Source organism: Stenotrophomonas rhizophila (assembly GCF_007667275.1).
In the GTDB taxonomy this organism is placed as follows: Bacteria; Pseudomonadota; Gammaproteobacteria; order Xanthomonadales; family Xanthomonadaceae; genus Stenotrophomonas; species Stenotrophomonas maltophilia_AE.
Map to the genome: position 1 here is coordinate 228,062 of NZ_VDQT01000001.1, position 115,343 is coordinate 343,404.

The 115,343-nt window shown below is 65.4% G+C and carries 78 protein-coding genes (2 of these 78 running past the window's edge); 37 read left to right on the plus strand and 41 right to left on the minus strand.

Going from position 1 to position 115,343, the window contains the following annotated elements:
- On the plus strand, positions 1-695 hold the end of the coding sequence (gene norR, locus FSZ13_RS00965) for a nitric oxide reductase transcriptional regulator NorR (RefSeq protein ID WP_313955396.1). 922 nt of this gene lie to the left of the window's left edge; only the last 695 of its 1,617 coding nucleotides appear in the window; the start codon falls outside the window, past its left edge; the stop codon is at positions 693-695.
- A gap of 33 nt (positions 696-728) precedes the next feature.
- On the opposite strand, the gene FSZ13_RS00970 is transcribed toward norR, so the two are convergent.
- The 22 genes from FSZ13_RS00970 to FSZ13_RS01075 form a co-directional block, all read right to left on the minus strand.
- A complete protein-coding gene (locus tag FSZ13_RS00970; RefSeq protein ID WP_145477573.1) occupies positions 729-2,264 on the minus strand; it encodes a DUF6519 domain-containing protein in 1,536 nt (511 codons plus the stop codon).
- Positions 2,265-2,283: 19 nt separating this feature from the next.
- Complete coding sequence (locus FSZ13_RS00975) at positions 2,284-4,470, minus strand: hypothetical protein (RefSeq protein WP_145477574.1); 2,187 nt, start codon at positions 4,468-4,470, stop codon at positions 2,284-2,286.
- A gap of 8 nt (positions 4,471-4,478) precedes the next feature.
- The gene (locus tag FSZ13_RS00980) at positions 4,479-7,643 is read right to left on the minus strand and encodes a putative baseplate assembly protein (protein WP_145477575.1); all 3,165 of its coding nucleotides are present in this window, start codon (positions 7,641-7,643) and stop codon (positions 4,479-4,481) included.
- The gene (locus FSZ13_RS00985) at positions 7,640-10,141 is read right to left on the minus strand and encodes a putative baseplate assembly protein (RefSeq protein WP_145477576.1); all 2,502 of its coding nucleotides are present in this window, start codon (positions 10,139-10,141) and stop codon (positions 7,640-7,642) included. The genes FSZ13_RS00980 and FSZ13_RS00985 overlap by 4 nt, the downstream gene beginning before the upstream one ends.
- A gap of 22 nt (positions 10,142-10,163) precedes the next feature.
- Positions 10,164-10,526, minus strand: coding sequence for a GPW/gp25 family protein (locus FSZ13_RS00990; RefSeq protein ID WP_145477577.1), 363 nt, complete (start codon positions 10,524-10,526; stop codon positions 10,164-10,166).
- Positions 10,527-10,543: 17 nt separating this feature from the next.
- Positions 10,544-10,906, minus strand: a complete 363-nt coding sequence (locus FSZ13_RS00995; protein WP_145477578.1) for a hypothetical protein — start codon at positions 10,904-10,906, stop codon at positions 10,544-10,546.
- An 11-nt stretch (positions 10,907-10,917) separates the two neighbouring features.
- On the minus strand, positions 10,918-11,457 hold the full coding sequence (locus FSZ13_RS01000) for a phage baseplate assembly protein V (RefSeq protein WP_145477579.1): 540 nt from the start codon (positions 11,455-11,457) through the stop codon (positions 10,918-10,920).
- Positions 11,454-12,581 carry a hypothetical protein gene (locus FSZ13_RS01005; protein WP_145477580.1) on the minus strand — a complete coding sequence of 376 codons (1,128 nt, stop codon included), beginning with the start codon at positions 12,579-12,581 and terminating at the stop codon, positions 11,454-11,456. Before FSZ13_RS01005 ends, FSZ13_RS01000 begins: the two co-directional genes overlap by 4 nt.
- Before the next feature lie 3 nt (positions 12,582-12,584).
- A complete protein-coding gene (locus FSZ13_RS01010) occupies positions 12,585-12,908 on the minus strand; it encodes a LysM domain-containing protein (protein WP_145477581.1) in 324 nt (107 codons plus the stop codon).
- A 10-nt stretch (positions 12,909-12,918) separates the two neighbouring features.
- A complete protein-coding gene (locus FSZ13_RS01015) occupies positions 12,919-13,572 on the minus strand; it encodes a hypothetical protein (RefSeq protein ID WP_145477582.1) in 654 nt (217 codons plus the stop codon).
- A gap of 7 nt (positions 13,573-13,579) precedes the next feature.
- Positions 13,580-14,008 carry a hypothetical protein gene (locus FSZ13_RS01020; protein WP_145477583.1) on the minus strand — a complete coding sequence of 143 codons (429 nt, stop codon included), beginning with the start codon at positions 14,006-14,008 and terminating at the stop codon, positions 13,580-13,582.
- A gap of 29 nt (positions 14,009-14,037) precedes the next feature.
- Positions 14,038-18,417, minus strand: a complete 4,380-nt coding sequence (locus FSZ13_RS01025; protein WP_145477584.1) for a DUF4157 domain-containing protein — start codon at positions 18,415-18,417, stop codon at positions 14,038-14,040.
- The gene (locus tag FSZ13_RS01030) at positions 18,414-18,662 is read right to left on the minus strand and encodes a hypothetical protein (protein WP_145477585.1); all 249 of its coding nucleotides are present in this window, start codon (positions 18,660-18,662) and stop codon (positions 18,414-18,416) included. Before FSZ13_RS01030 ends, FSZ13_RS01025 begins: the two co-directional genes overlap by 4 nt.
- Complete coding sequence (locus FSZ13_RS01035) at positions 18,659-20,728, minus strand: ATP-binding protein (RefSeq protein ID WP_145477586.1); 2,070 nt, start codon at positions 20,726-20,728, stop codon at positions 18,659-18,661. Before FSZ13_RS01035 ends, FSZ13_RS01030 begins: the two co-directional genes overlap by 4 nt.
- Positions 20,725-22,008 (minus strand): DUF4255 domain-containing protein, encoded by a 1,284-nt coding sequence (locus FSZ13_RS01040; RefSeq protein WP_145477587.1) that lies wholly within the window; start codon positions 22,006-22,008, stop codon positions 20,725-20,727. Before FSZ13_RS01040 ends, FSZ13_RS01035 begins: the two co-directional genes overlap by 4 nt.
- Positions 22,005-22,808, minus strand: a complete 804-nt coding sequence (locus FSZ13_RS01045; RefSeq protein ID WP_145477588.1) for a hypothetical protein — start codon at positions 22,806-22,808, stop codon at positions 22,005-22,007. The genes FSZ13_RS01040 and FSZ13_RS01045 overlap by 4 nt, the downstream gene beginning before the upstream one ends.
- Positions 22,805-23,560 (minus strand): hypothetical protein, encoded by a 756-nt coding sequence (locus tag FSZ13_RS01050; protein WP_145477589.1) that lies wholly within the window; start codon positions 23,558-23,560, stop codon positions 22,805-22,807. The genes FSZ13_RS01045 and FSZ13_RS01050 overlap by 4 nt, the downstream gene beginning before the upstream one ends.
- An 11-nt stretch (positions 23,561-23,571) precedes the next feature.
- On the minus strand, positions 23,572-24,096 hold the full coding sequence (locus FSZ13_RS01055) for a phage tail protein (protein ID WP_145477590.1): 525 nt from the start codon (positions 24,094-24,096) through the stop codon (positions 23,572-23,574).
- A gap of 25 nt (positions 24,097-24,121) precedes the next feature.
- On the minus strand, positions 24,122-26,026 hold the full coding sequence (locus tag FSZ13_RS18665) for a phage tail sheath family protein (RefSeq protein ID WP_145477591.1): 1,905 nt from the start codon (positions 26,024-26,026) through the stop codon (positions 24,122-24,124).
- Positions 26,027-26,047: 21 nt separating this feature from the next.
- Entirely contained in the window at positions 26,048-26,329 is a 282-nt protein-coding gene (locus FSZ13_RS01065) for a hypothetical protein (protein ID WP_145477592.1), read from the minus strand.
- Between the two features lie 175 nt (positions 26,330-26,504).
- Entirely contained in the window at positions 26,505-27,527 is a 1,023-nt protein-coding gene (locus FSZ13_RS01070; RefSeq protein ID WP_145477593.1) for a sigma 54-interacting transcriptional regulator, read from the minus strand.
- Positions 27,528-27,898: 371 nt separating this feature from the next.
- Positions 27,899-28,459, minus strand: a complete 561-nt coding sequence (locus FSZ13_RS01075) for a fasciclin domain-containing protein (RefSeq protein ID WP_145477594.1) — start codon at positions 28,457-28,459, stop codon at positions 27,899-27,901.
- A gap of 200 nt (positions 28,460-28,659) precedes the next feature.
- Here FSZ13_RS01075 and ltaE point away from each other — a divergent pair, with 200 nt between their 5' ends.
- The 12 genes from ltaE to FSZ13_RS01135 all read left to right on the plus strand — a co-directional run bounded on the left by ltaE (position 28,660) and on the right by FSZ13_RS01135 (position 49,403).
- Positions 28,660-29,688 carry a low-specificity L-threonine aldolase gene (gene ltaE, locus FSZ13_RS01080; protein ID WP_145477595.1) on the plus strand — a complete coding sequence of 343 codons (1,029 nt, stop codon included), beginning with the start codon at positions 28,660-28,662 and terminating at the stop codon, positions 29,686-29,688.
- Between the two features lie 455 nt (positions 29,689-30,143).
- Positions 30,144-31,136: an efflux RND transporter periplasmic adaptor subunit gene (locus FSZ13_RS01085; RefSeq protein WP_222116581.1), complete on the plus strand. Its 993-nt coding sequence runs from the start codon at positions 30,144-30,146 to the stop codon at positions 31,134-31,136.
- Positions 31,133-34,231: an efflux RND transporter permease subunit gene (locus tag FSZ13_RS01090; protein WP_145477597.1), complete on the plus strand. Its 3,099-nt coding sequence runs from the start codon at positions 31,133-31,135 to the stop codon at positions 34,229-34,231. The genes FSZ13_RS01085 and FSZ13_RS01090 overlap by 4 nt, the downstream gene beginning before the upstream one ends.
- Positions 34,228-35,217: an aspartyl/asparaginyl beta-hydroxylase domain-containing protein gene (locus tag FSZ13_RS01095; protein WP_186308813.1), complete on the plus strand. Its 990-nt coding sequence runs from the start codon at positions 34,228-34,230 to the stop codon at positions 35,215-35,217. Before FSZ13_RS01090 ends, FSZ13_RS01095 begins: the two co-directional genes overlap by 4 nt.
- Positions 35,214-35,909 (plus strand): response regulator transcription factor, encoded by a 696-nt coding sequence (locus FSZ13_RS01100; protein ID WP_145477598.1) that lies wholly within the window; start codon positions 35,214-35,216, stop codon positions 35,907-35,909. Before FSZ13_RS01095 ends, FSZ13_RS01100 begins: the two co-directional genes overlap by 4 nt.
- A gap of 37 nt (positions 35,910-35,946) precedes the next feature.
- On the plus strand, positions 35,947-37,224 hold the full coding sequence (locus FSZ13_RS01105; protein WP_145477599.1) for a sensor histidine kinase: 1,278 nt from the start codon (positions 35,947-35,949) through the stop codon (positions 37,222-37,224).
- A gap of 98 nt (positions 37,225-37,322) precedes the next feature.
- Positions 37,323-38,120 carry a MipA/OmpV family protein gene (locus tag FSZ13_RS01110; RefSeq protein ID WP_145477600.1) on the plus strand — a complete coding sequence of 266 codons (798 nt, stop codon included), beginning with the start codon at positions 37,323-37,325 and terminating at the stop codon, positions 38,118-38,120.
- A gap of 228 nt (positions 38,121-38,348) precedes the next feature.
- Positions 38,349-39,950, plus strand: a complete 1,602-nt coding sequence (locus tag FSZ13_RS01115) for a hypothetical protein (protein ID WP_145477601.1) — start codon at positions 38,349-38,351, stop codon at positions 39,948-39,950.
- Positions 39,947-42,991 carry an AAA family ATPase gene (locus tag FSZ13_RS01120; protein WP_145477602.1) on the plus strand — a complete coding sequence of 1,015 codons (3,045 nt, stop codon included), beginning with the start codon at positions 39,947-39,949 and terminating at the stop codon, positions 42,989-42,991. Before FSZ13_RS01115 ends, FSZ13_RS01120 begins: the two co-directional genes overlap by 4 nt.
- 150 nt (positions 42,992-43,141) lie before the next feature.
- On the plus strand, positions 43,142-44,332 hold the full coding sequence (locus tag FSZ13_RS01125) for a DUF6361 family protein (RefSeq protein ID WP_145477603.1): 1,191 nt from the start codon (positions 43,142-43,144) through the stop codon (positions 44,330-44,332).
- Positions 44,329-46,173, plus strand: a complete 1,845-nt coding sequence (locus FSZ13_RS01130) for a phospholipase D family protein (protein WP_145477604.1) — start codon at positions 44,329-44,331, stop codon at positions 46,171-46,173. The genes FSZ13_RS01125 and FSZ13_RS01130 overlap by 4 nt, the downstream gene beginning before the upstream one ends.
- A complete protein-coding gene (locus tag FSZ13_RS01135; RefSeq protein WP_145477605.1) occupies positions 46,170-49,403 on the plus strand; it encodes a helicase-related protein in 3,234 nt (1,077 codons plus the stop codon). Before FSZ13_RS01130 ends, FSZ13_RS01135 begins: the two co-directional genes overlap by 4 nt.
- Positions 49,404-49,493: 90 nt before the next feature.
- Here the strand turns inward: FSZ13_RS01135 and FSZ13_RS01140 are convergent, their stop codons facing one another.
- From FSZ13_RS01140 to FSZ13_RS01150, 3 genes are all read right to left on the minus strand, one after another.
- On the minus strand, positions 49,494-50,168 hold the full coding sequence (locus tag FSZ13_RS01140; protein WP_145477606.1) for a class I SAM-dependent methyltransferase: 675 nt from the start codon (positions 50,166-50,168) through the stop codon (positions 49,494-49,496).
- A gap of 192 nt (positions 50,169-50,360) precedes the next feature.
- Complete coding sequence (locus FSZ13_RS01145) at positions 50,361-51,443, minus strand: alpha/beta hydrolase family protein (protein ID WP_428999955.1); 1,083 nt, start codon at positions 51,441-51,443, stop codon at positions 50,361-50,363.
- A 17-nt stretch (positions 51,444-51,460) separates the two neighbouring features.
- Positions 51,461-52,285, minus strand: a complete 825-nt coding sequence (locus FSZ13_RS01150) for an AraC family transcriptional regulator (protein ID WP_145477607.1) — start codon at positions 52,283-52,285, stop codon at positions 51,461-51,463.
- A 479-nt stretch (positions 52,286-52,764) separates the two neighbouring features.
- Here FSZ13_RS01150 and FSZ13_RS01155 point away from each other — a divergent pair, with 479 nt between their 5' ends.
- The 4 genes from FSZ13_RS01155 (at position 52,765) to FSZ13_RS01170 (ending at position 58,946) form a co-directional block, all read left to right on the plus strand.
- Entirely contained in the window at positions 52,765-53,085 is a 321-nt protein-coding gene (locus tag FSZ13_RS01155) for a hypothetical protein (RefSeq protein ID WP_145477608.1), read from the plus strand.
- Between the two features lie 134 nt (positions 53,086-53,219).
- Entirely contained in the window at positions 53,220-53,939 is a 720-nt protein-coding gene (locus tag FSZ13_RS18330) for a hypothetical protein (RefSeq protein ID WP_186308814.1), read from the plus strand.
- Positions 53,940-54,222: 283 nt separating this feature from the next.
- A complete protein-coding gene (locus FSZ13_RS01165; protein ID WP_186308815.1) occupies positions 54,223-55,254 on the plus strand; it encodes a hypothetical protein in 1,032 nt (343 codons plus the stop codon).
- Between the two features lie 35 nt (positions 55,255-55,289).
- Positions 55,290-58,946, plus strand: coding sequence for an SIR2 family protein (locus FSZ13_RS01170; RefSeq protein ID WP_145477610.1), 3,657 nt, complete (start codon positions 55,290-55,292; stop codon positions 58,944-58,946).
- A gap of 504 nt (positions 58,947-59,450) precedes the next feature.
- Here FSZ13_RS01170 and FSZ13_RS01175 read toward each other — a convergent pair.
- Positions 59,451-64,697, minus strand: a complete 5,247-nt coding sequence (locus FSZ13_RS01175; RefSeq protein ID WP_260844061.1) for a putative Ig domain-containing protein — start codon at positions 64,695-64,697, stop codon at positions 59,451-59,453.
- A gap of 319 nt (positions 64,698-65,016) precedes the next feature.
- On the opposite strand from FSZ13_RS01175, the gene FSZ13_RS01180 reads away from it, so the two are divergent.
- From FSZ13_RS01180 to FSZ13_RS01195, 4 genes are read left to right on the plus strand one after another with little or no spacing between them, the layout of a single operon-like run.
- A complete protein-coding gene (locus FSZ13_RS01180) occupies positions 65,017-65,553 on the plus strand; it encodes a phage tail protein (RefSeq protein WP_145478503.1) in 537 nt (178 codons plus the stop codon).
- A gap of 31 nt (positions 65,554-65,584) precedes the next feature.
- On the plus strand, positions 65,585-66,115 hold the full coding sequence (locus FSZ13_RS01185) for a phage tail protein (protein ID WP_145477612.1): 531 nt from the start codon (positions 65,585-65,587) through the stop codon (positions 66,113-66,115).
- A gap of 27 nt (positions 66,116-66,142) precedes the next feature.
- Entirely contained in the window at positions 66,143-66,682 is a 540-nt protein-coding gene (locus FSZ13_RS01190; RefSeq protein ID WP_145477613.1) for a phage tail protein, read from the plus strand.
- Entirely contained in the window at positions 66,682-67,224 is a 543-nt protein-coding gene (locus tag FSZ13_RS01195) for a GNAT family N-acetyltransferase (protein ID WP_145478504.1), read from the plus strand. Before FSZ13_RS01190 ends, FSZ13_RS01195 begins: the two co-directional genes overlap by 1 nt.
- Here FSZ13_RS01195 and FSZ13_RS01200 read toward each other — a convergent pair.
- The gene (locus tag FSZ13_RS01200; RefSeq protein ID WP_145477614.1) at positions 67,217-67,507 is read right to left on the minus strand and encodes a DUF6916 family protein; all 291 of its coding nucleotides are present in this window, start codon (positions 67,505-67,507) and stop codon (positions 67,217-67,219) included. The genes FSZ13_RS01195 and FSZ13_RS01200 overlap by 8 nt on opposite strands.
- A gap of 163 nt (positions 67,508-67,670) precedes the next feature.
- Between FSZ13_RS01200 and FSZ13_RS01205 the strand changes: the two genes are divergently transcribed.
- The 9 genes from FSZ13_RS01205 (at position 67,671) to FSZ13_RS18335 (ending at position 84,962) form a co-directional block, all read left to right on the plus strand.
- The gene (locus FSZ13_RS01205; RefSeq protein WP_186308816.1) at positions 67,671-69,077 is read left to right on the plus strand and encodes a serine hydrolase domain-containing protein; all 1,407 of its coding nucleotides are present in this window, start codon (positions 67,671-67,673) and stop codon (positions 69,075-69,077) included.
- Positions 69,078-69,137: 60 nt separating this feature from the next.
- Complete coding sequence (locus FSZ13_RS01210) at positions 69,138-69,731, plus strand: hypothetical protein (protein ID WP_145477616.1); 594 nt, start codon at positions 69,138-69,140, stop codon at positions 69,729-69,731.
- A gap of 472 nt (positions 69,732-70,203) precedes the next feature.
- Positions 70,204-70,680, plus strand: coding sequence for a hypothetical protein (locus tag FSZ13_RS01215; protein WP_145477617.1), 477 nt, complete (start codon positions 70,204-70,206; stop codon positions 70,678-70,680).
- Positions 70,681-70,820: 140 nt separating this feature from the next.
- Positions 70,821-73,001, plus strand: coding sequence for a type I secretion system permease/ATPase (locus FSZ13_RS01220; RefSeq protein ID WP_145477618.1), 2,181 nt, complete (start codon positions 70,821-70,823; stop codon positions 72,999-73,001).
- The gene (locus FSZ13_RS01225) at positions 72,998-74,416 is read left to right on the plus strand and encodes an HlyD family type I secretion periplasmic adaptor subunit (protein WP_145477619.1); all 1,419 of its coding nucleotides are present in this window, start codon (positions 72,998-73,000) and stop codon (positions 74,414-74,416) included. The genes FSZ13_RS01220 and FSZ13_RS01225 overlap by 4 nt, the downstream gene beginning before the upstream one ends.
- Positions 74,417-74,479: 63 nt before the next feature.
- On the plus strand, positions 74,480-75,073 hold the full coding sequence (locus FSZ13_RS01230; RefSeq protein ID WP_145477620.1) for a hypothetical protein: 594 nt from the start codon (positions 74,480-74,482) through the stop codon (positions 75,071-75,073).
- A 45-nt stretch (positions 75,074-75,118) separates the two neighbouring features.
- Positions 75,119-84,052, plus strand: coding sequence for a putative Ig domain-containing protein (locus FSZ13_RS18670; RefSeq protein WP_145477621.1), 8,934 nt, complete (start codon positions 75,119-75,121; stop codon positions 84,050-84,052).
- A gap of 258 nt (positions 84,053-84,310) precedes the next feature.
- Positions 84,311-84,808 (plus strand): DUF4175 domain-containing protein, encoded by a 498-nt coding sequence (locus tag FSZ13_RS01240; protein WP_145477622.1) that lies wholly within the window; start codon positions 84,311-84,313, stop codon positions 84,806-84,808.
- A 13-nt stretch (positions 84,809-84,821) separates the two neighbouring features.
- On the plus strand, positions 84,822-84,962 hold the full coding sequence (locus FSZ13_RS18335) for a hypothetical protein (protein WP_186308817.1): 141 nt from the start codon (positions 84,822-84,824) through the stop codon (positions 84,960-84,962).
- A 445-nt stretch (positions 84,963-85,407) separates the two neighbouring features.
- Here FSZ13_RS18335 and FSZ13_RS01245 read toward each other — a convergent pair whose 3' ends face one another.
- On the minus strand, positions 85,408-85,779 hold the full coding sequence (locus tag FSZ13_RS01245) for a MerR family transcriptional regulator (RefSeq protein ID WP_145477623.1): 372 nt from the start codon (positions 85,777-85,779) through the stop codon (positions 85,408-85,410).
- An 85-nt stretch (positions 85,780-85,864) separates the two neighbouring features.
- Here FSZ13_RS01245 and FSZ13_RS01250 point away from each other — a divergent pair, with 85 nt between their 5' ends.
- Entirely contained in the window at positions 85,865-86,773 is a 909-nt protein-coding gene (locus FSZ13_RS01250; RefSeq protein WP_145477624.1) for an alpha/beta fold hydrolase, read from the plus strand.
- A 69-nt stretch (positions 86,774-86,842) separates the two neighbouring features.
- Here the strand turns inward: FSZ13_RS01250 and FSZ13_RS01255 are convergent, their stop codons facing one another.
- The gene (locus tag FSZ13_RS01255) at positions 86,843-87,160 is read right to left on the minus strand and encodes a winged helix-turn-helix transcriptional regulator (RefSeq protein WP_249834295.1); all 318 of its coding nucleotides are present in this window, start codon (positions 87,158-87,160) and stop codon (positions 86,843-86,845) included.
- Between the two features lie 154 nt (positions 87,161-87,314).
- On the opposite strand from FSZ13_RS01255, the gene FSZ13_RS01260 reads away from it, so the two are divergent.
- The gene (locus tag FSZ13_RS01260) at positions 87,315-88,046 is read left to right on the plus strand and encodes an SDR family NAD(P)-dependent oxidoreductase (RefSeq protein ID WP_145477626.1); all 732 of its coding nucleotides are present in this window, start codon (positions 87,315-87,317) and stop codon (positions 88,044-88,046) included.
- 541 nt (positions 88,047-88,587) lie between these two features.
- Complete coding sequence (locus FSZ13_RS18675; protein WP_260844062.1) at positions 88,588-88,950, plus strand: hypothetical protein; 363 nt, start codon at positions 88,588-88,590, stop codon at positions 88,948-88,950.
- A gap of 120 nt (positions 88,951-89,070) precedes the next feature.
- Here FSZ13_RS18675 and FSZ13_RS01270 read toward each other — a convergent pair whose 3' ends face one another.
- The 3 genes from FSZ13_RS01270 to FSZ13_RS01280 form a co-directional block, all read right to left on the minus strand.
- Positions 89,071-92,841 (minus strand): DNA-binding protein, encoded by a 3,771-nt coding sequence (locus FSZ13_RS01270; protein ID WP_145477627.1) that lies wholly within the window; start codon positions 92,839-92,841, stop codon positions 89,071-89,073.
- A 443-nt stretch (positions 92,842-93,284) separates the two neighbouring features.
- Complete coding sequence (locus FSZ13_RS18850; protein ID WP_428999956.1) at positions 93,285-97,475, minus strand: hypothetical protein; 4,191 nt, start codon at positions 97,473-97,475, stop codon at positions 93,285-93,287.
- Between the two features lie 186 nt (positions 97,476-97,661).
- Complete coding sequence (locus tag FSZ13_RS01280; RefSeq protein ID WP_145477628.1) at positions 97,662-98,459, minus strand: CHAD domain-containing protein; 798 nt, start codon at positions 98,457-98,459, stop codon at positions 97,662-97,664.
- Between the two features lie 202 nt (positions 98,460-98,661).
- Here FSZ13_RS01280 and FSZ13_RS18610 point away from each other — a divergent pair, with 202 nt between their 5' ends.
- Both FSZ13_RS18610 and FSZ13_RS01285 read left to right on the plus strand, forming a co-directional pair.
- Positions 98,662-98,853, plus strand: a complete 192-nt coding sequence (locus FSZ13_RS18610; RefSeq protein ID WP_222116582.1) for a hypothetical protein — start codon at positions 98,662-98,664, stop codon at positions 98,851-98,853.
- Positions 98,854-98,877: 24 nt separating this feature from the next.
- Positions 98,878-99,483: a transporter gene (locus tag FSZ13_RS01285; RefSeq protein WP_222116583.1), complete on the plus strand. Its 606-nt coding sequence runs from the start codon at positions 98,878-98,880 to the stop codon at positions 99,481-99,483.
- A 62-nt stretch (positions 99,484-99,545) separates the two neighbouring features.
- On the opposite strand, the gene FSZ13_RS01290 is transcribed toward FSZ13_RS01285, so the two are convergent.
- Together FSZ13_RS01290 and FSZ13_RS01295 are read right to left on the minus strand one after the other, a co-directional pair.
- Positions 99,546-99,743, minus strand: coding sequence for a hypothetical protein (locus tag FSZ13_RS01290; RefSeq protein ID WP_145477629.1), 198 nt, complete (start codon positions 99,741-99,743; stop codon positions 99,546-99,548).
- 314 nt (positions 99,744-100,057) lie between these two features.
- Positions 100,058-103,360 (minus strand): autotransporter outer membrane beta-barrel domain-containing protein, encoded by a 3,303-nt coding sequence (locus FSZ13_RS01295; protein ID WP_186308818.1) that lies wholly within the window; start codon positions 103,358-103,360, stop codon positions 100,058-100,060.
- 191 nt (positions 103,361-103,551) lie between these two features.
- On the opposite strand from FSZ13_RS01295, the gene FSZ13_RS01300 reads away from it, so the two are divergent.
- Positions 103,552-103,926, plus strand: a complete 375-nt coding sequence (locus FSZ13_RS01300) for a hypothetical protein (RefSeq protein ID WP_145477631.1) — start codon at positions 103,552-103,554, stop codon at positions 103,924-103,926.
- 5 nt (positions 103,927-103,931) lie between these two features.
- Here FSZ13_RS01300 and FSZ13_RS01305 read toward each other — a convergent pair whose 3' ends face one another.
- Positions 103,932-105,323 carry a metal-dependent hydrolase family protein gene (locus tag FSZ13_RS01305; protein ID WP_145477632.1) on the minus strand — a complete coding sequence of 464 codons (1,392 nt, stop codon included), beginning with the start codon at positions 105,321-105,323 and terminating at the stop codon, positions 103,932-103,934.
- Between the two features lie 158 nt (positions 105,324-105,481).
- Between FSZ13_RS01305 and FSZ13_RS01310 the strand changes: the two genes are divergently transcribed.
- Positions 105,482-106,075 (plus strand): DUF308 domain-containing protein, encoded by a 594-nt coding sequence (locus FSZ13_RS01310; RefSeq protein ID WP_145477633.1) that lies wholly within the window; start codon positions 105,482-105,484, stop codon positions 106,073-106,075.
- Here the strand turns inward: FSZ13_RS01310 and FSZ13_RS01315 are convergent.
- The 6 genes from FSZ13_RS01315 to arcA form a co-directional block, all read right to left on the minus strand.
- Positions 106,072-107,457, minus strand: a complete 1,386-nt coding sequence (locus FSZ13_RS01315) for a MipA/OmpV family protein (protein WP_145477634.1) — start codon at positions 107,455-107,457, stop codon at positions 106,072-106,074. The two genes, FSZ13_RS01310 and FSZ13_RS01315, sit on opposite strands and share 4 nt — an antisense overlap.
- 8 nt (positions 107,458-107,465) lie before the next feature.
- Positions 107,466-108,926, minus strand: coding sequence for a DcaP family trimeric outer membrane transporter (locus FSZ13_RS01320; RefSeq protein ID WP_145477635.1), 1,461 nt, complete (start codon positions 108,924-108,926; stop codon positions 107,466-107,468).
- Between the two features lie 33 nt (positions 108,927-108,959).
- Positions 108,960-110,378 (minus strand): efflux transporter outer membrane subunit, encoded by a 1,419-nt coding sequence (locus tag FSZ13_RS01325; protein ID WP_145477636.1) that lies wholly within the window; start codon positions 110,376-110,378, stop codon positions 108,960-108,962.
- Positions 110,371-113,526, minus strand: coding sequence for a multidrug efflux RND transporter permease subunit (locus tag FSZ13_RS01330; protein ID WP_145477637.1), 3,156 nt, complete (start codon positions 113,524-113,526; stop codon positions 110,371-110,373). The genes FSZ13_RS01325 and FSZ13_RS01330 overlap by 8 nt, the downstream gene beginning before the upstream one ends.
- Entirely contained in the window at positions 113,523-114,683 is a 1,161-nt protein-coding gene (locus FSZ13_RS01335; protein WP_145477638.1) for an efflux RND transporter periplasmic adaptor subunit, read from the minus strand. The genes FSZ13_RS01330 and FSZ13_RS01335 overlap by 4 nt, the downstream gene beginning before the upstream one ends.
- A 78-nt stretch (positions 114,684-114,761) precedes the next feature.
- Positions 114,762-115,343 carry the 3' portion of an arginine deiminase gene (arcA, locus tag FSZ13_RS01340; RefSeq protein WP_313955397.1) on the minus strand. It continues 996 nt past the right edge of the window, so 582 of the gene's 1,578 nt are visible here — the last part of the coding sequence; the start codon falls outside the window, past its right edge; it ends in the stop codon at positions 114,762-114,764.

Sequence of the window (115,343 nt, forward strand, 5' to 3'; positions counted from 1 at the left end):
TGGGCGAGCTGCCGCTGGCAACCCAGGCCAAGCTGCTGCGGGCTCTGCAGGAGGGGCAGGTGCAGCGGCTTGGATCCGACCGGGAGCACCACGTGGACGTACGCGTGATTGCAGCAACCAACCGTGACCTCGCCGACGATGTGCGGCGAGGGACGATGCGCGCCGACTTCTACCATCGGCTGAGCGTGTTTCCCCTGCATGTGCCGCCTTTGCGGGAGCGCGGGCGCGACGTGCTGGCCATCGCCGGCTTCTTCCTGGAAGAGGCGCGCGCCCGCCACCGGATGGGTGGGCTCCGGCTGGACGCGAGCGCTCAAGCCGCCTTGCTGGCGTACCAATGGCCGGGGAACGTGCGCGAGCTGGAACATACCCTCGGCCGTGCCGTCATACGGGCGCTGAGCGATCACGAAAGCCGCCCCCGCATCCTTTCATTGCGTGCCATTGACCTGGGGCTGACAGTTCCTGGGCCAGCAACCACGCCTACTGCTGCACCGAATTCGATGCCGGCAACGTTGTCCATGCCTGACGACCGCGGCCTGCGTGAGGCTGTTTCCGCGTTTGAGGCGCATCTGATCCGCACCGCGCTCGAACAGCATGATTACCAGTGGGCAGGCGCCGCCCGGGCGTTGAAGATGGACCGCGCGAACCTGGTGCGGCTGGCCAAGCGCCTGGGTATCGAGCGGCTTTCGTCGCGTTGACTATTGCCCGGAGCCGGTGGGCGACAGACTCGGTCACCCACCTTTCCGCTTGCGCGGCGTCTTGCCCGCACCCGCCGCGACAGTCCCGCCCGTCTTCCTGGTGATGGCCCCGATCCGCGGATCGGCGGTCACCGCGCAGCTGCTGGCCGGGGTGACCAGGCAGGTGCACGGGGCCAGCACCCCGGGCGCACCGGTTGCCGTCATGCCGACGAAACCGAGCGGGGCATGGGCGTGGCGGATGCCGCGCGGTGGCTCTGCCGCAGGCTCGCCCTCGGCATCAAGCGGCCAACCGGTCTCCCCGGTCGTGCGTACCGCCACCTGCCAGTAGTCGCCGCAGTGGTACTCGCCGTCCGGGTCGAAGCGCACCTGCAGGCCATCCTCCAGGTCGATCCAGTCTTCCCCAACGCCGGACGCAGGCTGCAACGGAACCGCGCCATCGTCCAGGCTCACATCGCCGCGCGCCTGCTGGTCCCAGCGTCGTACCTTGCTGGTCGCGCTCGCCTGCCGCGGCGCGTCCGTCGCCAACACCAGTTCATCGCCTTCCACGCTGGCCAGTCGGCACAGCGGGCCCGGGCGGCCCTCCAGATCATCGTTCTCGTCGCTGAGTTCCACCCACTGCGCGTCCGTGAAGCCACGCGTACTGCCCACGCGCAGGCGCTTGCCGCCCCCGGAGACCCAACGCGTCAGCACGCTGCCGTTGTCGCGTGACCACTTGAAGGTCGGTGCGCCGCTGTCGCTGCCGCGATGGATTTCCACGCGGTAGAGATGGTTCTCGGTGCCGCGGTAGGCGACGTCAGGATCGGTTACGCAGGGATCGTCCAGGCGCTCGGGCGGTTGCAGGCGCAGCGTCATGGCCGGCTCTGCATCGCGCTCAAAGAGATGCAACGGCACCGCGCATGCCTGCTCCGGGCTTTCGCGCAGCAGATCAAGCTGTGCCTGCAGCGCCTCCAGCCGTTCCTGCAGCCGCGCCCGCTCATCGTCGTCCCCGGCCTGCTCGATGCGCGTCTTCAAGGCCTCGATCCGGCCCTGCAGGCGCTTATCCACGTCGGCCAGATCGAGCGCGCGCACCTGCCACACCACCTGCGCACGGCTGGACGTGTCCGGGCCGCCCAGCGCGACTTCACGAAGCTGCGGCATTTCGGTGCTGGTTACGTGACGCTCCCAGACCTTGAGGTACACCCAGAACCGCGCGTCGTCGCGGCTGGCGTTGCCCAGCCAGCGGCGCAGCGGGTCGATCGGCCCGTCCTTTCCTTCAGACGGGGTGTAGTGCGGCTGACTCAGGTAGTCGCACCCGTCGCTTTCGCAAAGGATGCCCTGCACGTAGTAGCGCCCCGCACTGATCTGCAGGCCCAGGCCGCCGTTGTCGACCAGGGCCAGGCCAAAGCCAGGGCTGCCAGCGGGCGCGGCGTAGGGTCCGAACAGATCCAGTGCCATCGTGCGCAGGTAGTGCAGGAGGATGGCACCCTGTTCGTTCGGATCCGCGTCCAGGGTGACGCGTCCCTGCTGCAGCAGGACCTGGCTGAAGTGGTGGCGGGGGTCGAAGCTGTCCCGCGAGAAGTCGCCTTTCATGGGGTGTTCCTTTTTGGATTCAGTCCGCGAACAGGAGCCCGACGGTCATGCCGGCCGGTGTATGTTGGTCCAGGCGCGCGCGCAGGTTGGCTTCGCGCTGGGGTTCATGGAGATCGTGGTAAACGCCCATTTCCGAGCCGTCATCGGCCCCGCGACGGATCTCCTGCGCGGTGTCGGGGGTGAGCCGCGCGTACCCCGGAAGGCCGTAGCGGCGGGACTGGAAGCGCGGCTGCACGCGCTGGCGTTCGGCCGTGACCAACGTCTTCCCGATCGCTTCCGGCAGATGCCGCGCGCGTACCGCCGCGGTCACCTCGTCGGGCTGGCAGCGGTAGCGTCGCGGCGAGCGGCAGTGGCAGGGAATGTGGCTGTAGCGCACGCACCCGATCTGCCGCCGCGCCACGTTCAGGCAGTCATCGAACAGGGTGTTCTCCACCAGCGCCATCGCATGCACCTGTACCTGCCCGAACACCGTGCTGTCGCGCAGGGTAAGGCGCACATGGGCCACCGCCGCATCCAATGCCCCGATGGCGTCGCCGCTGCCAGCCGCATCGACGATGCTGTCGTTGATGACCAGCGTGATCGGATCGGAACCCGCTTCGTCCTGACGCACGTGGATGGAACCCACAATACTGTGCTCGATCTGCACGTGTGCCTGCACGCCGAGCAGTTCCAGGCTGGGCTCCGAAGCGCGCTCCGGGCCGCAGTCGCAGCCGATCCCCCAACCCGGCACCAGCGTGCAATGGCGGATCACCACGGCGGTTCCGCAGTGGGTGGTCTGCGGGTCCTGCGCTGCGCTCACCTGCATCGGTCGCCCGGCAAGCAGGATGCCCTCCAGCGTGAAGCGGCTCCCGGCGTCCAGCTCCACGCTCAGCGCATCCGGCAGGTCGGTCTGCCAATCGATCAGGCGGATGACCGGCCGCGCGCCGGCGGCGGCGCGCAGCGTCAGCGACTGCCCGGGACGAAGGCGCACGTGCACCGGTTCGACCCACACGCCGCTGTGCATCAGCTCGATCACTGCGTGGTCGGGCATTTCCTCTTCCCACCTGCGTAGCGCGTCGCCAAGGCGGGGCAATGACGAGGCGCCACCCTGGCCGACGCGATACAGCGTGAAGGATTCCGCCGGCCGACGTGCAGGACGCGGATACTCGCCGCCGCCGATATCCGCTGCGAAGCCATAGTGATAGCTGACCCGCACGCCCTTCTTCGGCACCTGGTCGGGCGGAAACATCAGCCGTCCGCGCTGCGGGTCCACCGCAACCGTGCCGCGCCGCGGCCGGTAGCGCCAGCCGCCCAGGTCGGCCACCACGATCGCATCCATCGGCACCGGTGCGCTGCCGTCCTGGTTGGCCCACTGCTCGGCCCAGACCGCCAGGCTGGCATCGACCCCATAGTCCTCGCGCAGGTGGTCGCGCAGGTCGCGGCGGCGCAGCGGCAGCGGCAGGTTCTGTTCGTCGGCCTGGTGGAAGGCGTCCGGCTCCGGCCGCGGCCTGCGGTACAGCGGCGCATCCTGGCCCAGCACGCTGAAGGTGAAACAGTGCGCGCCGGCTTCCTCCACGCAGTAGGCCGGGGTACGCGTGACCGGGTAGCTGCGCATGCGCCAGACATGCACGCCAACACTGGGGATGTTGTACCAGCCCCCGCGATGGCGCGACGCGATGCGACGCAGGTCGGCGCTGTGGGCCAACGTGTCGAACGGCCCACCGCAGCGGTCCAGCGCGGACAGGTTGCGCAGGTCTGCCGTGCCGAGGCGGTCGGCATGCAGGTGATTGAGGTGCTGGGCGCGGTCAAGCAGGCGGAAGTGCTCCTGCGCGCGCGCCGGCCAGCCGCTGACGTCGAACGCCAGGTCTTCCAGCAGTGAAACCGTGCCCTTGCGACGCCGCTGCGCGATCAGATGCGCGATCTCGCGTCGGGGCACGCGGACCCGCTCCAGCGCCGGGTCGCCGCCTTCGCCCAGCGGCGCCTCTACCGGCTGGTAGCCGAGCAGGTCGGCGAGGTAGGGCACGGCCCAATCCGCCGCGGTTTCAATGAACCAGTTGTCGTACAGGCGCGAAATGTCGTCCTCGACCAGGTTCACCTGCTCGGCGATCACCCGCAGCAGCGCCTGCAGCGGGTAGCCCTGTTCGGCGTCACGGATACGGTGCACTGCGGGCAGCAGCCGGTACAGGCGGTCTTCGCGGGGAAGCGTGTGCAGCGATGGCAGGTCCATGTCGGCACTCACGAGTCGGGGTTGAGGATCAGGGTGTCGGCGACGGACGGCATGAAACAGGCGATCTGCGCGGGCCGCGCCACGCCGTTTTCCATGCGGCCCGGTCGCGCGTCCACGCGGGGCGGTGGCCGCTGCAGCGTGCCGCCGCCCTGCAGCGATTTGCCGGGGTCGTCGCCATGCAGGATCTTCTGCACCTGTGCGGTGATCTGCGCCTGGCTCACCAGGCGCGGCTGGCCGCTCTGCGGGTCGAGCTCGGTATCGGTGATGCCGCCGAAGCTGTCCACATCGACCCAGTCGACCCCGGGAACCGACTGCATCGCCGCGATCGCCTCGCACAGCAGCGCCGGCTGGCCCAGCGCCCGCGCATCGAAACCAAACCGCACCAGCAGCCGCTCGCGCACCGCGGTAGCCACCGGCTCCCAGCGGTAACCCGGCAACAGCCGCAGGTTCGCCTGCAGGACCAGTGCGATGCGCTCGCGCCAGACCAGGCGTACCGGCAGCCCTGCGTCGCCCAGCGAACGCAGCGCCTTGGCCAGGTTGCGATGCAGGTCCGAATCGATGTCGATCGGCATGTCGTCGACACCTGCGTAGGTCACCTGCACGAACGCGCCTGCCACGTCGGCCAAGCGGCGTGCATCGGCCTTGGCGATGCCGGCGAACATACGGGTGAAGTCGGCGTAGTCCGACACCGAGACCAGGCGGTCGAGCGCGATGACCGAGCGTGGCGCGTTCTCGCGGATCAGTGCGTCGGTCTCCCGGTCGGCGCCGCCCGAGGCGCGCAGTGGGTTGACCACGTCCTTGAGGCCCAGCGGGCGGGTGACCATCAGCGCGACCTGGCCCGGGCGCACGTTGCCGCCCTTGCCGATGCCGTTGCGGTATTCGGCGCGCAGGTTCTCAAAGCCACTGGGCGGGCGCAGGCCGTGTTCGCCGTCGCCGAACACCACCCCCGTGCCCCCGGCGCCGTCGGTGGTGGTAACGAACGCACGGTCGTCCGGGCCAAGCATTGCCAGGCTCGGCGCTTCGGTCCACGCCACATCATTCACGTACACCTTCAGCGTGCTGGTGGCGCCCAACGCGGTGGGCGCCGGGCGCCAGGTCAGCGGCGGCTGGCGCAGGTCGAACCGCTGCAACGGGCGGCGCGCGTCGCTGCTGCCCAGTACTTCGCGCCGCGTTTCACCATGGCTGGCGGCAACCACGTTGCCGCGCAGGCGCACGCTGGCCCGGTAGTAGCGACAGGCCAGCGGCGTGGCCAGCTGCAGGGTGGTGTGCGGACGGTCGCCGGGCAGGGTCGGGTCCTGGCCGTGGCGCAGGCCGGCGACCATCATCAGCTCGGCCGAATGCACCCCGCGCACGCCGGCGATGTCGCTGCGTTCCCCTTCCACCACCACCCAGCGCCCGGACCCCAGCTGCTCGTGCAGGGGCGCCAGTTCCAGGGTGTCGCCGTAGACCTCGTCCAGGATCGGCGCTTCGGCCAGCACCAGCACGCGCCGCTGCGGGTACAGCCAGGTACTGCGCAGTTCCGTGATGAGCGCGCGCGACTCCTTGCCGCCCTCGACCTCGCGCCACTCGGTTGGCCCGTCTTCATCGCCGACATCGATCCGCGTGGTATCCCCGGACAGGCCGTAGGCGCTGCGCGGCCCGTTGCGCGTGCGCGCCACGCGCAGCACCTCCAGGCGCGGCGGGTCGTCGAAGTCTTCGCCCGCGCGCGACACCAGGAGCAGTGCGCCGGCCGCCAGCAGCGGGTCGGCGCTGGCAAGGAAGGCATTGCTGCTGGTCTCGTCCGCGGCATAGCGCCAGTCCGGCCAGCTCTGCAGCGACGGCAGGCCCTCGCCATCCGATGCCGGCACCGGGTGCGCCGCAGTGGCGCCGAACAGTGCCTGGCCGGCACCGAGCAGGTACACCGCCTGCAGCGCAGCCGGTTCGGCGCCGGCGTCGGAACCGCGCCAGGCGGCGTAGTAGGCGTCCTTCAGGCGCGGCGCGAAGGCCGTGATCAACTGCGGTTGCAGGTCGGCACCGCGCGCGAAGGCGGCGCCAAGGTCGCGACGCAGGCGAAGGCGGTTGGCCGCCTGCACCTGGGGCGGCACCAGCAGGGCCTCGGCCGCGTCATCAGGCGTGGAGGTGACGGTGCCGCTGCGCGGGAGTTCCAGGGTGCCCAGCGCATCGCCGAATGTTGCGATGACGTCGCGCGACTCGCCTTCAACCCCGTGCTGGAGTTGTTCGCTCCATTCGGCCAGCGGCCAGGCCTCGGCGCCCAGGTAGAGGCCATCGCGCAGCCGCGTCACGTTACGCAGGGCGCGTGCATCGCCCTGGCCGTTGTCCAGCAGGCGCTGCAGGTCGAACGCCAGTTGCTGCAGCAACGGCAGCGCCTGCGGCACCAGCGTACCCAGAGGCTGCAGCCGCAGCAGGGTGCGTTGGGCGTCGAAATCGATCACCACCGCCAGCACACGGCGGGCCTGGTAGCGGATGGCGCTCTTCGCGAACTCGAACAGCAGCAGGTCACCCACCTGGACTTGGCTGTCCACGCCCTCCACGTACAGCTCGTTCAGCGCAGGCAGGCTGTCGGCGTCGATACGCTGCGGTCGCTGGCGGCGGATGCCCAGGTCATTCCACTCCCGGCGCGCCTGCAACGGCTCGTCGGTTTCGAACATCTGCGGCAGTTCGTCCGGGCCGGGAATCGACTGCGCGCGGGTGCCGACCGGGATGTCCACGGGCTCGGCCTGCTGCGTATCGACGGTGTAGGCCAGGTGCACGCTGGCCGATACGCCGGCACGTGGCTGGTAGCCCACCAGGTTCGCAAGTTCCACCAGCGAGCGGCGCTGCACCGCCGTGCTCAGGTAGCCTTCGTTGGCAATACGCTCCTGGTAGAAGGTGAGCACGTCGCCGACACACGCCCACGCATCCAGCAGCGCCAGCGCGGGATCGGCCGGGTCGCGCGTGCTCAGCGCCTGCAGCGGCCGATGGCTCACCAGCGTCTGGCCGTCGGCGCCGGACGCCAGCACTTCCATGCCGGGCAGGCGTGCCTTCATGCTGGCCAGGAATCGCCCATGGGTACCGACCCGGCAGGGCAGGGCGGGCAGGGCCGGGCGTGGCGACATCTGCACCGGCGTCATCGTGGTAACGCCGCTGCAGCAGCCGCAGTCCGCGCCACCGCAGTGGCAGTCGTGTGCGCTCATCGTCCACCTCCCACGCTGATCGACAGCCGTCCGTTTCCGGGTTGTGCGGCGTCGCCGTCCAGGCGTGCTATCTCATTCCGCTTCAGGACCAGCACGCCATCGTCGAGTTCGCGGTTGGGCGGCTCGTACATGCGCTGCAGGCGGGTGACCCGCGCACACTCCACCCCGGGCACCGACATGGCTTCGGCCACCAACGCGCTGACGCGCATGCTCTGGCCGAACTGCAGGCGGTCGGGATGGAACCAGCCGGGCTGGCCGTCGCGGCGGCAGCCGGCGCTGAACCGATCCAGCAACGCTGCCTTGACCGCGCCACGCTCGTGTCCGGGCAGCGCGCACACCTCCAGCGCCAGGTCCAGCGGCACGTAGATCGCGGTCTCCACGTGCAGGTCGTGGCCCATGCGGCGTGCGTGTTCAAGCGCAGCCTGGACCTGGCCAACCAGCGCTGCCGACGCTGGCACCTGGCCAATCGGATCGAGTGCGACGTCGGCCTCGTACCAGCTGCCGGTCCACACAAGCTCGGCCGCAGCGCCCTGCAGGCGCGGCTCGCGCCCGGCGATGCGCGCATAGTCGTCGGCCACGATGGCGCGCTGCAGGTCGGTGCGGAGCGCCGAGGGCGCAAGCAACCGTGCCTGCGCCAACGGTTCCGGGTCGACGCCTCCCTGCGCTGGCATCGGGTTGCCGACGCGCAGATCAAGGCTACTCAGGTGCTGGCCGCGCACATGCAGGCGGTTGATGCTGCCGGCGCCGACATTGCCTGCAGCACCGTTACCGACCCGGTACCACGCCCGCATCGCCAGGCCGGCGCGCGGGGCCTGGCCCAGGCTGCCGTCGCCGAAGCGCAGCCGGGCACGGCCGTCGTTGTCGATCTCGGCGACGACATGCCGGTCATTGCCCTGGCTGCCGAGCAGGTCGTAAACCGGTGACCAGTGTTCGTTGTCGCTGTCGCTGACGTCCAGCGCCGGCCGCGCATCGCGCGGATCGCCACCGGCACCGGCACTGGCGGGGTCGCCCGGTGCGGGTGCGCGGTGGCAGTGGGTCAGTGGCGACTGCGCCAGGCGCCAGCTGACGCGCGCAGCGCTCACCTCGCGGTCGGCGGGCACGCCTTCGCAGGCGCAGCCGGCGGCACCCTCGACCTCCGGCACCGTGCCCAGGTCTTCCGGGCCGGTGCTGCGGCCATGATCGACCAGCACCACGTTGGCGAACACCATCGACACGTCGCGCAGGCGGGCGCAGTTTGGCGCCGGGCCGAGCGCGGACAGGCACAGCGGGAACGGCAGCGCGTCGCCGGCATGCCAATCGATCCGCAGCAGCGGCGTCGGTCGTGGATCATCCGGCCCTACGGGAAACAGGCTGTCTTCGTCCGGCGTGACCGTGACCACGCGCACTGCCCACACCCGCAGCGGATCGGCGTCGGCGGCCAAGCCGCTGCGTGCACCGACCACCTCGCGCAGGATCAGCACGTCGCCCACGCGCAGGTCGAGCACGCGCGCCTGGCCTTCGGCATCGGCCCACGCGTCGCGCAGCACAGCCGTGGTGGCACCGCGGTGCAGGCAGCAGTCCTCGCGGCCCCAGTCGTAGAGGCCGATACGGTTGTGCGCGGCGCGCAGGCGTACGCGGGCGCCGGCATCGCCCACCGGCTCGAACACCGCCAGCGCCGGTTCGGCCAGGCCCGCCATGCGTTCGTCGTCCAGCACCGTTGGCAGCGGCGCATCGCTGGCAATGCCGCTGAGGAAGGCGAGGTCGGCGGCGGCCAGCTCGACGTCGCTGCCGGTTTCCAGCGCGACCCAGGCGCGTGCGTTGCAGCCTTCGTGCAGGCGGTAGTCCACCAGGCGGGCATGCCGGCGCACTGAAATGCGCTGGCGCGCGGTACCGAGGTAGGCCTCGGTCGCCACCGCGTCCTGGTAGTAGCTGAGGTAGTCGCCTACGTAGGCCAGCAGCTCGGTCAGGGTGATGCCGAGGTCGGGCACGCAGCGCGGCTGCCAGTCCGGTGAGATCAGCGCCAGGCGGTCTTCGATCAGGCGCTTGAAGCTGGCGTAGTCCTTGGCCAGGTAGGGCAGCGACGGCTCGGCCGGGGCTGCTTCAACGCAGGGCGCGGCGCTGGCGCAGTCTAGATCGGCGGGGCAGCCGACCTTGAACGAGAACGGGATGCTGGCGTACATCGGATCGAGCCCGGCCACGTCCTGCAGGTGCAGGCGGTAGCTGCCGTGGTCGCCACGCCGGTCCAGCCGGACGATCAGCCAGTCATCGCGGTCGGGGCCGTCGCCCACGTGCGGATCCACATCGAGGATGGCCAGCGGGCGGTCGCTGCGCCCGCCTTCCACGCGCAGGTGGCGTGGCAGGTCCGGGCCGTCCTCGCGCAGTTCAGGCGGCAGCTTGCCGAGGAAGGTCACATGGAGCGTGAGCTGGTCATCGGAGACTTCCACGAAATCCAGCCCGACCCGTCCCTGGAAATTACGGACGGCCTGGCGGCGTGGATCGGTAAGGCAGGAAAGGTGCATGGCATGGCTCCTGGTCGCGGCCCTACAGGTCGTGTTCGAAATCGGCAACAGCGTCTTCGCCGGTCCGCAGCACGCGGTAAGCCACCCGCACGCGCAGCGCGGCGTCGTCGGCGGTGACCTCCAGGGCGCGCAGCTCGACGACCTCCTGCAACCAACGCTGCAACGCGGCCTGCAGGGTGAACTGCACGGTCGCCGCCAGCTCAGGACTGTTGCCGGCGAATACCAGCTGCAGCAGGCCGCTGCCGAACTCCGGCCGGTTGACGCGCTCGCCCGCCTGGGTGAACACCAGTTGTTCGATCAGGTCGCGCACGTAGCCGTCGAGGCCGACAGCGGCGCTGCGGCCGCGGCCATCAACGTGGAAGGGGAAGTCGAGATGAACGCTCATCGGCATGCTCCTGGCGGTCACATCGCGCTGACGCGCGACTGCATCGCGCCGACGATCGGCGCACCCTGCGGAATCTGTTCGGCGCTCTGGCAGATGCCCGGCCCCGGGCCCGGGGCCGGTGCCAGCATCACCGGCAACCCCATCACCTTCACCCGCGTGCTCGGCATCGACCAGCGCACGGTTACGCACGGCTGCGGCTTGCTGGGCGGCACAGTGAACGGACACCCGGGCAGCACCGCAATGGTCGGCGCGCCCGGCGGAATCACCGCCACCGGCTGCCCGCTGACCAGCACGCGGGCCTGGCCGGGCACGACCTTGGCCTGGCCGGCGGCGTGCTGGCAGGTCATCGCGGCATTGGCGTGGAGCAGGAAACCCGGCATGGCGGCCGTCCTCAGGTAATGGTCATCGCGACCTTGTTGAAGGTGATGGCGGGGCCGACGAGATAGATCGACGCGCCCTTGCCGTTGTCGATGTAGATGCCGCTGTCGTTCACCACCAGCATCGCCCCGGTGGTGCTCTTGAGCACGATGCCGCCGGTGAGCGGTGTGGGCGGCATGTCGCTGACCATCACCATGTTCTGCAGCAGGGTCTGGATGACGATGTTCGGATCGGCCGGGTTGCCCAGCTTGGCCATCGCCGGGGCATCGCTCGGCAGGTCGAAGCGGCCGCCCAGCCACACCGGTTTGTTCGCGTTGCCCTGTTCGAACATCACCCACACCCCGGCGCCCGGCGGTGGCACCGCATAGATGCCCATGCCCGGTCCCGGTGGCCCGGACAGCGGCGTGCACGGTTCGGCCCAGGTGGTGGGTACGAACGAGGCGACGTCGGCAATGGACAGCAGCAGGCGGCCGCGGAAGTAGGGGTCGGCGTTGCTGGTGACCGTGCCGCGGTAGATGCCGGGAAACTGTCCGTTGCGATTCGATTGGCTCATACCGGCACCTTCGGGGTCAGCGAAATCAGGCCATCGCGGCTGAGCTGGAAGCTCTGCTTGTATTCGCCGCGCTTGAGTTTGTGGGTCACGCTATCAACGTAGTACAGGCCGTCGTAGGCCAGGCTGGCGCCGCGCACGCCCACCAGCATCCGCGAGCGCAGCACATGGCCGTAGCGCAGCACGTCCAGCGAGCCGGAGGCGGTAATGGCATTCGTCGAGCCCTTGAGCAGCCGGCCCAGCACCTTCTTGGCGGTGGAAAGGGTGTCGTCGCCACCGGATTCGCGGAACATGGCCAGGCGCAGCGGCGCGATCGGTCGCGCGCCCAGCGGCGGCTGGAAGATGCTCACCGCCGGCACCGGCAACGGAATGGGCACCCGGCCGGTGGCCGGATCGTAGACGGTGACCAGCATGTTCTCCTTGGCCAGGCCGTCCAGCGAGAAGCTCAGCGACTCCACATTGGTGTTCGCATCCATGTTCACGTTCAGCGCTGGCTGCGGCACCGGAATGCGGATGTCCGGGCCCAGGTAGGCGATGCTCTGCCCGGGCAACGGGCCGGGTTCCACGTAGAAGACAAACCCGTTGTCCTGGGCAATGCGCCGCAGGTGGGTCAGGTCGGTGCCGTTCTGCGACTCGATGCGTTCGGTCATGATCGGCTGGGTCGGGATGAAGCCGGGGATCACGATCGGCGCCACGCCCAGGAACGCGTACTTCGCCAGCACCGCGTAGGCCTGCACCGTGTCGGACATGTTGGGGTAGGGCAGGGCCAGCTCGATCAGGTCCATCGCCGCGCTGAGGTCATCGCCGGTCACGGTGAGCGTGGACTGGCCCGGATCATTGCTTGGCGACAGGTCCTGGCGGGTCACCATGCCGTCCATCAGCACGTGCGGCATGCCGCCCAGCGTGACCATCACGATGACCCGGGTGACCAGCGGGTCGAAATAACCGGCCGGAAGCAGGGTGGTGAGCAGGCTGGATTCCTTGCCCACGGCGAAGGTCAGCTGGAAGCCGGCGCGGTCGCGGCCGCTGGTCACTTCCACGCTCTGCAACGCCTCGACCACGGCGCGCGTCGCCGGGACCGGCACGGCCGGCCCGATCATCAGCGTAAGGTGCACGCCCTGCAGCATGGCTCACTCCCGCGCCGGCGGCGGCACGCCGTCGGGCAGGGTGATGCGCACGCGTTCGCCCACCTCGTCGGTGAGTTCATCCGGATGCATCACGCCGTTGGCATCGCACAACCGCCAGAACGCTTCCGGATCGCCCAGTTCGCGTGCCGCGATGTGGTCCGGCCGCTCGCCTTCGACCACCACGTGCTCGCGCAGCAGGGTGAAGCGTTCCAGCGCCGGCAGCAGGCGCCGCTGCAGGTACGGCACCACGGTGCCGTCGGGCAGGGTCAACGTGGTGATCGGGACGTCGTGGTAACGGCTGGTCGGGGGGAAGTCATAGTTGGTCATGGCGAAGTCCTCAATGGATTCCGGAAATGCCGAGCGCGCGGAAGTCGCCCTGGACCGCCTGCGCGGCCAGCCGTTCGCGTGCCTGCAGGTAGCCCATGAACAGCCCGCCGCCGCGGCTGTCGAAGCCCAGGTCGTCGACGCTGAGCACGCGCAGGCCGAGCGTGACCTTGGCCCGGATCGGGTTGAGCTGGGTGTCGAAGGCCTCTTCGGTGATGCTCAGTTCGGTCACCCGTACCGGCACGATCCGCTGCGGCCCGAACACGAACACCGCCAGCGGCGCCATGGCCGGCGCGATCTCCAGCGAGCCGGTCGACGCCACCGCGTCGGCGCTGCGCAGGGCGGCGCTGGTCGGCTGCACCAGCGCTTCGAGCGCCGCCAGCTGCGGGTGCAGGCCCAGCACCACGCTGGGGCCACGCCCGGACTCCAGCGCGTCGGTGGCGTCGATTTCGGCTTCCAGCTTGATCGTTTCCACGGCCGGCCCCTTCAGGCGCAGCGCTTCGCTGCGGTCGCCCTGTTCGGCGCCGGCTCCGCGCACCTGCAAGGTGCGGGTGAGGGTGTCCGGGTTGTACTGCAGCGACACGATGCGCAGCACGTTGCCGGCCAGCGGATCCAGCAGGGCCAGGCCACCTTTCACCAGCTTCGGGGTGCGCGTATAGCCGCTCATGTCACTCTCACTCGTAGCTCTCGGCCACGCCGCGCAGGTAGCCGGGCTGGCGGCGGTCCAGGGCAGCGGTGGCCATGCTCAGCGGGCATTCCTCCGAACCGTCCTCCATCCGAACGATAGGCAGGCGGTAGTACACGTTGTCCGGATCATCCAGGTCGATATCCCAGGACGCTTCGCCCAGTGCGAGCACCATCACCAGGCCGATATGGCGGGCCACGGCGTCCAGCACGGCGCGGTGCTCCAGCGACAGGGCCGCGTCCGGGTTGGCGAAGCGCCCCAGCAGGAACGCTTCGACCGCGTCCAGCGATGCCATGTCGCGGCCCGGGTCATCGGGCATCATCGCGTAGAGTTCGTCGCGCACCTCGACATCGCTGGCAAGCCAGATCTGGAAATCTTCGCGCGAATGAAATTTGAAGGCGTGGAAGGCGTCGGTCATGTCCGTGGCTTCGAAAGAGGGTGAAGGGGTCATCGTCTGGGCAGGTTGCGGCTGACGAACGTGGTGTTGCCCTTGCCGTCGAAGGTGCGCCGCTCGACGAGGATGCCATTGTCCAGCAGCAGCTTGAGCAGTGGTCCGCTCGGCTCGGTGTCGATCAGCATCCACTTGATCTTCCAGCCGCGCTTGACCAGCTTGGCGTCGCGCAGCACTTCCGAGACGATTTCCGCGGTGGCATAGATCACTTCGGTCTCGTAGGCCTTCACCTCGATGCCGACTTTGTTCTTGACGTCGGCGATGTCGAGCCGACGCACTTCGTCCTTGCCGGTATTGACGGTCTGCTCGGTTTCCCCAATGCCCAGGCGCGCGTGCTCGGCGTTGACAATCGCGTTGGCCTTGTTGGCCTTGTTGACGTTGGCGTTGTAAACGTTCGACCAGCTCTCGTAGACCAGATCACCACCGACAAGCTCGTACATCGCACGGCGGGTCTTCTTATGCGCGGGCGTACCCGGGTCCTGGCCCCGCAGCTTCGCCTCGAGCTCGGCGTACTGGGCCTGCTTGGCCTTGGACAGGCCCTTGGCGGCGACGAAGCCTTCGCCGTCGCCGGCGAATTCGGTGCCCAGGTCCAGCGTGCGCAGGTGCTGGTCGAGCTGTACCTGCAGGCTTTCCAGTTCGGCCATGGCCTTGCTGGCCGCTTCCGGGCCGAGCGTGCGCATGAACTCCATCTGCTGCTTGATGGCGTTCGGCAGCTTCTGGACTTCCAGCACCGCCTCGTAGGAAGCGCGATGTTCCGGCTTGACCGCGTCGATTCCGATCAGCCGGGCAATATCGGAGATCGCCAGCCGCACCCGACCCGAGAAGCCCTGGTACTTCTGCATCGCGCGCACCGTGTCGGCGTGCATGCCTACCGTTTCGGGGCGTGCATCGGGGCTGCAGCGGATGCGGATATCGGTGATCTGCCCGGTCTTCTCGTTGATGTCGTAGTCCACCCGCACGTCGTTGCCTTCCAGCGCGGGGTCGATACTGGCCAGCCTGCGCAGGTCGGGCGGCAGCTCGCGCGCCATTTCCTCCAGCGTGGCGCGGCGTTCTGCAGCCGGTTTCGTGCCCGGGCCGGCGGCGTCGGGTTTGGCGGTAGCGTCCTTTTCGGCTTCCCGCAGTCGAGCTTCGTCGTCGGCCGTGTTCGACTTTTCCCTGACCGGCGGCCGTTCCAGCGGGCTCTTGCCGGTCGGCTCAGCCGGGGTGGCAGCGTGTTCGGGGGGCAACGTCTCCTTCGCACCCGGGCCACCCTTGTCGGCGGGTTTGGCGGGGCCTTGGGCATCCTTCGCCGCCTGCCTGGCCTTCATCACGTTGCCGGCAATGAACAGCCCGTTGTTCTGCACCGCCGAGCCGATTGCCTGCGCCCGTGCACGGCGCGCGGCGGCGTGGGTCATCGCGCCGCTGTTTTCCTGCGCGGCAATGCCCACCATCTGGTCGAGGAAGCTGAGATTGCCCCACACCAGGCCGCCATAATTCAGGGCTTCGTTGGCGATCTCCACGCCCTTGGCCACGCGCTCGGCGGCCTTCAGCGCGTCGGTGGCGGCCGTGACCTGGGCCTGGGTGAACTTTCCCTCCTGTACGATCGCGAACACCTTGTCGAAACGCTGTACCCGCAACGTGGCCACGGTCTGTCCCAGCGCGCCGACGCCACCCAGGACGCCGAGTACGTCACTGACCGTCTGCGCGTCCAGGTACAGGCGGCCGGCCTTCCAGCGCTGGATCAGCCGCGCAGCCGCCACGCCGGCGCCGATCACCGCACCCGCGGTGCCCGCCGAGGCGACGAACAGGCCCACCGCGGCCAGCGTCATCACCAGGTCGTCCAGGCGCTTTTCCGCCAGTGCCCAGTTGGCTGGGGCACTTTCGATGTACATGGTTTCCGGTGCGCCGGCTTCCAGCCCGAGGTTCCCGGTACGCACACCGATCTTGCCGCGGCCGTACGCGGCATGCCCGCCGAACTTGGTCAGCGCAGAACGCAATGCCTCACTCGGCGTGCCACCCATGCCCACGTACGCATCGCCATCGCGGTTGGTCACATCGCTGACCAGCCAGCGGAAGCGGTCGCCGTTCTTCGCCATCGGCCCGGCCGACAGCAGCAGCGGGTACTGCTCGCCGGTGACTTCGGACATCAACGTGGCGTTGAGCCTTCGCATCGGCTGCAGGTCGGTGGCACCGCCGGTGCGCTCGGCTTCGTGGCGCTGGTAGCGCTTGATCTGGTCCTGCACCAGTTCCAGGTCGCGCTCACGGCCATAGTCGGACAGGTTTGGTGCCACCTTGCGGAAGTCCTCCAGCTCCTTCTGCTTCTCGGCCTCGCTCTTGCGGAGGACATCCAGCGCCGAGCCTTCGAAGCGCAGCTCCGCCTGCGCCAGCAGCTCACGCAGGTACTTGCCCTTGGCCACGTCGCCGGCGGCTTCGGCCAGCTTGATCTGGGCCCGCAGCTCGGCCAGCTGCGCACTGGGCTCATCCAGCGCCTCGTCGACCGCTTTCTCCATCGGCGCCACTTCGGTGATCTTCGCTGCTACCGAAGGAGGGCGGATGATCTGCTTGCCCTGCCGGTCCTCGTTGATTGCTGGCGTGGTGATGGCGCGCACCAGGTAGATACCCTTTTTGGTGAAGGGGATCTCCTGCTGGGTGCGGGGGCCTGCGAACAGCTCGGCCACCCAGCTCAGGGCCGCACCGATGGCGGTGGTCAGCAACGAGACCGGCGCCAGTTCCAGCGCCAGCCGGTTGGCGGCGGCATTGGACATCCGCTCGCCCACGGTGTCGCCCTGCGGGTTCACCGTGCCGCGCGCAGCGCGCCGGTTGTCCTTCCACCAGTCGCCGAAGGCGCGGTTGAACTCATGGTTGGCCCCGCCCATGCCGGTGACATCGGTGCCGGCACCGCGCTTGGCATGCTGCAGTGCCTGCAGCTTCTCCTCGTAGTTGGGGCCGCTCTCGTCGACCTTCTCGCCCTTGTTCCGGGCAACGTCCTTCTTCGCCTGCTGATCGGCGTACTGGGTGACGTCGAAGGTTTCCCAGCGGTAGTGGATGGTTTCGCCGATCTGCGAGATCGCCTGCAACGCCGTGTTCCCGTTGCCATTGGCGCCCCAGTCGATGGTGGCCGAATAGGTCGGGTTGGCGTCGACCGGCACCAGCTTCGGGCCGGTCATGCTCACCGGCCACGGCGGCGCGTTCGGTGGCTGGCCGTCGCTACGCCCCTCCACCGGGCTGGCATACAGCCCGGCGCCACCCGTGCCTTCCTTGCTGCCGCCACCACCGGTGTCGTAGGTGGGTACGAAATAGATCACCAGCGGGTTGGGGGTGGCGTTCACCCGCTGCCGGAACGCGCCCGCGTCCTGCAGGATCGCAGTGAGATCCATGATCGGCAGGGTCCTGGGGGTGGGCGTGCCCGCCGGGGCGTTCTTCGCCTCCTCGTCAGCCTGCTTCTTCTCATCGGCGGTGAGGTCGCGCGACACTACCGTGCTGGCGCTGGGCTCGATGTCGATGCTCTTGCCGCTACGGTCCACCGTTACCGCGCGCATCGCGTTGCCGTAGTGGGTGTAGATGCCGGGGGTGAACTTGAGGCCCTTGATGGCCTTGAAGGGCAGCTTGCCGCCCACCGGCTTGCCGCTGTCGTCGTAGACCTTGAGGAACTTCGGGTGCAGGCCGACGAACACCATTTTGCGCAGCTCTTCGCCCCGGAAGTTGAGCTTGTTGGCGCCCATGTAGGCCGCTGCAGCGTCCATGCCGGTGGCGTGGATCTGCAGCCGGGTCCAGTCCGGGTCGTCCTTTTTAGCGGCGTCGGGCGCCTTGGGCGGCGGCGCGGTCTTGCCGGCCTCGGGCTTGCGCCGCAGCACGGGATCAGCGCCACGGTCCTGCGCCACATGCGCCAGTTCGTGCGCGATCAAGCGCTGGCCTTCGGGTTCGCGTGGCGCATAGCGGCCGGGGCCGAACGCCACATGCGCGCCGATGCTGTAGGCCTGCGCGCCCAGCTCGCGCGCCGACTGCGCCGCCACCGTATCGTGATGCACGCGCACATGGCCCAGCGGCGTGCCGGTCTGCGCCTCCATCTCGTCGCGCAGTGCGGGCTCCAGCGGCTGGCCTGGGCTGTCGAGCGTGCGCGCCAGCGACACCGGCGGGGCGATGCGCGATGCCCGCGGGCCCGGCGCAGCCGCGCCAGGCAGCGACAGCGCGGCGCGTCCGCCGGCATACGCGTCTGCAAACCGGTCCGCCTCGCGCTCGCGCGGATCGTCGTGTTCGCCGAACGCAACCGATCCGGCGGCGCAGGCGCTGCAGCTGGCCTCGCCCAGGGTGTGGTTGCCGCAGGCGCAGCGCGACGCGCTCCCCGACGTAGGCGCAGGCGCCAGGCAGGCATCACGCTGGCGCAGCGCTTCACTCATGGCCGCAGGCAGCCAAGCAGGGACGTGGCGACCGCACGCGCGCTATCGTCAGGCGCGGTGGCGCGGCTGAGCGCCACCGGCGCGGCCACGAGGTGCTCCCGCGCGTCCGGCGGCGATGCCAGCGGCTGCCGGGCAAGCAACGCGCCAAGCTGCGCCTCCAGCGCCGCCTGGAACTGCTGGCGCTGCCCGGCACCCAGCGCAATGCCGTGCAGGACGATGCGATCGATGTGCACGCGCGTGCTCATGCCGTAGCCCGCCGCGCCGCGCCCGGGCTGCCGACGCGGAAGTCCGCTTCGTCGACCGGCCGGCCCAGTTTGCGCAGTTCCGCGCGCACCGCCGCCAGCATCCGTGGCATGTCCACCACATCGTCGTCGGCCGCGGCGGCGAAGGCGGCGTTGAGCGCGATGGAATGGATGTTGCCGCCACTGAGGTTGAAGCGCGCCAGGCGCTCGCAGTCCAATTCGCGGCGCGGCACCTCGGCCGGCAACGCGTTGCGCCAGATGCGGCACCGTTCGGCCGGGCCGGGGTATGGAAAGTTCACCACGAAACGCAGGCGGCGCAGGAAGGCGGTGTCGAGCGACGCCTTCATGTTGGTAGCGAGGATGGCCAGGCCGGAGAACGACTCCATGCGCTGCAGCAGGTAGTTGATCTCGATGTTGGCGTAGCGGTCGTGGCTGTCCTTGACCTCGCTGCGCTTGCCGAACAGCGCGTCGGCCTCGTCGAAGAACAGCAGGGCGCCGCCCTGTTCGGCGGCGTCGAACAGCCTGCGCAGGTTCTTCTCGGTTTCGCCGATGTACTTGCTCACCACCGAAGACAGATCGATGCGGTACAGGTGCAGCCGCAGTTCGTTGGCGATCACCTCGGCCGCCATGGTCTTGCCGGTACCGCTTTCGCCGGCGAACAGCGCGCTGATGCCGAGGCCCCGGTTCATGCGGTCGCCATAGCCCCACTCACGGTAGACGCGGTGGCGGTCGCGCGCCTGCGCCGCGATCTGTCGCAGCAGCGCATGCGGTTCAGCGCTGAGCATCAGGTCGTCCCAGCGCGCTCTGGGCTCCAGCCGCTGCGCCAACAGGTCCAGCCGCGGCGAAGCGAAGTCCCGGCACAGGTCCCAGGCCGCCACCGCGCGGCTGCGTGCGCCCGCCGCCGCCTGGCCGATCCGGCCCAGGTCGAGATCGAAGTGGCTGGACAGGCTTGCCGCTTCGGCCTCGTTGTCTTCGTCGCTGAGCGCTTCGCACCACGCGTGGTACTGCTCGCTGGGGGTCGGCAGCGGCGCAGGCGCATGGCAGCTGGGAAGCTCCAGCGCCGACGAGGGGTCACGTCGGCCCACGAACACCGGCCCCAGTGGCAGGCCGAGTAGGGTCGACACTGCGGCCAGTCGCTCACCCTCGGCCTCGTCGGCTTCCACGTACAGGGCCAGCGGCAGCAGCAGGCTTTCGCGGCGCCACAGGCGTGCCAGCGTTTCCAGCTCGCCGCGCTGCAACGGCACCGCATCGGCGGAGAGCTGGTAAAGCCGACGCGACAGCCGCGCGCAGACCTGGGTGGCGACCGCCAGCCGGCTGTTGCGGTCCTGGCCCAGCAGCTGCACCACCGGCGGGGCATCGCCGGGGGCATCGTCGAATGCCGCCAGGATCTGCTCCACGCTGGCCTGCTGCAGCGCCGACACCGGACGCTCCGCGACCTCGGGCCCGATCCAGGTGCCCAGGCGCGCATCGGCCACGTTGAGGCCCTTGACCGCGTTGACGATGCGTTCGTCGGCGCGCAACGCAGCGGCGGTGAGCGCGGTCGCACCGGGCTGGTTGATCTCCAGCAGGCGCAGGTGGCGCAGCGGACGATGCGGCGAGAGCGCGTCCCACGCTGCATCGTCGAACAGGCGCAGCGCCAGCGCGAAGGTCGGCACCGCCACCCCCGCCTGCGCCGCTGCAATGGCGGCGGGCAGCGTGGCGTCCAGCTCCACCGCCACGCACAGCCACAGGATGTCGGTCTCGAAGCTGTCCAGCCCAAAGCGCTGCGCCAGCGCCAGCAGTGCCGGCGGGGGCGTTTCACCCGCGATGGCTTCGCGCGCCGCAGCAACATCGGCCAGTGCTGCAGCGGGGTCGGGCGCCGGCAGCGCTGGCAGTTCGGTCTGCTTCTTCCAGCGCGGCCAGCCGCGCGCATCTCCACCCGCTGCCGGGAGCTCCGTAACGCTGGCCGGAGCGGGCGCCAATGCGTGAAGCCGCAGGTGCAGCCAGTCCAGCGACAGCGCCAGGTAGCGCTCGTTGGCCAGGCTCCAACCCGGATGGTCATGCGAGGCGAGGGCGCGCAGCGGGGTCATGTCAGTTCCACGCTCTGCTGCGGGTCGAACTGCACCCCAGCGTCGTTGCGCAGCACCGGCAGGCTGTCCACGCCTTCCACGCGCAACGCGACCGGATGCAGCCCGGCTGTGGCCAGTGCCGCCGGCACGATCGCGTGCACCGCACTGGGCTGGCTGGCGTCTGCCGGTGTGTCGACGTCCTCGACAGGCAGTTCCTGGCCGCCGAACAGCAGGCGCAGGCCGGCCTGCTGCGTGGACAGCAGTTGCGGGAGGCATTCAATCGACAGCGCGAGCTCGGCACCGGCGGCTGCCGTCAATGGCGTCACCGTAATGCGCGGCGCCAACATCCACGGCACGGCATCGCCGATCAGCTCCGGTTGCCCCGGCGTGCTGGTACGCAGGCGCAGCGTATACAGACCCGGCGCCCACGCCGCCGCCACATCCGCCGCGTCGGCTGCGGGCAGCTGCACCTGCCAGTGGCGGGGGCCATCGGCCAGCAGGGGCAGGGCTTGGCGCAGCCCGCCGCGGGCGTGTTCAAGCACCAAGTGGGTTCCGGCACCGGCGCCGTCCGCGTCCACCCGCAGCAGGTCGCCGAGGCGGCCGCCACGCAGGCCCGGCAGGGTGAGGTTCTCGATCGCACGCAGGCGCGGCGGCAGTGCTGCCACGGCGCGTGGGCCGCGATCCTCGGGTCCGCGCCGCAGTACCGGCCGCGCCGCGCGCACGCCCGCGTCGGACTGGATCAGCACCACCGAGACCTGGTACGCCATCGACGCGCGGAAGCGCGCCTGCGCCGCCGTCCACAGCTTGGACAGCTCCTCAGCGCTCAGGTACTGCGGCGTGATCTTCAACCATTCCACCTGGTCGGCCAGGCTCTCGGCGGAAAACGCGCCGAACGGCAGCGCCGGAGGGCCCAGCAGCGCACGCAGGCGCTCGCGGTCGAGCATCGGGGTCTCATGCAGCGCCTGCATGCCAAGCCCGAACAGCGCGTCACGATTCAGCTCCTGGCTGCCGAACGCGGTGAGCAGGTAGTGCAGGTCCAGCGCCAGCGGCGGATTGGAGACACGTTGCCCGGCGCCGTCGCGCGAAGCCAGCCCGGTATTGCGCCAGCCGCTGTTGGCACTCACCTGGTACAGGAACAGGTTGATCTGGTTGGGCTCGTTGTCGCCGGTGAGCACGCGGTCCAGCGCCATCGCGCCCACGCTGACGCTGCCCAGCGCGGACAGGTCCAGCCCATCCAGGTGGCGATCGACCAGGTTCTTCAACGCTGCGGTCACCGCGGCGATGGCGAGGGCGTTGCTCATCGCGGACCGCCATGGCGCTGGCGCAGGTAAGCATCAAGACTGGGCGCCGCAGCGCCAGCGACCGGGCGCGACGGCGGGCGCTGTGGCGCGGGCGCAGGCGCGTTCGCACGGATCTCGACGCTGCCGATGGTGACGTGCACCGGTGCCACCGCAGGTGCAGGCAACGCAGCCCGGCGTGCCGGATGGGCAACCGGCGCGGCGGCACGCTGGGTGGGCGGCAGGCGCGGCGGCAACGGCAGCGACGCCGCCGGCGAGGGAGCAGGGGAGGGTCCTTTCGGCGCGGGCCGCGCGCGGCGCAGGGGAGGTGGCTCGGGTGCCCCGGCTACTTGTCGCACGTGTGCCGCCGAACGCGCTGGCTCAGCGGGCCCCGCCATGCGGCGTTGGCGTCGCATCGGCGGGGTCGGATCATGGGTCTCAAGTGCCACGGGGGCCACTGCATGACGGATCGCAGCAGCGCCGGTCTCGATGGATGGCGGCCGCAACGAGGGCGGCGTGGGCAATGAGAGTTGCGGTGCAGGTACACCGGCAGGCACCGGCGTGGCCGGCTTCCCGTCACCATGCGCGCGCGGTGCGACCTTGCCTTCCGCGCGGTCGTAATGATGGATATCGTGACGGTGCACGATGTAATCCGTACGCGCGCCAGGCGGCGTCGACGCCGGCACGACCCCTCCGGCGTCCAACGCCATCAGCGGGGAAGCCACGGCCCCGCGCGCTTCGAACACGCTCGGCCTGCGCCGGCGCAGTGTCGCCTGTGCCTGGCCCTGCACGCGGTCCACCAGCCCCCGCAGGAACCCGGTCATGGCTGCACCAGGTCAAGGTAGAAGCGTCGGCGAACCGGGGTCAGCGCCAGGATGTCGTGTTCACGCCAGCCGTAGGCGCTGGCCAGCTGGTGCACCTCGGCCAGCAGGTCCTGTGCCCAATCGTCCAGGCACTCCCAAAGATAAGCGCCGATGTCGAACGCCGCCTCCCACGCCGTGGCGCATGCCGGGCAGGTCAGCGCCAGGCGCAGATCGGCCAGCGGGTCGGCGTCGGCCATGCGGGCTTCCAGCCGTGCCACCAGGGCGCCAGGCAGTTCGTCGGCACTGGCATCGCGTTCGCCCTGGCGCACCCGCAACACGCAGCGCCGCAGCAGCGTCGCCACCGCCATCGAGGGGTTTGCGGCGGCGTCGCGCAACGCCGCGACATCGTGGCTGCCGGGCAGGCGAAACGCGACGTCCCAGCACTCGTCGCGCAGCGAGAGCTCCGCAGGCCCGTCCAGCGCTACGTGTTCACCCGCAAACGGGTCGCAGTCGAACACAGACTCCAGGGTCTCGCCACAGGCGGGGCACTGGGTCAGGGTATGCAGCTGCGGTCCGAACAGCGCCGACTGCAGCCGGAACAGCGCGGCGTCCCGGGTACCCAGGCTCGCCGTGCGCCACGCATCGGTCGGGTCCTGCGGCCAGACCGCCTGCAACAGGCCCACGGCGCGCGCCACGGCGTCCGAGGCATGCAGCTGCTCCCAGGTCTGCAGCAGCACCTGCTCGAATCCGGCGTCGCGAGCGGCAGCAGGCATCGGCGTCATGCTCAGGCCGGCTCGGTGAAGCTGGGCTCGGCCGGCTCGACCACGTCGGGGTCGCGCTCCCAGCCTTCGTTCTCCAGCTTGATGTGCTGGATCGCAACCGCGTTGGCATTGGCGTCCAGGTCGGGCAGCGCCTGGTACTCGGACACCCAGCAGCGGAACAGGCGATAGGCAATCGCCAGCTGGCCGGCTTCGTTGTAGACCTCGATGATCAGGTCCTTGCGAAAATCCTTGAGCGAGGTTTCCGAACCCAGCCCGGAGCCGAAGTTCCACACCTTGTTCGCCCACTGCTCGAACTCCTTGTCGTGGGTCACGCCGCGCTCCAGCGTGATCGGTTCGGACTTGCTGCGGCCGGGCGACTTGCGGCTGATGCTCGGGTCGCCGCCCTCGCGGTGTTCCACCACCTCGGTGCTGCGCTTGAGCGCGCCCACCTTGCTGATGCCGGCCACATATTTGTTGTCCCACTTGACGCGGAACTTGAAGTTCTTGTACGGATCGAAACGCTGCGTATTGACGGTGAACTGGGCCATGGACGTGCTCCGGTGAAGAGTGGGATCAGGTCTCGATCGCGCCGGCGATCTGCTGCAGCTTCAGCACCACGAACTCGGCCGGCTTGAGTGGCGCGAATCCCACCAGGACGTTCACCACGCCCAGGTTGATGTCGTTCTGCGTGGTGGTGTCTTTGTCGCAGCGCACGAAATAGGCGTCGCGCGGCGAGCTGCCCTGGAACGCGCCCTGGCGGAACAGGTTGTGCATGAACGCGCCGACATTGAGCCGCACCTGCGCCCACAGCGGTTCGTCGTTGGGTTCGAACACCACCCACTTCAGGCCGCGGAACAGGCTTTCCTCGATGAAAAGCGCGGTCCGCCGCACCGGGATGTACTTGTACTCGTCGGCCAGCTGGTCGGCGCCGCGCAGCGTCCGCGCACCCCAGACGACGCGGCCGCTGGCCGGCATTGCGCGCAGGCAGTTGATGCCGCGCTGGTTGAGTTCACCATTCTCCGCATCGGTAAGCGGCACCGACAGCTGCGGAACTCCCACCAGGCCCGCATCCAGCCCGGCCGGCGCCTTCCACACACCGCGCTGGGTGTCGGTCCGCGCGAACACCCCGGCCACCGCGCCACACGCCGCGAAGGTCTCGATCGCGTTGTTGCGCAGCAGGTTGGGTTTGCGCAGCCGGGGGAAGAACAGGGCGGCATTGCGGCTGCGCGGATCGGCGAACTCGTCCAGCCCGTCCAGCGCATCGGCCTTGGTGTCCCAGGTACTCGGCGAGTCGATCACGTGGAACGCACGCCGCTGCTCGCAGTACGCGGTAGCCGCCGCCAGCACGATGGGCTCGGCATCGAAGTTCACACCGTCATTGCTGCGGTATGGCGGAATGCACAGCAGGTTGAACAGGTCGGCCTGCTCCAGCGCATACAGGCCGCGTTTCTGGATCAGGCCAAGTTCGGGCAGGAAGTCGGTTGCGGCCAGCGCGCCGCCATCGCTGGCGCGGCGGTCGGCCTCGTCGTACGCCACCTGCAGCGCCGCACGCGCGGTGTCCATGGCCTGCTTGAGCGTTGTCGTGTCGACGCCGTCGCGCACGCCCTTGTCGAAGGCCAGCTTGGCGTCCGCCACCGCGCCCTCGGCGGCGCTGACCTCGTCCACGCCATCCTCCACCGTGGCCGGCAGGGCGCCCTGCACACGGACCAGGTTGGATTCGGAGAGCAGCACCCGGTCCACGCGGCGCGCGCTCTCCACCACCGTGAGGTTGAAGTAGGTCTCGCTGCCGCCGCCAGGCGAGGCATCGCGCACGGTCAGGTTGAGCAGGTCGCCAGGCGCCACGCCCAATGCGAGCGCCACTTCCGCATTGCCCGACAGCGCGACAATGGCGCGGAGCTTTCCGCCCCAGCGCCCCTCGTTGGCCGCCTGCAGCGACAGCCCGCCCACCTCCAGCGGCGCGCGCGACGGCGCGGCGGCCGTGGCCCCGGCAGCAAGCGCGGACTCCTTGGTGGCCCCTGCAGCCGCCGACGCAGCGGTGATCGTATCGGCCACGGCCTTGGCCGCAGACAGCTCGGGTTCCTCGGTGAAGGTTGCCGCCTTGGTGCTGGCATTGGCCACCACCGTGGACAGGTCAGCGCCACCGCCTGCGGCCGCCAGCACCTCCGCCGCGGCCGCCTCGGCATCGGCGCGGTCGGCGTCGCTGGCGTAGCTGGGGTGGAACAGGCGCACGATCACCGCCTGGCCGCCACCGTTGAGGAAGAAGTCGTGCACGGCATACCCCAGCTGGCTGCCCAGCCAGAGCCCACCGAACGTACGCTCGAAGTCGCCGAAACCATTGATTGTCACCGCTTCGTTCACCGGGCCACGCAGCGCCCGGCCGACAAATGCGGTGACCGACGTCGCCACGCCGGTGATGGTGCGCACGCCACTGGGAATCTCCTCTACATAGACGCCGGGATAGCTGAGGGCAACAGGCATTTCGGTTCTCCTTGGACTCGGTCAGTGCAGGTCACGGGTCTGATCGGTGGTGCGGGGCGCGCGCAACGCATACAGAAACTGTCCGTCCGGAAGCGTGCGGACCTGCAGCCGGCCACCTTCGGCAAGCGCAGCCAGCACCGCCTCGATGCGGTCGCTTTCGCGGCTGTACCGTTGTTGCGGCAGCCACCACCGAACGATGCCGTGCAGCGTGTCGGCGGCTCCGGGATGCGCGCGGAGATACGCCAGCACTGCGTCAGCAACCTCCTTGTCCGGATCTTCTCCGTGCGGCGCGTGCTCGCTCATGTGCGGCATCCCGGTGCTTTCCGGGCAAGGGTCGCAACATCCATGCCAGCGGCGCTCCCGGCCCGGGAACGCCAGCTGGCGAGGGATCCGCAGTGAGGGGAGGGGATGGAGCGCGGCTGGATCGGGTGATTGCGCACCCACGGGTAATGCAACCGGGTGCGCCTGCACCCGGCGATCAGTCGTGATCGTGCCGCCCGAGCCCGTGGCGCTTGAGCATCTTCCCGAGATGCCGGCGTTCGGTGTTGGCCGCAACGGCGGCCCGGCTGATGTTGTAGCCGGTACGGGCCATGAGCTGGGTCAGGTAGTCGTGCTCGAAGCGCTCCACCGCCTGCTGCTTGGCTTCCGCCATCGAAAGCAGGTCGTCACGGCATGTACCCGGCAGTACTGCCAGCGACGCCCCTGGCTCGGCAAACAGCGCTTTCGCCGCCAGCGCCAGTTCCGCGGGCCCGATCCGGCCCGCACTGGCGTGCATGCACGCGCGCAGCGTAACGTTCTCGAGCTCGCGTACGTTGCCAGGCCAGTCGTGGCGGGACAGCGCCTGCAGGGCCTGCTCGGTCCACTCGCAGGCGGCAAGGCCGAAGCGTGCGGTCAGCTCGGTCAGCAGATGCACGGCCAACCCTTCCAGATCGCCACCACGCTCGCGCAGCGGCGGCAGCGTCAGCTGCAGCGCACTGAGACGGTAATACAGATCGCGACGGAAGTGACCGTGTTCAATCGCCGACAGCAACGCACAGTTGGTGGCCGCCAGCACGCGCACATCGGCAATGCGCACCGAGCGCTCGCCGACAACACGGAACTCGCCGCTCTGCAGGAAGCGCAACAACGTTGTCTGCGCCCGCGCGGAGAGCGAATCGATCTCGTCCAAGAACAGCGTGCCACCGCTGGCGAACGCCACCAGCCCCTGCTCGCTGCTGCGCGCATCGGTGAAGGCGCCACGCCGGTGGCCGAACAGCTCGGTCTCCAGCAGGGTGTCGGTCAGCGCACCGCAGTTGACCGGCACGAACGGCTTGTCACGCCGCGGGCTGGCGTAGTGCAACTGGCGTGCCACCAGCTCCTTGCCCGTACCGGTTTCCCCCTCGATCAGCACCGATGCATCGCAGCGCGAATAGCAGTCGATGAGATCCTTCAGCTCCCGCATCGCCGCGGAGTCCCCGACCAGCACCGGCGTTTCATTGGCACCCTGAGTCGCACTGTCCATAGCACTTGATTCCGAAGTAGACCTCTCTGGATGCATTGCGCTGCAGGTGACGGGGATCCTGGTCGGAACCAGGCGCGGATGCAGGAGGCAGAAATTGAGGCGGTATCAAATGGCACGCAGAAGCAGGCAACAACCGGACAGCCGCCGCTGTTCAGCATCTGCCCGACACATCGGAGTGTGGCGCACATCACAGTTTCCCCGCGCGCCGATCCGTTTAACAAATCTAACTCCGCCCGCCGATCGAGCGCCCACCTCCACATCCCAACCCAATTCATTTCACCGGTGCGGCCAACAGGCACCGGCCGTACAACCGACGGCCGGCCCGATAAAAAGGGCAGGAGGCCAACAACACTGCCCCCGCCCGTGCCCAGTTACTTGGGCATCAACACGCCATCAATCACGTGCACCACGCCGTTGGACTGCCCCACGTCCGCGGTCGTCACAGCGGCCTTGCCGCCCTTGGCATCAACGACCCATACCTTGCCCTCGGAGAGCTTGACCGTAAGCTTCTCGCCTTCAACGGTAGTCAGCATGCTGGATTCACCGCCTTTCTTGGCCGCCGCCGTGAGCTGCGCCGCGGTGTGCGTGCCGGGAACCACGTGGTAGGTCAGGACCTGGGTCAACTTCGCCTTGTTTTCCGGCTTCAGCAGCGTATCAACCGTGCCTTTGGGCAACTTCGCGAAGGCATCGTTGGTAGGTGCGAACACGGTAAACGGCCCCGTCCCGGACAAGGTGTCGACCAGCCCAGCCGCCTTGACGGCCGCAACCAGCGTGGAGAGATTCTTTGCAGCCGACGCATTCTCGACAATGGTCTTGGTGGGGTACATGGCCGCGCCGCCCACGGTCGGATTGGTGGCAGCCGACACGCTGGCGGTTGCAAGAGCTGCTGCGATGCACGAAGCGATAGCGAGACGCCGAATGGAGTTGTACATGGGTAGGTCCTCTGATCTTGGCGCACAACGTTGTGCCTCTATACCTACGCAGCGAGGCGGCGTTCGGATGCAGTCTGTTACTCATCGCGAACGCCTCGAAAGCAAACGCGTTCAGCAGGGGATTCACGGCGATTTCACGGCAGCCTAGAATGGGGCAAGCCCAGGCCGGGCTGAGTCCTCCATATTCAGCGAGTTCCGGAATGCCGTGGATTGACCTGCGCAGCGACACCGTCACCCAGCCCACCCCCGCGATGCGCCAGGCCATGGCCACCGCCGAAGTGGGGGATGACGTCTATCAGGACGATCCCACCGTCATCCAGCTCGAGCGCCTCGCTGCCGACATGCTGGGAAAGGAAGATGCCCTGTTCGTGCCAACGGGCGTGTTCGGCAACCAGCTGGCCGTATTCACCCATTGCCGCCGCGGCGATGAAGTGATCGCTGGCGATGACTCGCACCTGGTCTGGCACGAAAACGGCGCAGCGGCGGTGATCAGCGGCGTGCAGCTGCGCACGATCGCCAGCAGGCAGGGGCTATTGGTACCCAGTGAGATCGAGTCACGTATCCGGGTGGGGGAGGACATCCATATTCCCCGCACCGGGTTGATCTGCCTGGAGAACGCGCACGGCAACGGCCGCGTGATCCCGCTGGCCACGATGGAGGCCACTGCGGCCATCGCCCGGAAGCACGGCGTTCCCATCCACCTGGACGGTGCACGCGTGTTCAATGCCGCCACCTACCTGGGGTGCGACGTAAAGGCCATCACCCAGCATGTAGACACGGTGATGTGCTGCCTCTCCAAGGGCCTGGCCGCCCCCGTCGGCTCGATCCTCGCGGGGCCGGCCGCCTTCATCAAGCGCGCCCGCTACAACCGGAAGCTGCTGGGAGGAGGGTGGCGGCAAGCGGGCGTCATTGCCGCGCCGGGCATTCTCGCACTCACCGAGATGACGCAGCGGCTGGATGTGGATCACGACAATGCAACGTATCTGGCGCAGCAGTTGGCCGAGGTGCCGGGCATCGAGGTCGACATGGAAGACGTCCACATCAATATGGTGTGGTTCGCGCTGCCCGATGGGGTGGACGTGCCTCGCCTGATGCATGCATTGGAAGCGGCAGGGATACGAGCCAACGGGGCCTACGGCGGAAAGATGCGACTGGTGACCCATTGGCAGATCGATCGGGAAGCCATCGACAGGACCGTCTCCGTGATCCGGACCGCAGTGACGGTTTGATCCAACGACTCACGGGGCGAGGACCAGCGCGCTACATCGGGTACGAACCGGCATGCGCCGTCGGTTGCGAACTGGCACGCTCCATTGGGCACGAACCGGCATGCGCCATGGTGTGCCTACCGGCCTTCTCCATCGGTTACGAACCGGCATGCGTCATCGGTAGGGTCGGTCGCAAGACGACCGCCCTGAAACCAACAACACCCGGTAACGCATGACCCCAAACGGAGAAGTGCGTACCACCACCCCAGCCTCCGCCGCACTTCCCCGCGACATTTCCACGACACCCCCCCGCCATCCTCGCCGCTGACGCATCGAGGATCGCTCCAGCAATGAAACGAAACCGGATTGCCCTCGCGGGGGGCTTCTGCTTGGCCGCTGTACTCATCGGCGCCGCATGGGTAGGCACTGACGAGGATCACGCACCGGCCGCCTCGTCGCCCACGCCGGTGATGTCCGTGCGACTCGTGCGACCGCTGGTCACCCGGCTGCCGCTGCGTGTGCCGGCCACGGGCAGCGTTGCCGCCTGGGAGGAAGCCAGCATCGGCGCCGAAGCCGACGGCCTGCGCCTGACTGCGGTGCAGGTCAACGTAGGCGACCGGGTACAGCGCGGCCAGGTGTTGGCGCGCTTCACTCCGGAGCTCATCCAGGCCGAGTTGGCCGAGGCCACTGCCGCAGTAGCACTGGCGGACGCCGAAGCGAAAGAAGCCGCCGCCAACCTGCAGCGCGCCCAGGTGCTGGACGCGTCGGGCGCGATCGCGCGGCAACAGTTCAACCAGTACCAGGCCGTGGCACTGACCACCCGGGCGCGCCTGGATTCGGCCCAGGCAGCGGCCAACAAGGCGCGGCTGCGGCTGCTGCAGACCCACGTGCGGGCGCCCAGCGACGGGGTGATCAGTGCGCGCACGGCCACCGTCGGCGCGGTGGTGCCCGCAGGCCAGGAGCTGTTCCGGCTGATCCGCGATGGAAGGCTGGAGTGGCGCGCGGTGGTGGCATCCACTGACCTGCGCGCCCTGGAACCTGGCCAGATGGCCGTCATCAACATGGCGGGAGCGGGTCCCGTGGAGGGGCGCGTACGCATGCTGGGTCCCGTGATTGATGCAGCCACGCGCAGCGGGCTCGTCTACGTGGACCTGCCCGCCGGGGTGCCGCTGCGTGCAGGTGCCTTCGTACAGGGCCACGTTGCCGTAGGCAGCGTAAGCATGCCGACCCTGCCACAGAGCGCGGTGCTGCTTCGCGACGGCTTCCACCATGTAATGCAGGTCGGCCAGGACGGCAAGGTGCGTACCCGCCGGGTAGAGGTGGGCCGGCGCAGCGATGACCGGGTGGAAGTCGTGTCTGGCCTGGGCGCTGACGATGCCGTGGTGGCGTCTGGCCTCGGCTTCCTCGACGACGGCGACCAGGTGCAGGTGATCAGCGTGGCGGCAGCCGCCAAGGCAGGTCGCCCATGAACCTCAACGTGTCGGGCTGGTCCATCCGCAACCCGGTGGCGGTGACGCTGTTGTTCGTCACGCTGGCACTGGCCGGCGCGTTCGGCTTCGCAGCAATGAAGGTGCAGAACTTCCCGGATATCGACTTTCCCATCATCACCGTCACCGCGACACTGCCCGGCGCATCACCCGCACAACTGGAAAATGATGTCGCGCGCAGGATCGAGGATGCGCTGGCAAACCGCCAGGGCATCAAGCACATCACGACAACGCTGAGCGACAGCGTGGCGACCATCAGCGCCGAGTTTCATATCGGCAAGCCTGTCCAGGAAGCAATGGACGGTGTGCGCGACGCAGTGGCAAGCGTGCGCGCGGATCTGCCCGCCGACCTGCAGGACCCGGTGGTGCAGAAGGTGGAACTGGCCAGTCAGCCGGTGGTGACCTATGCACTGAGCTCCAATACGCTGGACATGGAAGCGCTGTCCTGGTTCGTGGACAACCAGGTAAGTCGGCGCCTGCTGGGCGAGAGCGGCGTGGGTGCTGTTTCGCGGGTGGGCGGGGAGGACAGGGAAGTGCGGGTCGCGCTGGACCCGGACCGGCTGCTGGCGTTGAACGCTACCGCTGCGGAGATCTCAGAGCAATTGCGCCAACTGCAGTTGGAAGCCTCGGGCGGGCGCGTGGCGCTTGGGAACGCGGAACAGTCGGTACGCACCTTGGCAACGGTGGAGTCAGCCGAGCGCATCGCCGACATGGACGTCGTGCTTGCGGATGGCCGCCGCATCCGGCTGGCTGACGTAGCGGAGGTGTCCGACACCACCGCCGAACCGCGGACCGCAGCCCGAATGGACGGCTGGCCGGTGGTGTCGTTCGATGTGCTGCGTGCGCGCGGCGCCAGCGAGCTGGAAGTCGCCAACGCCGCCGAGGTCGTGGTCGAAGGGCTGCGCCACGAATTCCCACAGATCCAGTTCGAACGGGCGGTGGACTACGTAGCCCCGGTTGCGGACAACTACCACGGCTCCATGATGCTGCTGCTGGAAGGGGCGGTGCTGGCAGTGATCGTGGTGTTCTGCTTCCTGCGCGACTGGCGCGCGACGCTCATCGCCGCCGTTGCGTTGCCACTCTCGGCCATTCCCACCTTTGCGGTGATGCACCTGATGGGCTTCTCGCTCAACACGGTCTCGCTGCTTTCGCTGTCGCTGATTGTTGGCGTGCTTGTCGACGATGCCATCGTGGAGATCGAGAACATCGAACGCCACCTGCTGATTGGGAAGACGCCGTTCCGCGCCGCCGACGAGGCGGCCAGCGAGATTGGCCTGGCGGTGATTGCCACCACTCTTACGCTGGTTGCGGTGTTCCTGCCCACCTCGCTCATGGGCGGCGTGGTAGGGCAGTACTTCGTGCAGTTCGGCTGGACCGCAGCCATCGCCGTGCTGTTCTCCCTGCTGGTCGCGCGCATGCTGACCCCGACCATGGCGGCCTACCTGTTGAAGGCACCCGCCCGGCGGCACAAAGCGCCGCGTTGGGTGCTGCGCTATCTGCAGGCGGTGCGTGCGTGCATCCGGCGCCCGCTGCTGACGCTGTCCGTTGCGTCAGCGCTGGTCGCCCTGGGCGTACTGACAGCCGCGCAGCTGCCCGGCGAATTCATGCCGCCCGATGACGGCAACCAGGTGCAGGTGAGCCTGACCCTGCCGCCCGGCAGCACCCTTGCCGAGACGCTTGAACTGGCCGAGTCCGCCCGCGCCATTGTTGCGCGCAGTCCGTTCGTTGCGTCGATCCATACCGCGGTGGGCGCTGCCGGCGGTGGGTCAGGCGACCCTGATGAGGCCGCACCGACGGCCAGCGTGGGTACCGCCGTGCTGACCGCCAACCTGGTGGCGCGCGACGAACGCAGTGGCTTCACCCGGTCCACCATCGAAGGGCAGCTGCGCACGCAGCTTCACCAGGTAGCGGGCGCGAGGGTCAGCGTGGGCAGCGACAGCGAAGGTCTGGAGCTGGTGCTGGGCGGGGACGATGGCGACCGCCTCGCCAGCCATGCGCGCCGGGTGGAACAAGAGCTGCGCAGCATTCCGGGCATCGGCGCGGTGGTGTCATCCGCCGCCCTGGTGCGGCCCGAACTGGTAGTCCGCCCCGACTTCGCCCGCGCTGCCGACCTCGGGGTTACCTCCAGCGCCATCGCCGACACCCTGCGCATCGCCACGTTGGGCGACTACGTCCAGCGCCTGTCGAAATTGAACCTGAGCGAGCGCCAGGTCCCCGTTGTAGTGCGCCTGGCCGACAGCGGTCGCAGCGACCTGGACACGCTACGTCGCCTACCGGTGCCCGGGGCACGCGGCCCGGTGCCGCTGGAGAGTGTGGCCGACCTGTCCCTGTCGACCGGCCCCGCAGAGCTGACGCGGCATGACCGACAACGCAACATCAGCCTGAAGGTGGCACTCAATGGCCTGCCGCTTGGGCAGGTGGAAAGCGCTGCGATGCGCCTGCCCAGCCTGGCAACGCTGCCGAAGGCCATCAGCGTCGCCCCCGCCGGGGACGCCGAGGCGATGGGCGAGCTGGTACTGGGGTTCGGGCTGGCGATGGGCGCCGGCGTGCTATGCGTGTACATGGTGCTGGTGCTGCTGCTGAAGGATTTCGCGCAACCGCTGACGGTGCTGTTGGCGCTGTGCCTGTCCATACCCGGCGCATTCCTGGCGCTGCTCGTGGCCGGCCAGAGCCTGTCGATGCCTTCGATGATCGGGCTGATCATGCTGATGGGCATCACCACCAAGAACGCGATCCTGCTGGTGGACTACATCGTCATCGCCCGGCGCGAGCTGGGCATGAATCGCCACCGCGCCGTGGTGGATGCCTGCCGCAAACGCGCGCGCCCGATCGTGATGACCACCATCGCGATGGGAGCCGGGATGTTGCCGGTGGCGTTGGGGCTGGGCGCAGACCCCAGCTTCCGTGCACCGATGGCCATCGTGGTGATCGGCGGCCTGGTGACCTCCACCGTGCTGTGCCTGCTGGTGATACCCGTGGCCTACAGCGTGATGGACGACCTGGTGCAGGCCCTGCAACGGCGCTGGTTTGCCCGCCCGCGCGACAGCGCGCCTGCATCCCGGGAGGCAAACGCATGAACCTGGTCACGCTCTCAATGGCTGCGCTGCTGGCCTATGTGGCCGCCTGCATCGTGTACGTCTACCGGTTCCGTGGTCGCCAACGCTACGCCAGCTTCTCCCAGTACCTGCGCAAGAGCTGGCCCGTATTCGCGCCGCTGAACTGCCTGCTGTACATGGCAACCGCACCCTCGGCGCGGCAGCCGGTGCTGGAGCCGCACTACATCGAGGGTATCCACCGCCTGCGCCGCAACTGGCGACGAATCCGTGACGAGGCCATGCAGCTGCACGCCTCGGGCGCCTTCGAGGCCGCATCCGCGCCGGGGTCGGCCGGCCACCATGATGTCGGCTTCCGAACCTTCTACAAGCGCGGTTGGCGCAAGTTCTACCTGATGTGGTACGCCGGCCCGCACCGTTCGGCGCAGCGCCTCTGCCCAACCACCGTTCGCTTGCTGGACGGCATCCCCGGGGTGCGCGCCGCCATGTTCTCGGTACTGCCTCCCGGCAGCGAGCTGAGCCTGCATTCGGACCCATTGGCCTGCTCGCTGCGCTATCACCTCGGGCTGGACACACCGGGTACGGCCGACTGCTATATCTGCGTCGATGGCAATGCCGTGACATGGCGCAATGGCGAGGATTTCGTGTTCGACGAAACCTATCCGCACTACGCCCGCAACGACAGCGACGCCCTCCGGGTGATCCTGATGTGCGACGTGGAGCGGCCGATGAACCTGCTGGGGCGCACGTTCAATCGCATGTACGCCGGGTTGGCGTGGGCCATGACCGTACCCAATACGGCAGAGGACAGGCAGGGCCCCATCAGCTGGCTGTTCGCACGCCTCGCACCGCTGCGCGAACGTGGGTTGCGGCTGAAGCGCACGCATCGGCCGGTGTACACGGGACTGAAGGTCCTGCTCAACACCAGCCTGCTGTTGCTGGTTCTTGCGGCTGTGGGTGGCGTGCTAGAGTTTCTCTCGCGGCTTTTCAACCAGGTGGGGATGCCATGAGCAGGGGGGCGCTTTCGATCCTGATCATCGAAGACAACGCGCAGCTGGCCGCCAACCTGTACGACTTCCTCGAGGCCTGCGGGCATACCCTGGACGCCGCACCGGACGGGCTTTCCGGCCTGCACCTGGCCTCGTCCAAGGACTACGACGCGATCGTGCTGGACTGGAACCTCCCGCGGCTGGATGGCCTGACGGTGCTGCGGCGGCTGCGCGGCGAAGCCAGGAAGCAGGTGCCGGTCATCATGCTGACCGCGCGCGACCAGGTGGCCGACAAGATCGATGGCTTTGAAGCCGGACTCGACGACTACCTGGTGAAGCCCGTCGCGCTGCCCGAGATCGAAGTGCGGCTGCGCTCGCTGGTGGCTCGCCGCCGCAATGCCGGCGCCGCCGACAATGTTCTTCGGGTGGGCGACCTGAGCTTCGACCTGGGCACGCTGAAGGCGCAGCGGGCGGGCAGGGCGATCACCCTCACCCGGACCGGTCGCCGCCTGCTGGAACTGCTCATGCGCGAAAGCCCGCAGGTGGTGACCCGGGCCAAACTGGAACGCGTGGCCTGGGGCGAAGCCTCCCCAGAAACCGACCTGCTGCGCTCGCATATGTACGTGTTGCGCCGGGCGCTTGAACAGGACGCGGAAACGCCGCTGCTGCATACCGTGGCCGGTTCCGGCTACCGGCTGAGCGCAAGTGGATAGGGCGCTGCGCCGGCGCGGCGTGCACTGGTGGACCAGCGTGGCCCTGATCCTGATCGGTCTGCTGGTGCTGTTGGCCATCGCAGTGCAGAGCTTCAGTGGCCAGCTGCTGATGGAAGGTCGCTATTGGGCCGACCTTACGCGTGCGATCTCCAACGACCACGCCGAACGGGTGCGCCAAGGCCGCGCCGGGGAACTGCCACGCGAAGGGCTGGTCCGCTCCTGGTACCTGCCGGGCGGCGTAGCGCCGCCGGACCTGCCGCGCCCGCTGGCCAACCTGTCGGCGGGAAACTACAGCTCCGAGGCCTCGCTGCTGGATGATGCGGTGAACCTTGAAGCGGGCACGACCTATCACGCGGTAGTAGCGGATCTTCCCCGCGGCAGGCTGGTGACGCTGGTGGACATCGAGCCCCTGGAGCAGCAGCAGAACCGCTACGCGCGCCTGAGCCTGCTCTGGATAGTGTGCTTCGCCGCGGTGATTGGCGGTTTCATCGCCTGGCTGCATGCCAACCTGGTGCGACCGGTACGTGACCTGGCCGCGCGCATGCAGGCCATCGACCCCAGCGAAACCGGCGCGCGCCTGCCGACCGACTACCAGCGCGAAGAAATCCAGGTCATCGCGCAGGCCAGCAACGCGCACCTGGACCGGGTAGCGCAGTTCATCCAGCGCGAGCGCAGCCTGCTCGACCAGGCCAGTCACGAATTCCGCACGCCTATCGCCGTGATTGCCGGCGCCGCAGACGTGCTGCGCCAGTTGCCGCTGCCGGATACCTCGCAGCCGGCGTTGGCGCGGATCGAACACGCCGTGGAAGACCTTTCCGAAACGATGGTGGCGCTGCTGTACCTGGCACGCGAAGCGCCACCGGATGACGAGGTCACGGATGTAACCGCCCTGCATGACTTCCTGCCCCACGTGGCACGCGACCACGAACACCTGTTGCGCGGCAAGGACGCAGCACTGCACTGCGGCGCGCTGGAGCCCACGTTCATCGCCGCACCGGAGGCAATGATCCGCATTGCGGTGAGCAACCTGGTCCGCAACGCGATCGAGAACACCGAGGTGGGCCTGGTGGAGATCACCCTGGCGCAGGGCAGGGTGACCGTCACCGATTCAGGCAGTGGCTTCAACCCGGTAGAGGCAGCGCGGCGCTACCGCGACAGCCTGCGTCAGGCCGTGCCCGCGCGCGGGCAGGGGCTGGGACTGTTCCTGATCGGCCGCATCTGCGACCGCTTCCGCTGGACGCTCGACATCGACTCCGGTACCCACGGCACCCGCGCAACGCTGGATGTCTCAGCCAGCGTAGTGGAAGTTCCGTAACAGCCCGCCCACGACATTCCGCCGACATCGCCACTTCATCCTCACCTGGAACCGACCCGCACCGCGCGGGTCTCCTTCCCGATGAGGTCTGTCGTCTTATGTTCAAGTTCATTTGGCCCTTGCTGGCTTGCGGTTTGTCGTCCACTGCCTTGGCGCAGGAGGGGCCTGGCGGTGATCCGGGTGAGCAGGGTCCACCGCGATGGGGGCTGGGGATTGCGGCCATGGTGAGCGATAGCCCCTACGCGGGCGAAGGGACCAAGGTAATGCCCATCCCACTGGTCACCTACCACGGCGAGCGGTTCTACCTGGAAGGGCTGAGCGCCGGCTGGGTGGTTGCAAAAGGCGATTCCTTCGAGCTGGCCGCGGTGGCCAAAGGGCGCATGGACGGGTTCGATGTAAAGGACCTCGGGCGCTCTGAGCTGGCAGGCAACGGCATGGATTACCGCCTGCTTGAAGACCGCGACATGGGCCTGGACCTGGGGGCGAAGTTCAAATGGAGCGACGGCAATAGTGAGCTGGAAGTCGAACTGCTCGCCGACGCCACCGACACCAGTGGCGGCCAGGAATTCTCGCTGCAATACGGCTATGGGTTCGACGTGGGAATGGGCCGTATCACTCCCAACGTCGGGGTCACGTGGCAGTCCAAAGACATGGCCAACTATTACTACGGCACCCTGAAGGAAGAAGTGGCGCGCGGCGTGGTGGATTACAAACCCGGCGCGGTGACCATCCCACACGTGGGCGTTGGCTACTTCCGGCCCCTGGGTGAGAAGTGGATGCTGCTGGGCTTTGCCCAGTACAAGCTGCTGCCGGACAAGATCACCGACAGCCCGCTCATCGAGCGTGACACGAACGGCAGCGCCTCCGTGTTCGTGGGCTTCTCGCGCGGCTTCTGAGGCTCACGCGAAGCCCCATTGCCCGCTGGCCAACGCAGATCGCGACATGGCTGGCGGGACCTGGCAGCACCTAGCTGCATTCCGCTTCCATGCGCGGGGTCACCCCGTGTTGCCACGCTCACTCCGCATCCAATCTCAACCTACGAGACAATTTTCGAACATAATTGCCCCTGCAGCCCGGTTACCCGGTCTGCGTTGACACAATGGAGTGTTTCAGGAACAGGGGGCGTGACAATGGATAGGAACGACGCGCAGAACGCGCAGTTGGATGGAGAAGGCCTGCCCGAAGGGCAGAGGAACCAGGATGGCGCGCAGGCGCACCCGACCGACGGGGCGGATTCACCCGCGATGGACCACCAGGTTGAACTGGCGCAGGTAGCACTGGACATCCAGCAGCGCCAGCCCGGCAACGACGTCGAAGGGCAGGACCCGCAGTGGCTCGCAGAGGCACTCTGGCAGCACATCGGACAGGAGGGCGAAGGCACCAGCTACAGCCGCGAGAAGGCTCACCGCGATGCGGTAGCGGCAACTGCCACGGTAATCGGATTCCGTGCCGCCAAGCAGAGTGCTGCCCAGTACCAGGCGACCGGCGGCGGCATCCGCAACTGGTTTGCCGAAGCACTTGCACGGGTTTCCCAGGCCAACAGTGCAGATGGTACGGGCAGGTACTCGGGCCGTATCGACACCGAGCTGGAAAAGGCAACGGCCCACGCCCGCGACACCATTACCTGCAAGGATGGCTCGATCAATCAGAGCGAGCACCTGCACGGGCACATCGCCGAGCAGCACCACACAGATACCTTCAACATCGATGCGGCCACCCAGGATTCCGGCGTTCGCGCCGAGCGCCTGGAATCGCTCAAGCCGAATTCGGCAGATATCCGCGTTGCCGATGGGAACGACACCGTCGACTACCAATCCAAGTACGGGCGTACCGCGGAGAATTCGGAACAGGCCTTCAAGGATGGCGACTACGGCAGCCAGGAACGTCTGGTGCCGGCAGGGCAGGAAGGCCAGGTGGAGCGGGGTACCGACCGGGTAAGCCACGATGGCGTGGAATCGGAGCCGCTGTCCCACGAAGAAGCTAAACAAAGGCAGGAACAGGCGCAGGAAGAAGGCCGCTCCCATGAATACAGCTGGGACGACGTCGACCTGTTCACGCTCAGCAAGCAGGTCGCCAGGCAGGCCCTGCTGGCGGCGGCGCTGGCGGTGGCCGTGCAGGGCGTGCGCATCGGCGGTCGCCGCGCCTGGAATGCATGGCGCGGTAACGAGAACCCCAGCTTGAAGGAAGACTGGGACGAGTTCTGCGATTCCGCGCTGCGCAGCGGCGTACAGTCTGGTGTGACAGTCGCCCTGGTTGGCGCAGTCGTGGTGGCCGCGAGGAAGGGCTGGCTGGGAACCTCGCTGCAAGGCGCCGACGCCAGTTTGATCGCCATGGCGGCCTGCGTGGCGGTGGAGAATGCCCGCGTGCTTTACAAGCTCAGTCGGGAGGAATGCACCTTGGCCGAAGCCTCCGCAGAGCTGCTGGAAACCAACTTCGTCACCATTGCGACCTTGGCCGGCAGTTATGCAGGTTCTTCGCTGGGCTTTGCCATCGGCACCGTGTTCGGCGGTGTCGGCGTACCGATCTGCGCCTTCGTTGGGAGCTTCATCGGCGGCACCCTGGCATCGTTCGCGGCCAATGCCGTGGTCAAGGTCACTCCGCGCCTGGTCAACTACCTGGTCGACTGCGCCACGCCGATCGGCGCCAAGGCCCGCGATGCCACCTCGAACGCACTGTACGCCCTGGCTGATTCGGTACGTGGCGTGGCACGCTGGGTGGGCGCATGATCCGCTCGGCGCTGGATTCGCGCCAGCGTTTCCTGGATGACATGCAGCGGGCCCTGCGTGGTGGCCATCCCGGCGTGGTGGTGACCACGCGCGAGAACGGGCGACTGGACGCCCTGCTGGCCGAGCTCGCCGGCACGCTGGGGCTGAAGCTGATCGAGTGGAACAGCGCTTTTGGCGAGGTCGATTCCCGCAGCAAGCTACCGCGGCTCGAGGTGGATGAGGCCCTGCCCGACCTGCGTGAGGCGTTGCGGGAACAGATGGCGACCACCCTGACGGGCCGCCTGATCGTCGTGGCCGACGCCGGCATGGCGTTGGTGTCGCATCCGCGTGCGGTGCCGGCCATGGGGCAGATGCTGCAGCGGTTGGCACGACAGGCGCCCGGGCGCTCGCTGGTAGTCCTGGTCACGCCGGATGGTGAACTTCCGCAGGCCGGCCAGCTGCCGGTGCTGCCGCAGGTGCGCCTGCATGCCCCCGGCGAAGAGGAGATTGCTCGCCTGGTGACGGACGAGCTGGCACGGCATGGCAAGGCTGCGGACGAGTCCTTGGCCGCGCCGCTGCGCCAAGCCTGCATGGGGCTGGGTGAAGACTCGGTACGGGCACTGCTCAGCCAGGCCGCGCTGGACGAACCGCGCGAAGCTCGCCAGGTACTGCGGGATGTCAACCGTGAGAAGGCCGCGCTGATCGCCGGCAGCAGCCCGCTGCAGGTGGTGACCCCCTCTGAAGAGACTGCCACCATCGGTGGCCTGGAGCAGCTGCGGGGTTGGCTCAAGCAACGCGGCGAGGTCTTCGCCGACCGCACCGGCGCGGCGAAGCAGCGTGTTCGCCTGCCCAAGGGCGTGCTTATCGCGGGCATGCCCGGCTGCGGCAAGTCCCTCACCGCCAAACTGACCGCCAGGGAGTTCAACCTGCCGCTGCTGAAGCTGGACGTGGGCCGCCTGATGGGCCGCTACGTAGGCGACAGCGAAGCCAACATGCGTAGCGCCTTGGCTACAGCCGAAGGCATGAGCCCCTGCATCCTGTGGATGGACGAGCTTGAAAAGGCGTTCTCCGGCCTGGGTACCAACCAGGCCTCCGAGGTATCCACCCGCCTGGTGGGCTATCTCCTGACCTGGATGCAGGAAAACACTCAGCCAGTGTTCGTGGTGGCCACCGCCAACGATGTGACCAAGCTGCCGCCGGAGTTGCTCCGCAAGGGACGCTTCGACGAAGTGTTCTACGTTGATTTCCCCAACCAGGGCGAGCGCAGGGCGATCCTGGACATCCACCTTGGCGTGGAAGAAGACGTCATCAGCGGCGTCGAGCGCGATGCGCTGTGCAAGCAGATGCGTGATTTCAGCGGCGCTGACATCGAAATGGCTGTGAGCGAGGCCAGGCTGCAGGCGTTCATCGCCAAGGAGCCACTGGCCACGCACCACATCCAGATGGCCGTGCACGAAACGGTACCGCTCGGGCAGACGCTGGCCGAACAGATCCAGAAGTCCCAGGAGAAGTTCTCCACCCTGAAGCTGCGCCCTGCATCCGAGCCCGCTGCCGATGGCATGACCCTGGTCCGGCTGCGGGAAATGGCCGGTGGCAACGAGAAACAGCGCATCCAGGCCGGTGGTCACGGTGATGCGCCGAACGACGTGCTGGAGAAGCTGGGCAAGGACGAAAACGAGGCCGTGGTACTGGCAGTGCTTCGGCACCCGCACTGCCCGCAGAAGGTGCTGAGCTACTGGCTCGAAATGGACACCGCCAACAAGGTGTTCAAGCCCGCGCTGTTCGAGGCGGCCGCGCTGCACATGGACGCACCCTCGGAGCTGCTGGCAGAACTTGTACGCTCCAAGGACAGCCCTGTGGACACCAAGCTGGCTATGCAGCTGCACGCACTCCCGCACTGCCCCGGTGCGGTGCTGGAAGCACTGATGGACCTGCGCAAGGACGAGTCCTGGCAGGGGGCCATCCTTCGACATGCAAACTGCCCACACACGTTGCTCAAAAAATTCGCCGCTTCGGCGGACGTGAAGCTGCGTGCAGCCGCGGCCAGCCATGCCTCGCTTCCCGACGCCACGCGTGCAACGCTGCTGAAGAGCGACGATGTGTTCGTGCTGGCTGCGTTGTCTACGAACATCGGCTGCAGCATGGAAGAGCGCGAGTTCTGCCTGGACCTGGTCAATGCCCACGGAGTGTTGCGTGACGGCAAGGCGAGCCAGGCGCTGGAGAAGGTGCTGCACCAGCCTGAACCCATGCATGAGCGTGTCCAGGCGCTGCTTGCCAGGTCCACCGACGCGAGCGTGCTGCGCAAGCTTGCCGAGCGCCGCGACCTGGGCCGCGACCTGCAGGTCCAGCTGGCCGGCAATCCGGAGCTGATGGATGTACTGGCACGGAACACGGCGCTGGATCCCATGGCACAGGAGAGGCTGCTCACCGGTGACACGCTCGACGCCACTGCGGGCGGCGCAGTGGTGTCGCAACTCATCGGGACCACGGCCGGCATTGTTGCGAGTATGGCGTACTCCACTCTTGTTCAGCAGCTCCGACCCAGGGAAACGACGAAGGCCGCGCGGCTGCTTGCATCCAACCCGGCGCTGGATGCCCGGCTCATCGAAAAGGTCGCCAGGCTCGGGGACGAGGAGACGCGCTGCGTACTTGCCGCCCGGTCGTCGCTGCCGGTTGCGTGGGCGCGATGGCTGGTCGAGAACAAGCCTGCACGTAAGACCCTCAAGGCGTTGGCAGGGAATGCAGCGGTTGCCGGGAGCCTTCCTGAGAGCTTCGCCGAGGCGGCAGTCACCTGGTGCAATGGCGTGGACCGGCTGGAGATGATAGAAGCCGGGGTACTTTCCAAGGCTGTCATCCAGAGCTTGTCCAGCTCCATCGGGGACGCCGACGTGCAGGAAGTGCTGACCGAGTTCGCACGCTGGGAGGGGTTGCTGAAGACCGAGCCGGCCGAGGGCGATGTCGAGGCACAGAAGGGCAGGGACCGTGCTCGGCTGCTGCGGACACTGCGCGACCGTGCGTATGTCCTCGCGCAGGGGAACGCCGCGCTTTCAGGCAAGGCGTAACCGCGGCGCCGTGGCTGAGGGATTCCAGGGAAGTTGAATCGCAGGACCAGATAAAGGAACAGGGGAACAACATGCATCATCCATACCGTCGCACGCATCGCGTGCTGCGAAGCGCGCCCGCGTGCGTGCACCTGCGCTGGAGGGGCTGACATGGCATCCAGCCTGAAATGGCTCGACCACGACGCCACCGCCTACGACCGCAGCACACGCCTGCTTTCGCTGTTGAAAGAGCCTGAGACCCGGGATGAGCTGGGGATCGGCCGCATCCGCGACGCGCTGTCCGACCAGATGTTCCCAGGGACATCCGTCATCCAGACGCGGCTGCGCTACATGCTGCTGTTGCCGCGCATGTTCATCGACCTGGAACAATCCCGCGTTGCGGCGAAGGACTTCCCGGACCGGGCGCGTACTGCCGAGCTGGCACTCAACAAGCGCCTGAAAACGCAGGACGGCGCGTTCGGAAAGGAATCGGAGGAGGCGTTGAAGCGGCTGGCCAGTTCCGTGTACTGGGCTGGCCTGCGATCGTGGGGCATCCTGCTGCGCAGTGGCTCGCAACGCGATTACTACGCCGCCATAGACCTGATCCGTGCCGAGCGCAGCCAGAAGCCTCGCGGCGAAGATGGATTGGAAAGCGGCGATCCCGTGGCGCCGACCTGGCATCATTCCATCCAGACGCTGGTCGCCTCCTCAGCCCTGCAGGACGGCTCGCTTGACGTGACCCGCGACGAGGCGGTGTTCATCCGTGAGCAGTGGAAACGCTGCCACCCCGGCTCCCTGCTCACCTGGTTGGCGAACGATGAAACCCGGCTGCGCGAGTGCGCCGGTGCAAGCCTGCCTTGGCTTCATCCGCAGCGGTCCAGTGCGCCACAACCGCTGCAGGAGCTGCTCGAGCACGCACGCCGCTTCTCCGGGCTGGCCCACGGCGCTGCGCTGGTCTACAACCTGGCCCTCGCCGAGGCATCAGATAACCCGCAGCGCCGTAGCGTTTACAGCAAGGCGCTGAAGGGTTGGGTAGATGCGTTGCCGGAACTAGATCTTCCTGCCTGGGACATGCAGGCGTTCTGGGCGCAGATAGAGCAGGGCGGGAAGCCGGTTCCCGTGCGACTGCGCAGCTTCGTGGACGACTGGCTGGCATTGGTCCATGCGGGCAAGGCCGACAGTGCGCAGGCGCGGGAACTGGTCGAGCGCCGCGAACGCACGCTGAAGGGCAACCTGTCCCGCTTCAGTCCGGAGAACCTGCCGCGCTGGGGCGGGGCCTCGGGCATCGGTCTACTCAACTATCGCTGGTCGATCACCAGGACCCACCTGGCCGACCTCCTGCATGGCCTGGAGGCCGCATGATCGCACCGTCTGACCGCAGCACCCTCACCGAGGCGCTGCAACCTCCGCCGGGCTATCGCTTCGATGCCGGCGTGGCAACGACGTACACCCTGTCCCTTGGTGCCCTGTTGGGGCTGCCGGCACACATCGCGGTTCTGGCAGGGCAGGAGAGCAACGCAGAGGACGACCCGGTGCGAGCCCTTGAAGGCCTGCGACGAGCCGGCCAGAAGCTCGCTGTATTCTGCGAGCGCGGGCGCATCGAGGGGCCCGCGAAAGGAAATGCGCTGGCCGTGATGGCCGAAGGCATGGTGCATGAGGTGCGGGCGCCGCACGGCGGTACGTTCCACCCGAAGCTGTGGGCATTGCGCTTCACCGCAGAGCACGAGGGCACCACGCCGACCTCGCGCTTACGTCTGTTGGTGCTGACCCGCAACCTCACCTGGGATCGCTGCTGGGACCTCACGCTCTGCCTTGAAGGCGAGCCGATGAGGACGCGCCCGGAAGGGAACGGGAACAAGGCCGTGGCCGACCTGCTGCGATGGCTGCCGATGAACGTGGTGGGGAAGGCGCCCGACGCCGCCCGCAAGGAGATGATCGCCTCCCTGGCAAGGGACGTCGAGCGGGCCCGGTGGGAGCTGCCGGAAGGTTTCACCCGGCTGGACCTGCACGTGCTGGGCATGGGCGCGCGCCCGACGGCTTGGGCACCATTCGCAGACGATGGAAAGACCAGCGAGGCGCTGATCATCTCGCCGTTCGTGGGAGGGCGCGCATTGCAGTTGATCGCAGACCGGTGCAGCGGCCCAGTGCAGGTCCTCAGCCGCGGCGATGAGCTGGACCGGGTTTCACCCAGCGTGCTGGAAGGGCTGGGCGGCGTGCACATACTGAAGCCGGACATGGACCTTTCCGAAGGCGAAGAGCACGGTGACGGCGAAACGCTGCACGGCCTGCATGCGAAAATGGCCGTGTTCCGGCGCGGGCAACGGGTACACGTTGCCGTCGGTTCTGCCAACTACACCACCCGGGTCATGCAGCAGGGCACGAACGTGGAAGTGGTGGCGGATCTCAGTGGTACGCCGCGGAATGTACCTACGCCCGACCAATGGCTGGGCGACGCCTACCTGGGGCCGCTGCTGGACAGCTATACCCCCGCAGCGGAACCGGATCCGGCAGTAGCCGAGCGCCGGTTGCTCGAGGACGAACTGGAGAAGCTGCGCGCCAAGGTGGCTGCGGTGGACTGGGTGGTGTCCTGCGCACCCGCGCAGGACATGGCATGGTCGCTGACGCTGTCCACGCGCAGCATTGCGCTTGCGGGTTGCACGCTGCAGGCATGGCCGCTTTCCGTGCTGGCCGAGCGCGCCCGCCCGGTGCTGGGTGGCAAGGCAGAGCTGGGCATCTTTGCCAGCCACGAAGTGACTGCGCTGATTGGCTTCCGGCTGACCTTGGACGATGAGAGGGCAAAGGCGCTGGGCGTCGCGCCGGTCTGCTTTGCCCTGGAGGCGCAGCTGAAAGGCGCACCCAGCGATCGGGGCGATGCCCTGATGGCACACCTGCTGGGCAATCGCGCGGCGTTTCTTCGCTTCCTGGGCCTACTGCTTGACGACCCCACGATGGCGGACGCGACTGCCGGCGAAGCAACGACGAGCAGGAAAGAAAAGGGACTGGCCGCGTTGGCAACCAACGCGCCCCTCTTCGAGCAGCTGCTCCGCAGCTATGCGCGTGACCCGGAACGGCTCAAGGCCATCGATCGGATGGTGAAACGATTGAAGGACAGGGAGATCGCCGGAGAGCCGTGCATCCCCGACGAATTCATGGCGCTGTGGAACGTGGTCGGCGAGGCACTGGGCAAGAGGAGAACACGATGAGCGGCCAGCATGATCTTGCCGATGCAACCCCGGTGCTGAAGCGCCTGAAGCAGTTCCAGCTGAAGACGGTGAACTACGCGTTCCGCCGCATGTACGAGGACGCCGAGCCCGTCTCCCGCTTCCTGGTCGCTGACGAGGTGGGATTGGGCAAGACCCAGGTCGCCAAGGGCCTGATCGCCCGCGTGGTGGCCCACAAGGCGGCGGAGGCGCGGCGCATGGACATCATCTACATCTGCTCCAACGCCGCGATTGCCTCGCAGAACCTCTCACGTCTGCGGCTGGGCTCCGCCAGGACGGTGGTCCGCGCATCGCGGCTGACCCTGCTGCCCTTGGCGCTTGGGCCATCGGCTGACGGCGGGCTGGACGAGGCAGGCGTGAACTTCATCAGCTTCACGCCGGGCACTTCGTTTGAAACCAAGGGCCGGGGTGGCGTGGCCAGTGAGCGTGTCCTCATCCACCGGATGCTGCAGGGGGTGCCCGAGCTGGACCGTAAGGGGCTGGCGTGGGTACTGCGCGGCGGCTTGGGCAAAGACTGGCAGGACAAGTTCGCTCACCAGCAGCATGTCGACACACCGCACGCCGGAATCACCCAGACATTCATCGCTGCCGTAAAGGAACAGAAGCAGGCAATCAAGGCGCTCGCCGAGGTATGCCATCGGCACGCCCGCCGCGTGAGCCGACCGCTGGACGGCGAAGAGCGCGCCGAGGCGCTGCAGCACACGGCCTGGTTGCGCCGTACGCTGGCCCGCTGCTGTCTGAAAGCGCTGGAGCCGGAACTGGTGGTGCTGGACGAGTTCCAGCGCTTCCGCGACCTGCTGCAGAAGCCTTCCCATGAAGAAGATCACGAGACGGCGCCTTCGGCGTCGGCTGCCGAACTGGCGCAGGAACTGTTCAACCACCAGAACCAGCCCAAGGTGCTGCTTCTGTCCGCCACGCCCTACAAGATGTACGTGTCGCAGTTGGAGCAGGAGGACCACTACAAAGATTTCCTCGCTACGGCCGGCTTCCTGTTCAACGATGTCACCCGGCGCGATGCATTGGAGGCCGACCTAGGCGCGTTTCGTGATGCGCTGGTGGGGGTTGGCCATGGCCGGGAGCAGGCAGGTGCGATCAAACAGCGCATCGAAGCGCAGCTGAAGCAGGTCATGTGCCGCACCGAACGGGTAGGGGTGACCCAAGGTCGCGACGCCATGGTGCGCGACGTGCCGCTGGCACTCTCGCTGACCCCCGGCGACCTGGCTGACTATGCCTGTGTGGACGCACTGGCCCGTCAATCTGGCGCCCATGATGTGATGGAGTTCTGGCGCTCCAGTCCCTACCTGCTCAATTTCATGCGCGAAGACGGCTATGCCTTCAAGAAGCGCATGATGATGGACGCCAGGAGTCGGCGGGCACTGGGCAAGCTACTGACCGCGCACCCGCGCTATCGGATACTCAAACAAGGCACCCTGCAAGAGTACAAAAGCCTGGTCGCCGCCAATCCCCGGCTCGATGTGTTGGCGAAGGAGATGAAAGAGCAGGGCAGCTGGAAGCTTCTCTGGGTGCCGCCTTCCATGCCGTACTGGCCAGGCGAAGGGGCATATGCCGATGTTTCCCGATTCAGCAAGACGTTGGTGTTCTCAAGCTGGAACATGGTGCCCGATGCCGTAGCTGGGCTGTTGTCCTACCACGCCGAACAGCTGGCCATGGAGGGGCTGTCACCCAAGCCGAAATACACAACAGCCAGCCAGCAGCTTAGCGCACGGCTGCGTTTCAGCAGCAGCAAACGCGGCCATGAGGACATGAACGCGTTGGCGCTGATGTTCCCTTCGCGTGTGCTGGCGACCGTGGTGGACCCCTTGGCGCTGTCAGCGGCGGCCAATGGTGCGTTGACCCTGGCCGACGCGCGTACGCACACGATCGCCTGCATTGGCGAAAGTATTGCTCGGCTCGGTCTGCCCGAACCCGTGCTAGCAGGCCCGCCGGATGTGCGCTGGTACTGGTTGACGCTGCTGATGCTGGAGCGGGAGGAGGGCGGTGCAAATGCGCGGGAGGGCTGGGGTGGGGCGGCGTTGCTGATCGGCGCCGGTGATGGCGAAGAAGATGACCAGGCAAGGCAGGCAGGGCAGGGCTTTGCCCGCCATCTGGAATACTGGGAAACGGTCTGGAAGGAAGGCTTCAATGAAGCCTCGCTGCAGACGCTGGGGCCCCGGCCCTCGGACATAGCCGAGGTCCTGGCGGACCTGGCACTGGGCGGGCCGGCGGTGTGTGCATTCCGCGCGATGCTGCGCCTCCTTCCCGGCGCTGATGAGGTCGACCTCCGCCTGGCCGCAGTCAAGGTGGCAGACGTCCTGCGGCGCCAGCTGAACATGCCGGAGGCCGTGGCCATCATCAAGCACGAAGGCGAGGCGGTGTACTGGAAACAGGCACTTGCGTACTGCGCTGAAGGCAACCTGCAGGCAATGTTGGACGAGTACCTGCACCTGCTGCACGAGGAAACACAGCCCGATGACGGTACCTCGCACGCACAGGCCATTGCCGACGCGGCCAGCGCCGCCGGACACGTCCGCGCCAGCCAGCTGCATCCCGAAAGCGTGAAGCGGAAAGGTGACAGTCTCGAACGCAACGGCACCCTGTCGATGCGTTGCAGGTACGCGATGCGCTACGGCAACGCCACCGAAGACGACAAGGTAATCGCGCGCAAAGATACCCTGCAGAAGGCGTTCAACTCGCCGTTCCGCCCGTTCGTGCTCGCGTCAACATCGGTGGGCCAGGAAGGCCTGGATTTCCACTCCTGGTGCCACTCCATCGTGCACTGGAACCTACCGGGCAATCCGGTGGACCTCGAGCAGCGGGAAGGACGCGTCCACCGTTACAAGGGCCTGGCCGTGCGCCGCAACGTAGCTCGCCTGTCCGGATTCGTGCCCCGTTCGGGTTCGGGAGACCCTTGGCAGCGACTGTTCGAGGATGCCGAAGAAGGCGCGAAGGGCGGACCCGTCGAAGGCTTGGTACCCTACTGGATCTGTGAAGCACCCGGTGGCGTGGCGGTAGAGCGGCGGGTGTTCCAGTTCCCGCTGAGCCAGGACCAGCTGCGTTTTGATCGACTCAAGAGCAGCCTTGCCCTGTACCGCATGGTATTCGCCCAGCCACGCCAGCAGGACCTGCTGGGGCACCTGCAGGCGCGCAATGACGCCGGAGAAGACATCCAGACGCTGCTGGACCAGTGGCGGATTGAGTTGCTTCCAGACTAGGTAAACCGGCGAGGGGTGGCGGTCGGTTCGGCAGCCACCACGCTTTCGGCTTAAGTCAGGGCAATATCGTGTACGTAATATTGCCGCGCGCTAGCCAATTGGCCGGCGCGCCACCCAGCCCCGGAAACTCAGCGCAGCGTAGAACAGCTCCACATCCGTGAACCCGGCTGCCAGCAGCAGTGCAACCTCGTCCGCTTCGGAGATGGCCGGGAGCTTTTCCGCCATGACCGCAATCGACGCTTCGTCGCGCTCGTCCAGAACACCGTCCATCGACGCGAACGCGGCTGAGCGGCGCAACCAGCGCATGCGGGCTTCAGGCGTGTAGCTGTGGTGGGCAACCACGAGCACGCCGCCAGGCCGAAGGCGCTGGAACAATCCTCGCAGGGTCTGCAGCCGCGTAGCGGGATCCAGGAAGTGAAGCGTCAGCAGGCAAGTGGCGCCATCGAACTCGCGCACCGGCGCATCCTCGATGAGGCCTTCGACCAGCACAACACGTGAGGCGTTCGCGCCCAGTGTCTCCCGTGCAAGTTCCAGCATCGGAAGTGAGGGGTCTACACCGACAAATCTCCAGCCTGGCTGCGCCTTGGCAAAGGCATTGAGCTCCAACCCTCCGCCTGCACCCAGCACCAGCACCTCGCCCGTGGGCGGAACGGATTCCGCCAACAGGATGTGGGTCATGCGGTGGAGTGCCGCCATGCCAGGCACCTTGGCCTGGGCGGTCTGCCGATAGCTGCTGACTGCGGAGGGGTCCTTGAACGTAGACATGGATGCTCAGCCCGACTGGTCGCTTAATATGTACTCGCAATTGTTACATATAACGAACACGCAGCGCGGCCGGGTAGGGTCGGTCGCCAGACGACCGCCCGGAACCCATCAACACCCTTTAACGCATGACCCCGAACGAAGCCCGAGCGCAACCGAGAGGTGTCACGTAACGGTGCCCTGGCATTTCTGCGCCTACCGAAGCGCGGAATCGAACAGCTCCTTGGCCTGCCGGATAGCCGCCTGATGCGTAGAGCCCTTGTCAGCTCCCACCTCGCACAGCTTGCCCACCCGCTCACGGCCCAGCGCCGTGCAATCGGCCAGGAAGTCGTAGTGGCCCACCGAAGGCAACATCTGCAGGCGCACCTTCCCATTCGCTTCCGCAATGACCTCGCTGTTGGTGCCAGGCAAGGCAATCGCATCGGCCTCACCCACAACCACCGAAACCGGCATCTCCAAGCGCCCCAGCTCACCCGGCTCGAACGCCTGAACAATCGCCGGTGCCATCAGGAATACCGCGCGAACGTTGGGAATGCCGCGATCCTCCGCTGACTTGGCGACCCAGGGTGCCAGTTCCGGCGTAGCGACCGCCGCCAACCGCCGCTCAAAGGTCATCTCCGGGTTCTCGGCCTGCGGCAGGCAGACCCCGTCCTTCGGCGACGCCTTGCAGAAGGCAACCAACCTGCCCATGTCCGGACGCGCACCGGCAGCCACCAGCGCCGTGAACCCACCGGCGGAATATCCCACCAGCCCCAACCGGTCCGCATCCACATGCGGAGCCACCACAGGATCGGCCAGCACCGCCGCCAGTGCGGCGGCGAGGTCGTCCGCCCGGTTCCACATCAGTATGCTGCCCGCGTCCGTCATCGGGTCCACGCCGTTGTTGCCAGGATGGTCCACCGCCACCACCACATACCCCGCGCGCGCTAGGGCAGACCCGAACCAGCCCATCATGCGGGCACTACCGCCGTTGCCATGCGACACCAGCAGCAGTGGCCAGCGGCCCGGCGCAACCAAGGCATCCACGGCAGAAGATCCCTCTTGGAACAGCGGCGCGCCCGGCGGCCCTATCGTGAGTGGCTGCTCCTTCGCACCTGGCTGGGCCAGGTACCACACCGTATAGCGCACGCGGTCGCTGTGGCCGGCATCGCGCACCGCTGCGCTGGCCGTGTGCGCCACACCATGGGTTTCCCCAACAGCAGGGGAGGGCTGAGCCGACCATGCCACTGGCGCGAACAGACAGGACAACAGGACGAAGGCGTGTGGCAGTACTCGCACGGAAGAATCTCCTTGGGTCAACCCGGGTTGGACAGCGGCAGCCAGATCTCAACGCCACCGTGTCCGGTGCGGTCGTCGAAGCGGGCGTCATAGCGTTCGAAATCAGGTGCGTCTGCCAAGGTCAGGCCGGAGTGGGGCAGGTGGTCGTTCAACAGCCAGAACCAGGTGGAGCGGATCGTCGAGATGTGGCCCGCATGCCACGCCACCAGATAGTCCCCGGCCGGGATGGAAACGGAATGCCAGGCCGACGGCACGGCGGCGCTCGCACCTATCTCCATGCCGGCGATGTAGTCGAAGGCACCCTCGCCATCGCGGTTGCAACAGACCCCGAAGGCGATGTCCTTGCCCAGCTCCCGGGTCAACGCCAGCTGCTGCCATTGCGAGGGAATGGACGCCACGGTGGCGGCGGTATGACGGGCGCGGATGCCGGCCACGCGCAGCGGGCCCAGCCGCCGGCATTCCGGCTCCACCTGGCAGGGCAGGGGTGGGGCGTCGAGCTTGATGGCCTCAACCAGCGCCAGTGCGTGCAGGCCTTCCCGACGCACCTGTTCCGGCGCCTGCTTGAACTGCTCCGTAAAAGCATGGGTGAAGGCCGCATGCGAGGCATAGCCTGCAGCCAGGGCGACATCCAGAATGGGGACGCCGCCCGCCGCCAGGGTACGAGCCGCCTCGGTCAGGCGGCGTGCGCGAAGGTAGCGCGCCATCGAGGTACCGGTACTGACCTGGAACAGGCGTGAGAGGTGGAACGGCGAGAGCTCAACCGCCTCGGCGATCTGGGCCAGCGACGGATTCTCGGCAAAGTGGCTCTCGATGTACCACAACGCCTTGCGTGCCGCTCCCATGACGCCTGCTCCGTGCCAGTGACTGGGTGGCAGCGTAGCGCAGGGCGGGGGAGGGCGTTTGCGGGATCTTGCTGTAGGTGCGCGGTGTGGGTTGGGAGCGACAGTGTTGTGGGTTGTTCGGGGAACCTTTTTGCTAGCGCGAGCAACTCCGGAAGTGCGACCTGGTGCCTGGGTAAATGCGTGCCCGCGCACGGAATCTCACGAAATGATTTGCGCGGCACATGCCGTTTCGCGAACCAATTGATGCCGTGAACCGGGACCGGACGACGTCGAGTTCCAGTACCCTCACGTCTGTCGCATGGTGTGCCTTGGGTGTCAGAACCCGTAGCGAGCATTGCAAGTTGCACGACCTGTGTCGGGAGGGTGGCCGAATACAACACCCTCGCGGAAATACGTCGCACCGTTCTAGCTCGTTCGCGGTTCTGAACCTCCCGACTCCCTCGCCATCCCGGCGAGGGAGAACACAGAGGAGAACCATCATGCACGACGACTGGACGAACTTGACCCCCGAGCAACGCGCCCTTCTCAGGGGCTTCTGGCGCGCGCCGAAGAGCGTAATGATCAATGCGCTTCATCACGACGGACTCGAAACCTATCCCGGCTGCCCAACCATTCCGTGTCTGAAGGCGCGGGGGCTGTGGATGCGTGGACTGGGTATCGAACCCGGAACCCGGATGTATCTTGGTATCGGACGCGAGCTTTTTGTCATGGCGAAAGACCCATCACCGGAAGCCCTGTCCAAAGCGATGGTCCGGTTTGAGAAGACCGGCGGCAGTTGGAAGTTGGGCCCGATAGGCTAGGGGTCAGGACCAGCGGGGCGGCGGAACCGTCGCCCCGGGATCTAGTCATAGAGCCTTGGCACGGTATGATCGGCCAAAGGCTCAGCCGTGAACATGAGGCGGGCGGCTCTCCAAAACGAATCGGGGTGACTGCAATGGATATGCAGGTGCGGGGTGGGGCTGAAGAGGGAGTGCCTGCCCAAACAAGCGAGCTGACGTATTCCTGGCTCTATGAGCAGGTCCAGGTTCGGGCTGATCTAAGCATCTACCCGAAACCATCACAGGTTGAGAAGTGGTCGTTCCGTTCAGGCCTGGCGGCCGCCTGTGTCGGGTTGCTCGTTGCAGCCGCGTCTCCTTCAGTCATTCCGCCGATACAGGCCGCTGTGGTCGCGTCGATATGCCTACTGATTGAAGTTGTGGGATTCTTAGTCGGCGGAGTACTCACTGCCAAGCGCGAGTGGCGTCAGTACGCGAAACCTCGACTGTCTCATGCTGAGGAAATGGACGGGGAGTTCAATCACTGGCGCACTTTGATCGAGTCGCTCCGGGAGTTTCCACGCAAACAAAGAGAGGAGCGCCTGCGCTTCGTGACTGCGCTTCGCCAAGGCATGACGGAGCGGATGGGGCTCATGTACGGAGGGTTGCAGAAGCTCGGGCCTTTCCCGGTACTGGCTGCCTTGTACCTTCAATTCCGCAACTGGGAGTGGGGAGATTGGGCGGGGGCTTTTGATGTCAATCTGGTGGCTGGTTTGCTGATATTTACAATGGTGTTGATGTATGCGGTTGGCTGGCTAATGGTAGCTGTCCGGTCACGGCTGGATACCTACGTCAGTCTGCTGGAGGCGTCATTGCAGCCCGAATGGGTCACGATATGACGATCAACGATGGCTATGTTCCATAGGCCGGATTTCCGCTTGCGGACGAAGTGGGCTCCGACAGCAAGCGGACGCCCTATGTCGCTAATATCGCGTCAACGACTAGGGCGGAGCGTGGCGGCGGGATCCATCGCTCTGCGAGAGCAACACAGAAGAGCGCTGGAGGCAGGTCGACGTTACACGCAGGCGGCAATCGGATGCGCGGACGAAGCAGTCCGGAAATAGGACTGAACCAAACTGTGGATGGAGGCACTTCCCCATTAGGCGAGAGTCGATCATGAGAATGCTTATTCCATCGAACCGGATCCAATGGATTCCAAAGGAGTGGCACCTTGCGCACGAATACTGTTTCTTCCTGCATGACGAATTCGCGCGGATGCTGGTCGAGTACGAGGCCGCGGATGCGCCGACGGTGTCTTTTCAGTTCACGAGCAAAGCACAGGCCAAGAGGTTCGGAGATCTAGCGAAGAGGGCCGACGCCCTGACGGCGATGCGTGAGCTGGGACTGGACTCTGAGGCAAGACGCACTGTGCTGAATCAGGTCACCATGGCCATGGTAGCGGACTGCGCGCATCACATCTACGAATCCCTGAGGTGCTTCGAGAAGCGCAAGTTCATTCCGGGGTTCAACTTGCTCCGAAAGCCGCTGTTGGATAGCCTGATGTACCTCTCGTGGATGTTGGCCGACGAGGATGGATTCTACTCGGCATTCACGGCGGGAGATCCCACCAAACTAACTCAGAAGGTGCTAGGCAATCGTCGCAAAGAAATTATTGCGTCCGCGATCGCGAATACCCAGCTGGCGGGGATCATTACCGCCGAAGACCTAGTTTCCATCATCTTTGACGCCAAGAACGATGGCGGGTTCTACGGACTTTTCCAGCATGCGGTGCACTTGGTCACTGTGGAGCGCATCGAGATCAGGACATCACCGGAGAACTTCAACTTCATCTTTAAGAATCCGAACGACGATGGCGTTTATGAAGCACTCTACAAACAGCTCCCTACGGTCTTCCTGTATCTGGCTCACGTGATTCTATCCCTTTACGAACGAATCAAGCCTCCCGACCCAAGCGCCAAAAATGCCTTCGTGTTCCGCACCATTAATGCATACCGGTCCCTGTGCTACGAAGGAGGCCCGGCTGCTTTAGCGGAAGCCTTGGGGGAGGCGCTGTCGCAGCACGTCCAGTGTCCCCGTTGCGCGAAGCCATTGAAGGTTACGCAGTACAACGCTATGCGCCTTCTAATGACAGATTCCTTCCGCTGCACCCATTGCAGATACAGGCAACTATTTCCGCTGTCCTGGATGTTATAGCAGCCGCGAAACAGGTGATATGGAGACCAACGCATATGCGTTTCGTTGAAGACGGACCAGACATCCCAAACGAGCTGATCGTCGCGCAAGAAAGAGGCGAAGCGCTCTTTGTCTGTGGCGCCGGTGTCTCGCGCACTATTGGCCTTCCGCTCTTCCGTAGGCTCGTTGAGCAGGTTTACGCCCGCCTTGGAGAGAGCTGGCTGCACCATCCCGCCGAAGGGGCGGGAATGGTCGCGGGCGGGGAACTCTTTGGTCAATACGACAGGGTTCTGCGATGCCTGGAGCGGCGTCTGGCGGCGTCAGAATCGCCGCGCAACCGCAGTATGAAGGCACGCATCCGCGCTGCGGTGCGGGACGAACTGGCTGCCCCGGACGGGGCGGACCTGTCCAATCACTTCGCATTGATGACGCTTTCGCGCGACAATCAGGGCGTATCAAGACTGATCACCACGAACTTCGATACGCTCTTCGAGCGTGCTTGGCTGTCGGAGTACGGGTCCCCCACGGCAAGCCATGCGGGCGTGGCGCTACCTCGACCAATGACATCTGGGTTCTCGGGCGTACTTCACCTGCATGGCAGGCTGGCTGATGCCTTGGTCCAAACCGCTGAAACCGATCTGGTCCTCACCAGCGCCGAGTTTGGCGATGCCTATCTTCGTTCCGGCTGGGCATCGCGATATGTCTACGACTTGGCACGAACCCATACGCTAGTTCTGGTTGGCTACCAAGCGGACGATCCACCAATGCGCTATCTATTAGAGGCGCTTGAGGCGGACAGGGAGCTCTATCCGGACCTAAGAAGGGTCTACGCTTTCGGCGAGTACACCGACGGCGACGATGAGATCAAGGGGGCACTGTGGCGGGCTAAGGGCGTCGAGCCGATTCTGTACCGCGTCGATAACCAGGATCATTCCCCCCTGTATGCCACCTTGCTCGAATGGAAGGGTTACCAGGAAGATCCCACGTCATGGCGACGCGAACGCTTGCGGGCATTGCTCGCAGAGCATCCGCACCCGTCGTCGGAGAAAGCGATAGCGCGCTGCATCGCGCTGCTTGATCGGGGTGATGCGAGCCAACTACTGGGAGATCTCTCGCCTGACGCCGCTTGGTTACCTGTAATGGTAGAGCGCGGAATGTTCGACAAACAGCTGCCCGATGTATGGATTGCAAGCCGGGTAAACGATCCGGAAATGATTCGCGCTTGTTCCGCACTGAAGCTCTTAGACCCGCAAACGCGATGGCGCCTACAACTCGTGCTGGATCGAGCGGACAACGAATTGACAGCAGTCAGGGAAAGGGCTTGGCGCTTGTTGCTGAACATGCCGGTAGCGGTCTCCAACTCCATGTTCGACGGCGGTTGGTACGATTGGCGAAATCAGATTGCCCGCGGCCAGATCGACTTCCAAGCACGCAACGTGATCGCCAACATCGTGACGCCACGCATTAGGTTAGGTAAGCCCTTTTGGTGGCCGGATGAAGGCGATGAGGAGTCGCCGGAAACCTTGAATAAGCTCATACGGGTCGACTTGGAACCGGCTGATCATCCACCTCCGTCGGAAATATTGCAGGCGTGGCCGGACACGCTAGAAGCAGGAGTGGCGCTGTTCAGGACATTGGATCGATCTCTCTTCGAGGCCTTGGAACAGGCAACGGATCTGGGCATGACTGGTAGCTGGGATCGACCCAGTCGTGACATTCCCTCCATCGCTAAGCACCATCAAAACTCCGGTCGTGGCGGATTTCGACCCATCGTTCGGGCAATAGCAGAACTATGGCAACGCATTGCAGCGCACGATCCCGAGCAAGCACGCCGGTTGATAGGGCATTGGAGCCAATCGGCGTTCCTATTGGTGAGAAGATTGCACATCTTCGCACTTGCAGACGAATCTTGGCCGGATAACGACGCCGCGCGCGCCTTGCTCGGGCTCAAGGACGATGACTTCTGGGACGACGACACTCAGGTGGAAATTATGCGACTGCTGGCACGTCGGTGGACCACGTTCGGCAATGACGAGCGCGCAGCGCTGGAGGGCCGTTTGTGTGCCGGCGTGCCAAAGACGCTATTCCTGGACGAGGCAACGGAAGATGAGGATCGATGGCAATCGATCGTGGACAACTCGATCTATCGCCGACTGGCTCGAATCTCCTCAGCGGACGGGGTACTTTCGGATACGTCGAATGCGCTATTGGAGGAAATACGGTCGCGCCATCCAAAGTGGCAGGCAGAGCCTGGCGATCGCGACGACTTCTCCGTTTGGCACACATCTAAAGTCGGACCCGATGGCCATCCCGATTTGCTTGACGGTGTCGATGACGATCGGCTCGTGCAGGAGGCGGTTCGCGTTCAACAGGAGAGCCAGTATGACGAAGGCGATCTCTGGCGGGTCTTCTGTAGTGCCGACCCAGAGCGGGCGCTGCGGGGATTGAGGCATGAGGGCGATGCCCACCGATGGGACCCCGACGCTTGGCGCTACCTATTGTGGGCTGCGAGTGAGCAGGGTGATGCTGACTTCCAGCACGAAGTGGCCGAGCTGGTTCTGAAGATGCCCGAAGCAACGCTAAAAGAAATACTGCACGCCGTTAGTTCCTGGTTGGTGCGTCAACGCGAGACTCTGGTCGAAGCCACCGAGAGTCGCGAGCTGTGCTTTCTGAAGGTCTGGGACCGGCTGGCCGATCTACTGTTCGGAAATCAGGAAGGCCTTGAAACAGAGGCTGGCATGGACGGCGACCTGACCAACGAGGCGCTAAATCGGCCGGGCGGCGATCTCGCATCTGCGCTAGTAGACGCATTGGCGGCTACAAAGCCGGCCGATAGCAGCGGCTTGGGGCATGAGCTAGGCCCACGTTTCTTAAGAGTTGTGGATGCTTCCAACCGAGCAGGTCTTCTGGGGCGCGTCTATATTCTGCGCGTCCTTGCGTACTTGGACGCCATTGATCCAGACTGGACCGGCAAGTATTTGGTTCCGAGGCTGGATTGGGACCATCACGAGGCTTTGCCGTTGTGGCATGCCTACGCCCATGGGCCCATAGGGCATGCGAGACTCTTCAATGCGCTCAAGCCCGCCATGCTGCAGGCATTTGAGCGCAAGAGACTCCCTTCGCGGGCGCTCGAAGGAATATTCTCTAAGCTGTTTTCCGTTGCCGCGTGGCATCTCAAGGGGCAAGCAAACGAGTACGCGCTGCTTCCAGGGGAAGTGAAGCGGGCGCTCGCCATCGCGCCGGAAGAAGTTCGGCAGCACGCGGCATGGAAACTATGGAGAATGATCAGCGATGACAGAGTTGCCGACAAGGCCGAGCATTGGCGGACTTTCATCAAGCCGCTGCTACAAGGGATCTGGCCGCTCGATGCGAGAGCCAAGAGTATGGGTGCATCTGAAAGACTAATACTGATGGCCTTGGACTGCGACAGTGCACTGCCGGACGCAGTCGAATCAGTCCTTGATTTCATAGTGCCTTATCAGTTTTCCAGTCTCACGCATACATTGCGGCTTGAGACGCGCCATCAAGATCTATTTCAGGAACACCCGAGCGCTTTTCTATTCCTTGCAAACGCAATCATCGATCCTGATGTGTTCCAGGCTCCAACTGATCTCCCAATGTTCTTGGAAGAGTGTATTACATTGGATCCGCGACTGGAGAAAGATCCGGCCTATATCAGACTATATGGGCTTCGGCGACAGCAGAATGCATGAGTCTCTCTGATCTTGCATGTGCCTGGCGTTCCGCTAGCAGAGCAGCGAACGGTCGCGCTGCGCCTATGACGCGTGCGAGGGAGACACAGCCGATCACTGCAGCACGTCGGGTGTCCGAACTGGCGCCAGCTAGGCGCCTCCAATTTCTCCAGCGCAGTGCAGTCATCGAGCAGCTGGCGACGGCGGAGCGCCCCAAGAAGGAGAGCAGGGCAGCCAGCTAACAGCCTACAAGGAGAATCCAGGCGATCGGGTCAAGGACCTCCCAGAAATTGCTTGCCATGCCATTCGCCAGCCCCCTGTCCTGTCGGGCGAACCACCACGGAATGGCGAACCGGATGGCGAAGAAACCCACTGCCCCGGCCGCAATCCCGATCGGCCACGGCATACAGGGGAGTCGAATCCATTCGTGCTCTTTCTACTTCCCATGGAAAAGCGTCGAGATAAAGCGGAAGGAAATAACGGGGGGCAGGCGCCGGGCAGACCCCGGCGCCACCAACAGCGCCGTTACAACTGCTTGTCCAGGCTGATCTGCACGCCGTGGTCCCGGTCCTCGCCGCTGCCTACCAGACCACGGTAGTCAACCCGCAGGCCCCAGTTGCGCCGGAAGTCGAACATCAAGCCGGCGCCGAACATCCAGCGGTTGCGGTCGAAGCCGTCCAGCGAGGTGCGGTAGAACGGCACGCCCACCAGATCGGCGTATTGCATGGTGGCCACGCCGCTGCCCTTGAAGTCGTGCTGATACTCCACCCGCAGCTGCGGCGTCCATGCTCCCCACACCGCCGTGTTACGGAATTCCATGCGGAAGCCCGCGTTGCCGGTGCTGGTATCCACATCCTGATCACCGTAGCGCAGTGCGAAGAGCTCGCTTCCGCTTTCCGCATACGGGTCGAGGGTGCCCTGCGATGCATCCAGCCGTGCGTACGGCGTCAGCATCCAGTTGCCGCGCACCACGTCGGCACCCAGCGAAAGCGAACCGAACCACTGGCTGCCGTCGCGCAGGGCATGCACGAAACTGCCTTCGCTGGTGACATAGCGCCGCAGGTCGTAGTCCAGCAACTGGTGGCCCACCAAGGCATCCACGAACAGATGCTCACCGGGGGTGTAGCTGGCATACAGCGCCAACGTGTACGCCTGGCCATCGCTGCGGCTGCCGTTCTCGCCCACGTCGGTGCGGTCGCGGCCGTAGCCCAATGCCACGCCCAATGCGAGGTCGCGCCCGACCTGCAGGTCGCTGCCCAGCGTCACGCCGTCCGTGTTGAAGTCACCGCCCGCGCTGCCACGCCCATTGCTGCGTCCGCTACGCACGCTGCCGCCCACCCACAGCCCGAGCGGGGCCTGGGACTCGTTTGCAGTGGTGGCCGGCGCATCCAGGCCGGGTTCGCGGTCGAACGGCTGGCGCCGCTGTGCATCGCACCCGGCGCCGGGCAGGGCGCCCACCGCCGGCTCGCACCGCTGCGCGCCGTAGCCCAGGCTCACGTTGTTGCTGAAGCCGTTGTTGCCGCCGGCACCGTGCAGGCGCTGCATGCGTTGCTGGATGTTCTCGATCTGCGAGGTGGCAAACCGGCGCGCGGTATCGGCCTGGGCCGACAGCAGTCCACGCACTTCCGGGTCACGGGTGGGATCGGGACGCTGGGTAACCTGCAACGTGTAATCCCGGGTGCCGGTGAAGCCCAGTGCATCTGTGGACGTGATGGTGAAGGCAAACCCACCTGAAGCGGTCGGGGTGCCCGTAAGCGCCCCGGGACTGGCCAGCGACAGACCGCCCGGCAGCGCGCCGCCCGTGACGGCATAACGGTACGGTGCGGTGCCACCCGTGGTGGACAGCTGCTGCTGGTAGCCATTGGCGAACAGACCAGCCGGCAGCGTTTCCGGCGTAAGCGTGAGCACCGGTGCGGCCACGGTCAGCGTGTAGGCCTGGGTGAGGGTGCCCGCGGTGCCGGTGGTGCTGTCCGTAGCGGTGACGCTGAAGCTGTAGGTGCCGGCCGCGGTCGGCGTTCCCGCCAGCCGGCCGCTCGCCGCGTCCAGCACCAGGCCCGCAGGCAGGCTGCCTGCGCTGCTGGCAAAGGTGTACGGCGCCACGCCGTTTCCAGCGCTGAAGTCCACCTGGTACGCGCTGCCTGCCGTGGTAGCGGGCAAGGCACCGGCAACCGGGGTCAGGCTCAGGGCCGGGCGTGCGACCTCCAGGGTGTAGTTCTGCACCACGCTGCCCGCGGTGCCACCGGTACTGTCGGTGGCGGTGATCGTCAGCGCAAAGCTGCCGGCCTGGGTCGGCGTGCCGGACAGCACGCCGGTGCCGCCATCGAAGACCACGCCGCTGGGCAGTGCACCGCTCAACGCGTAGCTGTACGGCGCTACGCCGCCGGCGGTGGTGACCACCTGCTGGTAGGCCGTGCCCGCAATGGCGGGTGCGAGGGTCGGCGGGGTTACCACCAGCGTGGGGCTGGCCACGGCGAGGGTGAACGTCTGGCCGCTGGTAAACGGCCCGGCGCCGGTGCTGCTGTCGGTGGCCGTCACCTCCAGCATGAAGCTGCCGGCCTGGGTCGGCGAACCGCTGATGGTGACACTGTCTGCCGTGCTGCTGACGATGGCAACGCCGGCGGGCAGGTGGGTCACCTGGTAGCCGGTGTACGGGGCCGTGCCACCGGCCCAGCTGAAGGTCTGGCTGTAGGTCGATCCCGCTACCGCCGAGAGCGTGCCCGCAGTGCTGACAGTGATGCTGGGCATGCCCACGGTGATGCTGACCGTCGCCGGTGCGGAGGCGCCGCTGCCGTTTCGGGCGATGTAGGTGAAGCTGTCGCTGCCTGCAAAGCCAGCGGTCGGCTGATAGCTGATCGTCGTCGCACCGGTCACCGTTGCGGTGCCGTGAGAAGGCGCGCTACCCACCTCGACGGAGGTGGCGGCGCCGCCGGACAGCGCAAGCGTTACCGGAGCAGCGGGCGCCCCGTAACCGAACGTGGCGCTGACATTGCCCGCCACTGGCAGGCTGTCGGCCACGGTGATCGAACGGGACGAGCTAACGCTGTAGGGGCCGGAACCGCCCGAGCTGTCGGTGGCAGTGACGGTGAAGGTGAACGTTCCCAAAGCGGCCGGGGTGCCGGTGATGGCGCCGGCACCGTTCATGCCCAATCCCTGGGGCAGGGCACCGGCGGTGACCGCATAGGTATACGGCGCTGTACCGCCACTGGCCGGGTCGATCGTGGCGGTATACGCCTCCGATCGCGTTGCATCCGGCAGCGGTCCGCCCGGCAGCTGGAGGACAGGCGCCCCCAACGTCATCGTGTAGGCCTGGCTGCCCGTGTAGGGGCCAGGGGCGGCACTGGTATCGGTGGCGGTGATGGTGAAAGCGTACGAGCCGCCGGCCGTGGGCGTGCCGATCAGCGCGCCCGTCGCACTCAGAAGAAGGCCAGGCGGCAGCGCACCGGCTGTCACTGCAAAGGTGTAGCTGCCACTGCCCCCCGTGGCGGTGATGGCCTGGTTGTATGCCACACCGACGACAGGGGACGGCAGCGTCGCGGGTGCTATGGTCACCGGCTGGTCATCGTTGACGATGGTGACCGTGCCGGAGGCCTTGCCGATGATGGCATTGCTGGCACCGGACAAGGTGACGGCGAAGGTCTCGTTCGGTTCCGGGGTGGTGTCTCCGTTGACCTGGACCACAATGTCGCGGGAGAGGACGCCCGGCGCGAACGACAGGGTACCGCTGCTGCTCACATAGTCCGTGGGCGAAACCGCGGTGGTGTCCGAGGTCGCGTAATTGACGGTGATCGCCTGGCCGCTGGCCGCGGACAGCACCACCGTGAGCGTGGCGGACGACGTACCGGAATTGCCCTCGGTCAAGGAGATATCGTTGATCGACAACGTCGGCACGGCATCGTCATTGACAATGGTGCCCAGCGCCTGGCCGTCGGAGACGGTGGCACCGCTGACGTTGCTCACGTTGACGAAGAAGGTTTCATTGGGCTCGTTCAACGTATCGCCGAGCACCAGCACAGTGAAGGTGGCGCTGCTGCTGCCTGCCGGAATGACCTGCCCACTCAGCGAGGCGGCAGTGTAGTCACTGCCGGCAGTGGCGGTGCCATCGGCGGTGGCAATGTCGAACGCGACTCCACCCGGGCCTGCCGGCCCGCTGAGCGAAACCGTGAAGGTCATGGCGGTGGTGCCGCTGTTGCCCTCGTTGACGCTGACGTCGTTGATGGACAGCGCGGGTGCGTCGTCATCGATGATCGTACCCGTCGCCGAGGTCGGCGCGGCAAGGGTGTAGCCGGAACCGGCGCTCAGGGTGAGCTGGACCGTTTCATTGGCTTCAGGGGTGGCGTCCGCCACAGGCGTGATGGCGATGGAGCCGGTGGTGGCGCCGGCGGCGATTGTCAGCGGCGCAGTTGGCGCCGCATAGTCGGTTCCGGCGGTGGCAGTCCCCGACAGACCGAAGCTGATCGAGAGCGGCGTCAACGCAGGCTGATCCAGCGTGACGGTATAGACCAGCGAGGTGCCGCTGTCCTCGTTCACCGTGGCAGGCGCTACCGAAATGGACGCCGCAGGCACGTCGTCATTGAGGATCGTGCCGGTGGCGCTGGCGGGCGCGCCCACGGTGTAGCCGCTGCCGCCGGCCAGCGTGAGGATGACGGTTTCGTTCGCCTCAACCATGTTGTCTGCAGTGGGATTGATGACCACGGTGGCGGTGGTCGCACCGGCAGGAATGGTCACCGTTGCGGTCGCGCCGGTGTAATCAGTGGCGCTGTCCGCCGTGCCGCCGGTAGTGAGGTTGACCACGGTGGCCGAAGACAGATTCAGGCTGCGAGTTACCGTGTAGACCAGATTCGTCCCGCCATCTTCAGAGACGCTGGCGGGCGCCACCGCAATGGACACGCTCGGGGCGGCACTGACAGTGAGGGTGAAATTCTCCACCTCGAAATAGGTACCCGGACCGGTGCTGTTGTCGGTCACCCGGATGGCGACCGCGTAGTTGCCCGGGGCGGAGGAGGAGGTGCCACTGATCACCCCGTTGCTGGCCAGCACCAGCCCGGTAGGCAGGGCGCCCGTTTCCAGCTGGTAGGTAAGCGGTGCAACGCCGCCCGTAGCAGAAAGCGCCTGGTTGAAGGGCACGCCCTGGATCGCGGTCGCCGAGGCCGGCACAAGGGTAATGCTGGGATTCTGTACCGTGCCGCTGTAGCTCTTGTCGACCGTTGCCGACGTGCCATCGGTGGCGCGCACGCTGAAGGAATACGCGCCGCGCTGCGTGGGCGTGCCGCTGAGGGTGTCGCCGGCAAGCGAGACGCCGAGGGGCAGGGTGCCGCCCACAAGGCTGTAGGTGTAGGGATCCGTGCCGCCACTGGCGGTCAGGGTCTGCGTGAACGCCGTACCGGCGCGCAGCGTGGGAAGCGTTGCCGGCGCGACCACGATGGCGGAATTGGCGGGGCTGACGGTGATGTTGACCCGCACCGCGCCGCCATTTCCGTTGGCTTCGCCGTCGGTGAACTCGAAGGCGTCGGAGGTGGTGTTGCTGCCGTCATGACCGTAGTCGACGAACCAGCGGTTGCCGTCGACGCGAAGGTTCGCCGTGCCGTTCTGGGGAAACGCAGGGCCATCGACCTGGCCGTAGCCGAAATTTCCCGCACCTTGGGCGCAGTCGGTGACCTCTATCGTGACGGTGCCGCCATTGGCCACGGTGGCGAACTTTTCCGCGCACACCGGTGAGGTGTGCGCCGCCCGCGCGGCACCGGGCCAGCACAGTGCGGCGAAGGAAAGAAACATCGAAACTGCGAACAAACGCGCGAAGCGCGCGCGGTCATTAAGGTACGCCATGACCTTTCCCCCTTGGAAAGATTTCACCTGGATGCAGAACAACATCGAGGTGCGCGTCCCTTGCTGGCTGCCCCGCGAGCGTTTCGCTCCCGTCGTTCCTTGACGTTGCCAGCGGCAGGCATCCACGCCTCCCCCCTGGGCGCAATTGGAACAGAGTCCGTGGGCCGAAGGAAGTCCCCGCCCGATGGGGCTTGTGAACATCCTGAATGGCGTTCAGAGTAAGTGCGCGTCACTCCGGCGCCGCCGCTCAGCATCCAAGGGGGATCAGATGAGCGAATTTTTCGTCGGTCAGATCATGATGACCGGTTTCAACTTCGCGCCCAGGTATTGGGCGCAATGCAATGGGCAGATCCTGCCGGTCCAGCAGAACCAGGCGCTTTTTGCGTTGCTCGGCACCCGTTACGGCGGTAATGGCAGCCAGACTTTCGGTCTGCCGGACCTGCGCGGGCGCACGCCGGTTGGCTATGGACCCTCCGCAGACCCGAACTGGCAGCCGCAACCGATGCAGATGGCGCAGATTGCCGGTAGCGAAACGGTGGCGCTGCTCACCAGCCAGCTGCCGCCGCATGGCCACCAGGTGAGTGGCGTGGCCACCGCGGGGGACAATCGCAATCCGAGCAGCCGCACCTTTGCCGGGACCAATGGCGGGGTGAAGTTCTATGCAGCGCAGGGCGGTGCGGAAGTTATGCAGGCACCGACTTCGGTGGCTCCCGCAGGCGCCAATTCGCCGCATCCGAACATGCAGCCGTACACCGCGCTGAACTTCTGCGTTGCCCTCAGCGGCATCTACCCGTCCCGCAGCTGAGCCCCCGGCCCCACACAAGGAGTACAACCACATGAGTGTTCCCTACGTCGGCGAGATTCGCATGTTCGGGTTTGCGCGGGTGCCCACGGGATGGTTTGCCTGCGACGGTTCGCTGCTTTCCATTGCCGAAAACGATGTCCTGTACACCCTGCTGGGCACCACTTACGGCGGCGACGGGGTGACCACCTTCGGTATCCCCGACCTGCGTGGCGCCGTGCCCCTTCACCAGGGCCAGGGCCCCGGTTTGACGTTGCGGCCGCTTGGCCAGCGCAGCGGCAGCGAGACGGTCACGCTGACCCTCCCGCAGATGCCCGGCCACACGCACTGGCTGGTCGCCAGCAGCGTCGCCGCCTCCCTGGACACCCCCGGTGCAACGGCACTGCCGGGCGTCGTGAGCGGTGAAACCTTCTACGTCAGCGACGTGGCTAACGCCACCGCCGTGCAGATGGAACCCACTGCCGTGTCGAACGCCGGCGGCAACCAGCCGCATGAAAACTGCATGCCCACGTTGACCGTGCAGTACTGCATTGCGTCCGCCGGCATCTTCCCTACGCAGTCCTGACCCACGCCCCCGAACAGAGAGACGACCATGACCACACCCTTTGTCGGTGAGATCCAGATGTTCGGCTTCGATTACAACCCCTACGGCTGGGCGTTCTGCAATGGCGCCACGCTGCCCGTGACGCAGAACAGTGTTCTGTACTCGTTGCTGGGCATCACTTACGGCGGCAACGGCAGCAGCACGTTCCAGCTTCCCAACCTGGTGACGCGTGCGGCCTGTGCCCAAGGCGCCGGGCCGGGCCTGACCCCGCGCAGGGCCGGCGATACCTTCGGGGTCACCGCGGTTACCCTGACCGAACAGCAGATGCCCTCGCATCAACACTTGCTCACCGCCTTCCAGCAGAGTGACCCTGCCAAGCGCAGCAGCGCGCCGGTGGCAGGCGGCGGTCTCTCGCAGCCGGGGTCCAATGCGGTGAAGCCGTTCAGCACCAATCCGCCGACCACGCCGATGTCGCCGACCATGCTCAAGCCCACATCGGGCGCCGCCCAGCCGCATGCCAACCAGCAGCCCTACCTGGCGGTAAACTTCTGCATCGCACTGACCGGCGACTATCCCGTCTTCCCGTGATGGGCTTGCCGCCTTTGGCATCGTTTCCGCCGGCGCGCTCGACCGCGCTGGCGGCCACGTCGGACTTGCGCTGGCGCTGTCGTCCGCTGCGTGACCACGACCTGGCGTGGTTGTCGGCGCTGTACGCCAGCACGCGTGAGCAGGAACTGCAGGCGGTGCCATGGCCCGCCGATGCCAAACAGCAGTTTCTCGCGCAGCAGTTCATCGCGCAGCACCAGCACTACCTGGCTCATTATCCCAGCGCGCATTACCTGGCCGTCGAGTTAGACGGCGAGGCGGTGGGACGCGTTTACCTGGATGAGACCGGTGCGGACGACCGCCTGGTCGACATCAGCCTGTTCCCAGCGTGGCGGGGGCAGGGCATCGGTGCCGCGCTGATCGAGCGCCAGCAGCAGTCATCGGCCGCACGCGGACGCGGGCTCGCGCTGCATGTGATGGTGCACAACATCGGAGCGCAACGCCTGTATGCGCGGCTGGGCTTCGTAGCAAACGGCGCCTCGGAAGATGGGGTTTACCTGCCGCTGCGGTGGCAGCCTAGTTGAAGACGGCCTGGTAGAGGAAGCCGGCGCGCTCCTGCGCGATGGGGACCAGGAAGATGCCGACCTCACCCACGCGACCGTGGCTCAGGGGGTAGATCTTCTGCGGGAATACAATCGGTGCGGTATTGCGGAACAGCAGCGAGAACGGTGCACGCGCCGCGCCCGGATGGGAGGCGGGCAGGGGACGGGCCTCCACCAGCACGAATTCCATTGCCATGCCGTCGTACTCGGCAGCGAATGTCTCATTCACGCACCCGGCGAAGTGTTCCAGCGTCAACAATTCCATGTCTGTCCCCCGTCGGGCAGGCCGCAGAAAGGCGGCTGCGGGTATCGTCGCCGCAATGGGTTGGTTGCGCAAGGTGCCCTGTGCCAGATGCTTATGTATCCAAGTTGAAATCGCCAGGCTCCTAGACCAGTATTCGGTAACACCAAGGATGGATCGGTACCGCATGAACGTGATGAACGGGCAGCTTTCGATCCATCGCATGGCTGTGGCGGCCGCTCTTTTTCTCTCGGTATCCAGCGCCGCTGCCAAGCCCGCCGCAGAAGTGGCGTTTGATGAGTGGCTGGCAGCGTTCAACAGCAACGACCGCGCCCAGATTCGTGCGTTCAATGAGCGTCGTTTTGGCGATGCTGACCAAAATCTGGACTACCTGCTCGACAGTCGCGAAGAGACCGGCGGGTTGGACGTCATCAGGCTCGAGCGCGCTGAACCCATGGTTCTGGTGGCGATGACGCGCGAACGGAACTTCCCGGCCTACAGGCGGGTCACGGTCAATCTGGATCAGGCAGGTGGGCTGAAGCTGAAAGACATCCAGCAGGATCCGCAGCGTATGTCCCAGGATGACGCGCTGAGGGCGCTGGACGCTTTCGCAACACATCTGGCGGAGACGGACCGGTTTTCCGGGGTGCTGGTCATCGAGCAGAACGGGAAACGGCTGTACGCAAAGGCCTTCGGGCTTGCCGATCGCGAGAATGGCATTCCGGTTCGGCTGGACACCCCGTTCCTGTTCGCATCCCAGGGCAAGATGTTCACCGCGGTCGCGGTGCTGCAGTTGATCCACGCCGGAAAGCTTGGTTTGGACGATCCTCTTGGAAGGTACCTGACCGGCTACCCCAACAAAGAGATGGCGAAAGTCACCATCCGCCAGCTGCTGTCGCACCAGGGTGGAACGGGTGACATAGGCGTACTCCAGCCGGAGGAGGGCGGTAACCGTGCCTGGGTACGGACCATCGACGACCTGATCAAGCTCAACGGCAACAGGGCTCCGTCGTTCCCGCCGGGTTCGGCGTTTGAATATTCGAACTATGGCTTCGTGCTGCTGGGTGCAGTGCTGGACAAGATCAGCGGACAAAGCTACTACGCATATCTGGACGAGCATGTCTTCGGCCCGGTAGGGATGACCGCCACGCGCTACCCCGATCTGGAGCACATGTCCGGCATCGCTCGCGGCTACACCCGACAGCCCGACGGCAAGCTCATCCCGAGCGCGGACCAGCTGCCGTGGCGGGGAACGCCTGCGGGCGGCGGGGTCACCACGGTCGACGATGAAGTGCGTTTTGTTGAGGCGCTCAAGGCTGGCAAGCTGGTTCCATTGCCGCTCTTGAGCGAGGCCATCAAGCAGCAGACCGACTGGTACGGCTATGGATTCATCTCATCCGGACCGGAAGCGTTCCCGCATTGGGGCCATGGCGGGGGAGCGGCCGGGAACAGTGCGGCCTTGTCGGTTTACCCGACCAATAACATGACCATGGCCTGCCTGAGCAACCGGGATCCGCCAGTGTGCGACCGGCTGCTGATCAATCTACATTGGCACTTGTCTCCGTCGTCACTGGTGCACGAACAGCCGCTCTGATAGTGGCGTGTGCGTAAACGGCAGCACGACGACTCCATGAAGATCATTGGAGCTTCCAGCATGAAGATTGCATTCGCGACCGCCGCCTGGATTCATGCTTTGCGCGTGACGCTGCTATGCATGCTGGCACTGACGCTGGTCGGTTGCAGTCGCATGAGTGAGTCGTGGAAAGAGGAAGTGCGATTGTCAGACGGCCAGCTGATCGTTGTGAAGCGCACCGCGAAGGGGACCATCACGCGTGATATTGCGATGCGTGCAACCGGCTGGAAACCGAAGGAGACCACGCTGCGGATCGCGCAGGTGGACGGCGCTGTCAAGCCTCCCGTGTGGCGATCGTTTCTGATTCCGGTCGTCTTGGACTACGAGCCGGCGTCATCGACGTGGTCGGTCGTAGCCACTTATATGTGGTGCAGCACCTGGTACCACATGGGTCGACCAGCCTTTCCATACGTGCAGTACGTTTCGGTCGGCGGAGAGGCGTGGCGAGTCGTGCCCCTGCAGCCGGGCTGGGTCGGCAGGCGCGCGAATCTGCTGACGCACATTCGACCGACTGGTGAGCCGTCCATGATCCGGGAGGCGTACAAGGAAATGCAATGGCGCGACGGCCCCGACCAGTTCAAGTCAATCTCAACGGCCGGGAAAACCAGCTGCTAGTGCGATATCCAGAGAGTTGGGCCAACGCGGCGGTCCGATCGTCGCGGGTTCCTTCTCAGGCCTCCGCCCAGCCATGATCGGCCAGACGCCCAGCCGCCGGCAGGAGGCCCCTTCTACGGTTACCTGTTCACTCACAAGCCGTTCGTAAAGAGTGGCTATACTTCCCCCCGATCATGATCCAGGATGGATTTGCCCTATGCGTTTCAGTGCAGCAGCCAGTTCGCTTGTCGTTCTACTGTCCATGGCGTCTACCGTCCCGGTATCTGCGGCGGAACCTGACATTTTCGGAATCAAATTAGGGGCACCATTGGCGCTTCCCCTTTGCCAGATATCCATGCCCGCCCCAGCCGCACCCAGAAGCAACAAAGGGATAGGGGCCAGGGCGTTCAACAAGCTGATGACCCCGCCACCGGAACCGCCGAAGGCCACCCCACCGGCAACAGGGTTGTGCGTCGCGCCCGGCACGACAAACATGGCCGTAGGCAATACCGAATTCGCGGCAGGCGAGTACGGTTATCTGGTCTTCGCCACGGATGAGTTCCCGGCGTGGGTTGCGCCCATCGGCATGGCGATCGGCGCGGGCGCAGGTGACGCTTTTTCTCTGGAAGGTGCGGGTGGCCTGGTTCTACTGCGCAACGGGCGTGTGATCGCCTTGCGCTTCAACACCACCGGGTTCGAGGCGCAGCCGCGCGTGATGGAGCTGCTCAAGCGCAAGTTCGGCTCGCCCAGTGCGGAAAAGGCGGTGACCTGGAACAACGATCTGGGCGGCAGCCGCGACTCGATTTCCGCGCAATGGCGCAAACCCGGTTTCTTTGCGGATTATTCTTCGGTCGTGCAATCGCAGCCCATGCGAGCGCAAGGGCTGTCCGGCGGGATCGGGTTCCTCAGCATCGGCAATGATCAGGGGCAGCAAGTGCTGCAGCCTGCCAGCAAGGAAGCGGAGTTCTAAGGAGGACCAGGCTCTCATAATCCGGCAAGACGTGAAAGTGAGACGTCCGTCTCACTTGGCGTCAATGTATTGACAACGGTTGACACCTGTGTCGATGCTACGCGCTCAAGACCCAGCCGGGTCCGCATAGCAGGGACGTTATGCAACAGGGGGCCGCCGTACTTACCGTTGTGGGCGCGGAGGGCGATAGCGCCGCATCCGACGATTGCCATCAACCCGATCTGGGCCTTCGCGGGCTCGTACTGCTTGCACAGTTCCACGGCGTTGCCGCTGATGCAGCACAGCTCGCGCATGAGTTTGGCCGCAGTGGCGAGGCGTTCGACGAGACCTCGCTGCTGCTGGCCGCGCGCAAGCTCGGGCTGAAGGCGAAGGTCACTACGCAGGCAGGATCCCGCCTGTCGCTGGCCAATCTCCCAGCGCTGGCATGGGACACCGACGGTCGCGCATTCCTGATCGCTCGGATCCAGGCAGACCAGGCACTGATCCACGACCTTGCGGAACGCCGTCCCCGACAGATTTCGCTGGAGGAGCTGCAACAGCGTTATAACGGGCGCCTGCTGCAGGTCGCTTCGCGTGCGTCGGTGCTGGGCGAACTGGCGCGGTTCGACTTCACATGGTTCATTCCGGCGATCATCAAGTATCGGCGCATGCTGCTGGAGATATTCGTCGTCTCCTTGTTCATCCAGCTGTTCGCGCTGGTCACCCCGCTGTTCTTCCAGGTGGTGATGGACAAGGTGCTGGTGCACAACGGGCTGACCACCCTGGACGTGATCGCCATCGGCCTGGTCTGCATGGCAGTGTTCGAAGTCGTGCTCACCGGCTTGCGTACTTATGTGTTCGCGCATACGAGCAGCAAGATCGATGTGGAGCTGGGCGCCCGGCTTTTCCGGCACGTATTGGCGCTGCCGCTGGCATACTTTGAATCGCGCCGCGTCGGCGACACGATCGCGCGGGTCCGCGAGCTCGAGAACATCCGCAGTTTTCTCACCGGCCAGGCGTTGACTTCGGTTTTGGATCTGCTGTTCACAGTGGTCTTCCTGGCGGTGATGTTCTGGTACAGCGGCTGGCTGACGCTGGTAGTGGTGCTGTCGCTGCCGGCGTACGCCTTGATATCGGCCGGCATTACTCCGGTGCTTCGGCGACGCCTGCAGGACAAGTTCGCGCGCGGCGCCGACAACCAGTCGTTCCTGGTTGAGACAATCAGCGGCATCGGCACGGTCAAGGCGATGGCGGTTGACCCGCGTGCGACGCGCACCTGGGACAACCAGCTGGCGGGTTATGTCAGTGCCGGCTTCGGTGTCACCCGTGTGGCCACTGTCGGCCAACAGAGCGTGCAGTTGGTCCAGAAGCTGGTGGGCGTGGCGATCCTGTTCTTCGGTGCCAAGCAGGTACTCGAGGGCAAGCTGTCGCTCGGGCAGTTGATCGCGTTCAACATGCTGTCCGGGCAGGTCGCCGCACCGATCATCCGGCTGGCGCAGCTGTGGCAGGACTTCCAGCAGGTGGGTATCTCGGTCGAGCGGCTGGGCGACATCCTCAACACCCGTACCGAGGTATCGGGCAGCCGGATGGCGCTACCGCCCATCCAGGGCCGGATCAGTTTCGAGCGCGTGCATTTCCGTTACCGCCCGGAGGCGCCGGAAGCATTGGCCGGCATCGAGCTTGACATCAAAGCAGGCGAGGTTATTGGCATTGTCGGCCGCTCGGGGTCGGGTAAGAGCACGCTGACCAAGCTGGTGCAGCGACTCTACACACCGGAGCGCGGACGGGTACTCATTGACGGTCACGATCTTGCATTGGCGGACCCGGCCTGGCTACGACGCCAGCTCGGAGTCGTGTTGCAGGAAAACTTCCTGTTCAACCGCAGCATCCGCGAGAACATCGCATTGGCCGATCCGGGCATGGCCCTGGAGCGGGTGATCAACGCAGCAAAACTGGCCGGCGCCCACGATTTCATTGCCGAACTTCCCGAAGGTTACGACACGGTGGTTGGCGAGCACGGCGCAGGGCTTTCCGGGGGGCAGCGGCAACGCGTCGCGATCGCGCGGGCGTTGATCACCGACCCGCGTATCCTGATCCTTGACGAGGCTACCAGCGCGCTGGACTACGAGTCCGAACACGCAGTGATGAGCAACATGCGTTCGATATGCAAAGGGCGCACCGTGCTGATCATTGCGCATCGGCTCAAGACCGTGCGCCACGCCAATAGGATAGTGGTCGTGGAACGGGGCAGCATCGTCGAGAGTGGAAGTCATTCCGAGCTGGTCGACCGCCCTGACGGGCACTACGCGCGGCTGCATCGGCTGCAGGCGGGCACGCCATGAGGCACCGGATCGAGGGCTGGAAAGCATTCGCGCAGCGCTATCTCGGCGTGTTTCGTGCGTCATGGACATCGCGCCGCGAGCTGGACACGCCAGTGCGAAAGTTGGATGAACGTGCCTTTCTGCCCGCACACCTCGAGTTGATCGAAACCCCAGTGTCGCCAACGGCGCGTTGGACCATGCGCGTCCTCATCGCGTTCTTCGTCGTGGCGCTGCTGTGGGCGGTCATCGGCAAGCTCGACATCGTCGCGGTGGCACCGGGCAGGACGGTGGTCGATTCACGGACCAAGATCGTGCAACCCGCCGAAACCGCGGTCGTGCGCCGCATCCTGGTGCGTGACGGCCAGAAGGTGAGGGCGGGGGAGCCGATGATCGAGCTGGACGCCACCACCACAGGCGCCGAGCTGGCGCAGGCCCGTGAGACTCTGACTGAGGCGCGCCTGGCTTCGCTGCGCCTGTCGGCACTGGACAAGGCCATCGACAGCGGCACGACGCCGAAGTTGGCGTCGGACGCCAATGTGCCGGCCGAGCGATTCGCGGCCGAGCAGGCCTTGGCAGCCAGCCAGTTTGACGCACTGCAGGCTAAGCGCCACAACCTGCTGGCCACCATCGCCCAGCGACGCGCGGAACGGCAGACGACCCGCGATGCGATCGCGCCACTGTCGGAGTCCGCCCGTATCTCCAGGGAACGCGCCGAGGACTACGGCCGCCTGGTCGAGGGCAGGTACGTGGGCCGCCACGATTACCTGCTGCGCGAGCAGGAGCGCATTGCCGCCGAGCGCGACCTGTCCACCCAGAGCAATCGCCTGCATGAGATCGATGCTGCGCTCAGCGCCGCTGAAGAGGAGCTGCGCGTGCTCGTCACCGATTTCCGTCGCCAGACCCGGGACGAATTGCGGGAGGCAGAGCGGCAGGTTGCACAGGGTGCCCCAGAGCTGGCCAAGGCCGGTCAGCGCGACCGCCTGATGACGCTGCGGGCGCCCGTGGACGGCACTGTGCAGCAACTGGCGGTTCATACCGTCGGCGGAGTGGTGACGCCAGCGCAGGAGTTGCTGGCCGTCGTACCGCAGGAAGCGCTTGAAGTCGAAGCCAGTGTGCTCAACAAGGACATTGGCTTCGTGCGACCAGGCCAGCGGGTGACGGTGAAGATCGAAAGCTTCCCATACACGCGTTATGGCTATCTCACCGGGAAGGTCGTCAGCGTGTCGCATGACGCGGCGCAGGACGAGCAATTGGGGCTGGTGTTTCCTGCCCGCATTCGCCTGGACGGCAGCACGCTGGATATCGACGGCGTAGTGGTCGCCATGAGCGCGGGCATGACGCTGAGCGCGGAGATCAAGACCGGGAAGCGGCGGGTGATCGATTACCTGCTAAGCCCGCTGCAGCAGCACGGGCAAGAGGCTTTGCGGGAGCGGTAGAAAATCCGGCCCCCGTTCGCGTGGCTAAATGAAGACTTTCTGAAGTTGACAGGAGCTTTGAGCATGAAGATTGCAGGGGCAACCGCCGCCCTCGTCCACGCTTTGCGCCTCATCCTGCTGTGCACGCTGGTGCTGGCGGTGGCCGGCTGCAGTCGCATGAGCGAGACGTGGAAAGAGGAGGTGCGGCTGTCCGACGGCCGCCTGATCGTGGTCAAACGCACAGCAAAGGGACGCATCACGCGCGATATCGCGATGCGTGCGACCGGCTGGGAACCCGGGGAGACCACGTTGCGGATCGCGCGGGCTGACGGGGATCCAAATCCGCCAGTGTGGCGCTCGGCCTTGCTCCCGGTCGTATTGGACTATGACCCGGCTTCATCTACGTGGTCCGTCGTGGCCACTCACCTGTCCTGCAGCACCTGGTACGACATGGGCCGCCCGGCCTCGCAATACGTGCAGTACATCTCGGCTGGCGGACAGGCGTGGCGTGTCGTGCCCCTGCAATCAGGCTGGGCCGGCAGGCGCGCGAATCTGCTGACCCACATTCGTCCGACAGGCGAACCAGCCTTGGTCCGGGAGGCGGACAAGGAAATGATCTGGCGCACGGGCTCGGACCCGTACAAGTCGATCTCGACGTCCTGGAAAACCAACTGCTAGTGCGTAATCCCATCTGGAAGTGACAACCACGCTAAAGGAACAGACATGGCAGACAAGCTCGATTATGCGCTGTTGGCAAACAGGGTCTATTCCCGCCCACCTGCAAACAGGATCAAGTTGCCGGAGGAATGGCAGGAACGCGCCTGGTACAAGGACGACCCGATCAGTGGTTATTCGGCCGGCGTTTATGAGCGCGACGGCGAGATTGTCATCTCGTTCACCGGCACGAACGAAGGCAAGCTTGTTGATTTCGCCGTCGCGAACCTCCCCGCCGGCATCGGAATTGCATCGCCGCAGGTGGCGCAGGCGATGAAGCTTGTGATACAGGTGATGAACGCTCATCCGGGCGCGACGATCAGTTTTACCGGGCACTCGCTGGGTGGGGGCCTGGCATCGCTCATGGCTGTGTTCTTCAACCTGAATGCGACAACCTTCGACGCAGCGCCGTTCGAGGCGAGTGCGGTGAGCCCAGTCGCGCTGCAGTACCTGAAGACGGTGCTCGGCCTGTCTGGTTACAGCCACCCTGCATTCGACGCGTACGTCGATGCGTCGGCTGCGGATTTCCCTGCGCGCGAAAGCAAGGTTACCAGCTACTTCCTCAAGGGCGAGATCCTTGAAAAGTTCCGCTTTCCCTGGTCGGTCATCGAAGGCGACGCAAAACCGGGAATCGACATCGGCACGCCTTCCATCCTTGAGGCCGAGAGCCTGGTTGCGAAGACCTTGGCGCGTATCGATCTGCACTCGATGACCCTGCTGCAGGCTGCAATGTATTCCAACGATTTCCGGCTGGGCCTGACCCAGCAGAGTCAGGCCGTTGGCGAGCTTCTCAGCACATCGCTGTACGGCCGCAGCCCGGATGGCGATAAGCGGGACCTGCTGACCAAGCTGATGAATGACCACGTGGCCGATCTGGCTGCTGGCAGCGGCTTGGCCAGGCTGGACGCGCTGGGACAGGACTTGTTCCGGATCGGTACGGCAGGCACGGCGGCGGACAAGGGACTCAACAAGGGAATCCTTGCCATCCTGGCCGAATTCTACAACTTCACTACTGCCGCGGTGACATCCGGCATCGTGGAGGAGGTGAACGGTGGTATCTCGCTTGATCTGTCACGCATTGCGGACTATTCCGACGGCCTGGGCAAGTTCCGTCTTTCCCAAGCGCTGTACGCGTTCCTCAAAGAGCGGGGTGATCTTACGCCGTTGGTGTTGTCAGGCCTAACGACATTGGTTGTTGAAAATGGCACCTCTTCGCTGTCCTATGACGGCAGCAACCGCAATGACCTGGTCATCGGCGGCGAAGACGTCGACACCCTGAAGGGTGCGGACGGCAACGACTTCCTGTACGGGCTGGAGGGTGGCGACGATCTGGAAGGAGGTGCCGGCAACGATTACCTGGCTGGCGGCGCGGGCGCGGACACCTACCGGTTCTTCAGCAACGACTCGGGCAGCATTACGGTCGACCGGGTCATCGACTCCGACGGTAGTGGCCAGATATGGTTTGACGGCGCCGCCGTCGTAGCAGGTCAGCGCACCTCCGAGCAATCCTGGTTGGACAGCACCGGCAAGCTCAAGCTGACGTTCCTGGACGGTGGCTATGGCCAGGGCACGCTGGTTATCGATGTGATCGCTACCCAGGACAGCATCCGGGTGCAGGACTGGGCACTGGGCGATCTCGGCATCACCCTGGGCGGGCAGGTGCCAGCTTCCAACGGTTCGCCGATGACTGGTGACGACGATCTCTTCGGCAGCGGCGGGAACAACACGGGCAACGATTCGGTCAGTGGCCTCGGCGGCAACGATGGCTTGGAGGGCGGTGCCGGCAACGACTATCTTGATGGCGGCAGTGGCAACGATCTTATGCTGGGCGGCACCGGTGACGACGTCCTGATCGGCGGCGACGGCAACGACTACATCTACGATGGCTACGAGCAGGCCGACTTCCGTCCCTTTGGTACTACCCCCGATCCGGACACCGGCAAAAGCGAGCGGGACCTGTTCGAAGAGCAAGTGGCCGAGCTGGGTGCAGCCGTGCGCGATCGTGGCAAGGCCTGGTATATGGCTGATGTCATTTTCGCGCCCGGCTGGAGCCTGCTGAACCCGAGTGCGACACCGAGCGGCAATGACACCATAGACGCGGGCGCTGGCAACGACAGTGTCGTGGCCGGTGATGGCAATGACACCGTACTGGGCGGCGCCGGTAGCGACCGTTTGGTGGGCGGCCACGATAACGACGTCATCTTCGGCGAGGACGACGACGACTTCATCTACGGCGATTATTACGAATCCGGCAATGCTCCAATTGCAGTGGGCTGGCGCTACTCCAACCAGTCCAACCCCAACGGAAATGATGTGATCGACGGCGGCGCAGGCAACGACAGCATCAGTGGCAACGGTGGCAACGACGTGCTCGCCGGTGGCGATGGCAACGACCGCATCTGGGGTCGTGGGTTGTCCAGCCCGGCAGACACTAACGATGACGACGCCGACTTCCTCGATGGCGGTGCGGACAACGATGAGCTGATGGGCGATGATGGCAACGACGTCATCCTCGGCGGCACCGGCAACGATTTCATATGGGGCGACAACAGCAGGGCGGGAACGCGCCACGGCAATGACAACATTGACGCCGGCGCGGGCGACGACTTCGTCAACGGCGAAGGCGGCGACGACTTCATCGCTGGTGGCAGCGGTGCAGACGAGCTCTCCGGCGACGCGGCCTACATCGACGGCTCGCTGCACGGTCGCGATCTGATCCATGGCGGTGCGGACAACGACATCATCGATGGCAACGGCGGCGACGACTCGCTGTTTGGCGACGACGGCGACGACACGCTGATCGGCGACAGGGCTTCCAACGAATCGCTGGCGGCGGCCTATCACGGCAATGACTACCTGGATGGCGGCGCCGGCAACGATCTGCTGTTCGGTGATGGCGGCGATGACCAGCTGGTTGGCGGCAGCGGCGATGACGAGCTGCAGGGCGGGGACGGAAATGACGTTCTCGAAGGCGGCCTCGGCAAGGACCGGCTATTTGGTGAAGCCGGCAACGATGCCCTCAGCGGCGATGACGACGACGACAACCTGTACGGGGGTGCCGGCGATGATCGCCTGAGCGGCGGCAGCGGCCAGGACACCCTCGTCGGAGGCGCTGGTAACGATGTGCTTTACGGGGACGACGGCAACGACACCCTCGACGGCGAGGCCGGCAATGACCGGATCTACGGCGGCGCCGGTAGAGACACCATCGACGGCGACGACGGCGATGACCTGATCCAGGCCGGCCTCGGCAACGACAGCATCTACGGCGGCGTGGGCCATGACGCCATCCTCGCCGAGGAAGGCGACGACGTGGTTTCCGGTGCGGAAGGCAATGACGAGATCGACGGCGGCGCGGGCAACGACATCCTGAACGGCGACCTCGGCAATGACGTGATCAACGGAGGCGACGGCCACGACCAATTGGATGGTGGCGCCGGTAACGACACCCTGGTTGGCGGCACGGGACTCAACCGTTATTACTTCAACCGCGCGTTCGGCCAGGACGTCATCCGCCTGGAGGCCGGCAGCGAGGACCAGATCTTCCTGTATGACGGCATCACGGCCGACGAGGTGGTCTTCAGCCGCGAGGGCGATGATCTGTTGCTGGCCATGGGCGACGGCAGCCAGCTACGTGTTGCCGGCTACTTCGTCGCCGGCACTGCCGCGTGGCTGCAGTTCAGCGATGGCGCGTGGATCAGCCGAACGCAGATGGATACGGGCACCTACTATGGCGCGGTCGGAGGGGGTGGTACGGGTGAAGACAACCTGCTGGGTACCGAAGGCGACGACCGGCTGTATGGCCACGGCGGCGATGACACCATCGACGGGCTCGGTGGCAACGATCTGATCGAGGGTGGGGACGGCAATGACACGCTGACCGATGGCCAAGGCGACGATCTGGTGCTGGGCGGGGCCGGCAACGACGTCATCAACCTTGTCTACAACGGCGGCCCCCTCGGCGAGGACATCGTCGACGGCGGCACGGGCGACGATACCTACAACATCGCCGGGTTGTCCGGCTATGACGTGATAGCCAACCTGGGTGCCAACGACGCTGGCTGGGACACGATCAACCTGCTCGGCATCACCCAGAACATGGTGACCAACTACCAGGTTGACGGCTACAACCTGACCATCTTCGTCTCCGGCAACAATGGCCAACCCAACGCCAGCATCGACAACATCATCGTGCTGGAGGGGTTCCTCGCCAACAACCGCCATCGGATCGTTTTCGCCGGAGGCGCGGAGATGACCGCAACCGACTTCGCCCTGCGTACCTGGGACGGCACCGCTGGCGACGATGTATTCGTGGGCAGCTATACGCCGGATGTCGCGTCGGGCATGGGCGGCAACGACCAGCTGTCCGGCCTTGGCGGCAACGACCGGCTGTATGGTGGTGATGGCGATGACGTGTTGGAGGGTGGCGACGGCGACGATGTGCTGCACGGCGAAGCAGGCAACGACATCGTTCGTGGTGGCGCGGGTAACGACCGCCTGCACATGACGTACTACGACAGCGGTATCGATCGCTATATCGGCGGCAGCGGCAACGATGGCTACTACCTGCAGCACAATTACAGTTGGAGCGCCTTCGTACCGAGCACCGATGGCGCTGGTATCGAAGAGGACGTAGATGGCGGCATCGACACGCTCTACACGAATTTCTACCATGCAACCCTGAGCGCCAACGTCGAGAACCTGGTCCAGACCGCGGCCAACTACTGGTGGGACGTGCCCAGCTACATGACGGGCAATGCCTTGAACAATGTCATACAGCTGATCGACATGACCTTCTCGACCAGCCTGAGTTTCCGCCTGGATGGCCTCGCTGGCGACGATACGCTGATGGGAACCCGCAGCCGCGACACCTACGTGGTGGACAGCTACGGCGATGTCATCATCGAACAGAATACCGCCTTCGACTCCATCGACACCGTGGAGACCGGCCTGGACTACTCCATCCAGAACCGCCTGGACCTGGAGAACATCCGGCTCACCGGCACGGCCGTGTCGGCCACCGGCAACAGCGATGCGAACGTACTGGAAGGACATCTGGTTGCGGGCGTAAACCAGCTGACCGGCCTGGGTGGCGACGACACCTACCTGGTTACCCTCAAGGACACCGTGAACGAGATGGTCAACGGCGGCAACGACACCGTGGTCATCTCCGGCTGGGACGAGCTGACGGATGTCTATCGCTGGGTGTCGGTGTCCGACTATGCGAACGTGGAGAACCTCACCCTCGACAACGTCTCCACGCAGGGGAACTTCGGGCAGATCCTGATGCGCGGCAACCTGCAGGGCGATGCCGGTGACAACGTGCTGATGGGCAACATGATGGCCAACGAGATCCGCGGTGGCGCCGGCAACGACACGATCCGCGGATATTACAAGTTAAATTACCTGAGCGAGGGCAACAGCATCAGCAGCGCGGACCTGCTGTACGGCGAGGATGGTGACGATACGATCGCAGCCGCGGTGTATGGCGCCGATATCTACGGCGGCCGAGGCAACGACCTGCTGATCGGAACGGACGGCGATCAGCACAACTACAATCGCAGCGGAAGTGATCGCTTCTTCTACGAGATCGGCGACGGCACAGACCGCATCCAATCGGTCAATGGAAGTCGCGATCTCGACCAGGTCATCTTCGGGCAGGGCATCGACCCGGACGCGATCGCCTGGTCGCAGGACGGCACCAGTCTCATTGTCCAGGTAGGCAGCGACCCCAACGACCGCTTGATCGTGGAGAACTATTGGCGCGAGGAGATGCCAGGTGTATACACCTTGGTGAGGTCGGTCGACGAATTCGTCTTCTTCGACGGCACCGTCCGGCGCGGCGGCTTGGAGCAATTGCCGTACACCAATGCCGCGCCGGTGGCGAACTGGTTCAGTTTTGAAGATCCCGTGCGTGCCGGTGAGGCCTTCGAACTGGTGCTGCCGGCAGGCGCTTTCGTCGATGAACCAGGCGACGTGCTGACCTACAGCCTGAGTGGACCAGATTGGATGGGCATCGACCCGACCACCGGAAGCGTCAGCGGAACGCCACCGCAGGACGCGGAGTATACGAACTTCACCATCTGGGCGACCGATCGGTTCGGACAGCAGGCCTCGATCTCCCTGAGCCTGCAGATCGTGGCGGTAGTGACCGGCACGCAGGGCGACGACGTACTGGTGGGCACGTCGCGCAGCGAGGAAATCCGTGGGCTGGCCGGGAATGACCGCATCACCGCCAACGGCGGCAACGACGTGCTGTACGGCGGGCTGGGCGACGACACCTACGTGATCGGCCAGAGTGATGTGGCCACCATCGTCGAGCTGGCCGGCGAAGGCTACGACACGGTCGAATTTGCGCGGTTCTCCTATGACGCCCCGGATGAAATCGAACGCCTCGTCATGGTCGAAGGCAGCGACGCCTGGGTGGCGTACGGCGGTGCCGGCGCCAATGAACTGATCGGCAACTCGCAGGACAACTACCTCAACGGCGGTGGTGGCGCAGATCGCATGGTTGGCGGTGCGGGTAATGACCAGTACGACATCGACGACGCAGGCGATGTAGTGGTGGAACTGGCGAATGGCGGGACCGACGACGTCGCCACTACGGTTTCCTGGACCCTGTCGGCCAACGTGGAGATCGCCAGGCTGGCAGAGGGTTCTGCGCTGAACCTTACCGGTAACGCCACGGCCAACACGCTGCACGGCAATGCCTCGGACAACACGCTCGATGGCGGGCAGGGCAGCGACACCCTGTATGGGTACGAAGGCAACGACACCTATTTCGTGGACGTCGAAGCCGACCGCGTGCTGGAAAGCCAGGGCGAGGGCGTGGACACCATCGTGCGCAGCTTCGGCAGCCAGTACGTGCTGGCAAACAACGTCGAGAACCTGCGCCTTACCGGCAGTGCCACCCAGGGTAACGGAAACGCGCTGGACAACCTCCTGGAGGGCAACGCATCTGCCAACACGCTGATGGGCCTGGACGGCAACGACGAACTGCGCGGCATGGCCGGCAACGATACCCTGTGGGGTGGCAACGGCAACGACGTGCTGAAGGGTGGCCAGGGCGATGACACGTACGCGGTCGACGCCACCACGGGCAGCGACCTGATCGACAACACAGGTGGCGGCACCGACACCTTGTACACCAATGGCATTACCCTCAGCCGCCTGAGCTTCGCCCGCGATGGCGACGACCTGCTGGTGAGGATCGATGGGGCAAGCACGCCGGCAGCGCGGGTTACTGGCCATTTCCTGGGCGGCGACGCCACGCTCGACTATGTGCAGGGCAGCGATAACCGCTACACCGCCGCCCAGATCGCCGCGATCATCAACGGCCCCACCAACCCCGGCAACGGATTCGACCAGACCATCACCGGCACTGCCGCCGGAGAGCAGCTGGTTGGCAGCACCGGCAAGGACCTGATCGAGGGCCTGGGCGGCGCCGATACGCTGTTCGGCATGGGCGGCAACGACACCCTGCGCGGCGGCGACGGCAATGACGCCCTGTACGGCGGCAACGGCACTGGCAGCGGTTCGGGCAACGACGTGCTGGAAGGTGGGCTGGGCAACGACACCCTGCGCGGCGAGGACGGCAGCAACACCCTTACCGGCGGGGCAGGGGACGATCAGTACGTCTACGGTGGCGGCAACGACCTGATCGACAACACCGGTGGCGGCACCGACTGGCTCATTTTCCAGAACGGCATCACCACCTCGCAGCTGGGCTTCACCCGCGATGGCGATGATCTGGTCATTACGGTCAATGGCAGCAGCAGCCAACGCGTCATCGTCAACGATCATTTCCTGGGCGGCAACCTGGCGCTGGATTACCTGCAACCGGCCAGCGGCAATGCGCTGAACACCGCCGCGATCAATGCGTTGGTGAGCACCGGTGGCGGCAATGGCGGAACCCCCGGCACCGGCAACGACGCCGATTACCCCTCGGTGAAGACCGGCACCGCGGCCGGCGAGCAGATCGTCGGCACCAGTGGACGAGACCTGATCAAGGGACTGGGTGGCAATGACACGCTGTTTGGCATGGGGGCCGACGACAAGCTTGAGGGCGGCGACGGTGACGACTATCTGTCTGGCGGCAATGGCAGCTTCAGCGGATCAGGCGTGGACATCCTGATAGGGGGCGCGGGTGCTGACCAGCTCGTTGGCGAAGACGGTAACGACCTGCTGTTCGGCGGTGCCGGCGATGACACGTATTTCTACGCCGCAGGCTCCGGCGCCGACATCATCGACAACACCGGCGGCGGCACCGACTGGTTGTACCTGGATGCGATCGCGCGTACACGGCTGACCTATCACCGCGACGGCGATGATCTCATCGTGCGCGTGGATGGAAATGCCGGCCAGCAGATGCGGGTGGTCAAGCACTTCCTCGGCGGCGAGTACGCCATCGCCTATGTGCAGCCGGGCGATGGGGGCTACGCCATTACCGCGTCGACCATTGCCGGCCAGCTGACGCCACTGGGCACCAGTAGTGCGGCGGCAAGCCTGGCGCCGATGCGCACGGCCGAAGCCGCTGTGAGCTTTGCGATGCCCGTCGATGAGACCACCGCACTGGTGCAGGCCATGGAGGATTTCGCGGTACAGGGAACGCTCCTGCAGGCCGCCGCGTACCTGCAACTTGCGCCAAATGTGCCCGCATCGGCCCCGCTCACAGGCGCGTCGCCAGTGGCCGGGGCTACCGGAATCGAGGTCGGAAAGCCGCAGCAGAGCACCCTGCCGTCGAAGGCACCCGACACCGGCGGCGCCCTGCAGGCTGAACTGCAACATCTGGTGAACAATCTGGGCAGCTTCACCAGCCACAGCGCGCAGCCGGCGGCTCACGACCCGTGGGAGGAGCAGGCGCTGCTGCTGAACGGCAGCAGCCGCGAGCACTGGCGCAACCCTCGAAACGAGGGATTGAGAGTGCGGCAGATGGCACTGTGAAGCCCGGGCGGAAGGGACCTCGTTGGTCCCTTCCGCTCATGTCGCGGATCGATGCCGCCGTCATGCGGGGTGTGCAAGTGGCCCGAACCCGGCCCATAGGGACTTTAGAAACTCGCTGCCCGCGTTCAAGGTCATGCCCCAAATGGATGATCACCCACCCCGGCGGTTGATCGGGATACAACCCCACCGCTGGCCGACCCCGGCATAGGTGGCTATAGTCGACCGCGGGGATCCGCCCAATCGACGCATGGAAGCCCGATGAACCTGTTATCCCGTCCGCCGAATCGCCCTTATCGCAACCTGTTCGTCGCAGCATTGGTTGGCGTCCCCGGCGGATATCTCATGGGGTCACTTCCAATCGTCCTGATCGACCTGTTCGAGTACGCCTCACTTTCGCGGACATTGGCGCTCATCGCCAGTGCTTTGCAATTCTCATTACTCGGTTACATAGTCATGGTGCCGCTGCTTCTGGTGTATGGACTTCCTGCACTCTGGCTGGCCCTGAAAGTGCGCCTCGCCGGGCCGGCGACAGCGTTCGCAATCTCCATGCTACCTGGGCTGTACATATGGTTCAGTGACTGGCCCGACTCGAGTGTCTACATGATACCGTTGGCCGTATCTGCAGCCACGGGCCTGGCATTTGTAGCATTGGCCTATCGGGGCGCTGAAGACGTAAAGATGCCTGACCGGGCGCCAGGCTTTCGCGACCACGGCGAATCCAAGGCAACCAAGAGCAATCCTGAGCGTCCCCGTTAGCAGGATGAGCGCCATGAAGGAGTATCTGATCTTCGCGGCAGTGTGTCTGCTGACCGGCTGCACCACGATGCCGCCGCTCACCGACGGCGTCACGCTTTCGCTTCGCTCCTACGATAGCGCTACAGGTGACTACGTCTTGGAGCTGGACCTCTGAATGCTGGGGCAGGGCGCCCGCTCGTGCTGCCGAGATTCCTGCAATAGGTACGGAAGTGGAATGTGACCCTCTCCAAGGCAACGGGGAGACTCCTGTGTGCGAGCAGCCGTTGATCAATCCGCATTGGCACTTGTCTCCGCCGGCGATAGGGGCTAAGTATCGAAACTGCCGACCCAAGTCGGCATTCACGCCTCCAGACGACTCTTTTACGATGACGGGGGCTATCAGCATGAAGATTGCAGGGGCGACCGGGCGTGCGACCGGTTGGAAACCCACGGAGCTCACGTTGCGGCTCCCGCAGACAGACGGGGCTGCCACGCCGCCGGTGTGGCGATCGGTGCTGGTCCCGCTCGTCATGGACTACTACCCGGCTTCGCAACAGCCAATCACACCAGTAGGTGGAGAACTGGGCCAACCTGACAAGATGGGGGGCAGAGCAGGATAATTACGTAGAAGCTACGAGCATGGCACGCAAGCGAGACCTCTGCTTGTTTAGCATTTCGATCTGCTTGTCTAGAATCGCCAGCCTCTTGCGCTGTGTCTCGCTGGTTTCTGGGCACGCCAGTGCACCTTCGATCAACAGCATGCATTCCGGGAAGCTACGGACCTCCTCTAGGCTGAAGCCCGCCGCGATAAGGCGCTGTATTTGCTTCACCTGGTTGACCGACACCGGTTGAAACGCGCGGTAGCCATTTCCTGATCGGGAAGATGCCAACATCCCGTGCTGATCGTAGTGTCGGATCGAACGCACGCTGACGCCGCTAGCCTCGGCTAGCTCACCAATCTTCATCAGGTCATTGCTGGGTTGCTTGGACATCGCGAAATCCTGGAAACGTCTACTTGACTCTAACACTAGTGTCAGCGTTTAGCCTCTGAGTTCCGCTCAATGAGGTTCGTTATCCATGGCCCTTCCCCAAGCATCACCCATTCGATACACCTGGCTCTATTGCATCGTTCTGTTGCTGGCACCACTGCTTGCGCACGGCACAAACCGGGCTTACACAGTTGAGTCACTGGACGGAGTCAAAATCGCTGTTCAAGAGGCGGGGAATCCTCAGGGGCAGCCCATCATCTTTGTTCACGGGCTGCTGGGTAGTCACCTCAGCTGGGAAAAACAGGTTAATGCCCCTGAGTTGCAGCGCTACCGGTTGATCACCTTTGATATGCGCGGACACGGCCTGTCCGACAAGCCAGTGGAGCTGGACGCTTACCGCGAGGGCCGTCGCTGGGCGGATGACCTCGCGGCCGTAATCAGGGACTCAGGAGCACACGAGCCTGTGCTGGTAGGGTGGTCCCTCGGGGCTGCTGTCATCACCAACTATCTGGCTGCGTTTGGGGACCGACAGATTGCGGGCGCGGTGTATGTAGGCGGGGTCATCGAGCTCAAGCCGGAACAACTAGTCGCCCAACCCACCGTTTACAGCGGCATGGCGTCATCGGACCTGCGACTGCATCTTGAAGGCGAGAAGGAATTCGTCGCGCTGTGTTTCAGTACAGCGCCTGACGACGCAACGTTCCAGCGCACGCTCGCCGCTGCGGCCATGGCATCAAGCGAGATGCAGGGCGCCGTCCACGGCATGTCGATCGATTCTGCCAAAGGATTCGGTTCGATGCGTAAGCCACTACTGCTCATCTACGGTGAGCAGGATGCGCTCGTTCAGCCAAGCGCCTCCGCAGCGCGGGCGAAGGAACTTTATCCCAGGACCGCAGTTGAACTGTACGCAAGGTCAGGCCACTCGCCCTTCTTAGAGGAGCCCACACGCTTCAACCGAGATCTCTCCGCATTCGTTGATGCAGCGAGTGCGCACTAAGCGAGGTCGCTACCGACCCGAATGCGTTCAGACCCAACACGCCAATGGGAGCGGCAGGCTTACGCAAGTTCAATGCTTGCCTTGGTCGTATCGTGTGCATGCAGCCTCAAGCTCACCGCCGTTCTTCAAGGCCCAGCTACATAGTGCTTCAAAGGGCTGCTTCAAGGAGTGACCAAGAGGGGTGATCGCATACTCGACGCCAATTGGTGCGGTTGGCAGTACGGTCCGCGTTACCAGGCCGTGTCGCTCGAGGCGCTTAAGCGCATCGGCAAGAGACTTGTGGGTAATTCCGTCCAATCGGCGCTTGATCTCATTGAAGCGGGACGGTTTCGGGCAGATCACGGTAAGAATCATGATCGTCCATTTGTCCGCGATCTTCTCCAGCATCGGTCGGACCTGCGCCATGTCAGAGAGGACTTTCTCAGAGCTCTCCGCCGAACAGGTATCACCGGGTATATCTAGGCTAGTCATGGTGCGTTCTTGATACTTGATATCCAGCGTATATCTTAGCAGCACTCTTGGTTTTTACAGGTGCTCACGAATGAAGAAGATGGAAGGAAAAGTTGCCCTGGTCGTTGGCGGTGCAAGGGGCATTGGCTTGGCTGTGGCTGCTCGGATCGCTGCGGAGGGCGCAACGGTGTTCATCACCGGGCGTGACCGCAAACAGGTGGAGGAGGGCGTCGCAGCGATAGGTCCAGGTGGCCGTGGCATCGTCGCCGATGCAAGCGTCCGTGAAGACATTGGTCGGGTAATGAGAGAGGTTGGCAGCCAGTTCTCTCGCCTCGACGCCCTCGTACTGAATGCAGGCCTGAGTGAGCCAGCATCACTTGCCGAAGTGACCGAAGAACACTTTGACCGACACTTCTCGGTGAACGTGCGCGCCCAGATCTTCGGTCTTCAGAAAGCCCTTGGCTTGCTTCAAGAGGGCGCAGCGGTTGTGCTGATGGGGTCGGTAGCAAGCTCACTCGGCATCGCCAACTACGGAACCTACGCCGCAACGAAGGCTGCCCTTCGCTCGTATGCACGCACATGGGCGGCAGAACTGGCCCCCCGCGGCATCCGCATCAACGTGGTGGCTCCAGGGCCTACAGATACCGAGATGATGGCGCGAGTCCCTGATGAGATGCGTAGATCAATCGTCGCCCCGATTCTTCTCGGTCGAATGGCCAGGCCCGCCGAAGTCGCCTCTGCGACGTTGTTCCTTCTCAGCGACGAGTCGAGCTTCATAACGGGCGTGGAGTTGTGCGTGGATGGAGGCATGGGCCAAGTCTAGTCACCAAGCGCTTAGCTGTGGATGCACGGGCTGGGCATTGAGCCTGGGGCCCGGCCGGGTGAGAGGGCAACAAGCGGGGCGCCGGCAGCGACGCCCCCGATGCCATCATAGAGTCCCGACACGTTATGATCGGCCAAAGGCTCAGCCGTCAGCATGAGGCGGAGTGGCTCTCCAAAGAGAATCGGGGTGACTGCAATGGACATGCAGATGTGGAGTGGCGTTGATGAGGGAATACCTGCCCAAACAAGCGAGCTGACGTATTCCTGGCTCTATCAGCAGGTTCAGATGTGGGCCAATCAAAGCATCTACCCCAAGCCCTCCCGGGTTGAGAAGTGGTCGTTCCGTATAGGGTTGCTGGCCGCCGGCGTCGGGTTGCTGGCTGCGGCCGCGCCTCCCTCACTCCTCCCCCCCGGTACAGGCTGCCGTATCCACGTCGGTTTGCCTGCTCATCGAAATTGGAGGATTTCTCGTCGGCGGACTACTCACTGCGAAGCGAGAGTGGCGGCAGTACGCCAAACCTCGACTGTCTCATGCTGAGGAGATGGACGGCGAGTTCGACTATTGGCGTACCTTGATCGAGTCGCTCCGGGAGTTCCCCCGCAACCAGCGAGAGGAGCGACTGCGGTTCGTGACCGCCCTTCGCCAGGGCATGACAGAACGGGTGGGCCTGATGTACGGAGGCTTGCAGAAGCTGGGGCCGTTTCCGGTTCTGATTGCCCTGTACCTACAGTTTCGAAATTGGGAATGGGGTGACTGGGCGGGGGCGTTCGATGTAAATCTGGTGGGTGGCTTGCTGATCTTTGCGATGGTATTGATGTATGCGGTTGGCTGGGTATTGATGGCTGTCCGGACCCGATTGGATACTTACGTCAACTTGCTGGAGGCGGCGCTCAGGCCAGAATGAGGCTCGAACCAGCGATAAGGGATGTTTTTCGGGTGTAGGTCGGATGACCGCGTCTGCCCGGAAGCGGAGCCTTGGTTAGCCCCGGCGCGCTTGCGGTGCCAATTGTTGGGGACGCCTTTATTACGCGTACCTCTTGATAGCCCGAATGCCCTTCCTTTTTTTCTTGTTGTCGTCGTAGAACTGACTAAGGATTCCCATGTCCTTCAGTCGGGCAAGGACCGGTCGAACGAACGGATCGTCGGGAAGTAGCGGCCTACCGGCGCCGCTCGCAGCAAGCTCACTGTAGACACCTTGCAGGCTATGCAGAATTGCTAGGAGCCTCTCAAGGTTAATCGTGGCCAGGTGCGGCCCTAGAAGTTCAAAGACCACCGCGGGAGAGACTCTCGGTACGCGTGCATATCGTTCGATGGCGTTCAGAGGAATGCTCAAACCAGCCTCTATAGCCCCCTTCAGCAGTTGCTGAATTCCCGCAACGTTTGCAGAGGATGCATAGGCGTCGATCCGTTCTACAACCTTGCTCTTCAACTTCTTGCGAACCTGAGCGCTTTGCAGAAAATCAGCCAGATCGGTTCCGATCACCTGGGGCGACATGAACTCCCCAAAGCTTCTTGAACGTTGGATGTAGTGTGCTCGGGTTGCCCAATCCGTACCTTCCAAGGCGAGGTAGGTCTCCTTTGTGTCTTCGATCAGCTTCGCCTTCAGGGCAAGCCCGAACAGCTCACCACTCTCAACCACGAGCTCGCTTACCGGCAGTGGCCCCTCCAAGCCAAGCATCGTCGCCAGTTCCACGCGCCGCTCCGCAGCAAGGACGTCACTCGCGGCCAATATCACCTTGGCAACTCTCTGCCTGCCCTCAAGTTCCACCTCCTCAACATCGGCAATTGATGGGGTCTTCAGCAGAGTGGTGGCCAAGGGCGCGTCGATACTCTCAAACTCATCCAAGTACGCAATCAGGTTGGGCAGCGAGACTCTGAATCTTATGGCTTGCGCGACCAGCGGCCAAAGTTGCGAGGCCACATCATCGAGATCTTCAATGATGCAGTCAGGGGAAGCTCGCGAAATGAGTACACCGATTGTCTCCAGGTCCGCGTCTTCTGACTCTGCCACTTCCGACAGGATCTCCAGATAGTTGGAGCTGACATCGACGCTAAAGTCTGAAGGTGAGATTGAATGGAGGTACTGAGACAGATGGCCGATCATATGATCGTAGGCAAAATCGCTCATTGAACGAATGGCGTCCAGGGCAACAGACCCGCCATCCATGATGGAGACCATGTTCTCGCGCGTGATCTCATAGAGGCCCCGAGCAAGCAGGTCGCTCCGTAGTGCTGGCGCCAGGCTGCCTAGATTAGATGCACTGAGTCCGCAGCGCAGAAAAATGGAGCCTATTCCCTTCGCGGAGCGATCATCCAGCTCCTCACTAGCAAGCGAAGGGATCAACGCATAGTTCGCCTTGAAGTGGGCGATAAACGCAGCATCAACTGAGTATCTGACCCTGCCGCTCATGCTCTTTAGTGCTACGCCGATAAGCCGCAAACGGGCGCTTTCCTCAACGTCAACCTCACTACAGAGGTAAATTAAAATCCCATCATAGATGGGAGTTAGAAGCCTAATAACGGCATCTTTCTCGGAACTTCCAGCCAGGATCGCCTGGAGGTAGCGCCGCTGATCGGCCCCCATCTTCGTCAACGAAGCCATGTGACGTGAGAGGATGGCCGGGTACCCCGGGTTGCGTTCTCCACCGTTCAGCAGACGATCCAAGATGCTGACGTTGTAGATGCCCGGCTCTCCAAAGTCCCCTACGGCGCACTCACCAATAACCTCATCTGCTTCATCGGGCTCGAGATGGAAGTGTTCATCCATCGTGTTTCGTTGCACATGATAAATGAGGAAGTTCATCGCCGCGGCGCTAACACGATCGCCAGGGAAGACGGAGGTGTAGAGGTTGAAGTTTCGATTGATGTACCCGGCACGGACCAGATGATAGGCCAGTCCCGTCTTCAACTCATTCTGTGCCAAGGCATCCAATGACATCGATTGATCCGAATGCGGGGCGACCCAATCCTCCCGGCCAAGGAGCTGGACCATGTCTGCCGCGCGGAGTTCGACTAGATCTGAATGAATCTGAGCACGCCGCGCGACCTCAGCATCAGCGTCCAGTTGACCCCACTGCTCTGGTTTCCAGCGTTCACCGAGCAATTGCACAATGTCACTCTTCTTCAGCGACAGTATCTGAGTGCGGTTGTAGTGATCGTTTTTGACGCTAAACGTGATGACACTATCCATGGCGGCGTCCTGAAAACTCTTCCAGAAGTCAACGCCCTTGTACGTCGCGATTGAGTACGAGACTCCCAAGAGCTCAAATGGCCCATCGGTGACGTGATGGGAAGCAGCGCGCATCAGCATCTGACCGATTCCGAGCAATGCTTCGCCCAGTTCTTCGCTTCGCGTCTGCAGCCCGGTTGCCAATGACTCCCGTCGGTAAGTGGCTGATAGCTCCTTTTCCAGGCGATCAATGTTGAAGGCCACGATTTTTCGACCATGGTTGTAGAGAAGGTCAAGCTTGCTGCCGCCAAGGCGAATGGCTTCGAAATCGCTTAGGTGTGTGCTCTTGTACAACATCAGAGCGAACAGCTCAGTCTCCGATAGCTTCAGGCGGCTAGCCGGCCTCAGGATCTGATGCCGGAAGACCAAAAACTCGTTGCGCACATTTTTTAGCAGACGCATTTCGGGTACGTGCCTGCTGGCAAGATCAATCAACTTGGGTTCAATGCTGTGCTCTATTTCCCTCAGCAAACGTGTCGTGAGATCTCGCGCGTTCTGATGGGTGATGAAGGGGACAACCGGAATCACCAGGTCAAAGAACTTAGTCCGATTGGCTCGAACTGTCTCGGCAAGTGCGGTGTCATCAGCTGCCAGCAGGTCGCTCTCAAGTCGCCGGCCCTGCTGCTGCAGACCAAGCTGATCGAAGATGCTGTCCTTGATCGCATAGATAAACTTGATCTCGCTTTCAATCTGTGGCGAAACGTTCAGGAGGGTGTTAAGCGATCTCAGGGTTTCAAAGATGTGCGCATCGTTGAATCGATCGATATCCTCGAACACAACAATGTTCCGCTTGGACACCTCAAAGAAGTAGACGATTTCATCCAGGTACTGGTCGAAGTACGATACTGACCGATCATCCAACGTGACCGTCGCCGCCCCCGCAGAGAGCTCCTTGATCCGCAGCCGGCCGTGGAAAAGCTTCCTCAGGGTCAGCGCCGTACCCATGAAGACCGGGGCCAGCACCAAGTAGATGCCATTGCCCATTGCCGTCCCGAAAGGAAGAACCTTGGCGATCTGATCGGCCCAGCCGGTCAGTAGGAACGCTACAACCGCGATCAGTGCAAAGATCAATGCGATCAGCAGCTCTCGGGACCAGTTGAAGCGCTCGATCCGCTGGAAGCGGGATCCCGGCGTGTTTCTTGGCTCTTCACGGTAGAGGAGCTGCTTGACGATCTCCTGCTGAATCCGATTAGTCGGCGTTATCGCCTGTGGGGGTAGCGCCCCCTGATTTGCAACAGACTCGAACGGAGCTAACGTCGAGAGAGAGAGTTCGAGCACTTTCCCCTCATTGCGACGCACCAGCTCCTTAAGAATGCTACTTTTGCCAACGCCATACGTCCCTGATAGGGCGATGTTACGGATCTGGGGGGTGACTAGGGCATCCGTGAGCGCGTCGACGTAGGGCGTATGATCCGACTTTGAGAACTCTGGCGTCAGCGGCGTTAGCTTGGGGATTCCATCACTGCTTGTCGCGTCATCCGTCATATGCTCCTCCTGAGGGGCAATGCCGACTGGGGTTCCGGCGGCAACGCTTGATCGAGTGATATCGAAGTCGGGGTGCTTCATGGACATCCTGTCGGAGCAAAAGTGTTTGGGTGGGGTATCGATTGGCAATAGGGCGCCAGGGCCCTTACGTCAGCTTAATGCATGCTAGCAACACAGGACTCTTGGAATAGCTTCATTGAGTCCCCATTCATCACGCCGAACCGAGCGAAATCACGGGATTCCCAAGGCACCTCGGCAGGCGGTTGCCATCTCCGGTGGGATTGCAGAGGGGGCAGGCCGTGCTTACGGATCCAGGAAAGATATAGGTCGTTGGCGTCAATTCGGCTAACACCAGATTCCGCCCATCCCTTATCTCTCATCTCTCCGGGACCACGGTAGGCTCAAGGTCAGTCGTGGATAAGGTGGAATCATCGGGGGTAGACAAAGCCTCTTTTGTCGCCTCCAACAGCAAAATTCTTGGTGAGGACCGCGACACTGGTTTTTCCGGATAGGGTCTACGGCCTTCACTCAAATCCTTCATCCCGCTCGCGCCCCGTGCGTCCCAGCATCTGGTTCCACCATTCGATGCGCTCTCGCAGGTCCCGGACGGCTTGATCTCGCTGGATTGCCTCTGAGGATCCAGGGGCTGCCGGCAAATTTTTGAGAAGCTCGATGCCTGCATTTAAGTTGGGAAGGTCTTCGCTGGAATTGGTCGCCCGCACGCAGCGACCCAACACGGCTTGGACGAAGACACCTTTGTCGGGTGCGAGTGCGTACAGCCGTGCCACCACTGAAGGCGCTCCCTCGACGGGCAAGTCTAGTGGGCAGATCCGAGACGCGAATGCGATCCGTTTGGGAGGGTTCAAGGCACACCATTCGACCAAGGTGTCTGACGCCATCACCGGCCCGGGCACACCCGTGTGATCCGTATGCCAGGCGCCCAGCACCATGTCGACCACGCGGTGCCGCTGCTCTATCGAGCGCCTTTGGTTGAGAACGCTTAGCGTTTCCTGAGGGTAGCGCTGCAGGATCGGCGCCAGGTAGTTGCCGCTATCGCTTGGCATATAACTCGAGCTATCTCTTCGGTAGTCATCGACACATTTGAGCAAGGGACGAACGCTCCTGAAGGATCGGGAATGCCTTACTCCGAATGCGAGGATCTGAGACATTTCGTGATCCAAACGCTCACCAAACTCGCGGATGGGCGGCCACTCCGCCCGCACCATGAAGTCTCGGCAAAACGTCGCCAGAGCGTCTTTCCACTCCGGCTCGCGATCGCGAGCTGCATATACCACATATGACAGAGCATCGATTGCGGAATAGCTTCCTTCCGGGCCCTTAGTAGCCAAGGCATTGAGAACGGAGGCGATGTTGACGAGATCGAGGGCCTTCAGCGAGGGGCCGAGGAACTGGTAAGACAGAATGGGAGCGAAATCGGCCTCAATTGATGCGACCAGCCGCGTCGCTCCCGTAGCGTCCAATGGCACCTGCAGCTGCAGAGTCGGGAACCACGGGCCCAAGATCGGATCATTAAGTGCCTCATCTAGAAGGCGTGATGCCAACGCTGGATCGCGCTCGTGCCAACCTCGAAACAAGCCACCGACAAAAGTGAGATTGCACGACTTCCGTGCGCTTGCGGCTTGGACCACTGTGCGCACCATATCGATGAGTGGCTTGGCATCGGCAAATGCGAGCGCCACTCCTTGACCAATGGAATGCGCCTGACCAAAAATTTCGCCTTCCAGCAGCCGGGGGAGGATGTCTTGTAGGAGTGCGGGTTCACTCGCCAACTCTCGGCCTAGGGCCAGACCATTGGCTGCCACTCGCTCATAGACATTGTCGCCATCTTCGCGAAGCTTGGCGTAGTCATAAGGATCTCGCATTGCAATCGCTGCCAGGACTTGCGCACGCAGTCCCTGGGGGCTCACGAGTTGTTCAAATGCCTCAGCTCGCATGCGCGGGTCTCCGCGCAGGTCCTTGTGGCGGAGCAGCTGCCTAACTGCATGTAAGCTCGGAAGCCAGCCGTCGATGTGGAGGAAGTCGGGCGCGAGGCGTTCCAGATGCTGTAGAAGCAACGGATCGTAGACAAATCCTGCAACTGTCTTAGCTAAGGCGGCGCGCATGGTCTTGCCGCACTGGTTGTTTTGCAGCGCCATCGGTTCGGCCATGGTGAGGAAGGTTTCATACCATTGGCGATGCTCGGCCTCGTTCTTCGCCCGCCATCCTTGCGTGCGTGTCCGTGCCCCGAACTGAAACGTGCCATGTCTGCGGAAGCCGCGCACTTTGAGCGTCTCGACCAGCAATGCAACACCGATCTCGTATTCGGTTTCATTGCCGGATGCCAGCAATCGCTTGATGTGAGGTGCGCGCTGGGAGGCATGGGCTAGCGTGCCTGAGCCATACGCTTGAAACAACGCGATCAGGTATTCAGGCTGTCGCTCGCGGCGGCTTCGGTTGGCAGCTTGCATGAGTGCCAGCTTTATCAGCACATCAATACAACGATCGAAGTTGAGGGCCTCATAGGCGAGGGAATTAGTAATGCTGGCCAACTTCTCGATCCGGAACTCATCCAGATCACCGGCCTTCTTAGAGGAAACGGACCGCTCGACCGCGTCCAATGTGGCCACCTGAGCAACCGGAGCAAGGCGCTGGAAGATATGGAAGCTGGGGTCGGACAACGAGGCTGGCGCTCCAATTGGACCGTCTGATGCCATCCAGCGAGCGACTAGGGATTGGGTGGCCTTCGATCCATGCAAGAAGCTCAGGCGGTGTGCAAACGAAGAACGCACACGCTCTGGCGCATGGCTGAACAGTCGATCCTCGACCTCCGATGCGAGCTGTTCTTCCAGTGCCTGTGCGGCCAGACGGTTTGAAACTGCGTGGGGCAGCAATGCGCGCCATTTTCCACGTTCCTGCAGCAAACCCCGTCGCTTGAGGTCGACCATGTTGCGTCGGAAATCGGCGATCGTTGTGCCGGCGAACCCCGTCAGGATCCCCATCTCGGAGGTGGACGACACATCCTCACCATCGAACGAATAGATCAGGCTCGCAGCCTTGGCACAGCGCAACAATTCGTCGCCGGCGCCTTGGGACTGCTCGAACAGGCGTCGGAACAGTTCGCCATCTTTCAGGGAAGACAGGTCATCGGTGTATTGGGAAGTGGAAGCCAGCGCGAAGGCGAGGCGAGAGTTGCCGTCGCTTGCGGCAATAACGGTGTGCACATCGTTCAAGGAAAGATGCTGATAGCGTGCGCGCAGGAGCACCGACATTGTTTCGTCAGATGCGCCCTCTAAACGATAAAACACCGTGTCCTCGGGGAGGTCGTCCTGGATGTCATATTCAATTGTCAGCAGGCCAAGCGTCTTGGCGGTCTTTGCCTTGCGCTCGACGAGGGCCGCATGCGATTTCTGACCGCAGTTGTCCACGATCAAGATCGACGGAGCGCTGGAACCCTTAAGCGCCTCGATCATGGCTTCTGGGGACGGATCAGGGCCGTTCGAGATATCGGTATAAATCGCCCAATCTTGGGAAAGAGCAGGCATGTCGGTTTGAATGCGAGAATCGAACAGGGCCTGAGCTAGTCGCGTTTTGCCCACACCAGACAACCCAATCAAGCGCACCGTGCCGCCCGCCGCCAAGTTGCGCCGGATCGCCTCAATGGCTTGGAGATCAGTCATTCCATCGGTAGCACCCGGTCCGAAAACCCGTGGCTCCGTGCCTACAACGAACTCGGCATCTTGGTCGGTTTCCTTGTATGCCCATGGCCCGTAACCCTTCCATCCCTGAATAGACTTTCCGATGCGCTCGCGCACCCAGATGGCAAGTGGGGGGAAGTCCTCGACCCAATCGGCGATCTGTCGCGCGCCGAGGAAGTCGACCTTGATCTTGCCTGCCAAGCCGTGCTTATCGAGCACCTTTTCCATGGCAGCCACGCGATCGGTCCGCCTCGGATCAGCGGGATCGTCGCGGGTGGAGGCGATCACATACATGCCGCCATCCGTTGCCAGCGAAGCAATCGCAGGGCGGATGACCTCCTTGGGCGCCATCTCTGGCCCGATCTTGTAGGGTTCAAAGACTTCGGCTTTGACCTGGACGATGGCCACGCTGCGGCTCAGGGGGGCGCTCAGGACTGCGGCTGGTTGGCAGCCGACCCGCACATCGACCCCGCCATCACTGGCCCGTTGGTTCCCACCCCAGAACACGGCAGCCGGGTCGAAACCCGCACGTTGAACATGGAGACGGCACAGGCGAGCCAACAGCTCCCTGGCCTGTCCGTCGTCCAAGGCATGGATGTGGTCGGTCTGTATATGAAAGAGTGGGTGCATCGGATGATTGTCGCAAGGCTCGGGCGTCTTTGGGCGATCCACTGCGACTTGGACGAGGTCTGACCGCGCCGTCCATCGATAGGTGCGACCATCTGATCCAGGGTCAGGCCCCAACGGGCCCACGCACAGCGGCAGCCCCCAGGTCAGGCCGCCCTCGGCATTGCGGCGTACCACGTGGTCGACCACAAACTTCAGCACAACGGGGTCGGGCACCGGCAGTGTCAGGTCGAGCCCATAGCGTGCCATGTGCCAGCCTGCCCAATAGCGGAGCGCGCTGGTGTAGCTGCGGGTCGTGTTCTCGGCGGCCGCTTCGGCGAGCAGCTCACGCACTGCCTCGGCGGCCTGCTGGGCCAGTTGGGCGGGCAGGGCAAGGCTGGCCGCTTGTTGCACGAGAGCGGCTCGTTATTTAGGACGGTGTCCCTGAACGCCTCAAAAGTCCCAATGAAATCGAGAAGGATCACGATCCTCCAAGAAAACCAGCAATTGCCATGCGGATCCGGTGAAGCGCACCACCCGGGCGATTACGCCATTTCGCATAATGTATATTATGTAAGACGCGGACTGGCCTAGAAGGGCCTACCGCACTTCATCCCCAGCCTGAGCCAACTGCTCCTCAACCAGACCCATCACCCGACCCTTGCCCTCACTCCACGGCATGTTCCTAACCAGGTTCCGCAGCAGCCTCACATCCTGGCTCCAACCCAGCCGGTCACTGATCCGGTGCAGCTCTTTGCCTTTCCGAACAACCGCTCCATGTGCGTCGCCATGTCCCTGCAGCGCATCCAGAACCTGAGCTGCATCCAGTTGCATTCGGAGCCGCCGCACCCGTCGGCGCCACCGGTGCACGGCTTCTGGATCATCCGCACGAGCGGCCCGTTTACCAGCCTTCGCCGCTCGACGTTCACTTGCATCCAGCGCCGTCCGGACCGAACGCCGCCGCAACGAACGCCAAGGCTGGACCTCAAGCCGCTGCAGAACCTGTTCAACAACACGCCGCCTGCGTAAAAATCCAGGGTCCACGGCCAGCGAACGCTGCAGAATTCGCGTACGCCGCAGTTCCAGTGCTTCGATGATCGGCGCCCAGCCCAGTTCCGGGTGCGCCGCCTGAAGTCGATTGGCGGTCTCGACCACCACGTGCGCGTCCCGCATGCCAGACAGGCCTTTGCCGAGCTGCCTCAGCGCACGGTCTTCGCGCTCCACACCAAAGGTGTCGTACGTGAGCAACCCCAGCACGGCCCGCATCCGGCGGATCGCCTTGCGGGCCACATGAATTGCCTCGTTCTGGTCATTCGCCGCAGGGAGCGCATCCAGAATCGCCCGGGCATCCTTCACCAGCAGATCTCGAGCGGCCAGGCCGGGTGCGTCTGCTGACATGAATCCACCTGTGGCGGGACGATTCCTGAAGTGTAACCATTGGCCTGCCGGCGAGTGTGATGCGTCACGTTAATACCGTCCGACCCGAGCCATGCTCAGCACCGCACCAGCGCGCCCACCGGTAAAAGTACGCACGACAATCCCTGCCGGTCCGCCCGATACTTTTCCTGCCCAATTCGCTGGAACATGCAGGAGCACTCTCATGGCGATACCGAGCGCGAAGCACGCCTGTTCAAGCTGTTTCCTGGCGGCGCCGCTATCCCTGGTGCTCTGCCTGCTCTCGGCCAATGCGTCCGCGCAAAAGCAGGATGCGGACGCCATCGCCAAGAAGCTGTCCAATCCGGTAGCCGCGCTCATCAGCGTGCCGTTCCAGTACAACTACGACCAGACCTAGGGCGATGACGGCCATCGCAACCTGTTGAACATCCAGCCGGTGGCGCCCTTCTCCCTTTCCGAGCACTGGAACGTCATTTCGCGGACGATCCTGCCGGTGGTGTACCAGAAGGATGTCATTCCCGGAACCGACCAGGCCGGGATCGGCGACATCACCCAGAGCTTCTTCTTTTCCCCGAAGAAGGCCGACGAGGGTGGCCTGGTCTGGGGCGTGGGCCCTGCGATGCTGTTGCCTACCGGAACCGATGACCTGGGCGCCGATACCTGGGGGCTGGGCCCCACCCTCGTCCTGCTCAAACAGGAAGGCCCTTGGAGCTATGGCGCGCTGGCCAACCATATCGTCGATGTTGGCGGTGGCCGCCGCCGGGTGGGCATCAGCTCCACGTTCCTGCAGCCGTTCGTGTCACGTGGCATCGGGCAAGGACGCACCGTGGGCATCAACCTTGAGTCGACCTACGACTGGGAAGCCAAGCAATGGACGCTGCCGCTGAACGTCTTCTACAGCAAGGTGACCAAGCTCGGTTCGCAGATGCTCAGCTACCAGGGCGGCGCGCGCGTATACATGGACACGCCAAGCGGAGGGCCCGACTGGGGCGTGCGCTTTACTGTCACGCTGTTGTTTCCTGAGTGACCCTCCGCCCGGGCCTTTTGATTCCGGTCTAGCAGACGTCGCCCTGGCTGGCAGACGTCGCCCTAGACTGAATCCGCGTCCAGCAGGCGCTCGACAAACGCTGCCGCGTTGCGCATGACCTCGTCGAAATCCTTGCCTTCGGCCACGTTGGGCTGCAGCAGGCGGCGCTCACCGATCGCGATCAGGAACACGAAGGCCGGCTTGCCCTGGGGCTGCCAGGCCGTGACGCGGTAGTCGGCGTGACCGTACGTGGCGTCCATCGTGGCGCTGGCTACCGGCGGATGCGCTGCCTCCGTAGTGGCATCCGGGGTTGGCTCCTCCATTCCGGAACCGAAGCGCACGGCCCGGGCGGTCGGGTAGCGGCTATGCCGTCCCCATGCGCCAACCGGCGCTTCGCTCCGCTCGGTCAGGTCCCGCCCCATGCTCGGACTCAGGGGCCGCTCCATCAATCGGTTTGACGCAGTTCTGGCCATGTGCATTCGCACCTATGCCGCTCACCTGGCTGGAGTCTGTGCTGAATGACGGACCCCGCGCATCAGTAAAGCTACCTACCTGCACCTGCGGCAGGCGTGGCTCACCAGCGATAACGTGCGCCAATTCGCAGAATCGACTCCGTGTAGTGCTGGCCGCCCTGCTGGTACGCCACGTTCGCCCATGCGCTCCAGTCCCGCCCCCACCCGACGTCGAGGCCGAGTTTCAGCTCGTAGCGGTTACCCGGATACAGGTCGCCCAGCTGCACGCCATTGAACGCCAACCGGTCCGGCACCTGGTCGTGCCACCAGTTCACCGTCACGTAAGGCTGGTAGCGATGCTCGCCGGACACCCACGTGCGGTGCGTGCGCAGGCCAAGCCGCGCGACCCAGCCCGTGCCGTCGGCGCTGTCAACGCGGGTGCCGTTGACCTCGGTGCTTTCATCGCCCTGGTAGTCAAGGTAGACCAGCTGCAGTTGCGGTTCCACGAAGCCGTCGCTGCCCTCCCCCAACCGCAGTGCGTACCCCGCTTCCACCGAGAGCGCCCACATGCGCGCGTCGTAGCGTACGTCGGGAAGCCCGTCACCCTGCACGGTGTTGCGATAGCGGCCATGGTTGACCCAACCATCCAGGTACAGCCCCGCCGCCCCGGGCCCGGTGGCATACCAAGTGGTGTAGGCCCCCAGGCTCCATCCCTCGGTCCTGCCGCGTGAGCGGGCGGGATTGCCGGCGGCACTGGCGTGGTTGCTGGCCGTGCCATGGCCCAGCATTCCGCCAAAGTGCAAGGTGCCCTGTCCGTGGCCGACCTGCCAGCGCCCGACGTCGCCGCCGGCCTGCACCAGGGTGGCGTCGGTATCGATGTCGAACGCGCGGTCACGACTGCGGCTGCGTCCGTCGCTGCCGACGACCCGCACCCATGCAGACGCATGGGTCATTTCCTCCGCGACATCGCCGCGCTGGGGCCAGCCGTTTTCACCCAGGCGGTCATGGAGGCTGTGCACGAACATGGCGGCGGCCTGGCGCTGGTTGGCCAGGTAGGTGCCGACTTCCGGACGGTACAAGGGCTCGACCTCCCGCAAAGGGGCCTCGGGCACGACCGGTGGAGGTGCCGGCGGAGGGGGCGGTGCAGGCGGTGCGGGTGGCTCCGGCGGTACGGGTGGCTCGGGAGGCGGGGACGGATCCGGCGGCGCCGGAGGAATGGGAGGCGTCGGAGGAACCGGAGGCGTCGGGGGTACAGGAGGAACGGGCGGCGGCTGCGGCGGTGGGTCGGTGGGCAGGCGCTGCGAGGTGAGGAACCACGCGTCCGGGCGGGACGCGTCCCGGCTGCCCCGAACCAGCTGGTACTCGTACGGCCCCTCCACCACGCGCTGCAGCAGCGCGAAGGCGCCCGCATGGGTAACGGCGCCGCCCTGGGTGTCGACCAGCAGGATGCCATCGCCGGCGGTCAGCGCCCCCTCGCCGCCACTACGACGTACGTGCACCCCGGTCTGGCCGCTGGCGGTGCCGCCCACGATCACCAGGCGATCCGACGGTGACACATCGCCCGCCAGCCACGTGTTGAAGGTGATTGCCCCGCCCTCGCCCAGGTAGTCGGCCACCGTTAGTGTCTTGTAACTCTCCAGGCCTTCAGCAGGGCCAAGTGGCAGGCCAAACACGATGTCACTTGCACGGTTGGTCAAGCGGGTCACCACCGACGACCCGCTCAACGACCAGCGCGTCGCGGCCTGCAGCTCCATGTCTGACGTGCTGCCCGGCTCGGTCAGCGCGGCGCCGTCGAGCATTGCGCCGGACGCGGTCATGGCGAGCGTGCCGCTGCGGGTGCCGACGGCGGCCACGGTGAACAGCGTGCCGCTTCCGCCGCGCACGTCCACGCCGTCGGCCAGGCCCAGCTGCAGGCCTGACCCGGCCACTTCAATGGCCGCCGCCTGCGCGCTCACCAGTTGCCCGCCGGACACCGAGGCACGATTGGACCGGGTGCTGCTCGCGGTGCTGGAATACAGCCCGGCAGCCTCCGCGCCCTGCGCAAGGATCACGCTGTCAATGGCGGTCAGGCTGCCGCCGGAGATGACCGCAAGGCCATGCGCCATCGCGTTGGTGGTGGTCACCGCCGCATCCTGCAGCAGCAGCGTCGGCGTCCCTTCCACGAACGGGCTTCCGGTTGCCACCGCGCCGTAGGCGCCGACGCCGGAGGTCGTGATTGTGCCGTTGGCAAAGCGAAGCATGCCCATGGTGGACGGTGCGAGCACGGAATGGGAGGCGTGTACGCCGTAAACGCCGTCGGCGGGAACCTGCACGTTCACCTGGTCGGCCTCCAGCTCACCACCCAACGCAAACAGCCCCGCGCCCTGGCGCAGGAAGGTGGTGCCGAACGTCGCGCCGCTGGGTTCGATGGTCCTGACGATGCCGCCGTGGGTGTCGTCGATGGTGAGCACAGAACCGCTGATCGCAACGCGTGACCCCGTGTCGGCGACCACGCCCATGCCGGCGCCTTGTATGCCCAGGCGGCTGGCGGTGATGTCCGCCCCGCGCGTGGCGGTGATTCCGGTGCCGGCAATGCCGGTGAACGTGATCAATGCGCCATCCACGGTGCCGGCGGGTACCAGGGTGTTGTCGGCGACGATGCCTGCGGTTCCAGCATTGACCGTGGCCGGATTGCCCAGGCTGAGCTGGGTGGACGCATCGGCGAACACGAGCCCGCCGTTGGACAGGTACAGCCCGCTGACGTCGTGGCCGCTGTTGGCGATGCGCGTGCCGTTGCGCGCGTCGATCATGCTGCCCGCCTCCACCGCCATCAGTGCGGCGCCGCCGGGCGCGCTGTCGGGACCGCTGAGCGCGATGCTGCTCCCGTCGATCAGCACCACGCGGCTGCCACTGTCGGCCCGGACGCCGTAGGCGCTGCGCGAAAAGGTCGACACGAGATCAATGCCCAGCGTGACATCGCTTCCCTGCACGGCGCGCATGCCGTAACCGGAGACGTTGTTGCCGGTGGTGGCATTGTGCATTTCCAGGCGGATGCCGCTGCCAACGGGCTCGGTGAACCGGCTGTTGCTCACGCTGATGCCGAGTACGCCCAAGCCGCTAGCATTGAGCTGGATGAGCGTCTGTGGGCCCATCAGCACCTGGCCGCCGTTGATCATGTCGACCGCATGCCGGGTCGACGGGGTGGAGGTGATGACGGTCGCACCCGGGCGCAGATCCACGCGGGTACCCACGTTGGTTGAAGACACGGCCGGCTGGGTGTTGGTCGCACGCAGCTCGGTCCCGGGCGTGACCTCGCACGTGCCGGCGGCAAGCGCGATCCGCGCGGTCACCACCACGCAGGGATCCGCGCGTGTCGACTGCGCGAGCCCCAGCGCTGCACCGAGTGCGATCGCTACGCGGCTACCGCGCGTGGCAATGCTCAGCATGACGGTCCCTTGGCACGGCGCCGCCCGCGGGCGGCCTGCCTGGGCCACCATGGTCCTCCCGCGCCGCAGCGGTGTACCGCCATTCGTCGGCAGGCACCACCAGTAAATGTACTTACCCGTCCTTCCACGCGCTTTTCATGCGCCGGGTACAACCCTGTGCGCAGTCCGGTTCACGCCGCGAGGAACGCCCCATGCTGCCCGCCCTGCTCCGACGTATTGCCGTACAGCTGTTCGACAATGGTGTGCTCAGGCTGATCTTCGAGAACACGCGCAACATGGCGGTGTCCTCGCTGATCACCGCTGCGGGGCTGGAAGTGGTCCGCGCCGGGCCGGGTGACCTGGATCTGGTCAACCCCACGCTGGCCGGCTACGTGGTGGTCATCATCGGGGTCAGCCTGTTGCTGCTGAACCTGGCCGACGGGCTGTGGCGGCTGAGCCGCATGAAGTCGCACCTGGTCCTGCAGCTCCTGCTGTGTGGCGCCTACGCCTTCATCTTCTGGCGCGTGGTGTACCTGGTGCTGTACTTCAAGGCCGGTGGCGGGGCGAGCATGAATACCGGCGGCTGATCCGCTCAGCGCTGGTCCTTGAAGATCTTCCCGTCCTTCATGATCACGTTGAAGTTCGCGTCCGGGTTGGTGATCACCGTGATGTCGGCCAGCGGATCACCATCCACCAGCAGCAGGTCGGCCAGCGCGCCCTCCTCCACCACGCCCAGGCGGCCGGCATACGGGCTGCGCTTGCCGGACAACGCCAGCAGCTCGGCGTTGGTGCCGGTAGCCATGATCAGGGTTTCGGCGGGCGTGTACCAGCGGGTCAGGCTGGCCAGGATCTGGTTCTGCTGCGCCGCCAGCGCGCTGGAAAACAGCACGTCGGTGCCGAAGGCGGTCTTGAGCTTGTACTTGATCGCGAAGCGGTAGGTCTGGTCGGTGCCGGCGAATACCTCCTGCGCCTTCTGCCACTGCTCCGACCCCTGCGGGAAGGCATTGGCAAGCTCCGGCGGGAACGGCTGGGTACTGAGCCAGGTGCCGGTATCGCGCATGCGCCGCGCGGTGGCGTCGTCCATCAGGCTGGCGTGTTCGATGCACTTCACCCCGGCGCGGATGGCGCGCTGGATTGCCTCCGGCGTGTAGGCATGCACGGTGACATAGGTACCCCAGTCGCTGGCCGCCTCCACCGCCGCGCGCACCTCCGGTTCGGTGAAGGTCACCACGTCCAGCGGACTGTGCGGCGAAGACACCCCGCCGCCGGCGGTGAGCTTGATCTGGCTGGCGCCGCGCATCAGCTGCTCGCGCACGCGCACGCGCAGCTCGTCGGGGGTATCGGCGATGGCGCTGTCGCCCAGTACATCGTGGCGTGAACCGGGCTGGCCCAGCGTACGTGGCAGGTCGGCCGCCTCGCGGAAGTCGCCATGCCCGCTGGTCACGGTGATCATGGCGCCGGAGGGAAAGATGCGCGGCCCTTCCGCATGACCCGCATCGATCGCTGCCTTCAGACCCCACACCGCCCCACCCACGTCGCGCACGGTGGTGAAACCACGCAGCAGCGTCTTCTGCGATTCGGCGCCGGCCACGATATTGATGTAGCCGGTATCGGCGGTCATCAGCGACTGCATCGGAATGCCGGCAAACATGCTGTGCCAGTGCATGTCGATCAGCCCCGGCATCAGGGTGCGCCCGCGGCCGTCGATGACCCGCGCCCCAGCCGCGTCGATGGGCGCGGTGGAAATCCGCGCGATGGTGCGGCCCTGGACCAGCACGTTGCTGGGCGCAGACAAGCGTGCATGGGTGCCATCGAAGATGCGCACGTTGGTGAACAGCACTGCCGCCGGGGCCGCTACAGCGGGTGATGGACCCGCCGCTGCGCCTCCCGGCGCCTGCTGCGGCAGCGGATGCGCGGCAATGGATGCGACCAGCGCGAAGGAGAGCGCGGCACCCAGCAGACGGCCGGACAGTCTTTCCAACATGGCGGTACTCCCCCGAGCGATGGTCTGGCTGGTATAGGAGGCGCTGCGTTATAACGGCGTGTACCGTGCACCGCGTTGCGGGATTTACTGGTGGTGTTTTCACCAGTGCATAACGCCGCGCGCGGGGTAATGGCCCGGTCCCTTCAGGAACGACTGCCATGACCGTGCTGTCCCGCCTTGGCAAGGATCCGGATTCGATCGGCATGGCGATGAAGTCGAGCTGGCCGCGGCTGCTCATCGTCGGCGTGCTCCTGCTGCTGCTCGGCGCGTTCGGCATCTATGCGTCCTCCTTCATGCTGCGCACCATGACCGTGCTGATCGCTGGCCTGCTGGTGATCGCCGGCGCGCTGCAGCTGACCGAGGCGTTCCTGCTGCATGGGCTGCCCAGCTTCGCGATGACCATCGCACTGGGCGCGGCGCAGATCATCGGCGGCATCGCCATCTACACCCACCCGGAATGGGCCGCCTACGCGGTAGCGACGACGGTGGCGGCGGTGCTGGTGGTGCAGGCGATCGCGCAGATCAGCCTCGCGTTCCGCTTTGCACCCGGCGGCAAGCGCTGGATCTCGCTGGTCTCGGGCCTGATCGCGCTGGTGGCGGCGGTGGTCTGCGTCAGTGGAGTAGCCTGGGCCGGACGCGCCTCCGCATCGTGGGGCGTGGGGCTGGCGCTGGTGGCGATGGGCGCCGCCTACATCGCCATTGCCCTGCTGTTCCGCCAGGATCGCGCGCCGGTCGCGGCCGATCCGCGCTAGAACGCGCCTTCCAGGTAGGTGTAGATGTAGTTGGAGCCGCCATCGACCGTGCCCAGCATCCGCGCCGAGCCGAAGATGCCCGAGCGGTGCGATACCCCGAAGCCGAAGTACAGCTCGCGCCAGCGCTCGCTGCCGAAGATGTCGCCCACGCTCACGTCGATGCTGGGGTCCAGGTAGTTCAGCACCTTGGAGGTGTTGCGTTCGCGACGCGCCTGCGACTGCACTTCGGCGTACGGTACGCGTTCGGCGTAAGACACACCGAAGCCGAAGCCGATCCGGGTCTTGACCCGGTGCGACCACGGGAAGCCGTAGTAGAAGCCTTTCATGTAGGCATCGATCTGCCAGGCGTCCGGCTGGTAGCCACGTTCTTCATGGCGGAGCACGCCGACATACCCGACCAGGTCCAGCGGCCAGCCGTTGAGACCGGACACGAACGGCCGGCCGACGTGCACGCCCCAGATGTCGGTCGGATCGTCGTCGTTGAGGCTCACGCAGCTGAAGGTCATGATCTTGACCAGGTGGCAGCCCTCGTCCGAATCGCGGCCGTAGAACACCTTGACGTAGGTAGGCGTGTCCTCCTTGTCCCAGCGCACCTGGCCATTGCCGAAGTCGTAGGCGGCGCCCAGCATGCCGCCCCACTCGACGTTGCTGTCCGCCAGCGGGCTGCTGCGCACTGCGCTGGAATAGCGCTTGGCGAACACGCCGCCGAGAAGGCTCCAGTTCTGCAGGATGCGGTAGCGTCCGTACAGCCCCGCCGTGACATCCACGCCGCTGCCGGCCGAGTACGCGCTGCGTTCCGCGGTGACTTCGTAGTCTTCCACCCCGAAGTAGTAGTCATTGAGCTTGGCGCTGCGCCAGCCCAGGCTGATCACCGGCTGCAGCGCCCAGCGGTCGCCGCGCCAGGTGTGGCCGTAGGCGGCTCGGACCTCGGTGCCATTGGAGCTGCCGGAGATGTCCTGGCGCACGCTGAGGTCCAGCGCGTGGTCGTTGCGCTTGAAGTAATACCGTGCGCCGATATCCGCTTCGCTGTTGCGGGTTTCCATGCCCTGCAGGATGTCCGGCGTCTCGTCTTCCGGGTAGCCTTCCAGCCGCCGTTCGACGAACAGTTCAAGACCCTGGTCCTCGCGCGTGGCGAAACGCACGCCGGCTGCATTGGAGCGCAGGAAGAAGCGCTCGCCTTCATACAGGTACAGCGGCATCAGGTCGACGCGATCGTCCGCGCCCTTGTACGGCGAGGTTTCGATCCGGCCCAGGAAACCCAGCCCGGCACTGCCGGGCTCTTCCAGGATGGTGCCCAGCATGGCGTCCTGCGCGGCCAGCGGTGCCGACGCGGCCAGGGCGGCGGCCAGCACGGCGAGTCGATATCGGGATTGGGCGCGCATGTGGCCTCCTACTTCACGAAGTCGTACTTGAGCGCGGTCTGCAGGCGGAACACGTCGCCGCTGTCGCCGCTCTGCTCCTGCAGCTTTCCGTACAGCAGTTCGGCGCCCCAGCTCCAGCTGGACGATGGTTGCCAGACGATGTTGGCTGCGGCGTAGTCGCTGCGCCGGAACGCGCTCGGGTCGAGCAGGTCGTCGCGCTCAAGGTACAGCCGGCTGTAAGTAAGGGTGGAGCGCCAGCGCTGCGTCCAGTGATGGGTGTAGCCGACCCAGCCGCCATACTGCTGCAGCACCTGCAGGTCGCCCTGTGCGTCGACCACGCCATCGAGGTTCAATCCGCCCAGGTCGCCGAGGAAGGCGGCAATGCCCTGCCCGCCCAGCGCGCCGAACACGAAGTAGTCCCCGTTGTCGCCGCCGCCCCAGGTGCCGCTCAGCGCAAGCCCGCCGGCCATGGCGCTGTCGCTGCCTTCATTGCTGTCCTGCGCCGAGTCATAGGCGAGATAGCGCAGCAGGCCCGAGGCCTGCAGGCTGCCCCACCCCGCTTCGTGCCTTGCCGCCAGCACCAGGTTGGGCGCGGCGGTGCGCGAGCGCTGGGTAGCGCCATCGAACTGCAGTTCCGGTGCGCGATGTTCGGCCGCCAGGATGATCTGGTTGCCGCCGCCCAGCGGGAAGTACTGGCGGATGCTGGCCAGGCGCGCCGACGGCGAGGCCGGCGGACCGGCGAAGTCCAGCGTGTCGGGACCGGAATCCAGGTCCATGAAGGCCGACCAGCCGAAGCCTACATAGGTGTTGCCGAGCTGGCCCCAGGCGTGGCGCAGCCGATAGCCGTAGCTGCCGCCGGAACCGAAGAAGTCGTTCTGCACCAGAAAGCGCAGCTGGCCGGCGCCGGTGTCGCGGCGCCCTTCCAGGGTGAGGCGGGTCTGCCGCGCGTGCATGTTGAAGCGGGTGCTGTCGCGCCCGCCGTCGACCGGGATCTCGGAGGTGATGAACTGGTCGCTGTCGCCGGCGTCGCCGCTGTCGAACATCGCATCCAGCTTGGCGTAGCCGCCCAGCCGCAACCAGGTGCCGGTGCCGGGGATCTGGAAGAAGCCTTCCAGGTCGTCGCCGGGTGGCACTTCGTTGTCGGCGCGTGCGGTGGCCTGCTCGTCTTCATCGAACGTCTCGTGCGCCGGCAGTGGCGAGCGCGGCACGTTCAAGGTCGCCGGCGTCGCGGCGACCAGCGGCGTGCCGGGCACCGACACCGTGCCCGGCGCGGCGGCCACGCCGGTGCTGGGCGGTGCGGGCGTGGCGGGTGCCGCCGGGGCGGTGCCGGCCTGGCCGGACTCGAGCGCCTGGATGCGCGCGGTGAGCATGTCCACGGTCTGGCGCAGGCGCTGGATTTCAGCGTCCTGGCTGGCGTCGCGGGTCTGGGCGGCAACGGCGCCGGGCAGCAGCACCGAGGCAAGGCAGAGGGTTCGGACCGGAATGCGCATACAGAGCGTACCTCGCAGGATAGTGGGGGAATCTCAGTCGGCCGGGCGCTCCCGCAGCGCCTGGCCGCCGCCCAGTGCGGCGTACAGGTTCACCGCGTCCTGCAACGCCGCGGCGCGCAGCTGCAGCAGGTTCTGTTCGGCAGCGAAGTGGTTGCGTTCAGCGTCCAGCACTTCCAGGTACGGGGTCAGGCCCACGTCGTAGCGGTCGTGCGCGGTCACCACCAGCGCCTGCTGGACGTCCACGGCGCGCATCTGCGCCTGGATCTGCAAATCATTCTGCTCGGCGGCGACCAGGCCGCTGGCCACTTCGCGGAAGGCGTTCTGCACAGTGGACTGGTAGGCCGTTTCGCGTTCATCGCGGGCGGCGGTCGCACCGTCCACGCGCGCGCGGCGGGCGCCCCAGTCCAGCAGCGGCAACACCGCGCCGCCGCCGAACGACCACACCCGGTTGCTGTCCGAGACCAGTCCGGACAGTTCGCTCGACGCGTAGCCGCCGGCCGCGGTCAGGGCGATGATCGGGAAGTACAGCGCCCGCGCCACGCCGATGTTGGCGTTGGCCGCACGCAGCTGGTGCTCGGCCAGGCGGATGTCCGGGCGCGCTTCCAGCAGTGCCGACGGCAAGCCAGGATCGAGCCGGGTGAGCTGCGCGTCGGGATCGAGTGGCAACCCGGCGGGCAGCACCGGCGGCAGCGGCGTGCCGACCAGGAACTGCAGCAGCTGCAGCGACTGGCCGCGGTTGCGGCGCAGCTGCGCCAGCTGCAGTTCGGTCTGGGTCACCAGCGCATACGACTGGTTGAAGTCGATGGAGGAGGTCAGCCCCGCGTCCATGCGCAGCTGCGCCAGCTCCAGGGTTTCATTGCGGCTGGCCAGGGAACGCTCGGCCAGCACGATGCCTTCGTCGCTGGCGCGCACCGCGTAGTAGCTGGCGGCTACGTTGGCCACCAGCGACAGTTCGGCGGTATTGCGTGCTTCTTCGGTCGCCAGGTACTGGCGCCGCGCCGCTTCATTGAGGTTCGCCACCCGCCCCCAGAAATCCAGCTCGAACGACGGAATGCCCACCTGTACGCCATAGCTGTCCACCGTGACGCGGGGCGCGCCGTCGGCGCCACTGAGCGGGGTGCGCAGGCGCTGCGCGGAGGCGTTCGCGTCCAGTCCGGGGAGGCGCTGGCTGCGCTGGATGCGGAACTGGGCGCGGGCCTGCTCGATCCGCGCCGCCGCCCCGGCCAGGTCGCGGTTGTACACCAGCGCCTGGCCGATCAGTCCGCGCAGCACCGGGTCGTGGAAGAAGGTCTGCCAGGCAATGGCCGGTGCGGCGCCGCCGTCGGCCGCGGTAGACGGGTACGCCGCCGGCACCGGTGCCTCGGGCCGAACATAGTCCGGTGCCAGGTTGCAGGCGCACAGCTGGCAGGCCGCCAGCACCACACCCCAGCGCAGCAACGTGCGCTCAGCCATGGCCGCCCTCCCCGTCCTGCGGCGTCGCCGCCGGCGCTGGCGGCTGGCGGTCACGCGCGCGCCGCCGCAACACGAAATAGAACAGCGGGGTGAAGAAGATGCCGAACACGGTGGCGCTGAGCATGCTGCCGAGCACCCCGGTGCCCACGGCCTGGCGGCTGGCGGCACCGGCGCCGGTGGCGACCACCAGTGGCACCATGCCGACGATGAAGGTCAGGCTGGTCATCAGGATCGGCCGCAGGCGCTGCTGCGCGGCCTGCAGGATCGCGTCGCGGACCGGCACCCCGCGCGCTTCCTCGTCGAGGCCGAACTGTACGATCAGGATCGCGTTCTTCGCCGCCAGGCCGATGATGGTGACCAGGCCCACGGTGAAATACACATCGGCGGACATCCCGCGTGCGGCGGTGAACACCACCGCGCCCAGGATGCCCAGCGGCACCACCAGCAGCACGATCACCGGGGTCACCCAGCTTTCATACAGCGCCGCCAGCAGCAGGAAGGCGACGACGAAGGCCAGCCCCAGCAGCATGCCGACCTGGCCGGAGGCTTCGCGTTCTTCGCGCGCGGTGCCGGTCCACTCATGGCGCATGCCCGGCGGCAGCACCTCATCGGCGATGCGCTCCATCTCCACCAGCGCGGCGCCGCTGGACACACCGGGCGCGCCCTGCCCCGACACCGTCGCCGACAGGAACCCGTTGTAGCGCTCCACCTGCTGCTCGCCCACTGTCCAGCGCGTAGTCGCGAATGCCGAGAACGGCACAGACTGCCCGTTGCTGCCGATCACCCGCAGGTCGGACACGTCCTCGGCGCGCATGCGCTGTTCGGCGTCGCCCTGGATGAACACCCGCAGCACATTGCCCTGGCGCACGAAATCATTGACGTAGGCCGAACCGAACATGATGCCCAGCGCCTGGTTGACCTGCGACAGCTGCACCCCGAGCGCACGCGCCTGCGTACGGTCGATGTCCACGAACAGCTGCGGTGCGCGCGGCATGCCCTCCGGACGCACCCCGGTCAGCCGGTCGCTGGCCGCGGCACGCGCGGTGATCCCCATGGCCGCGGCGGACAGGGCCTGGCCGCCGACGCCGCTGCGGTCCTCGATCTTCATGCTGAAACCGGACGCGTTACCCAGCGACTGGATCGCCGGCGGATTGAGCGCGAATACCTGCGCCTGCGGAATGCGGGTGAACGCCGCGCTCATGCGCGCGGCCAACGACATCGCGCTGCGCTCGCTGCCGCTGCGTTCGGCCCACGGGTGCAGGTCGACGAACGACATGCCCACCGCCTGGCCCTGGCCGAAGAAGCTGAAGCCGATCACCGTGGCCACGTTGCGCACTTCCGGTTGCTGGCGCAGGATCGCCTCGGCCTGCTCGGCGGCGGCGCGGGTGCGCTCCATGGTGGCTCCGGGCGCGGCGTTGTAGGCCACGAAGATGTAGCCCTGGTCCTCGGTCGGCAGGAAGCCGCCGGGCAGGCGCGCGTACAGCAGGCCGGTGAGCAGGGTCACCCCCACGAACACGCCGATCCACAGCCACGGCCGCACCAGCATGCCGCCCACCCAGCCGGCGTAGCCGCGACTGCTGCGTTCCAGCCCGGTGTTGATCGCGCCGAACAACCGCCGCGCCGGACCGCCCCTGCCCACCTGCTCCTTGGCCGGACGCAGCATCGCACCGCAGATGGCCGGCGCCAGGGTCAGCGACAGGATCGTCGACACCACCAGCGATACGCTCAGGGTGACCGCGAACTGACGGTAGATGCCGCCGGCCGAGCCGGGAAAGAACCCCATCGGAATGAACACCGCCAGCAGCACCAGGGTGGTGGCGATGATCGCGCCGGACAGCTGGCCCATCGCCTTGGCGGTGGCCTCGCGCGGGGGAAGCTCTTCCTCGCGCATGATCCGCTCGACGCTTTCCACGATCACGATCGCATCGTCGTTGAGGATGCCGATCGCCACCACCATCGCGAACAGCGACAGCAGGTTGATCGATACCCCGAACGCCAGCAGGCCCAGGCACGCGCCCAGCAGCGACACCGGCACCACGATGGTCGGCAGGAACACCGCGCGCCAGCTCTGCAGGAACAGCAGCACCACGATCGAAACCAGCACCAGCGACTGCAGCATGGTCACGGCCACGCCATTGACCGATTCGACGATGAACGGGGTGGTGTCGAACGGCGTGGTCCACTGCATGCCATCCGGGAAGCTGCCCTCCAGGTCCTGCATGCGCTGGCGTACCGCGGTAGCGGTGGACAGCGCATTGGCGCCGGTAGCCAGCGACACCGCCAGCCCGGCCGTTTCCTGCCCGTTGAGGCGCAGGTTGAAGGCGTAGTTGTCGTTGCCCAGCTCGACCCGCGCCACATCGCCCAGCCGCACCGTGGCCGCACCCGGCGTCGCGCGGATGATCACCTGGCGGAACTGCTCGGGGGTACTGAAGCGGCCGCGCATCACGATCTGCGCGGTGGTTTCGGTCGACGGCGTGGTCGGCTGCAGGCCCAGGCCACCGCCGGCGGTCTGCGCGTTCTGCTCGCGCACCGCGGCCATCACCTCGCCCGGCGAGATGCCGTAGCTGACCAGCTTTTCCCGGTCCAGCCAGATCCGCATCGCGTAGCTGGACCCGAACAGGGTCACATCGCCCACCCCGTGCACGCGGCGCAGTTCGTCGGCGATGTTGCTGTTGGCGTAGTCGCCCAGTTCCAGCGCCGAGTAACGGCCTTTGTCGGACTGCAGCGAGATCAGCATCAGGAAGCCGTTGCTGGCCTGGGTCACGCGCACGCCCATCTGCCGCACTTCATCCGGCAGGCGCGGCTCGACCCGGGCCAGGCGGTCCTGCACCTGCGACCGCGCGATGTCCAGGTCGGTGCCGCTGCGGAACGTCACCCGGATCTGCGCGGTACCGTTGGCGCGGCTGGTGGAGGTCATGAACAGGAAATCGTCCACCCCGCTGAGCTCGTTTTCGATCACCGAGGTCACGGTGCGGTCCAGGGTCTGCGCGTCGGCGCCGACGAAGGTGGCCGAGATGCTCAGGCTCGGCGGCGCCACGTCCGGGTACTGTTCCACCGGCAGGGTCGCCAGCGCGATGCCGCCGAACAGGATCGCGAACAGCGCGATCACCCACGCCATCACCGGCCGGTAGACGAAGTAGCCGCTCATGGCGCCTCGGCCTTGGCCTTCGCAATCGGCGTGGACTGGATGGCCACCGGCTGCCCCGGCTGGATCTTGTGCCAGCCGTCGACGATCACCCGGTCGCCCGGGGTCAACCCGCTCTGCACCACCCAGCGACCGTCGGCTTGGCCGGCCAGGGACACCACGCGCCGCACCGCCACGTTTTCGTCGTTGACCAGCATGACGCTGGCCTCGTCCTCACCGACCTGGATGGCGCGCTCCGGCAGGCTGAAGCCGTTGCGGATACTGCCCAGCTGCAGGATGCCGCGCACGAACTGGCCCGGCAGCAGCCGGCCGTCCGGATTGGCGAAGCGCGCCCGCAGCGTACGGCTGCCCGTGGCCGGATCGATCGCGGTTTCGCTGAAATCGACAACGCCCTCGGCGGGAAGGCGCTCGCCACCGTCGAGCAGGATCGTCACCCGCACCTTGCGGTTGTCGCCGACGTCGATGCGACCTTCCTGCACGCCGCGTTCCAGCGCGTTCATCGATATGTTGGAGGGATTGAAGATGACGAATGCCGGGTCTACCTGGTCGATCCGGGTCAGCAGCGTGGCCGCCGCCGCACTCACCAGTGCGCCTTCGCTGACCTGGGCGCGGCCGGTGCGACCCTTGATCGGCGCGCGCACGGTGGCGTGGTCCAGCTGCAGCTGTGCGCGATCCACGGCCGCCTGTGCTTCCATCATCGCCGCGTCAGCCTGCCGGAACGAGGCCTGCGCCGATTCGTACTCCTGCACGCTGACCGCCTTTCGCTGCACCAGCGTCGACAGACGCGCGCGCAGCGCCGAGGTCTGCGCCTTGGCCGCACGTGCCGAGGCCAATGAGGCGCGTGCCTGCTGCACCCGCGCGCGCAGATCGCGCGGATCGATCTGGAACAGCGGCGCGTTGGCCTCTACCTCGGTCCCGTCCACGTACAGCTGGCGCTCGACGATGCCGTCGGCGCGCGCCCGCACCTCGGCCGAGCGGCTCGCTTCCACCCGTCCGGGAAGCTCCACCAGGTTGGGCACCGCCTGAGCCTTCACCACCTCCACCGCCACCAGCGTCGGCGGTCGCTCGGCCGTGTCGCCGCCGCCACCGCGCCCACATGCGGTCCCCAGCGCAACACCCGCCAGCAGCCATGCACGCGCCATCCACCCAAGGGATTGCATCCGTCCGGTCTCCGCGGTCCTGCATGGCGGGGCGGCGCGGGGCCGACCGCCGTGCGATGAAAGGTCGTGGCGCTGCGGTTAGAAGGCCACCGCGTCGCGGATCAGTGGACAGGTCATGCAGTGTCCACCGCCGCGGCCACGCCCCAGCTCCGCGCCCACGATGCTGATCACTTCAATGCCCTGCTTGCGCAGGTCGGTGTTGGTCTGCGTGCTGCGGTCGTAGGCGACCACCACCCCGGGCGCCATCGCCACCAGGTTGTTGCCGCTGTCCCATTGCGAGCGTTCGGCAGCATAGCGGTCGCCACCGGATTCGACGATGCGCAGCTGCTTGAAGCCCAGCGCTTCGGCCACCACGTCGTTGAAGTGCTTCTTCTCGAACACGATCTCGAAACCGGGTGCCTTGTCGCTGGGATACAACGACACGGTGTGGATCTGGTCGACGATGCCGGGGAATACCGTCACCACGTCACGGTCGGCGAAGGTGAACACCGTATCCAGGTGCATGGCGGAGCGCAGCTTGGGCATTACCGCCACGATCACACGCTTGGCCGCGCCGTTCTTGAACAGCGACTGCGCCAGCTGGGTGATGGCGGTGCGCGAGCTGCGCTCGCTCATCCCGACCAGCACCACGCCGTTGCCGGGGATCAGCACGTCGCCGCC

What these genes read in the sequence shown, in the direction of transcription:
- FSZ13_RS00970 (WP_145477573.1), bottom strand. Translation starts at nt 2,264, where the DNA reads ATGAAAGGCGACTTCTCGCGGGACAGCTTCGACCCCCGCCACCACTTC.
- FSZ13_RS00975 (WP_145477574.1), bottom strand. Translation starts at nt 4,470, where the DNA reads ATGGACCTGCCATCGCTGCACACGCTTCCCCGCGAAGACCGCCTGTAC.
- FSZ13_RS00980 (WP_145477575.1), bottom strand. Translation starts at nt 7,643, where the DNA reads ATGAGCGCACACGACTGCCACTGCGGTGGCGCGGACTGCGGCTGCTGC.
- FSZ13_RS00985 (WP_145477576.1), bottom strand. Translation starts at nt 10,141, where the DNA reads ATGCACCTTTCCTGCCTTACCGATCCACGCCGCCAGGCCGTCCGTAAT.
- FSZ13_RS00990 (WP_145477577.1), bottom strand. Translation starts at nt 10,526, where the DNA reads ATGAGCGTTCATCTCGACTTCCCCTTCCACGTTGATGGCCGCGGCCGC.
- FSZ13_RS00995 (WP_145477578.1), bottom strand. Translation starts at nt 10,906, where the DNA reads ATGCCGGGTTTCCTGCTCCACGCCAATGCCGCGATGACCTGCCAGCAC.
- FSZ13_RS01000 (WP_145477579.1), bottom strand. Translation starts at nt 11,457, where the DNA reads ATGAGCCAATCGAATCGCAACGGACAGTTTCCCGGCATCTACCGCGGC.
- FSZ13_RS01005 (WP_145477580.1), bottom strand. Translation starts at nt 12,581, where the DNA reads ATGCTGCAGGGCGTGCACCTTACGCTGATGATCGGGCCGGCCGTGCCG.
- FSZ13_RS01010 (WP_145477581.1), bottom strand. Translation starts at nt 12,908, where the DNA reads ATGACCAACTATGACTTCCCCCCGACCAGCCGTTACCACGACGTCCCG.
- FSZ13_RS01015 (WP_145477582.1), bottom strand. Translation starts at nt 13,572, where the DNA reads ATGAGCGGCTATACGCGCACCCCGAAGCTGGTGAAAGGTGGCCTGGCC.
- FSZ13_RS01020 (WP_145477583.1), bottom strand. Translation starts at nt 14,008, where the DNA reads ATGACCGACGCCTTCCACGCCTTCAAATTTCATTCGCGCGAAGATTTC.
- FSZ13_RS01025 (WP_145477584.1), bottom strand. Translation starts at nt 18,417, where the DNA reads ATGAGTGAAGCGCTGCGCCAGCGTGATGCCTGCCTGGCGCCTGCGCCT.
- FSZ13_RS01030 (WP_145477585.1), bottom strand. Translation starts at nt 18,662, where the DNA reads ATGAGCACGCGCGTGCACATCGATCGCATCGTCCTGCACGGCATTGCG.
- FSZ13_RS01035 (WP_145477586.1), bottom strand. Translation starts at nt 20,728, where the DNA reads ATGACCCCGCTGCGCGCCCTCGCCTCGCATGACCATCCGGGTTGGAGC.
- FSZ13_RS01040 (WP_145477587.1), bottom strand. Translation starts at nt 22,008, where the DNA reads ATGAGCAACGCCCTCGCCATCGCCGCGGTGACCGCAGCGTTGAAGAAC.
- FSZ13_RS01045 (WP_145477588.1), bottom strand. Translation starts at nt 22,808, where the DNA reads ATGACCGGGTTCCTGCGGGGGCTGGTGGACCGCGTGCAGGGCCAGGCA.
- FSZ13_RS01050 (WP_145477589.1), bottom strand. Translation starts at nt 23,560, where the DNA reads ATGCCTGCTGCCGCTCGCGACGCCGGATTCGAGCAGGTGCTGCTGCAG.
- FSZ13_RS01055 (WP_145477590.1), bottom strand. Translation starts at nt 24,096, where the DNA reads ATGGCCCAGTTCACCGTCAATACGCAGCGTTTCGATCCGTACAAGAAC.
- FSZ13_RS18665 (WP_145477591.1), bottom strand. Translation starts at nt 26,026, where the DNA reads ATGCCTGTTGCCCTCAGCTATCCCGGCGTCTATGTAGAGGAGATTCCC.
- FSZ13_RS01065 (WP_145477592.1), bottom strand. Translation starts at nt 26,329, where the DNA reads ATGAGCGAGCACGCGCCGCACGGAGAAGATCCGGACAAGGAGGTTGCT.
- FSZ13_RS01070 (WP_145477593.1), bottom strand. Translation starts at nt 27,527, where the DNA reads ATGGACAGTGCGACTCAGGGTGCCAATGAAACGCCGGTGCTGGTCGGG.
- FSZ13_RS01075 (WP_145477594.1), bottom strand. Translation starts at nt 28,459, where the DNA reads ATGTACAACTCCATTCGGCGTCTCGCTATCGCTTCGTGCATCGCAGCA.
- ltaE (WP_145477595.1), top strand. Translation starts at nt 28,660, where the DNA reads ATGCCGTGGATTGACCTGCGCAGCGACACCGTCACCCAGCCCACCCCC.
- FSZ13_RS01090 (WP_145477597.1), top strand. Translation starts at nt 31,133, where the DNA reads ATGAACCTCAACGTGTCGGGCTGGTCCATCCGCAACCCGGTGGCGGTG.
- FSZ13_RS01095 (WP_186308813.1), top strand. Translation starts at nt 34,228, where the DNA reads ATGAACCTGGTCACGCTCTCAATGGCTGCGCTGCTGGCCTATGTGGCC.
- FSZ13_RS01100 (WP_145477598.1), top strand. Translation starts at nt 35,214, where the DNA reads ATGAGCAGGGGGGCGCTTTCGATCCTGATCATCGAAGACAACGCGCAG.
- FSZ13_RS01110 (WP_145477600.1), top strand. Translation starts at nt 37,323, where the DNA reads ATGTTCAAGTTCATTTGGCCCTTGCTGGCTTGCGGTTTGTCGTCCACT.
- FSZ13_RS01120 (WP_145477602.1), top strand. Translation starts at nt 39,947, where the DNA reads ATGATCCGCTCGGCGCTGGATTCGCGCCAGCGTTTCCTGGATGACATG.
- FSZ13_RS01125 (WP_145477603.1), top strand. Translation starts at nt 43,142, where the DNA reads ATGGCATCCAGCCTGAAATGGCTCGACCACGACGCCACCGCCTACGAC.
- FSZ13_RS01130 (WP_145477604.1), top strand. Translation starts at nt 44,329, where the DNA reads ATGATCGCACCGTCTGACCGCAGCACCCTCACCGAGGCGCTGCAACCT.
- FSZ13_RS01135 (WP_145477605.1), top strand. Translation starts at nt 46,170, where the DNA reads ATGAGCGGCCAGCATGATCTTGCCGATGCAACCCCGGTGCTGAAGCGC.
- FSZ13_RS01140 (WP_145477606.1), bottom strand. Translation starts at nt 50,168, where the DNA reads ATGTCTACGTTCAAGGACCCCTCCGCAGTCAGCAGCTATCGGCAGACC.
- FSZ13_RS01150 (WP_145477607.1), bottom strand. Translation starts at nt 52,285, where the DNA reads ATGGGAGCGGCACGCAAGGCGTTGTGGTACATCGAGAGCCACTTTGCC.
- FSZ13_RS01155 (WP_145477608.1), top strand. Translation starts at nt 52,765, where the DNA reads ATGCACGACGACTGGACGAACTTGACCCCCGAGCAACGCGCCCTTCTC.
- FSZ13_RS18330 (WP_186308814.1), top strand. Translation starts at nt 53,220, where the DNA reads ATGGATATGCAGGTGCGGGGTGGGGCTGAAGAGGGAGTGCCTGCCCAA.
- FSZ13_RS01165 (WP_186308815.1), top strand. Translation starts at nt 54,223, where the DNA reads ATGCTTATTCCATCGAACCGGATCCAATGGATTCCAAAGGAGTGGCAC.
- FSZ13_RS01170 (WP_145477610.1), top strand. Translation starts at nt 55,290, where the DNA reads ATGCGTTTCGTTGAAGACGGACCAGACATCCCAAACGAGCTGATCGTC.
- FSZ13_RS01175 (WP_260844061.1), bottom strand. Translation starts at nt 64,697, where the DNA reads ATGTTTCTTTCCTTCGCCGCACTGTGCTGGCCCGGTGCCGCGCGGGCG.
- FSZ13_RS01180 (WP_145478503.1), top strand. Translation starts at nt 65,017, where the DNA reads ATGAGCGAATTTTTCGTCGGTCAGATCATGATGACCGGTTTCAACTTC.
- FSZ13_RS01185 (WP_145477612.1), top strand. Translation starts at nt 65,585, where the DNA reads ATGAGTGTTCCCTACGTCGGCGAGATTCGCATGTTCGGGTTTGCGCGG.
- FSZ13_RS01190 (WP_145477613.1), top strand. Translation starts at nt 66,143, where the DNA reads ATGACCACACCCTTTGTCGGTGAGATCCAGATGTTCGGCTTCGATTAC.
- FSZ13_RS01195 (WP_145478504.1), top strand. Translation starts at nt 66,682, where the DNA reads ATGGGCTTGCCGCCTTTGGCATCGTTTCCGCCGGCGCGCTCGACCGCG.
- FSZ13_RS01200 (WP_145477614.1), bottom strand. Translation starts at nt 67,507, where the DNA reads ATGGAATTGTTGACGCTGGAACACTTCGCCGGGTGCGTGAATGAGACA.
- FSZ13_RS01205 (WP_186308816.1), top strand. Translation starts at nt 67,671, where the DNA reads ATGAACGTGATGAACGGGCAGCTTTCGATCCATCGCATGGCTGTGGCG.
- FSZ13_RS01210 (WP_145477616.1), top strand. Translation starts at nt 69,138, where the DNA reads ATGAAGATTGCATTCGCGACCGCCGCCTGGATTCATGCTTTGCGCGTG.
- FSZ13_RS01215 (WP_145477617.1), top strand. Translation starts at nt 70,204, where the DNA reads ATGGCCGTAGGCAATACCGAATTCGCGGCAGGCGAGTACGGTTATCTG.
- FSZ13_RS01220 (WP_145477618.1), top strand. Translation starts at nt 70,821, where the DNA reads ATGCAACAGGGGGCCGCCGTACTTACCGTTGTGGGCGCGGAGGGCGAT.
- FSZ13_RS01225 (WP_145477619.1), top strand. Translation starts at nt 72,998, where the DNA reads ATGAGGCACCGGATCGAGGGCTGGAAAGCATTCGCGCAGCGCTATCTC.
- FSZ13_RS01230 (WP_145477620.1), top strand. Translation starts at nt 74,480, where the DNA reads ATGAAGATTGCAGGGGCAACCGCCGCCCTCGTCCACGCTTTGCGCCTC.
- FSZ13_RS18670 (WP_145477621.1), top strand. Translation starts at nt 75,119, where the DNA reads ATGGCAGACAAGCTCGATTATGCGCTGTTGGCAAACAGGGTCTATTCC.
- FSZ13_RS01240 (WP_145477622.1), top strand. Translation starts at nt 84,311, where the DNA reads ATGAACCTGTTATCCCGTCCGCCGAATCGCCCTTATCGCAACCTGTTC.
- FSZ13_RS18335 (WP_186308817.1), top strand. Translation starts at nt 84,822, where the DNA reads ATGAAGGAGTATCTGATCTTCGCGGCAGTGTGTCTGCTGACCGGCTGC.
- FSZ13_RS01245 (WP_145477623.1), bottom strand. Translation starts at nt 85,779, where the DNA reads ATGTCCAAGCAACCCAGCAATGACCTGATGAAGATTGGTGAGCTAGCC.
- FSZ13_RS01250 (WP_145477624.1), top strand. Translation starts at nt 85,865, where the DNA reads ATGGCCCTTCCCCAAGCATCACCCATTCGATACACCTGGCTCTATTGC.
- FSZ13_RS01255 (WP_249834295.1), bottom strand. Translation starts at nt 87,160, where the DNA reads ATGCTGGAGAAGATCGCGGACAAATGGACGATCATGATTCTTACCGTG.
- FSZ13_RS01260 (WP_145477626.1), top strand. Translation starts at nt 87,315, where the DNA reads ATGAAGAAGATGGAAGGAAAAGTTGCCCTGGTCGTTGGCGGTGCAAGG.
- FSZ13_RS18675 (WP_260844062.1), top strand. Translation starts at nt 88,588, where the DNA reads ATGGACGGCGAGTTCGACTATTGGCGTACCTTGATCGAGTCGCTCCGG.
- FSZ13_RS01270 (WP_145477627.1), bottom strand. Translation starts at nt 92,841, where the DNA reads ATGAAGCACCCCGACTTCGATATCACTCGATCAAGCGTTGCCGCCGGA.
- FSZ13_RS01280 (WP_145477628.1), bottom strand. Translation starts at nt 98,459, where the DNA reads ATGTCAGCAGACGCACCCGGCCTGGCCGCTCGAGATCTGCTGGTGAAG.
- FSZ13_RS18610 (WP_222116582.1), top strand. Translation starts at nt 98,662, where the DNA reads ATGGCGATACCGAGCGCGAAGCACGCCTGTTCAAGCTGTTTCCTGGCG.
- FSZ13_RS01290 (WP_145477629.1), bottom strand. Translation starts at nt 99,743, where the DNA reads ATGGACGCCACGTACGGTCACGCCGACTACCGCGTCACGGCCTGGCAG.
- FSZ13_RS01295 (WP_186308818.1), bottom strand. Translation starts at nt 103,360, where the DNA reads ATGCTGAGCATTGCCACGCGCGGTAGCCGCGTAGCGATCGCACTCGGT.
- FSZ13_RS01300 (WP_145477631.1), top strand. Translation starts at nt 103,552, where the DNA reads ATGCTGCCCGCCCTGCTCCGACGTATTGCCGTACAGCTGTTCGACAAT.
- FSZ13_RS01305 (WP_145477632.1), bottom strand. Translation starts at nt 105,323, where the DNA reads ATGTTGGAAAGACTGTCCGGCCGTCTGCTGGGTGCCGCGCTCTCCTTC.
- FSZ13_RS01310 (WP_145477633.1), top strand. Translation starts at nt 105,482, where the DNA reads ATGACCGTGCTGTCCCGCCTTGGCAAGGATCCGGATTCGATCGGCATG.
- FSZ13_RS01315 (WP_145477634.1), bottom strand. Translation starts at nt 107,457, where the DNA reads ATGCGCGCCCAATCCCGATATCGACTCGCCGTGCTGGCCGCCGCCCTG.
- FSZ13_RS01320 (WP_145477635.1), bottom strand. Translation starts at nt 108,926, where the DNA reads ATGCGCATTCCGGTCCGAACCCTCTGCCTTGCCTCGGTGCTGCTGCCC.
- FSZ13_RS01325 (WP_145477636.1), bottom strand. Translation starts at nt 110,378, where the DNA reads ATGGCTGAGCGCACGTTGCTGCGCTGGGGTGTGGTGCTGGCGGCCTGC.
- FSZ13_RS01330 (WP_145477637.1), bottom strand. Translation starts at nt 113,526, where the DNA reads ATGAGCGGCTACTTCGTCTACCGGCCGGTGATGGCGTGGGTGATCGCG.
- FSZ13_RS01335 (WP_145477638.1), bottom strand. Translation starts at nt 114,683, where the DNA reads ATGCAATCCCTTGGGTGGATGGCGCGTGCATGGCTGCTGGCGGGTGTT.